This window comes from Microbacterium sp. MMO-35 (assembly GCF_037147555.1).
Lineage (GTDB): Bacteria > Actinomycetota > Actinomycetes > Actinomycetales > Microbacteriaceae > Microbacterium.
Genome location: NZ_JBBCVH010000002.1, coordinates 283,286 through 393,466 on the forward strand (window position 1 = coordinate 283,286; position 110,181 = coordinate 393,466).

The 110,181-nt window shown below is 70.6% G+C and carries 114 protein-coding genes, 1 tRNA gene and 1 pseudogene (2 of these 116 only partly in view); 41 read left to right on the plus strand and 75 right to left on the minus strand.

What is annotated here, in order from left to right; translation table 11 throughout:
- Positions 1 to 733, minus strand: the 5' portion of a protein-coding gene (gene glgA, locus WFJ01_RS04660; protein WP_336628348.1) for a glycogen synthase. Its footprint begins 458 nt before the window's first position; the window shows 733 of its 1,191 coding nt (coding positions 1-733); it begins with the start codon at positions 731 to 733; the stop codon falls past the left edge of the window.
- 46 nt (positions 734 to 779) lie between these two features.
- Here glgA and WFJ01_RS04665 point away from each other — a divergent pair, with 46 nt between their 5' ends.
- From WFJ01_RS04665 to WFJ01_RS04675, 3 genes are all read left to right on the plus strand, one after another.
- Positions 780 to 2,024: a glucose-1-phosphate adenylyltransferase gene (locus WFJ01_RS04665; RefSeq protein WP_251440167.1), complete on the plus strand. Its 1,245-nt coding sequence runs from the start codon at positions 780 to 782 to the stop codon at positions 2,022 to 2,024.
- Between the two features lie 58 nt (positions 2,025 to 2,082).
- On the plus strand, positions 2,083 to 2,718 hold the full coding sequence (serB, locus tag WFJ01_RS04670) for a phosphoserine phosphatase SerB (RefSeq protein ID WP_336628349.1): 636 nt from the start codon (positions 2,083 to 2,085) through the stop codon (positions 2,716 to 2,718).
- A 61-nt stretch (positions 2,719 to 2,779) separates the two neighbouring features.
- On the plus strand, positions 2,780 to 3,472 hold the full coding sequence (locus tag WFJ01_RS04675) for an alpha/beta fold hydrolase (RefSeq protein ID WP_336628350.1): 693 nt from the start codon (positions 2,780 to 2,782) through the stop codon (positions 3,470 to 3,472).
- Between the two features lie 27 nt (positions 3,473 to 3,499).
- Here the strand turns inward: WFJ01_RS04675 and WFJ01_RS04680 are convergent, their stop codons facing one another.
- Positions 3,500 to 4,210 carry a beta-ketoacyl-ACP reductase gene (locus WFJ01_RS04680; RefSeq protein ID WP_292886963.1) on the minus strand — a complete coding sequence of 237 codons (711 nt, stop codon included), beginning with the start codon at positions 4,208 to 4,210 and terminating at the stop codon, positions 3,500 to 3,502.
- A 135-nt stretch (positions 4,211 to 4,345) separates the two neighbouring features.
- Between WFJ01_RS04680 and WFJ01_RS04685 the strand changes: the two genes are divergently transcribed.
- The 4 genes from WFJ01_RS04685 to WFJ01_RS04700 all read left to right on the plus strand — a co-directional run bounded on the left by WFJ01_RS04685 (position 4,346) and on the right by WFJ01_RS04700 (position 6,360).
- Entirely contained in the window at positions 4,346 to 4,909 is a 564-nt protein-coding gene (locus tag WFJ01_RS04685; protein ID WP_336628351.1) for a DUF4190 domain-containing protein, read from the plus strand.
- Between the two features lie 76 nt (positions 4,910 to 4,985).
- A complete protein-coding gene (locus WFJ01_RS04690) occupies positions 4,986 to 5,318 on the plus strand; it encodes a DUF3099 domain-containing protein (RefSeq protein ID WP_336628352.1) in 333 nt (110 codons plus the stop codon).
- Positions 5,315 to 5,533 (plus strand): hypothetical protein, encoded by a 219-nt coding sequence (locus WFJ01_RS04695; RefSeq protein ID WP_251440184.1) that lies wholly within the window; start codon positions 5,315 to 5,317, stop codon positions 5,531 to 5,533. Before WFJ01_RS04690 ends, WFJ01_RS04695 begins: the two co-directional genes overlap by 4 nt.
- Positions 5,530 to 6,360 (plus strand): SURF1 family cytochrome oxidase biogenesis protein, encoded by an 831-nt coding sequence (locus WFJ01_RS04700; protein WP_251440187.1) that lies wholly within the window; start codon positions 5,530 to 5,532, stop codon positions 6,358 to 6,360. Before WFJ01_RS04695 ends, WFJ01_RS04700 begins: the two co-directional genes overlap by 4 nt.
- Before the next feature lie 39 nt (positions 6,361 to 6,399).
- On the opposite strand, the gene WFJ01_RS04705 is transcribed toward WFJ01_RS04700, so the two are convergent.
- The 4 genes from WFJ01_RS04705 to WFJ01_RS04720 all read right to left on the minus strand — a co-directional run bounded on the left by WFJ01_RS04705 (position 6,400) and on the right by WFJ01_RS04720 (position 9,961).
- Complete coding sequence (locus tag WFJ01_RS04705) at positions 6,400 to 7,998, minus strand: ABC-F family ATP-binding cassette domain-containing protein (protein WP_292886949.1); 1,599 nt, start codon at positions 7,996 to 7,998, stop codon at positions 6,400 to 6,402.
- Positions 7,999 to 8,105: 107 nt separating this feature from the next.
- Positions 8,106 to 8,711, minus strand: a complete 606-nt coding sequence (locus tag WFJ01_RS04710) for a CbiQ family ECF transporter T component (protein ID WP_336628353.1) — start codon at positions 8,709 to 8,711, stop codon at positions 8,106 to 8,108.
- A 10-nt stretch (positions 8,712 to 8,721) separates the two neighbouring features.
- Positions 8,722 to 9,402: an energy-coupling factor ABC transporter ATP-binding protein gene (locus WFJ01_RS04715; RefSeq protein ID WP_336628354.1), complete on the minus strand. Its 681-nt coding sequence runs from the start codon at positions 9,400 to 9,402 to the stop codon at positions 8,722 to 8,724.
- Positions 9,392 to 9,961: a biotin transporter BioY gene (locus tag WFJ01_RS04720; protein WP_336628355.1), complete on the minus strand. Its 570-nt coding sequence runs from the start codon at positions 9,959 to 9,961 to the stop codon at positions 9,392 to 9,394. Before WFJ01_RS04720 ends, WFJ01_RS04715 begins: the two co-directional genes overlap by 11 nt.
- 93 nt (positions 9,962 to 10,054) lie before the next feature.
- On the opposite strand from WFJ01_RS04720, the gene WFJ01_RS04725 reads away from it, so the two are divergent.
- Positions 10,055 to 10,621: a TetR family transcriptional regulator gene (locus tag WFJ01_RS04725; protein WP_251440198.1), complete on the plus strand. Its 567-nt coding sequence runs from the start codon at positions 10,055 to 10,057 to the stop codon at positions 10,619 to 10,621.
- On the opposite strand, the gene WFJ01_RS04730 is transcribed toward WFJ01_RS04725, so the two are convergent.
- From WFJ01_RS04730 to sufB, 7 genes are all read right to left on the minus strand, one after another.
- Entirely contained in the window at positions 10,590 to 12,038 is a 1,449-nt protein-coding gene (locus WFJ01_RS04730) for an MFS transporter (protein ID WP_336628356.1), read from the minus strand. The genes WFJ01_RS04725 and WFJ01_RS04730 overlap by 32 nt on opposite strands.
- Positions 12,035 to 13,204 (minus strand): MalY/PatB family protein, encoded by a 1,170-nt coding sequence (locus WFJ01_RS04735; protein WP_336628357.1) that lies wholly within the window; start codon positions 13,202 to 13,204, stop codon positions 12,035 to 12,037. The genes WFJ01_RS04730 and WFJ01_RS04735 overlap by 4 nt, the downstream gene beginning before the upstream one ends.
- 158 nt (positions 13,205 to 13,362) lie before the next feature.
- The gene (locus WFJ01_RS04740) at positions 13,363 to 13,692 is read right to left on the minus strand and encodes a metal-sulfur cluster assembly factor (protein WP_045252088.1); all 330 of its coding nucleotides are present in this window, start codon (positions 13,690 to 13,692) and stop codon (positions 13,363 to 13,365) included.
- Between the two features lie 10 nt (positions 13,693 to 13,702).
- The gene (gene sufC, locus WFJ01_RS04745; protein ID WP_292886926.1) at positions 13,703 to 14,473 is read right to left on the minus strand and encodes a Fe-S cluster assembly ATPase SufC; all 771 of its coding nucleotides are present in this window, start codon (positions 14,471 to 14,473) and stop codon (positions 13,703 to 13,705) included.
- Positions 14,474 to 14,546: 73 nt separating this feature from the next.
- Positions 14,547 to 14,882 (minus strand): non-heme iron oxygenase ferredoxin subunit, encoded by a 336-nt coding sequence (locus WFJ01_RS04750; protein WP_251440247.1) that lies wholly within the window; start codon positions 14,880 to 14,882, stop codon positions 14,547 to 14,549.
- Positions 14,879 to 16,081 carry a Fe-S cluster assembly protein SufD gene (sufD, locus tag WFJ01_RS04755; protein WP_336628358.1) on the minus strand — a complete coding sequence of 401 codons (1,203 nt, stop codon included), beginning with the start codon at positions 16,079 to 16,081 and terminating at the stop codon, positions 14,879 to 14,881. Before sufD ends, WFJ01_RS04750 begins: the two co-directional genes overlap by 4 nt.
- A gap of 1 nt (position 16,082) precedes the next feature.
- Entirely contained in the window at positions 16,083 to 17,501 is a 1,419-nt protein-coding gene (gene sufB, locus WFJ01_RS04760) for a Fe-S cluster assembly protein SufB (protein WP_251440253.1), read from the minus strand.
- A 330-nt stretch (positions 17,502 to 17,831) separates the two neighbouring features.
- Between sufB and WFJ01_RS04765 the strand changes: the two genes are divergently transcribed.
- Positions 17,832 to 18,719 carry a COX15/CtaA family protein gene (locus WFJ01_RS04765; RefSeq protein ID WP_336628359.1) on the plus strand — a complete coding sequence of 296 codons (888 nt, stop codon included), beginning with the start codon at positions 17,832 to 17,834 and terminating at the stop codon, positions 18,717 to 18,719.
- A gap of 15 nt (positions 18,720 to 18,734) precedes the next feature.
- Here WFJ01_RS04765 and WFJ01_RS04770 read toward each other — a convergent pair whose 3' ends face one another.
- Entirely contained in the window at positions 18,735 to 19,709 is a 975-nt protein-coding gene (locus WFJ01_RS04770) for a hypothetical protein (RefSeq protein WP_251440258.1), read from the minus strand.
- A gap of 252 nt (positions 19,710 to 19,961) precedes the next feature.
- Here WFJ01_RS04770 and WFJ01_RS04775 point away from each other — a divergent pair, with 252 nt between their 5' ends.
- Entirely contained in the window at positions 19,962 to 20,447 is a 486-nt protein-coding gene (locus WFJ01_RS04775; protein ID WP_336628360.1) for a hypothetical protein, read from the plus strand.
- Here WFJ01_RS04775 and WFJ01_RS04780 read toward each other — a convergent pair.
- Positions 20,393 to 21,325 (minus strand): heme o synthase, encoded by a 933-nt coding sequence (locus WFJ01_RS04780; protein ID WP_336628361.1) that lies wholly within the window; start codon positions 21,323 to 21,325, stop codon positions 20,393 to 20,395. The genes WFJ01_RS04775 and WFJ01_RS04780 overlap by 55 nt on opposite strands.
- A 259-nt stretch (positions 21,326 to 21,584) precedes the next feature.
- Between WFJ01_RS04780 and tkt the strand changes: the two genes are divergently transcribed.
- Genes tkt through pgl form a run of 6 tightly spaced genes read left to right on the plus strand, consistent with a single transcriptional unit; the run spans position 21,585 to position 29,731 of the window.
- Positions 21,585 to 23,687: a transketolase gene (gene tkt, locus WFJ01_RS04785; protein ID WP_336628362.1), complete on the plus strand. Its 2,103-nt coding sequence runs from the start codon at positions 21,585 to 21,587 to the stop codon at positions 23,685 to 23,687.
- Positions 23,688 to 23,710: 23 nt separating this feature from the next.
- Positions 23,711 to 24,823, plus strand: coding sequence for a transaldolase (tal, locus tag WFJ01_RS04790; protein WP_251440270.1), 1,113 nt, complete (start codon positions 23,711 to 23,713; stop codon positions 24,821 to 24,823).
- Complete coding sequence (locus WFJ01_RS04795) at positions 24,820 to 26,439, plus strand: glucose-6-phosphate isomerase (protein WP_295032782.1); 1,620 nt, start codon at positions 24,820 to 24,822, stop codon at positions 26,437 to 26,439. The genes tal and WFJ01_RS04795 overlap by 4 nt, the downstream gene beginning before the upstream one ends.
- Positions 26,440 to 26,470: 31 nt before the next feature.
- Positions 26,471 to 28,018: a glucose-6-phosphate dehydrogenase gene (gene zwf, locus WFJ01_RS04800; RefSeq protein WP_251440290.1), complete on the plus strand. Its 1,548-nt coding sequence runs from the start codon at positions 26,471 to 26,473 to the stop codon at positions 28,016 to 28,018.
- Positions 28,015 to 28,950: a glucose-6-phosphate dehydrogenase assembly protein OpcA gene (locus tag WFJ01_RS04805; protein ID WP_251440294.1), complete on the plus strand. Its 936-nt coding sequence runs from the start codon at positions 28,015 to 28,017 to the stop codon at positions 28,948 to 28,950. The genes zwf and WFJ01_RS04805 overlap by 4 nt, the downstream gene beginning before the upstream one ends.
- A gap of 1 nt (position 28,951) precedes the next feature.
- Positions 28,952 to 29,731 (plus strand): 6-phosphogluconolactonase, encoded by a 780-nt coding sequence (gene pgl / locus WFJ01_RS04810; protein ID WP_336628363.1) that lies wholly within the window; start codon positions 28,952 to 28,954, stop codon positions 29,729 to 29,731.
- Between the two features lie 40 nt (positions 29,732 to 29,771).
- Here pgl and WFJ01_RS04815 read toward each other — a convergent pair whose 3' ends face one another.
- Entirely contained in the window at positions 29,772 to 30,911 is a 1,140-nt protein-coding gene (locus tag WFJ01_RS04815; protein WP_251442361.1) for a DMT family transporter, read from the minus strand.
- 67 nt (positions 30,912 to 30,978) lie between these two features.
- On the opposite strand from WFJ01_RS04815, the gene def reads away from it, so the two are divergent.
- Together def and WFJ01_RS04825 are read left to right on the plus strand one after the other, a co-directional pair.
- Complete coding sequence (def, locus tag WFJ01_RS04820) at positions 30,979 to 31,545, plus strand: peptide deformylase (RefSeq protein ID WP_251440323.1); 567 nt, start codon at positions 30,979 to 30,981, stop codon at positions 31,543 to 31,545.
- Between the two features lie 102 nt (positions 31,546 to 31,647).
- Positions 31,648 to 31,720 (plus strand) — tRNA-Asn (locus WFJ01_RS04825).
- Between the two features lie 147 nt (positions 31,721 to 31,867).
- Here WFJ01_RS04825 and WFJ01_RS04830 read toward each other — a convergent pair.
- The 4 genes from WFJ01_RS04830 to dusB are packed head-to-tail and all read right to left on the minus strand — an operon-like array spanning position 31,868 to position 37,119.
- On the minus strand, positions 31,868 to 32,638 hold the full coding sequence (locus tag WFJ01_RS04830) for an ATP-binding cassette domain-containing protein (RefSeq protein ID WP_251440326.1): 771 nt from the start codon (positions 32,636 to 32,638) through the stop codon (positions 31,868 to 31,870).
- A gap of 53 nt (positions 32,639 to 32,691) precedes the next feature.
- Positions 32,692 to 34,569, minus strand: a complete 1,878-nt coding sequence (gene dnaG, locus WFJ01_RS04835) for a DNA primase (protein ID WP_295032775.1) — start codon at positions 34,567 to 34,569, stop codon at positions 32,692 to 32,694.
- Entirely contained in the window at positions 34,569 to 35,948 is a 1,380-nt protein-coding gene (locus WFJ01_RS04840) for a deoxyguanosinetriphosphate triphosphohydrolase (RefSeq protein ID WP_336628364.1), read from the minus strand. The genes dnaG and WFJ01_RS04840 overlap by 1 nt, the downstream gene beginning before the upstream one ends.
- A gap of 16 nt (positions 35,949 to 35,964) precedes the next feature.
- Positions 35,965 to 37,119, minus strand: coding sequence for a tRNA dihydrouridine synthase DusB (gene dusB, locus WFJ01_RS04845; protein ID WP_251440336.1), 1,155 nt, complete (start codon positions 37,117 to 37,119; stop codon positions 35,965 to 35,967).
- Between the two features lie 60 nt (positions 37,120 to 37,179).
- Between dusB and WFJ01_RS04850 the strand changes: the two genes are divergently transcribed.
- Positions 37,180 to 37,671 (plus strand): glutathione peroxidase, encoded by a 492-nt coding sequence (locus WFJ01_RS04850; protein ID WP_292886886.1) that lies wholly within the window; start codon positions 37,180 to 37,182, stop codon positions 37,669 to 37,671.
- Between the two features lie 168 nt (positions 37,672 to 37,839).
- Here the strand turns inward: WFJ01_RS04850 and WFJ01_RS04855 are convergent, their stop codons facing one another.
- On the minus strand, positions 37,840 to 38,529 hold the full coding sequence (locus tag WFJ01_RS04855; RefSeq protein WP_251440342.1) for a DsbA family oxidoreductase: 690 nt from the start codon (positions 38,527 to 38,529) through the stop codon (positions 37,840 to 37,842).
- A gap of 54 nt (positions 38,530 to 38,583) precedes the next feature.
- On the opposite strand from WFJ01_RS04855, the gene WFJ01_RS04860 reads away from it, so the two are divergent.
- Entirely contained in the window at positions 38,584 to 39,153 is a 570-nt protein-coding gene (locus WFJ01_RS04860) for an AAA family ATPase (RefSeq protein WP_336628365.1), read from the plus strand.
- A gap of 20 nt (positions 39,154 to 39,173) precedes the next feature.
- Here WFJ01_RS04860 and WFJ01_RS04865 read toward each other — a convergent pair whose 3' ends face one another.
- A complete protein-coding gene (locus WFJ01_RS04865; protein ID WP_251440347.1) occupies positions 39,174 to 40,112 on the minus strand; it encodes a tetratricopeptide repeat protein in 939 nt (312 codons plus the stop codon).
- On the minus strand, positions 40,109 to 41,983 hold the full coding sequence (locus WFJ01_RS04870) for a glycosyl transferase (protein WP_336628366.1): 1,875 nt from the start codon (positions 41,981 to 41,983) through the stop codon (positions 40,109 to 40,111). The genes WFJ01_RS04865 and WFJ01_RS04870 overlap by 4 nt, the downstream gene beginning before the upstream one ends.
- A 186-nt stretch (positions 41,984 to 42,169) precedes the next feature.
- On the opposite strand from WFJ01_RS04870, the gene WFJ01_RS04875 reads away from it, so the two are divergent.
- Positions 42,170 to 43,228 carry an AI-2E family transporter gene (locus tag WFJ01_RS04875; RefSeq protein ID WP_336628367.1) on the plus strand — a complete coding sequence of 353 codons (1,059 nt, stop codon included), beginning with the start codon at positions 42,170 to 42,172 and terminating at the stop codon, positions 43,226 to 43,228.
- Here the strand turns inward: WFJ01_RS04875 and WFJ01_RS04880 are convergent, their stop codons facing one another.
- The 9 genes from WFJ01_RS04880 to rpsB all read right to left on the minus strand — a co-directional run bounded on the left by WFJ01_RS04880 (position 43,229) and on the right by rpsB (position 49,911).
- On the minus strand, positions 43,229 to 43,942 hold the full coding sequence (locus WFJ01_RS04880) for an alpha/beta hydrolase (protein WP_336628368.1): 714 nt from the start codon (positions 43,940 to 43,942) through the stop codon (positions 43,229 to 43,231).
- Between the two features lies 1 nt (position 43,943).
- Complete coding sequence (locus WFJ01_RS04885; protein ID WP_251440358.1) at positions 43,944 to 44,228, minus strand: hypothetical protein; 285 nt, start codon at positions 44,226 to 44,228, stop codon at positions 43,944 to 43,946.
- A 13-nt stretch (positions 44,229 to 44,241) separates the two neighbouring features.
- Positions 44,242 to 44,940 (minus strand): transglycosylase SLT domain-containing protein, encoded by a 699-nt coding sequence (locus tag WFJ01_RS04890; RefSeq protein WP_251440361.1) that lies wholly within the window; start codon positions 44,938 to 44,940, stop codon positions 44,242 to 44,244.
- Positions 44,941 to 44,989: 49 nt separating this feature from the next.
- A complete protein-coding gene (locus tag WFJ01_RS04895; protein WP_292886867.1) occupies positions 44,990 to 45,565 on the minus strand; it encodes a DivIVA domain-containing protein in 576 nt (191 codons plus the stop codon).
- Positions 45,562 to 46,605 carry a phosphatidate cytidylyltransferase gene (locus tag WFJ01_RS04900; protein WP_336628369.1) on the minus strand — a complete coding sequence of 348 codons (1,044 nt, stop codon included), beginning with the start codon at positions 46,603 to 46,605 and terminating at the stop codon, positions 45,562 to 45,564. Before WFJ01_RS04900 ends, WFJ01_RS04895 begins: the two co-directional genes overlap by 4 nt.
- A gap of 8 nt (positions 46,606 to 46,613) precedes the next feature.
- The gene (gene frr, locus WFJ01_RS04905; RefSeq protein WP_251440381.1) at positions 46,614 to 47,168 is read right to left on the minus strand and encodes a ribosome recycling factor; all 555 of its coding nucleotides are present in this window, start codon (positions 47,166 to 47,168) and stop codon (positions 46,614 to 46,616) included.
- Positions 47,169 to 47,266: 98 nt separating this feature from the next.
- Positions 47,267 to 47,983 carry a UMP kinase gene (pyrH, locus tag WFJ01_RS04910; protein WP_251440384.1) on the minus strand — a complete coding sequence of 239 codons (717 nt, stop codon included), beginning with the start codon at positions 47,981 to 47,983 and terminating at the stop codon, positions 47,267 to 47,269.
- Positions 47,984 to 48,124: 141 nt separating this feature from the next.
- Positions 48,125 to 48,952, minus strand: coding sequence for a translation elongation factor Ts (gene tsf, locus WFJ01_RS04915; protein WP_251440399.1), 828 nt, complete (start codon positions 48,950 to 48,952; stop codon positions 48,125 to 48,127).
- A 77-nt stretch (positions 48,953 to 49,029) separates the two neighbouring features.
- Positions 49,030 to 49,911 carry a 30S ribosomal protein S2 gene (gene rpsB / locus WFJ01_RS04920; RefSeq protein WP_251440402.1) on the minus strand — a complete coding sequence of 294 codons (882 nt, stop codon included), beginning with the start codon at positions 49,909 to 49,911 and terminating at the stop codon, positions 49,030 to 49,032.
- Positions 49,912 to 50,203: 292 nt separating this feature from the next.
- Here rpsB and WFJ01_RS04925 point away from each other — a divergent pair, with 292 nt between their 5' ends.
- Positions 50,204 to 50,803 carry a murein hydrolase activator EnvC family protein gene (locus tag WFJ01_RS04925; protein WP_336628370.1) on the plus strand — a complete coding sequence of 200 codons (600 nt, stop codon included), beginning with the start codon at positions 50,204 to 50,206 and terminating at the stop codon, positions 50,801 to 50,803.
- A gap of 57 nt (positions 50,804 to 50,860) precedes the next feature.
- Here WFJ01_RS04925 and WFJ01_RS04930 read toward each other — a convergent pair whose 3' ends face one another.
- The 9 genes from WFJ01_RS04930 to WFJ01_RS04970 all read right to left on the minus strand — a co-directional run bounded on the left by WFJ01_RS04930 (position 50,861) and on the right by WFJ01_RS04970 (position 58,238).
- Positions 50,861 to 51,763, minus strand: a complete 903-nt coding sequence (locus WFJ01_RS04930; RefSeq protein ID WP_336628371.1) for a tyrosine recombinase XerC — start codon at positions 51,761 to 51,763, stop codon at positions 50,861 to 50,863.
- A 163-nt stretch (positions 51,764 to 51,926) separates the two neighbouring features.
- Positions 51,927 to 53,198, minus strand: coding sequence for a DNA-processing protein DprA (gene dprA / locus WFJ01_RS04935; protein ID WP_336628372.1), 1,272 nt, complete (start codon positions 53,196 to 53,198; stop codon positions 51,927 to 51,929).
- Positions 53,195 to 54,724 carry a YifB family Mg chelatase-like AAA ATPase gene (locus WFJ01_RS04940; RefSeq protein ID WP_336628373.1) on the minus strand — a complete coding sequence of 510 codons (1,530 nt, stop codon included), beginning with the start codon at positions 54,722 to 54,724 and terminating at the stop codon, positions 53,195 to 53,197. The genes dprA and WFJ01_RS04940 overlap by 4 nt, the downstream gene beginning before the upstream one ends.
- On the minus strand, positions 54,721 to 55,083 hold the full coding sequence (locus tag WFJ01_RS04945; RefSeq protein WP_336628374.1) for a YraN family protein: 363 nt from the start codon (positions 55,081 to 55,083) through the stop codon (positions 54,721 to 54,723). The genes WFJ01_RS04940 and WFJ01_RS04945 overlap by 4 nt, the downstream gene beginning before the upstream one ends.
- Positions 55,084 to 55,256: 173 nt before the next feature.
- Positions 55,257 to 55,583, minus strand: coding sequence for a DUF2469 family protein (locus WFJ01_RS04950; RefSeq protein WP_045252131.1), 327 nt, complete (start codon positions 55,581 to 55,583; stop codon positions 55,257 to 55,259).
- Positions 55,584 to 55,628: 45 nt separating this feature from the next.
- Positions 55,629 to 56,288 (minus strand): ribonuclease HII, encoded by a 660-nt coding sequence (locus tag WFJ01_RS04955; RefSeq protein ID WP_336628375.1) that lies wholly within the window; start codon positions 56,286 to 56,288, stop codon positions 55,629 to 55,631.
- Positions 56,269 to 57,051 carry a signal peptidase I gene (gene lepB / locus WFJ01_RS04960; protein ID WP_292888458.1) on the minus strand — a complete coding sequence of 261 codons (783 nt, stop codon included), beginning with the start codon at positions 57,049 to 57,051 and terminating at the stop codon, positions 56,269 to 56,271. Before lepB ends, WFJ01_RS04955 begins: the two co-directional genes overlap by 20 nt.
- A gap of 119 nt (positions 57,052 to 57,170) precedes the next feature.
- Positions 57,171 to 57,521 (minus strand): 50S ribosomal protein L19, encoded by a 351-nt coding sequence (gene rplS / locus WFJ01_RS04965; RefSeq protein WP_251440594.1) that lies wholly within the window; start codon positions 57,519 to 57,521, stop codon positions 57,171 to 57,173.
- Between the two features lie 189 nt (positions 57,522 to 57,710).
- A complete protein-coding gene (locus WFJ01_RS04970) occupies positions 57,711 to 58,238 on the minus strand; it encodes an MFS transporter permease (protein ID WP_336628376.1) in 528 nt (175 codons plus the stop codon).
- A gap of 103 nt (positions 58,239 to 58,341) precedes the next feature.
- Between WFJ01_RS04970 and map the strand changes: the two genes are divergently transcribed.
- On the plus strand, positions 58,342 to 59,124 hold the full coding sequence (gene map / locus WFJ01_RS04975) for a type I methionyl aminopeptidase (protein WP_251440624.1): 783 nt from the start codon (positions 58,342 to 58,344) through the stop codon (positions 59,122 to 59,124).
- 6 nt (positions 59,125 to 59,130) lie between these two features.
- Here map and WFJ01_RS04980 read toward each other — a convergent pair whose 3' ends face one another.
- Complete coding sequence (locus WFJ01_RS04980) at positions 59,131 to 59,868, minus strand: class I SAM-dependent methyltransferase (protein ID WP_336628377.1); 738 nt, start codon at positions 59,866 to 59,868, stop codon at positions 59,131 to 59,133.
- 129 nt (positions 59,869 to 59,997) lie between these two features.
- On the opposite strand from WFJ01_RS04980, the gene WFJ01_RS04985 reads away from it, so the two are divergent.
- Both WFJ01_RS04985 and WFJ01_RS04990 read left to right on the plus strand, forming a co-directional pair.
- On the plus strand, positions 59,998 to 60,591 hold the full coding sequence (locus WFJ01_RS04985) for a histidine phosphatase family protein (RefSeq protein ID WP_336628378.1): 594 nt from the start codon (positions 59,998 to 60,000) through the stop codon (positions 60,589 to 60,591).
- A gap of 79 nt (positions 60,592 to 60,670) precedes the next feature.
- Entirely contained in the window at positions 60,671 to 61,177 is a 507-nt protein-coding gene (locus WFJ01_RS04990; RefSeq protein ID WP_336628379.1) for a DUF4190 domain-containing protein, read from the plus strand.
- A 36-nt stretch (positions 61,178 to 61,213) separates the two neighbouring features.
- Here WFJ01_RS04990 and trmD read toward each other — a convergent pair whose 3' ends face one another.
- From trmD to rpsP, 4 genes are read right to left on the minus strand one after another with little or no spacing between them, the layout of a single operon-like run.
- Complete coding sequence (gene trmD / locus WFJ01_RS04995; RefSeq protein ID WP_295034813.1) at positions 61,214 to 61,942, minus strand: tRNA (guanosine(37)-N1)-methyltransferase TrmD; 729 nt, start codon at positions 61,940 to 61,942, stop codon at positions 61,214 to 61,216.
- Positions 61,932 to 62,531: a ribosome maturation factor RimM gene (gene rimM / locus WFJ01_RS05000; protein ID WP_251440655.1), complete on the minus strand. Its 600-nt coding sequence runs from the start codon at positions 62,529 to 62,531 to the stop codon at positions 61,932 to 61,934. Before rimM ends, trmD begins: the two co-directional genes overlap by 11 nt.
- A gap of 2 nt (positions 62,532 to 62,533) precedes the next feature.
- Positions 62,534 to 62,764 (minus strand): RNA-binding protein, encoded by a 231-nt coding sequence (locus tag WFJ01_RS05005; RefSeq protein WP_251440658.1) that lies wholly within the window; start codon positions 62,762 to 62,764, stop codon positions 62,534 to 62,536.
- Positions 62,765 to 62,770: 6 nt separating this feature from the next.
- Positions 62,771 to 63,202, minus strand: coding sequence for a 30S ribosomal protein S16 (gene rpsP, locus WFJ01_RS05010; protein WP_233309342.1), 432 nt, complete (start codon positions 63,200 to 63,202; stop codon positions 62,771 to 62,773).
- Positions 63,203 to 63,564: 362 nt separating this feature from the next.
- Between rpsP and WFJ01_RS05015 the strand changes: the two genes are divergently transcribed.
- On the plus strand, positions 63,565 to 64,749 hold the full coding sequence (locus WFJ01_RS05015; protein WP_336628380.1) for a metal-dependent hydrolase family protein: 1,185 nt from the start codon (positions 63,565 to 63,567) through the stop codon (positions 64,747 to 64,749).
- Between the two features lie 247 nt (positions 64,750 to 64,996).
- Positions 64,997 to 65,083 (plus strand): annotated as a pseudogene (locus WFJ01_RS05020) (heat shock protein transcriptional repressor HspR); the annotation flags it as partial.
- 5 nt (positions 65,084 to 65,088) lie between these two features.
- Here the strand turns inward: WFJ01_RS05020 and WFJ01_RS05025 are convergent.
- The 7 genes from WFJ01_RS05025 to WFJ01_RS05055 form a co-directional block, all read right to left on the minus strand.
- A complete protein-coding gene (locus WFJ01_RS05025) occupies positions 65,089 to 66,567 on the minus strand; it encodes an aldehyde dehydrogenase family protein (protein ID WP_336628381.1) in 1,479 nt (492 codons plus the stop codon).
- A gap of 8 nt (positions 66,568 to 66,575) precedes the next feature.
- Positions 66,576 to 67,577, minus strand: a complete 1,002-nt coding sequence (locus WFJ01_RS05030) for a proline racemase family protein (protein WP_336628382.1) — start codon at positions 67,575 to 67,577, stop codon at positions 66,576 to 66,578.
- The gene (locus WFJ01_RS05035; RefSeq protein ID WP_251440671.1) at positions 67,577 to 68,509 is read right to left on the minus strand and encodes a dihydrodipicolinate synthase family protein; all 933 of its coding nucleotides are present in this window, start codon (positions 68,507 to 68,509) and stop codon (positions 67,577 to 67,579) included. Before WFJ01_RS05035 ends, WFJ01_RS05030 begins: the two co-directional genes overlap by 1 nt.
- Before the next feature lie 176 nt (positions 68,510 to 68,685).
- Complete coding sequence (locus WFJ01_RS05040; RefSeq protein WP_336628383.1) at positions 68,686 to 70,044, minus strand: FAD-dependent oxidoreductase; 1,359 nt, start codon at positions 70,042 to 70,044, stop codon at positions 68,686 to 68,688.
- On the minus strand, positions 70,041 to 70,286 hold the full coding sequence (locus tag WFJ01_RS05045) for a (2Fe-2S)-binding protein (RefSeq protein WP_292888423.1): 246 nt from the start codon (positions 70,284 to 70,286) through the stop codon (positions 70,041 to 70,043). The genes WFJ01_RS05040 and WFJ01_RS05045 overlap by 4 nt, the downstream gene beginning before the upstream one ends.
- Positions 70,283 to 71,503: an NAD(P)/FAD-dependent oxidoreductase gene (locus WFJ01_RS05050; RefSeq protein WP_336628384.1), complete on the minus strand. Its 1,221-nt coding sequence runs from the start codon at positions 71,501 to 71,503 to the stop codon at positions 70,283 to 70,285. The genes WFJ01_RS05045 and WFJ01_RS05050 overlap by 4 nt, the downstream gene beginning before the upstream one ends.
- A gap of 220 nt (positions 71,504 to 71,723) precedes the next feature.
- Positions 71,724 to 72,386: a GntR family transcriptional regulator gene (locus WFJ01_RS05055; RefSeq protein ID WP_336628385.1), complete on the minus strand. Its 663-nt coding sequence runs from the start codon at positions 72,384 to 72,386 to the stop codon at positions 71,724 to 71,726.
- A 92-nt stretch (positions 72,387 to 72,478) separates the two neighbouring features.
- Between WFJ01_RS05055 and WFJ01_RS05060 the strand changes: the two genes are divergently transcribed.
- A complete protein-coding gene (locus WFJ01_RS05060) occupies positions 72,479 to 73,618 on the plus strand; it encodes a glutamate--cysteine ligase (RefSeq protein WP_336628386.1) in 1,140 nt (379 codons plus the stop codon).
- A 21-nt stretch (positions 73,619 to 73,639) separates the two neighbouring features.
- On the opposite strand, the gene WFJ01_RS05065 is transcribed toward WFJ01_RS05060, so the two are convergent.
- Positions 73,640 to 74,602, minus strand: coding sequence for a sugar-binding transcriptional regulator (locus WFJ01_RS05065; RefSeq protein ID WP_336628387.1), 963 nt, complete (start codon positions 74,600 to 74,602; stop codon positions 73,640 to 73,642).
- Between the two features lie 108 nt (positions 74,603 to 74,710).
- Here WFJ01_RS05065 and WFJ01_RS05070 point away from each other — a divergent pair, with 108 nt between their 5' ends.
- The 3 genes from WFJ01_RS05070 to glpK all read left to right on the plus strand — a co-directional run bounded on the left by WFJ01_RS05070 (position 74,711) and on the right by glpK (position 78,806).
- Complete coding sequence (locus tag WFJ01_RS05070) at positions 74,711 to 76,420, plus strand: glycerol-3-phosphate dehydrogenase/oxidase (protein ID WP_251440760.1); 1,710 nt, start codon at positions 74,711 to 74,713, stop codon at positions 76,418 to 76,420.
- An 86-nt stretch (positions 76,421 to 76,506) separates the two neighbouring features.
- Complete coding sequence (locus tag WFJ01_RS05075; protein ID WP_251440775.1) at positions 76,507 to 77,262, plus strand: MIP/aquaporin family protein; 756 nt, start codon at positions 76,507 to 76,509, stop codon at positions 77,260 to 77,262.
- 29 nt (positions 77,263 to 77,291) lie between these two features.
- Positions 77,292 to 78,806: a glycerol kinase GlpK gene (gene glpK / locus WFJ01_RS05080; RefSeq protein ID WP_295034396.1), complete on the plus strand. Its 1,515-nt coding sequence runs from the start codon at positions 77,292 to 77,294 to the stop codon at positions 78,804 to 78,806.
- Between the two features lie 122 nt (positions 78,807 to 78,928).
- Here the strand turns inward: glpK and ffh are convergent, their stop codons facing one another.
- Together ffh and WFJ01_RS05090 are read right to left on the minus strand one after the other, a co-directional pair.
- Positions 78,929 to 80,479, minus strand: coding sequence for a signal recognition particle protein (ffh, locus tag WFJ01_RS05085; protein WP_292888399.1), 1,551 nt, complete (start codon positions 80,477 to 80,479; stop codon positions 78,929 to 78,931).
- A 46-nt stretch (positions 80,480 to 80,525) separates the two neighbouring features.
- On the minus strand, positions 80,526 to 81,113 hold the full coding sequence (locus tag WFJ01_RS05090) for a TetR/AcrR family transcriptional regulator (protein ID WP_292888396.1): 588 nt from the start codon (positions 81,111 to 81,113) through the stop codon (positions 80,526 to 80,528).
- Between the two features lie 85 nt (positions 81,114 to 81,198).
- Between WFJ01_RS05090 and lipB the strand changes: the two genes are divergently transcribed.
- Together lipB and lipA are read left to right on the plus strand one after the other, a co-directional pair.
- Positions 81,199 to 81,840, plus strand: a complete 642-nt coding sequence (gene lipB / locus WFJ01_RS05095) for a lipoyl(octanoyl) transferase LipB (protein ID WP_336628388.1) — start codon at positions 81,199 to 81,201, stop codon at positions 81,838 to 81,840.
- Positions 81,837 to 82,826 (plus strand): lipoyl synthase, encoded by a 990-nt coding sequence (gene lipA / locus WFJ01_RS05100; RefSeq protein ID WP_251440821.1) that lies wholly within the window; start codon positions 81,837 to 81,839, stop codon positions 82,824 to 82,826. The genes lipB and lipA overlap by 4 nt, the downstream gene beginning before the upstream one ends.
- A 73-nt stretch (positions 82,827 to 82,899) precedes the next feature.
- Here lipA and WFJ01_RS05105 read toward each other — a convergent pair whose 3' ends face one another.
- The 3 genes from WFJ01_RS05105 to smc form a co-directional block, all read right to left on the minus strand.
- Positions 82,900 to 83,400, minus strand: a complete 501-nt coding sequence (locus WFJ01_RS05105) for a DUF2004 domain-containing protein (protein WP_251440824.1) — start codon at positions 83,398 to 83,400, stop codon at positions 82,900 to 82,902.
- A 68-nt stretch (positions 83,401 to 83,468) separates the two neighbouring features.
- A complete protein-coding gene (gene ftsY, locus WFJ01_RS05110) occupies positions 83,469 to 84,344 on the minus strand; it encodes a signal recognition particle-docking protein FtsY (RefSeq protein ID WP_292888385.1) in 876 nt (291 codons plus the stop codon).
- A gap of 76 nt (positions 84,345 to 84,420) precedes the next feature.
- Positions 84,421 to 87,993 carry a chromosome segregation protein SMC gene (gene smc, locus WFJ01_RS05115; RefSeq protein ID WP_336628389.1) on the minus strand — a complete coding sequence of 1,191 codons (3,573 nt, stop codon included), beginning with the start codon at positions 87,991 to 87,993 and terminating at the stop codon, positions 84,421 to 84,423.
- 512 nt (positions 87,994 to 88,505) lie between these two features.
- On the opposite strand from smc, the gene WFJ01_RS05120 reads away from it, so the two are divergent.
- From WFJ01_RS05120 to WFJ01_RS05135, 4 genes are all read left to right on the plus strand, one after another.
- Complete coding sequence (locus tag WFJ01_RS05120; RefSeq protein ID WP_292888379.1) at positions 88,506 to 88,784, plus strand: hypothetical protein; 279 nt, start codon at positions 88,506 to 88,508, stop codon at positions 88,782 to 88,784.
- Positions 88,784 to 89,890 carry a GNAT family N-acetyltransferase gene (locus tag WFJ01_RS05125; RefSeq protein WP_336628390.1) on the plus strand — a complete coding sequence of 369 codons (1,107 nt, stop codon included), beginning with the start codon at positions 88,784 to 88,786 and terminating at the stop codon, positions 89,888 to 89,890. The genes WFJ01_RS05120 and WFJ01_RS05125 overlap by 1 nt, the downstream gene beginning before the upstream one ends.
- A 95-nt stretch (positions 89,891 to 89,985) precedes the next feature.
- On the plus strand, positions 89,986 to 90,681 hold the full coding sequence (locus WFJ01_RS05130; protein WP_336628391.1) for an ABC transporter ATP-binding protein: 696 nt from the start codon (positions 89,986 to 89,988) through the stop codon (positions 90,679 to 90,681).
- The gene (locus WFJ01_RS05135; protein ID WP_336628392.1) at positions 90,678 to 91,994 is read left to right on the plus strand and encodes a permease; all 1,317 of its coding nucleotides are present in this window, start codon (positions 90,678 to 90,680) and stop codon (positions 91,992 to 91,994) included. The genes WFJ01_RS05130 and WFJ01_RS05135 overlap by 4 nt, the downstream gene beginning before the upstream one ends.
- Positions 91,995 to 91,997: 3 nt before the next feature.
- Here WFJ01_RS05135 and WFJ01_RS05140 read toward each other — a convergent pair whose 3' ends face one another.
- Positions 91,998 to 92,636 carry an HAD-IA family hydrolase gene (locus tag WFJ01_RS05140; protein WP_336628393.1) on the minus strand — a complete coding sequence of 213 codons (639 nt, stop codon included), beginning with the start codon at positions 92,634 to 92,636 and terminating at the stop codon, positions 91,998 to 92,000.
- A gap of 120 nt (positions 92,637 to 92,756) precedes the next feature.
- On the opposite strand from WFJ01_RS05140, the gene WFJ01_RS05145 reads away from it, so the two are divergent.
- Complete coding sequence (locus WFJ01_RS05145; RefSeq protein ID WP_336628394.1) at positions 92,757 to 93,218, plus strand: phage tail protein; 462 nt, start codon at positions 92,757 to 92,759, stop codon at positions 93,216 to 93,218.
- Positions 93,219 to 93,252: 34 nt separating this feature from the next.
- On the opposite strand, the gene mutM is transcribed toward WFJ01_RS05145, so the two are convergent.
- The 7 genes from mutM to WFJ01_RS05180 all read right to left on the minus strand — a co-directional run bounded on the left by mutM (position 93,253) and on the right by WFJ01_RS05180 (position 99,330).
- The gene (gene mutM / locus WFJ01_RS05150) at positions 93,253 to 94,155 is read right to left on the minus strand and encodes a bifunctional DNA-formamidopyrimidine glycosylase/DNA-(apurinic or apyrimidinic site) lyase (RefSeq protein WP_292888362.1); all 903 of its coding nucleotides are present in this window, start codon (positions 94,153 to 94,155) and stop codon (positions 93,253 to 93,255) included.
- The gene (gene rnc / locus WFJ01_RS05155) at positions 94,148 to 94,840 is read right to left on the minus strand and encodes a ribonuclease III (RefSeq protein ID WP_251440868.1); all 693 of its coding nucleotides are present in this window, start codon (positions 94,838 to 94,840) and stop codon (positions 94,148 to 94,150) included. The genes mutM and rnc overlap by 8 nt, the downstream gene beginning before the upstream one ends.
- A gap of 14 nt (positions 94,841 to 94,854) precedes the next feature.
- Positions 94,855 to 95,064, minus strand: a complete 210-nt coding sequence (rpmF, locus tag WFJ01_RS05160) for a 50S ribosomal protein L32 (protein ID WP_013586329.1) — start codon at positions 95,062 to 95,064, stop codon at positions 94,855 to 94,857.
- Positions 95,065 to 95,096: 32 nt separating this feature from the next.
- Entirely contained in the window at positions 95,097 to 95,564 is a 468-nt protein-coding gene (locus tag WFJ01_RS05165) for a YceD family protein (RefSeq protein WP_251442367.1), read from the minus strand.
- Between the two features lie 150 nt (positions 95,565 to 95,714).
- Positions 95,715 to 96,212: a pantetheine-phosphate adenylyltransferase gene (gene coaD, locus WFJ01_RS05170; RefSeq protein ID WP_251440871.1), complete on the minus strand. Its 498-nt coding sequence runs from the start codon at positions 96,210 to 96,212 to the stop codon at positions 95,715 to 95,717.
- A gap of 90 nt (positions 96,213 to 96,302) precedes the next feature.
- Positions 96,303 to 98,477: an ATP-dependent DNA helicase RecG gene (locus WFJ01_RS05175; protein WP_295032898.1), complete on the minus strand. Its 2,175-nt coding sequence runs from the start codon at positions 98,475 to 98,477 to the stop codon at positions 96,303 to 96,305.
- An 82-nt stretch (positions 98,478 to 98,559) separates the two neighbouring features.
- Positions 98,560 to 99,330, minus strand: a complete 771-nt coding sequence (locus WFJ01_RS05180) for an alpha/beta fold hydrolase (RefSeq protein ID WP_336628609.1) — start codon at positions 99,328 to 99,330, stop codon at positions 98,560 to 98,562.
- A 103-nt stretch (positions 99,331 to 99,433) separates the two neighbouring features.
- Here WFJ01_RS05180 and rsmD point away from each other — a divergent pair, with 103 nt between their 5' ends.
- On the plus strand, positions 99,434 to 100,024 hold the full coding sequence (gene rsmD, locus WFJ01_RS05185) for a 16S rRNA (guanine(966)-N(2))-methyltransferase RsmD (RefSeq protein ID WP_295032900.1): 591 nt from the start codon (positions 99,434 to 99,436) through the stop codon (positions 100,022 to 100,024).
- Positions 100,025 to 100,097: 73 nt separating this feature from the next.
- Here rsmD and thiL read toward each other — a convergent pair whose 3' ends face one another.
- Positions 100,098 to 101,126: a thiamine-phosphate kinase gene (thiL, locus tag WFJ01_RS05190; protein WP_336628395.1), complete on the minus strand. Its 1,029-nt coding sequence runs from the start codon at positions 101,124 to 101,126 to the stop codon at positions 100,098 to 100,100.
- A 23-nt stretch (positions 101,127 to 101,149) separates the two neighbouring features.
- Between thiL and WFJ01_RS05195 the strand changes: the two genes are divergently transcribed.
- Complete coding sequence (locus tag WFJ01_RS05195; RefSeq protein WP_336628396.1) at positions 101,150 to 101,665, plus strand: DUF3515 family protein; 516 nt, start codon at positions 101,150 to 101,152, stop codon at positions 101,663 to 101,665.
- Positions 101,666 to 101,695: 30 nt separating this feature from the next.
- Here WFJ01_RS05195 and WFJ01_RS05200 read toward each other — a convergent pair whose 3' ends face one another.
- The 7 genes from WFJ01_RS05200 to WFJ01_RS05230 all read right to left on the minus strand — a co-directional run bounded on the left by WFJ01_RS05200 (position 101,696) and on the right by WFJ01_RS05230 (position 109,229).
- Positions 101,696 to 102,778: a D-alanine--D-alanine ligase family protein gene (locus tag WFJ01_RS05200; RefSeq protein ID WP_336628397.1), complete on the minus strand. Its 1,083-nt coding sequence runs from the start codon at positions 102,776 to 102,778 to the stop codon at positions 101,696 to 101,698.
- Positions 102,684 to 103,835, minus strand: coding sequence for an NAD(P)H-dependent glycerol-3-phosphate dehydrogenase (locus WFJ01_RS05205; protein ID WP_336628398.1), 1,152 nt, complete (start codon positions 103,833 to 103,835; stop codon positions 102,684 to 102,686). Before WFJ01_RS05205 ends, WFJ01_RS05200 begins: the two co-directional genes overlap by 95 nt.
- Positions 103,825 to 104,577 carry a lysophospholipid acyltransferase family protein gene (locus tag WFJ01_RS05210; protein WP_336628399.1) on the minus strand — a complete coding sequence of 251 codons (753 nt, stop codon included), beginning with the start codon at positions 104,575 to 104,577 and terminating at the stop codon, positions 103,825 to 103,827. The genes WFJ01_RS05205 and WFJ01_RS05210 overlap by 11 nt, the downstream gene beginning before the upstream one ends.
- 1 nt (position 104,578) lies before the next feature.
- Positions 104,579 to 105,937: a UDP-N-acetylglucosamine 1-carboxyvinyltransferase gene (gene murA, locus WFJ01_RS05215; protein ID WP_251440916.1), complete on the minus strand. Its 1,359-nt coding sequence runs from the start codon at positions 105,935 to 105,937 to the stop codon at positions 104,579 to 104,581.
- A 75-nt stretch (positions 105,938 to 106,012) separates the two neighbouring features.
- Positions 106,013 to 106,609, minus strand: a complete 597-nt coding sequence (leuD, locus tag WFJ01_RS05220; RefSeq protein ID WP_251440919.1) for a 3-isopropylmalate dehydratase small subunit — start codon at positions 106,607 to 106,609, stop codon at positions 106,013 to 106,015.
- Positions 106,610 to 106,611: 2 nt separating this feature from the next.
- Positions 106,612 to 108,051 carry a 3-isopropylmalate dehydratase large subunit gene (gene leuC / locus WFJ01_RS05225; RefSeq protein WP_251440921.1) on the minus strand — a complete coding sequence of 480 codons (1,440 nt, stop codon included), beginning with the start codon at positions 108,049 to 108,051 and terminating at the stop codon, positions 106,612 to 106,614.
- A 176-nt stretch (positions 108,052 to 108,227) separates the two neighbouring features.
- Positions 108,228 to 109,229 carry a TerC/Alx family metal homeostasis membrane protein gene (locus WFJ01_RS05230; protein WP_251440944.1) on the minus strand — a complete coding sequence of 334 codons (1,002 nt, stop codon included), beginning with the start codon at positions 109,227 to 109,229 and terminating at the stop codon, positions 108,228 to 108,230.
- A gap of 290 nt (positions 109,230 to 109,519) precedes the next feature.
- On the opposite strand from WFJ01_RS05230, the gene WFJ01_RS05235 reads away from it, so the two are divergent.
- A protein-coding gene (locus tag WFJ01_RS05235; protein WP_336628400.1) for an HNH endonuclease signature motif containing protein crosses the window boundary here: on the plus strand, positions 109,520 to 110,181 show its 5' end (the start). 802 nt of this gene lie beyond the right edge of the window; the window shows 662 of its 1,464 coding nt (coding positions 1-662); it begins with the start codon at positions 109,520 to 109,522; the stop codon falls past the right edge of the window.

Sequence of the window (110,181 nt, forward strand, 5' to 3'; positions counted from 1 at the left end):
CCTCGTCCATGATCTCCGGCGTGTCGGGCGCCCCGGCGCAGAGCACCAGCTGCACCTCCGGGGGCAGCTTCTCGGCGGCCCGCAGGAAGTACGGGAGCCCCTTCTGCCGGGTGATCCGTCCGACGAACACCACCGAGGGGCGCGACGGGTCGATCCCGTGCTTCGCCAGCACATCGGCGTCGTGGACCGGATGCCAGGCGTCGACATCGATGCCGTTGTAGATCACGTGAACTCTGGCAGGATCCACCTGCGGGTAGGCGCGCAGGATGTCGTTGCGCATCCCCCCGCTCACCGCGATGATCGCGGCGGCGTTCTCGTAGGCCAAACGCTCGATGCCGCTGGAGACCGCGTAGCCGCCGCCGAGCTGCTCGGCCTTCCAGGGGCGCAGGGGCTCGAGGCTGTGCGCCGTGAGGACATGCGGGATGCCGTGCAGCTGCGCGGCGATGTGTCCTGCGAAGTTCGCGTACCAGGTGTGGCTGTGCACGACATCGGCGCCGGCGACGTCCGGCACCATGTCGAGATCCGTGCCGAGCGTCTGCAGAGCGGCGTTCGCATCGGCGAGTTCGACAGGTGTCCGATAAGCCGTCACATCCTGTTCATCCCGGTCCGCCCCGAAGGCGCGCACGCGCACGTCGGCGCCGGAACGCAGGGCTTTCACCAGTTCTGCGACGTGCACACCGGCCCCTCCGTAGATCTCCGGCGGGTACTCCTTGGTGATGATGTCGACGCGCATGTCCTGAAGGTAGTACATCGCGTCGACGTGGCTCTATGGTGGACGCATGTCGGCACCAAAGAAGGTTTTCGGGATCATCCTCGCCGGCGGCGAGGGCAAGCGGCTCATGCCCCTGACGGCGGATCGGGCCAAGCCCGCAGTGCCGTTCGGTGGGCAGTACCGATTGATCGATTTCGCGATCTCCAACCTCATCAATTCGGGTCTGCGCCAGATCGTCGTGCTCACGCAGTACAAATCCCACAGTCTCGACCGCCACATCTCGCAGACCTGGCGGATGTCGGCCCTGCTCGACTCCTACGTGGCCTCCGTGCCCGCTCAGCAGCGTCTGGGCAAGCGCTGGTTCTCGGGCTCGGCGGACGCGATCCTGCAGAGCATGAACCTGATCCTCGATGAGAAGCCCGACATCGTCGTGGTCATCGGCGCCGACCACGTCTACCGGATGGACTTCCAGCAGATGATCGACGCGCACATCGCCTCCGGGGCGCGGGCGACCGTCGCGGGGATCCGGCAGCCCCTCGCCCTCGCCTCCCAGTTCGGTGTGATCGACATCGCGGACGGAGACTCCGGGCGCATCAGCCAGTTCCTGGAGAAGCCGTCCGACCCGACCGGGCTGCCCGACTCTCCGCACGAGGTGCTCGCCTCGATGGGCAACTACGTCTTCGACGCCGATGCGCTCATCGAGGCGGTCGAGGCCGACGGAGAGCTCGCCGGCTCGAACCACGACATGGGCGGCGACATCGTGCCGTACTTCGTGAACCGCGGCGAAGCGGGCTTCTACGACATGAAGCAGAACGAGGTCCCGGGATCCTCCCCCCGCGACCGCTCCTACTGGCGGGACGTGGGCACCATCGAGTCGTTCTTCGACGCGCACATGGATCTCATCTCGACGCTGCCGATCTTCAACCTCTACAACATGGAGTGGCCGATCCACTCGCAGGCGGTCAACTCGCCGCCGGCCAAGTTCGTGCGCGACTCGGTCGGACGGATCGGCAACGCGATCGACTCCATCGTGTCGCTCGGCTCGGTGCTCTCCGGCACACATCTCGAACGCAGCGTCGTCGGCCCGTGGACGCTCGCGGCGGGGGGATCGACGATCACAGACTCCGTGCTCTTCGACGGGGTGCGCGTCGGACAGGGCGCACGCGTTCATCGCGCCATCCTCGACAAGAACGTGGTGCTGCTGGACGGGGCGACCGTCGGCGTGGACCGCGAACGCGACCTCGATCGCGGCTTCACCATCACGGAGACGGGGCTCACGGTCGTCGGCAAGGGCATGCGGATCGAGCGCTGACGTCGCCGCGCGCGACACACGGTTTGATGACGCCCGGTGCGGCGGATACCCTCGACGGGTGACCTCCGCGCGCTTCCTCGTCGTCCTCGATGCCGATTCCACGCTCATCCGCAACGAGGTGATCGAACTCCTCGCCGACGAGGCCGGACGTCGCGCCGAGGTCCAGGCGGCGACCGAGGCGGCGATGCGCGGCGAGGTCGACTTCGCCACGAGCCTCCGCTCCCGCGTCTCGGCTCTCGCCGGGGTGCCGACGACTGCGTTCGACCGGGTGCGGCAGCGGATCGAGCCGACCCCCGGCGTGCGCACGCTGATCGACGAGGTCCACGCCCGTCACGGCGTCGTCGGCGTGGTGTCCGGAGGCTTCCACGAGATCCTGGACGCGGTGGCGCCCGCGCTCGGCGTCGACCGCTGGCGCGCGAACCGGCTCGAGGTGCACGACGATGCGCTGACGGGACGCGTGCAGGGCGAGATCGTGGATGCGGCGGCCAAGGCGGCCTCGCTCCGCGAGTGGGCGGCGGAACTCGGCGTCGCTCCGCACGCCACCATCGCGATCGGCGACGGCGCGAACGACCTGCAGATGATGGCGGCCGCCGGGCTCGGCCTCGCGTTCAACGCGAAGCCGGCGGTGCGTGCGGCCGCGTCGCTCGTGATCGGCCCCGTCGACCTCGCCCAGGTCGTACCGCTGCTCCCCTGACGGGTGTCCTCCGCGCCGGTGGCACTGGCGCGATGTCGGAGGCTCCCCCTAGCGTCGAGGCATGGACATCATCCTCGTTCCCGGTCTCTGGCTCGACGCCGACTCCTGGGAGCCCGTGCTCCCCGCTCTCCGCGCCGCCGGACACGAACCGCACGCGCTCACGATGCCGGGTGTCGGATCGCCCGCCGCCGGCTCCTCCGACATCCGGCTCACGGATTGGATCGCTGCGGTCGTCGCCGCCATCGACGCCGCTCCGGGCGACGTGGTCCTCGTCGGGCACTCCGGCGGCGGCAACGTCATCTGGGGCGCGGCGGACGCCCGCCCCGACCGCGTCCGGCGCGCGGTGTTCGTCGACACCGTCCCGCCTCCGTCCGGCAGCGGGATCAGCGAGTTCCCCGTCGTCGACGGCGTCATCCCGTTCCCCGGTTGGGGGTTCTTCGACGCCGACGACGTCGCCGACCTCGATGAGCCGACCAGGGCGGCCAAGGCCCTCACGACGAAGAGCGTGCCCCGGCACGTGCCGACCGATCCGATCCCGCTCGCGGACGGGCGCCGCTACGACGTCCCCGTCACCCTGCTCATGGGCTCGCCCACGCAGGATGAGCTGGAGTCCTTCCTCGGCCAGTGGGAGTCCTACTGGGAGGAGTACCGCAGCATCAAGGACGCGGAGGTCGTGCGCATCGGATCCGGTCACTGGCCGCAGTTCTCGGCTCCCGAGCGGCTCGCCGAGCTGCTCGTGGCGGCCACGCGCTGACCGACCGCCGTCGCGTCGACCCGGGCGTCAGTGCCCCATGCCGAGGCCGCCGTCGACCGGGATCACCGCGCCCGAGATGTAGCCGGAGTCGTCCGAGGCGAGCCAGGTGACGACGCCGGCGACCTCGTCGGCCGATGCGAAGCGGCCCGCCGGGATGCTCGCCTTGTACTGCTTCTGCGTCTCCTCGGGGAGCTCCGCCGTCATGTCGGTCTCGATGAAGCCGGGGGCCACGACGTTCGCGGTGATGCCGCGCCCGCCCAGCTCCCGGGTGAGGGAGCGCGCGAAGCCGACGAGCGCGCTCTTGGACGCGGCGTAGTTGATCTGCCCGGCGGAGCCGTACAGGCCGACCACGCTGGAGATGAGGATCACGCGACCGAAACGGGCTTTGAGCATTCCCTTGGACGCACGCTTGACGACGCGGAAGGACCCGCCGAGGTTGGTGGAGACGACGCTGTCGAAGTCGTCCTCCGACATGCGCAGCAGCAGGGTGTCCTTGGTGATGCCCGCGTTCGCGACGACGATCTCGACAGGGCCGAGCTTCTGCTCGACCTCGGTGAAGGCCGCATCCACGGCCGCGGAGTCCGTCACGTCCGCGCGGACGGTGAGCGTTCCCTCCGGGCCCTCGCCGCTGCGCGCGGTGACAGCGACCCGATAGCCGTCCCGCACGAAGCGCTCGGCGATCGCGCGGCCGATGCCGCGGTTTCCGCCGGTGACCAGGACGACGCGATCAGTGCTCATGCGGGGCTCCCAAGAATCGAGGTGTACGGCAGGCAAGCCTAGCGAGCCGACTCGGCGTCAGGAATTGACACGGCCCTGACGGCACGGAAATCTTTGTGGTGAACACGATCTTTACGAACGACGGCGAGGAAGCGCATGAGCAACGACAACGGCGGGTACCCGCCCCCGGGGCAGCAGCCCCCCGCATACCCGGGCGCCCCGGTGCCGCCCCAGCAGCCCGCGTACCCCGGCGCAGCTCCCCAGCAGCAGCCGACCCCCGGCTATCCGGGAGCCGCGCCCCAGCAGCCGGCGCCGGTCTATCCCGGCGCCACCCCGCCGGCACAGGCCTACCCGGGCGCCGCACCCACGACGCAGGGATACCCCGGCGCGTCGTACGCGCCGCCCTACGGTCAGCCCTATCCGGCGCCGCTGAAGTCCAACGGGCTGGCGATCACCGCGCTCATCTGCGGCATCGCCGGTGTGGTGCTGTTCTGGCTCGCGTACATCGTGCTGCCGTTCCTGGCGGCCGTGACCGCGATCATCACGGGACACATGGCGCTCGGGAGGGTCAAGCGGGATCCGGCTCTCGGCGGGAAGGGCATCGCCCTGACCGGTGTGATCCTCGGCTACGTCGGTGCGGGTCTCAACCTCATCATCGGCATCGGCTTCCTCATGCTGATCGTCTACGGCATCTCCCAGGGCGCCAACAGCGGCTACTGAGTGCGTCGCGGAGACGACTCTGCGGGTCACGGCGGCGTAGGCTGGAGTCATCGTGAGAAGGACTCCAGACGCCGCCGTGACTTCGCTCCCGCGCGCCCCGCGCGACGAGGCGCGCGACCGCGTGCGCCACTATGCGATCACCATGGGGATCCGCACGGTGTGCTTCATCCTCGTCTTCACCGTGCAGCCGATGGGCTGGTGGACCTGGGTCTTCGCGATCGCCGCCGCCGTACTCCCCTACATCGCGGTCGTCTTCGCGAACGCGGGGGACGACTCGGTCCCGAACGAGGTCGAGTCGCCGCTCATCGAGCTCGAGCGGCCGGCTGAGCGCAGCGAGGCTCCCTCCCCCGACCGTCAGGTGATCACCCTCGCCGAGACGCCCGCGCGGTCTGCCGAGCCGAACGCATGAACGCGCCGGATCCGGAGCTGAAATGCTCCCGGGCGGGGTGCCGCGCTGCGGCGACGCACCGCATCGTCTGGCGCAACCCGCGCATCCACGGGCCTGAGCGCGAGAAGGTCTGGCTCGCATGCGACGAGCACCTTCGATTCCTCTACGACTATCTGCGGGCCCGTGACTTCCCGGCGCGCATCGACGCCGCCGTCGGAGAGGGCGAGCACGAATGATGCGCCAGCGCCTGCTCCGCTGGAGCGCCTACCTCGCCGTGGCGATCGTGTTCGCGATCGTCTGCGCGTACCTGTCGAACTGGCAGTTCTCACGCAACGAAGGCCGTCAGACCCAGCTCGAGCTGGTACAGCGCAACTACGACGCGAAGCCCGTCCCGCTCGGTCAGCTGCTCTCCCCCGGCGAAGCTCTCCCGGAGAAGTCGCAGTGGCACCCCGTGCAGGTGCACGGGCAGTACGAGCCGGCAGGACAGCTCCTGGTGCGCAATCGCCCGCACGGCGGCACCAGCGCCTTCGAGGTCCTCGTGCCGTTCCGCACCGACGACGGGCGGGTCTTCATCGTGAACCGGGGCTGGGTCATCGCGGGCGACGGATCCGATGTGCCGACGTCGATCCCGGCGCCGCCCTCGGGCGAGACCACGGTCATCGCCCGGCTGCGCCCGGCCGAGCCGCTGCCTCCCTCGGGACGCGGCGCGCCAGAGGGCCAGGTTCCCAGCATCAACCTCGCCCTCGTGGCGGACAAGATCGGCGACGGCGCGGCCGTCGACACCGGGGCCTACGGCGAGCTCGTCAGCGAGTCCCCTGCGCCCGCCACACGTCCGCACGCGTTCGAGGCGCCGTCCGATGATCCTGGCCCGTTCCTGTCCTACGCGATCCAGTGGATCCTCTTCGCGATCATGGGCTTCATCTTCATCGGATACGTGATCCGCACGGAGGTGCACAAGCATCGGGACGAGGCCGCCGGACGGCCGCCGCGAGGTCCCCGACGCCGGCGCGACCGCGACATGGACGACGAGGACGCGCTCCTCGACGCCGTCGAGACGCGCTGACCCCGGGACTCCGCGCGAACGAGGACCCGGGGATCTCGATCAGGCCAGCTCGATGAGCTCCTGATACTCCTTGCTCCAGATGTCCTCGACACCGTCGGGCAGGATGAGCACGCGCTCCGGGTTGAGCGACTCCACGGCACCGGGGTCGTGCGAGACCAGCACGACCGCACCCTCGTAGTGCGCCAGCGCGCCGAGGATCTCCTCGCGAGAGGCCGGATCGAGGTTGTTCGTGGGCTCGTCGAGCAGCAGCATGTTGGCCGCGGAGACGACGAGCGTCGCGAGCGAGAGACGGGTCTTCTCGCCTCCCGAGAGCACGCCTGCGGGCTTGTGCACGTCCTCGCCGGTGAACAGGAACGAGCCCAGCACCTTGCGCGCCTCCGTCTCGTTGAGATCGGGGGCGGAGGACATCATGTTCTCCAGGACGGAGCGGGACACGTCGAGGTTCTCGTGCTCCTGCGCGTAGTACCCGACCTTGAGGCCGTGGCCCGGCTCGAGCTGCCCGGTGTCGGGCTGATCGACTCCCGCGAGGATCCGCAGCAGCGTCGTCTTGCCGGCGCCGTTGAGGCCCAGCACGACGACCTTGGAGCCGCGGTCGATCGCGAGGTCCACATCGGTGAAGATCTCCAGCGAGCCGTAGGACTTCGACAGTCCCGATGCCATGAGCGGCGTCTTGCCGCACGGGGCGGGCTTCGGGAAGCGCAGCTTGGCGACCCGGTCGACCTGGCGCACCTCCTCGAGCCCCGAGAGCAGCTTCTCCGCGCGGGCCACCATCTGGTGGGCGGCAGCGGCCTTGCTGGCCTTGGCGCCGAAGCGGGCCGCCTGCTGCTGCAGCGAGGTCGCCTTCTTCTCGGCGTTGGCACGCTCCTTCTTGCGGCGCTCCTCATCGGCGACGCGCTGGCGGAGGTAGTTCTTCCAGTTCATGTTGTAGATGTCGATCATCTGACGGTTCGCATCCAGGTAGAACACCCGGTTCACGGTCTCGCCGACGAGCTCGACGTCGTGGCTGATCACGATCAGCCCGCCCTTGTACCCCTTGAGGAACTCGCGCAGCCACACGACGCTGTCCGCGTCGAGGTGGTTCGTGGGCTCGTCGAGGATCATCGTCTCCGCGTCGGAGAACAGGATCCGCGCGAGCTCGATGCGCCGGCGCTGACCGCCGGACAGGGTCTTCAGAGGCTGGTCGAGGATCCGGTCCGGCAGCGAGAGGTTGTGCGCGATCGAGGCGGCCTCCGCCTCGGCCGCGTAGCCGCCGAGCGCCTCGAAGCGCTCGGTGAGGTTGCCGAACTGCCGCATGGCCTTCTCCGCCACCGCCGCGTCCTCGGATCCCATGGCCTCGGAGGCCTCGCGGATCCGCAGCGTGAGGGATCCCAGGCCGCGCGCATCGAGGATGCGGGTGCGCGCGAGCATCTCCGGATCCCCGGATCGCGGGTCCTGCGGCAGGTATCCGAGCTCGCCGCTGCGCTCCACCTTCCCGTCGGCGGGGATGAGATCCCCCGCGAGCACCTTCGTCAGCGTGGTCTTGCCGGCGCCGTTGCGGCCGACGAGACCGATCTTGTCGCCGTCGGCGACGCGGAAGGACACGTTCTCCATGAGGAGTCGCGCTCCCACGCGGATCTCGAGGTCGTGCACGGCGAGCACAGCAGACGTCCGTTCTTCAGCAGGGGGTGGGCGGCCGGATGGCCAGCCTCCCAGTATAGGCCGCGCGTCCGGGAGGACGCCGACCGACCGCCGACGCGCCCGCCGGCTCAGGGCGCCAGACCGCGTGCAGCCAGTGCCTCCCCCACGGCATCGGCGTGGCGCATCGTCCGCACCAGGATCGGGAGTGCCGAACGCAGACCGAGCCGCACCCCCCTGGCGTCCTGCGCTTCACGCACGGCGCGGACGAAGCCGCCGACCACCGGCACCATCGTCAGGGTGAGCGAGAGCACGAGCGCCACGGCGTCGACGTCGACTCCCAGGGCCCGGAGAGGGCGCAGCAGCCGGACGATCGTCGCCATGAGCGCGCTCGTCCGGGTGGTGCGGGTGAGCAGCTCCGCCAGCAGCAGGAGGATCACGAGCCGGCCCGTGTTCACGATGGCCGCCGGAGCTCCGACGAACACGCCCAGCGCGGCGCCGAGGGTGAGGATCAGCCAGCGCAGCCGCCACCACGCCGCGCCGAGCTCGCGCATCCCGAGACCGGCGAGCGGGAAGAGCAGGCTCGCGCCGGCGACGCCGACGAGGATCGGCACGATCATCGCAGGTGCCGCCGGGAGGAAGGAGATGCCGAAGGCGACGACCGCGAGAACCGCGAGCTTGACCCCGGCCGGGATGCGATGCAGCAGTCCGGATCCTGGGCGATACAGCGAGATCATGACGACGCTCTCAGCCGCACAACTGCAGGTAGTCCGCGATCACGTCGTCCGGCGCACCCTGTGCGTGGACGCGACCGCCCTCGATGAGGACGGCTTCGTCGCAGCGGCGCACCAGATCGAGGTCGTGGGTGACGAGCACGAGCGGCACCGGCAGGTCTTCGATCAGGGCGTCGCCGATGCGCCGGCTGTTGCGCAGATCGAGGCGCGTGGTCGGCTCATCCGCGACGACCAGTCCCGGCCGGCCGATCAGCACCGAGGTCAGCGCGAGCAGCTGCTTCTGCCCTCCGGACAGGTCGGACACGGGCGCGTCGCGCAGCGTCGCGAGCCCGCACAGATCGAGGGCCTCGTCGACCCGCGCCGTCCGCTCCTGCGCTGGCACGCCGCGCAGCGACAGCGCGAGGTCCTCGGCCGGGGTCGGCATCAGGATCTGCGCCTCGGGATCCGCGAACACGAACCCCACATGGCGCCGCACCGCCTGCACGTCGCGTGCCGGGTCGAGCCCCGCCACGCGCACCGTTCCCGAGGTCGCGACCTGCAGGCCGTTGAGCAGACGGACGAGACTCGACTTGCCGGATCCGTTCGCGCCGATCACCGCCGTCCGGCGTGTGGTCAGCCGCACCGAGACGTCGTCGAGGATCGTGCGCCCCTCCACCCCCAGCGTGACCGAGCGCAGCTCGACGTCAGGCGACACGAAGCGCCGTCCGCGCGAAGGCACGCGGATAGGCCCGCTGCAGCGCGACGCAGAGCACGGTGGCCGCGACGGCCTTGATGAGGTCTCCGGGGAGGAACACGAGGCTCGACAGCGCCGTGGGCGCCAGGGGCACGCCCGTCACGAGCGCCTGCACCGGGATCCCGAACAGATACACGACGCCGATTCCGCCCACCACGGCGGCGATTCCCGCGCGCCACCAGGTGATGCGCCGCGTGCCCAGGATGAGGCCGATCACGACCACTCCCGCGAGCCACCCCAGGAGGTAGCCGGCGCTGGGGCCGACGAACACACCGAGGCCGCCTCGGCCGCCGGCGAGCACGGGCAGGCCGGCCGCAGCGAGGGCGAGGACGGCGAGGACGGCGAGCGGGGCGAGGCGCGGACCGAGGATGAGCCCGGCGAGCATCACCCCGAGGGTCTGGCCGGTGATGGGCACTCCCCCGGGCAACGGGACGATCACGAGCCCCAGAGCGATGATCAGCGCCGCGAACACGGCGATACGGGCGGCGTCGGCACCCCACGGGCGGGCGTTCGTCGTCATGGCGGTCCCTTTCGGATCTGAAGTCGTGTGCTCGGCCCCTGCGGGCCAGTCCTGAATACTGTTCACCTGAACGGTGTTCACTATACTCGGAGCATGACTCCTCCGCGCACCGGTCGACACGACCGCGAGCACATCATCGGCGTCGCGCTCGAGCTGCTGGACCGCTACGGGCTGCCCGATCTGACCATGCGCCGCCTCGCGACCGAGCTCGACGTGCAGGCGAGCGCCCTGTACTGGCACTTCGACAGCAAGCAGGACCTGCTCGCCGCCGTCTCCGATCGCATCCTCGCGCGCATCCCCGAACCCGCCGAGGGCGAGCCCCTGATCGACGCGGCGCGGGCGGTGCGCGATGCGCTCCTCGCCCATCGCGACGGCGCAGAGATCGTGATCAGCTCGGCGGCGCTGCGCCCCGGTCGTTCGCGGGCGCAGGACGTGCTGCTGCGTGCGCTGCCGTCGCATCTCGACGACCCCGACCTCGCGGCCACCGCGGTGCTGCAGTTCGTGCTGGGGCACACGACGCTCGTCCAGCAGCGCATGCACGGCGAGAGCTACGGGGCAGCCCGCACGACGGAGGTGCTCGACGACGACGCGCGGGACGCCGCCGTCTTCGCGACCGGGATCGCCCTGTTCAGCCTCGGGGCGGCTCCGGCGCTGCACTGACGGTCCCTGCACGGGGACCGTCTCCGATCCGGGAGCCCGGGATCGCCGCGAGCAGCAGCACGACGGACGCGAGAGCGAACACGGCGGGGAAGCCGGAGCCGGCGATCGGCAGAGCGAAGAACAGCAGCCCTGCGACCGCGATGGTCACGGCCGACCCCGTGGAGTCGGAGATCGACAATGCCGAGGAGTTGAACCCTTCGTCCGAGGGCGTCGAGTACGCCAGCATCAGCACGTTGAGGCGCGGGTAGACCAGTCCCATCGCGCCGCCGGCGATCCCCCACAGCACGACGACGGCCCAGGGCATCGTCGCCGTCGCCGCGACCAGGACCAGGCCGATGAGTGCGACGAGCAATCCTGCCGTGGAGATGAGTACCGTGCGGCGGCTGCCGAGGCGGTCGCCGTACTTCCCCTGCACGGCCGACGCGGCGGACCAGGCGAGGGCCGCCGCAGTGAGCGAGAGGCCGGCGATGGTCGGCGTGAAGTCAAAGCGGTCCATGAGCATCTTCGGGACGTAGGTCTCCGCCGCGAAGAACGCCCCTGCGATCAGGCCGCGCATCAGGATCACGCTCGGCAGGCGCGGTGCCGCGCGCAGTGTCCCCCTCGGCAGCAGCGGCCGGATCGAGAGCACGATGACGAGCACGGATCCGAGGGCGAGCGGCCATCCGAACGGCGCCGGCGCCTCGGCCGCGAACCCGACCGCGACGGCGGCGATCGCGACCACGACGGCGAGCAGGATGCGGCGCGCGATCCCGCCGGTCGTGGTGCCGGACCGTGCGTCCCCCTCCACCGCGGCCGGTTCGGTGCCCGCACCGTTCTGCGGATGGGCGTCGAGGTCGACCGCGCGGAGCTTCACCGCGACGAGCGCGAAGGCGACCGCGGTCAGCACGGCGACGCCGAGGAAGGTCCAGCGCCAGTGCAGGAACTGCGCGACCGCGCCGGCGAGGAAGGGTCCGATCATCGACGGGACCACCCAGGCGGCGGCGAAGGCGGCGAAGATCCCTCCGTGGAGGTGCGGCGGATACACGCGTGCGACGACCACATACAGGGCGACGACCTGGCCGCCGGCCCCGAGCCCCTGGATGAGGCGTCCGAGGATCAGCACGTACATGTCCGTCGCGATCCCGGCGATGAGCAGGCCGACGATGAACAGCACGACCGCGGTGTACAGCGGCGCCCGGGGTCCCGATCGGTCGCTCCACGCTCCCGCGGAGACCATGCCGATCACGCCGGTCGCCAGCGTCCCGGCGAAGGCGACCGCGTAGAGCGCCTCGCCGTGCAGGTCGGCGGCGACCAGCGGCATGACCGTGGTCACCGCCAGCGCCTCGATCGCTCCGAGGAAGATCAGCACGACGGAGCCGACGGTGATCCCCAGGCGATCCCGGTCCCAGACCGTCGCCGCAGCCGCGGCCGCCGTCACCGACGCACCAGGGCAGCGATGCGGAGCACGGCCTCGGTGAGCACCTCCGGGGAGCATCCCAGATTGATGCGCACGTGGCCTCGTCCCTCTTCGCCGAACGTCGGTCCGCGGTTGAGCGCCACACGGGCCTCCCGGAGGATCCGCCCGGCGGGATCATCGCCCCAGCCGAGGTCCCTGAGGTCGACCCAGGCGAGATAGCCGGCATCGGGAAGACGGTACCCCGCCTCCGGCAGGTGCTCGGCGAGTAGCCGCCCGAGGAGTCGCCGGTTGTCATCGAGCGCCACCAGCAGCGCATCCAGCCACGCGTCGCTCTCCGGCGCCCAGGCGGCCACCGCCGCCAACGCGCCGAACAGGCCCGTGCGCCACTCGACCTCGGGCGGGAGCCCGCGGACGACCGCCGCCGTCTTCTCGCTCGCCGTCACCATGACTGCGCACTTGAGACCCGCGAGGTTGTACGCCTTGCTCGCGCTCGTGACCGTGTAGCCGATCTCCGCCGCGACCGGCGAGGCGGCCAGGAAGGGCGTGTAGTCGATGCCCGGCTGCACGAGCGGGGCATGGATCTCATCGCTCACGACGACCGCTCCGTGCGCGGCGGCGAGCTCGGCGAGGCGTGCCAGTACCGCTCTGCTGTGCACGGTGCCGGTCGGGTTGTGCGGGTTGCAGAGCAGCACGGCGCGCGCGCCGCGGGCCAGTGCCCGCTCGATCCCCGCCAGATCCAGGACCCAGGATCCGTCGACATCGACGAGGGGAACGCGCTCGGCGACGCCGCCGGCCTCTTCCACGCAGTCGAAGAAGGGCGGGTAGACGGGCGGCGCGACGATCACGCGGTCGCCCGGGGCGAGCACGGCCCGCAGGATCTCGACGACGCCCATCATCACATCGCAGGTGGAGCGGATCCGCTCGGGCTGCACGGTCCAGCCGAAACGGCGCTCCGCGTAGGCCGCGAAGGCGGAGCGGATCCCGGGGTCCGGCGGCGTGTAGCCCGTGTCCCCCAGTTCCACCGCGGTGCGCAGCCGTGCCGTGATCGCGTCCGCGAGGGGGAAGTCCGTCTCGGCGACGAACAACGGGAGCACGTCCTCCGGGTAGGTGCGCCACTTGGTGCTGGTGCGGCGGCGGAGCTGATCGAGCGGCAGGGCGCGCAGTGCGGTACGGGCGGCGGTGGTCACCCTCCGAGCCTATCGACGCCGGAACGGCGAGCGGGCAGCCCGCGTCACACGGCGTCAGACCTCGGATGCAGGCAGTCCCCGTGCGGCGTGGCGGCCCGACACGACGACGGCCCGGCGCCGTGTTGCAGCGTCGAGCCGTCGTCGTGTGCGTCTACAGGTCAGATCGCGAAGCCGAGGGCGCGCATCTGGTCGCGTCCGTCATCGGTGATCCGCTCGGGGCCCCACGGCGGCATCCACACCCAGTTGATGCGGAAGCGGTCGACGACGTCGTCCAGCGCCTGACCGGTCTGCTCCTCGAGCACGTCGGTCAGCGGGCACCCGGCGCTCGTGAGCGTCATGTGGATGACGAGGGCGTCGTTTTCCTCGTCCCAGGAGAGGTCGTAGATGAGACCGAGGTCGACGACGTTGATCCCGAGCTCGGGATCAACGACGTCCTTGAGCGCCTCGGTGACCTCGTCGTACTTCTCTCCGGTCAGCGTTGCCGTCATGGCTTCCAGCCTACGCTTCGATGGGAGCGCTGGGGTCGAGGAACCGGTCGTACCCCTCGTCCTCGAGACGGTCGGCGAGCTCCGCGCCGCCCTCCTCGACGATCTTGCCCGCGACGACCACGTGCACGTAGTCGGGGCGGATGTAGCGCAGGATCCGGGTGTAGTGCGTGATGAGCAGCACGCCGAGGTTCGTGTGCTCCTTGGCGCGGTTGACGCCCTCCGAAACGATCTTCAGCGCGTCGACGTCGAGGCCGGAGTCGGTCTCGTCCAGCACGGCGATCTTCGGCTTGAGCACCTCGAGCTGGAGGATCTCGTGACGCTTCTTCTCTCCGCCGGAGAAGCCCTCGTTGACGTTGCGCTGCGCGAACTTCGGGTCCATGCGCAGGTTCGCCATGGATTCCTTGACGTCCTTTGTCCACTGACGGATCGAGGGCGCCTCGCCGTCCAGCGCGGTCTTGGCCGTGCGCAGGAAGTTCGTGACGGTGACGCCGGGGATCTCCACCGGGTACTGCATCGCGAGGAAGAGACCGGCGCGGGCGCGCTCGTCGACGCTCATCGCGAGGACGTCCTCGCCGTCGAGCGTGATGGTGCCGCCCGTGACGGTGTACTTCGGGTGGCCCGCGATCGTGTAGGCGAGGGTCGACTTGCCGGAGCCGTTCGGGCCCATGATCGCGTGGGTCTCGCCCGTGCGCATGGTGAGGGTGATGCCGTTGAGGATCGGCGTGGTTCCCGCCTCGGTCTCGACGGTGACGTGCAGATCGGTGATCTCCAGGACAGACATGGATGATTCCTTCGTGGTTTTCGTGAAGCTTCGTGTGCGGATGCCGCGCGCGGCCTCGTGCTCTGGCACGGGCTCAGAGAGCGCTGACGTCCTTCGTGACGGCGGGGTCGATCATGAGGTCGTCTCCGACGATCTCCGTGACATAGACCGGGACGGGCTCGTAGGCCGGCAGGTTCAGCGGCTTGCCGGAGCACAGCGAGAAGGCCGAGCCGTGGGCCCAGCACTCGAGCGTCTTGCCCTCGACGAACCCTTCCGACAGCGAGATGTCGCCGTGCGTGCAGGTGTCGCCGATCGCGTGGATCTCACCCTCGGAGTCGAGCACGACCGCGATCGGCACGCCGTCGAGCTCGACGCGCAGCGGAGTGTCCTCCTGCAGCTCGCTCACCGCGCATGCCCGCTGCGCGGTCACGCGTTCACCGCCTGCAGCTCGAGCTCGATCGCGGCGAGGAGCTCCTCCTCCAGAGAGGGAAGGCCCAGTCGCTGCACGATGTCGCTGAGGAAGCCGAGCACGACGAGACGGCGCGCTTCCTCCTCCGTGATGCCTCGAGCCTGGAGGTAGAACAGCTGCTCGTCGTCGAAGCGCCCGGTGGCGCTGGCGTGACCGGCCCCGAGGATGTCGCCGGTCTCGATCTCCAGGTTCGGGATCGAGTCGGCGCGCGCGCCCTCGGTGAGCACCAGGTTGCGGTTGGCCTCGTAGGAGTCGGTTCCGGTGGCATCCGGACCGATCAGCACGTCGCCGATCCACACGCTGTGTGCGCTCTCGCCCTGGAGCGCGCCCTTGTACAGCACGTCGCCGACCGTGTGCGCGCCCTTGTGGTGCAGGTAGACCTGGCTCTCCAGGTGCTGACCGGCGTCGGCGTAGGACAGTCCGTAGAGCCGGGCCTCGGAGCCGGATCCGGAGAGCTCCACATTCGGGTTCACGCGCACGATGCCGCCGCCGAAGCTCACCACGAAGTGCGTGAGCGACGCGTCGCGATCGACGCGGGCCTGGTGGGCGGCCGCATGGATCGCCTCATCGGCCCAGCGCTGCACGCTGACGACCGTGAGCTGCGACCCGTCCCGGGCGATGATCTCCACGTTCTGCGCGTACTGCGCTGCGCCGTGGTGGTCGAGGACCACCGTGGCGCGGGAATTCGGCATCGCCTCGATGAGGATCTGACCGAACGCGCGCTTGGCCGCGTCCGTGCCGTCGACGCGGAGGACGATCGGCGCGTCGATCTCGCCGTCCTGCGGGATGCGCACGTGCAGGCCGCGGCGGGCGTGCTTCCAGGCCAGGGCGCTCGGCAGATCCTCCGGGCGGAAGAACTCGCCGTAGGCGTCGGTCTCATCCGGCACGAGGAAGGCCTCGACGTCGTCGAGATCGATCGACAGCGCGGAGTCGTCACCGGCCTCGTCGGTCAGAAGCCCGGCGAGCTGGGCCACCGGCGTGTGCTTCCAGTTGACCTCGCGCCCCGTGGGGGTGCCGAAGTCGGCCGGGTCGAACGAAGACGGCCGTTCCGACCGGGTCTGCACCGGGACGGTCTTGTCCGCGGAGAAGACCTGGGCGGCCGGGTCGATGTGGGCGTGCGTGTCCTGCGCCTCGACGGGCGCGGCAGTGGGGGCCGTCATCTCAGCCGACCGATCCTTCCATGCCCATCTCGATGAGCTTGTTCAGTTCCATCGCGTACTCCATGGGCAGCTCGCGCGCGATCGGCTCGATGAAGCCGCGCACGATCATCGCCATCGCCTCGTCCTCGGGCATGCCGCGGGACTGCAGGTAGAAGAGCTGCTCCTCGCTGACCTTCGAGACCGTCGCCTCGTGCCCGAGCTGCACGTCGTCGACGCGGATGTCGATCGCGGGGTACGTGTCGCTGCGGGACTTGGTGTCCACGAGCAGGGCATCGCAGCGCACGGTGTTCGCGGAGTGGTGGGCGTTCGCGTCCACGCGGACCTCGCCGCGATAGCCGGCGCGGCCGCCGCCGCGGGCGATCGACTTCGAGACGATCGACGACTGCGTGTACGGCGCCATGTGGATCATCTTCGCGCCGGCGTCCTGGTGCTGACCGGGGCCGGCGAAGGCGACGGAGAGCGTCTCGCCCTTCGCGTGCTCGCCCATGAGGTAGATCGACGGGTACTTCATCGTCACCTTGGAGCCGATGTTGCCGTCGACCCACTCCATGGTCGCGCCCTCGTGCGCCACGGCGCGCTTGGTGACGAGGTTGTAGACGTTGTTCGACCAGTTCTGGATCGTCGTGTAGCGCACGCGGGCGTTCTTCTTCACGATGATCTCGACCACGGCCGAGTGCAGGGAGTCGCTCTTGTAGATCGGCGCGGTGCAGCCCTCGATGTAGTGCACGTAGCTGTCCTCGTCGGCGATGATCAGCGTCCGCTCGAACTGGCCCATGTTCTCGGTGTTGATCCGGAAGTAGGCCTGCAGCGGGATCTCCACGTGCACGCCCTTGGGGACGTAGACGAAGGATCCGCCGGACCACACGGCCGTGTTCAGCGCGGCGAACTTGTTGTCGCCGGCCGGGATGACCGTGCCGAAGTACTCCTGGAAGAACTCGGGGTGCTCGCGCAGCGCGGTGTCGGTGTCCATGAAGATGACGCCCTGCTGCTCCAGGTCCTCGCGGATCTGGTGGTAGACGACCTCGGACTCGTACTGCGCGGCGACGCCCGCGACCAGACGCTGACGCTCCGCCTCCGGGATGCCGAGGCGCTCGTAGGTCTCCCGGATGTCCTCCGGGAGGTCCTCCCAGCTCTGCGCCTGCTTCTCGGTCGAGCGCACGAAGTACTTGATGTTGTCGAAGTCGATCTCGCTGAGGTCGGCGCCCCAGGTCGGCATCGGCTTGCGACCGAACAGCTGCAGACCCTTCAGACGGGTCTTCAGCATCCACTCGGGCTCGTTCTTGAGCGCCGAGATGTCACGCACGACGGCCTCGCTCAGGCCGCGCCGCGCGCTGGCGCCGGCGGCATCGGGGTCGTGCCAGCCGAACTCGTACACCCCCAGCCCATCCAGCTCCGGGCGGTCGATCAGCACATCCGACATCACACTCTCCTCTTGGGCCGTAACGGTTCATCCGCCCCGGCACACCGCCGATCCCGCCGAGTCTGCGGAGAGCGGGTGCCGCTTGGGGCCCTCATCATGGACGCAAAGCAATCGCGCCTAAACTTGTGCAGGATGCTGCCCGCGAGTTCCGCGGTCATCGCCACACACCCCCGATTCTACAGGTTCCCTCCGACATCCGGGCCCTCTCGGCCTCGCGCGGAGGGATCCGGAGGACCCATGCCCGAGATCGCGACACCGCCCGCGCCCCGCACCCGCCCCGGATTCCTGGGCCGAGTCCACGATTGGCTCCCCGACCGTGTGGATCTCCGCGTGAAGATCGCCGCCTGGGTGTCCTTCGTGCTCGAGGTCGCGATCGTCGGCACCGGCGGAGCGGTCCGGCTCACCGACTCCGGCCTGGGGTGCGAGTGGCCGCTGTGCACGCCGGACTCGCTGTTCCCCACCGCGGAGCAGAGCTATCACTCCCTCATCGAGTTCGGGAACCGCGGACTGAGCTTCTTCGTCGGTCTCGCCGCGATCGTCGTCATCGTCTTCGTCTCGCGCTTCAGGTCCGCGCGGAGGGACCTCTGGACCATGGCCTGGATCGTGTTCGCCGGGGTGCTCCTGCAGGCCGCGGTCGGCGGGATCCTCGTGATCTTCGCCCTGCACCCGAACATGGTCGCCTTCCACTACCTCGTCTCGCTCGCGCTCGTCGCCGTGTCCGCGGCCTTCCTGGTGCGGATGGGCCAGCCGCGCGGAGCGCGCGAGCGGGCCGTGCCGAAGGGCGTCGCGATCCTCGTGCACGTCACGTCGTTCGTCCTGGCGCTCACCGTGCTCGTCGGAGTGCTCACCACCGGCGCCGGCCCGCACTCGGGCGATCCGGAGGTCACGCTGCGCAACGGCTTCGACGCGACGCTCCTGGAGCACGTGCACTCCTGGCCCGCCTACGCGCTCTTCGCGCTCACCCTCACGCTGCTCGTGATCAGCCTGGCGACCGGCCTCACGGAGATCCGGAGCGCGGTGATCGCCCTGCTCGCCATCGAGCTGGTGCAGATCGCCGTGGGTCTGTATCAGGCCCGCAACGCCCTGCCCCCGCTGGCGGTGGGCGTGCACATGGTGCTCGCGGCCGTGCTCGTCGCTGCGTGCACCGTGCTCGTGCTGCGGCTGAAGCGACCGGCCGAGTCGGCGGCGGCCGAGGCTGCAGTCCGCACCGCATCCTGAACCCGCCGGCGTCCCTCAGTCCTGCGGCCGCTCCACCCCGGGGCTCCCGTCCTGCGCCCAGGCGGCGCCGAGCGCGAACAGCGTCGCGACGCCGTAGCGCTCCATCGCCGCGGCGATCCGGCGGCGGCCCGTCCGCGGCGTGATGCCGAGGGAACGCGATGCCGCGTCCAGGGTCATCCCCCGACGCATGCGATGCAGCAGCTGTCCGTATCCGCCGGGATCCCTCTCGACCGGTCGCGCCTGCTGCCACAGGCCCTCGAAATAGGCCCGCGCGAGCCCGGCGATCACCGGACTCGACACCGCGAGCACGCTCTGCGGCGCCAGGTCGCCCCAGAGCAGCGGCAGCCCCGTCACCTCCTCGTCGTCCACCCAGAACCAGCTCGGCGGATCCGGGAGGATGCGGAACTCGACCCCCGCCGCCTGGAATCGCTGCACCATCGCGAGCAGCTTGTCGTCGAGGGCGACCGCGGGCAGGATCGCCTGGACCGCCGAGTAGGACGACATCGCCTTCGCGAAGGCCGCACTGCGCTCGGGGCCACTGGCCTGGTAGCGGTCCAGGTCGGTGAGCACGGCCCGCACCCGCCCTCCGGCGCCCACCCGCGAGGCTTGGACGGCGAACCACAGATCCTCCGCGGCATGCGGTCCCTGGGCGCTCTGCAGCACGAGCCGGTCCTGGGCGACGGCCTCGCCGAAGTTCCACGACGAAGTACGGCGCGCCACGCCCTCCATGATCGCCGCCAGACTCTCGCTGCGCGCCTGGGCCTCGGCGCGCTCGGCCAGCAGCAGCCGCTCGATCGCGATCGCGGCCGCGTGCAGCGGAGGGTTCAGGAGCACGACGTCGTCGTCGCGCAGGGAGAGGTTGCCCGCCTCCGCCAGTCGCTGCAGTGCCGCGCGGGCGCCGTCGTGGCCGAGCCCCGTCCGGGCGGCCACGTCGGCGACACCGCGCAGTCGTTCCCGCAGCAGAAGGTCGAGCAGGTCGTCGTCGCTCATCGTGTGTCCTCTTGCGGACAACGCAGGAACCAGTCCTTGCGTCGTCCTGATCAGGTCCGTTGGATGAGACTGGACGCTAGCAGGAGGATCCCGTTGGGGACGGATCCGTGGATCGCAGGCTGCTGGGGACGCCGGTCCCGGGTGACCGAACACCCGGGACCTCTCCCCCGGGACAGGGCCATCGCGCGACGCATATGCGGCGCATAGCCGGTTCAGAAGACACGCACGACTTCACCCCGGAGGGTGGGTCCCATGACACGCGCAATGAACCGCAGCATCTCGTTCTGGATCCTCCTGGCCGCCTCGATCGCCCTCACCGCCACCGGTGCCGTGGTGGCGCTCGATCATCTCGGCACGATGACGGCAACCCTCAAGAACGGCAGCGCCACAGGGCTCGAGGTCTACGCCGGGCAGTCCTGGATCGTCATCGGCGCAGCCCTCCTCGGCGCGGGGGTGCTCGGGCTCCTCATCTCGCTGGCGCTGGCCGTCGTGTCGAGCATCGTCGGCGCCGCGTCCACGCCGCTCGCAGAGCTCGCGCCGCTGCCCGCCGAGGAGACGGACGATGCCGGCGATCCCGAGGGAGCGCTCGATGCCCCCGTCGCCGCGGACGAGCTCGCCCCCGCCGAGTCGGACGAGAACGCGCGCGCGGCGGACGAAGCCGGCGACGCCGACGAAGAGGAGACTCAGAACGGCAGCAGCGGGTCGACCGCCACGGCGACGAAGATCAGCGTCAGATAGGTGATGGAGGCGTGGAAGACGCGCATCGGCCGCGCCGATGCGCCCTTCACCGCCTGCGCGTACAGCCGGTGGGACTCGTACACGAACCATCCGCCGAAGACGAGCGCGGAGACCGTGTAGACCAGGCCCATGCCGGCGACCGGGATGAGCAGCAGCGAGCAGGCCAGCGTCGCCCAGGCGTACAGGATGACCTGCAGTCCCACCTGCGAGGCGGAGCGGGTGACGCCGAGCATCGGGACGTCGACGTCCTCGTAGTCGTCCTTGTACTTCATGGACAGCGGCCAGTAGTGCGCCGGGGTCCACAGGAACACCAGGACGAACAGCACGAAGGCCGGCCAGTCGAGGGATCCGGTGACCGCGGCCCAGCCGATCAGCACCGGGAAGCACCCCGCGATGCCGCCCCAGATGATGTTCTGCTCCGTGCGGCGCTTCAGGATCAGGGTGTACACGACGACGTAGAAGAAGATCGCCGCCGCGGACAGCACGGCAGCGACCCAATTGGTCGTCACCCAGAGCCAGACGGTGGACAGCACAGCGAGCACCCAGGAGAACACCAGCGCGCCGCGCGGGGAGACCTCCCCGGTCACCAGCGGGCGCTTCTCGGTGCGGTGCATGTGCGCGTCGATGTCGCGGTCGATGTACATGTTGAACGCGGCAGCGGATCCGGCGCTCATCGATCCGCCGATGACGGTCGCCGCGACGAGCCACAGGTTCGGCAGGCCCTGCTGGGCCAGGAACATGACCGGGACGGTGGAGACGAGCAGCAGCTCGAGGACCCGCGGCTTGGTCAGCTCGATGTAGCCCTTGATGGTCCGCTTCAGAGAGCGCTCGGCGGCGACGGACTCGATGGTGGTCGCGATGCTGACCGCCTCCTTCATGCGTAGGGCAACGCCACCCATTCTATGCCACCGGGGAGAACACGACGAGGCACCGCGACCGCGCCCCCGATCGCGAGCGGGCGACAGGTGGAATGCGCTTTCTGCCCCTCGAAACACTTCGTCCCGACCGGCCCGGGCGCGACACGACGCCACTATGCTGAAACTGCTCGCGCGCCCGTCAACGTGCCTCGCCCCTCCGTGAAGTAGCGGTCGGCGCGCAGACGATCGGGCGCTCTCACTGTCTTGAAAGGGCTCTGGAGTGTCGGAACTGCTGTGGGATGAGATCGATCGGCGCGCGGTGGACACCGCCCGGATCCTGGCGGCGGATGCCGTGCAGAAGGTCGGCAACGGCCATCCGGGAACCGCGATGAGCCTGGCCCCCGTGGCCTATCTGCTCTACCAGCGGGTGCTGCGGCACGATCCGGCCGACACCCACTGGATCGGCCGCGACCGGTTCATCCTCTCGGTGGGCCACTCGTCGCTCACCCAGTACGTCCAGCTCTACCTCGGCGGGTTCGGCCTCGAGCTCGGCGACCTCGAGGCGCTGCGCACCTGGGGCTCGCTGACCCCCGGGCACCCGGAGTACGGGCACACCAAGGGCGTCGAGATCACGACGGGCCCGCTCGGACAGGGTCTCGCCTCGGCCGTCGGCTTCGCCTACGCCTCCCGTTACGAGCGCGGTCTGTTCGACCCGGAGGCCGCTGCGGGGACGAGCCCGTTCGACCACCACGTCTACGTGATCGCGGGCGACGGCGACCTGCAGGAGGGCGTCACCAGCGAGGCCTCCTCGCTCGCCGGCCACCAGCAGCTCGGCAACCTCATCGCGATCTACGACTCCAACCGCATCTCCATCGAGGGTGACACCAACGTCGCCTTCACCGAGGACGTCCGCGCTCGTTACGAGTCCTACGGCTGGCAGGTGCTGCACGTGGACTGGGTGCGCACCGGCACCTACGTCGAAGACGTGCAGGAGCTCTTCGATGCGATCGAGCAGGCCAAGGCCGAGACCACGAAGCCGTCGCTGATCATCCTGAACACGATCATCGGATGGCCCGCGCCGAACAAGAAGGGCACCGAGTCGGTGCACGGCAATGCGCTCGGGGCCGACGAGGTCGCCGCGACCAAGGTCGTGCTCGGCTTCGATCCCGACAAGAGCTTCGTGGTCGAGGACGCGGTCATCGCGCACACCCGCGAGCTCGGCGCCCGCTCCGCCGCGGAGCGCGCCGAATGGCAGCAGGGCTTCGACGCCTGGGCCGACGCGCACCCGGAGCGCAAGGCGCTCCTGGACCGTCTCGAGGCGCACGAGCTGCCCGAGGGCATCGAGGACGCCCTGCCGGTCTTCGAGGCCGGCACCGAGCTCGCCACCCGCGCGGCCTCGGGCAAGGTCATCAACGCCCTGGCCCCCGAGCTGCCCGAGCTGTGGGGCGGATCCGCCGACCTTGCCGGCTCGAACAACACCACCATCGCCGGGGCGAAGTCGTTCATCCCCGCGTCCTGGTCCACGCACGACTGGGACGGCAGCCCCTACGGTCGCGTGATGCACTTCGGGATCCGCGAGCACGCCATGGGCTCGATCCTCAACGGCATCGTGCTGCACGGCCCCACCCGCCCGTTCGGCGGCACGTTCCTCATCTTCAGCGACTACATGCGCCCGCCCGTGCGCCTCGCCGCCCTGATGAACGTGCCCAGTGTGTTCGTCTGGACGCACGACTCCGTGGCGCTCGGCGAGGACGGCCCGACGCACCAGCCGATCGAGCAGCTCGCGTCGCTCCGCGCCATCCCGAACCTCGCGGTGGTGCGCCCCGCCGACGGCAACGAGACGGCTGCGGCATGGCTGGAGATCCTGCGCCGGCACGGCGGCCCGACGGGCATCGCGCTCACCCGCCAGAACGTGCCGAACTTCGCGCGCGGCACCGGCGAGGCGTCCGGCGAGACGTTCGCTGCGGCCTCGAACACGGCCAAGGGCGCCTACGTCCTCGCCGAGGCGCCGAACGGCACGCCCGACGTCCTCCTCATCGCCACCGGTTCCGAGGTGCAGCTGGCCGTCGCCGCGCGCGAGGCCCTCGCCGGCGAGGGCGTGAACGCCCGCGTGGTGTCGGCGCCGTCGCTGGAGTGGTTCGCCGAGCAGGACGAGGCCTACCGCGAGGCGGTGCTCCCGTCCGCGATCAAGGCGCGCGTCTCCGTCGAGGCGGGATCCACCCTGAGCTGGCACGGGATCGTCGGCTCGACCGGCCGGTCCGTCGGGATCGACCACTTCGGCGCCTCCGCCGACTACAAGACCCTGTTCCAGAAGTTCGGCATCACCACCGAGGCCGTCATCGCGGCCGCCCACGAGACCATCGCCGCCACCGCGGCCGCTTGAGCACCACGTACGAGGAGATCCGCATGACCACCCCCACCGCCGCCCTCTCCGCCGCCGGCGTCAGCATCTGGCTCGACGACCTGTCCCGCACCCGCATCCACTCCGGCAACCTCGCCGAGCTCATCGCGTCCCGTGACGTCGTCGGCGTGACGACGAACCCGACGATCTTCGCCAACTCGATCACCAACCCCGACGACACGTCCTACGACGCGCAGGTCGCCGAGCTCGCCGCGCGCGGCGCGACGGCCGAAGAGGCGATCACCGAGGCCACGACGCAGGACGTCCGCGACGCCCTCGACGTCTTCCGCCCGGTGTGGGAGCGGACCGGTCACGTCGACGGCCGCGTGTCGATCGAGGTCTCCCCCGACCTCGCCCACGACACCGACGGCACCATCGCCCAGGCCAAGGAGCTGTGGGCCAAGGTCGACCGTCCCAACCTCCTCGTGAAGATCCCGGCGACCAAGGCCGGGCTGCCGGCGATCACCGCGGCGATCGCCGCGGGCATCAGCGTCAACGTCACGCTCATCTTCAGCCTGGAGCGCTACGCCGAGGTCATCGACGCGTACCTCGCGGGCCTGGAGCAGGCGAAGGCCGCAGGCATCGACCTCTCGACGATCCACTCGGTCGCGTCGTTCTTCGTGTCGCGCGTCGACACCGAGACCGACAAGCGCCTCGCCGCGATCGGCACCGACGAGGCCACCGCCCTCAAGAGCAAGGCGGGGCTCGCGAACGCCCGCCTCGCCTACGAGCTCTACGAGAAGACCTTCGCCGGTGAGCGCGCTGCCGCGCTGCTGGCCGCGGGCGCGAACCGGCAGCGCCCGCTCTGGGCGTCCACGGGTGTCAAGGACCCGGCGCTCCCGGACACCCTGTACGTCACCGAGCTCGTCGCCGCCGACGTCGTCAACACGATGCCGGAGAAGACGCTCGAGGCGACCTTCGACCACGGAGTCGTGACCGGCGACACGATCACCGGCACCTACGACGCGTCCCGGGAGGTCTTCGCGGGACTCGCCGCGGTCGGCATCGACTTCGCCGATGTGACCCAGGTGCTCGAGGACGAGGGCGTCGCGAAGTTCATCGACTCCTGGCACGATCTGCTCCGCCAGGTCCGCGAAGGACTGGAAGCGCAGCGGTGAGCTTCGAGATCCACACCTCCGGGGCGCCGAAGGCGGCCATCGACGAGGTCGTCCCGCGCCTGGTCGGTGAGCTGATCGCCTCCCGGATCACCAACGCCGACCCGACGGTGTGGGGCGAGAGCGCCGAGGCCGAGGCGGGCGTCCGGCTCGGCTGGGTGGACGCGGTATCCGTCTCGCGCCCCCTGGTCCCGGAGATCATCGCCCTGCGCGACGAGCTCGCCGCCCAGGGCGTGAACCGGGTCGTGCTGGCCGGGATGGGCGGATCCTCGCTCGCCCCCGAGGTGATCTCGCAGACGGCGGGCATCGACGTCACGATCCTCGACTCCACGGCTCCTGGACAGGTGCTCGCCGCCATCGACGCCGGACTCTCGGACGTCGTGCTCGTGGTCTCCTCGAAGTCCGGATCGACCGTCGAGACCGACTCGCAGCGCCGCACCTTCGAGGCCGCGTTCCGCGACGTCGGAATCGATCCGGTGCAGCGCATCGTCGTGGTCACCGACCCCGGCTCGCCGCTCGACACCTCGGCCCGCGAGGCCGGCTATCGGGTGTTCAACGCCGACCCGAACGTCGGCGGCCGGTACTCGGCCCTCACCGCCTTCGGCCTGGTGCCCTCCGGGCTGGCCGGCGTCGACATCGACGAACTGCTCGATGAGGCCGAGGCCACGCTGCTGCAGGTCGCGATCGACTCCCCGGAGAACCCCGCGCTGCTGCTCGGAGCGGCGATCGCCGCCTCGCGGCAGACGCCGGACGGACCGCGTCGCGACAAGCTCGGCCTGATCACCGACGGAACGCACATCGTGGGCCTGCCCGACTGGATCGAGCAGCTGGTCGCGGAGTCGACCGGCAAGGAGGGCACCGGGATCCTTCCGGTCGTGCTGCTCCCGGTCTCCCCCGAGGTCGAGGCGGCGCCCGCCGACCTGCAGCTGGTGCGCCTCGTCGACGAGGCCGACGAGTTCCATCTGCGCGAGCGCCACCCGGGCGAGATCCTCGTCAGCGGCACGCTCGGCGCGCAGTTCCTGGTGTGGGAGTACGCCACCGCGGTCGCCGGGTACCTGCTCGGCATCAACCCGTTCGACCAGCCCGACGTCGAGTCGGCGAAGGTCGCCGCCCGGGGCCTGCTCGACGCGCGCCCCGAGGCGTCCCCGGCCGCCTTCGAACAGGACGGCGTCGAGGTGCGCGCCTCGGACCCGGCGCTGCTCGCCTCCGGCACCATCGCGGGCGTGCTCGACGCGCTGTGGGCGCAGCTGCCGGAAGACGGCTACGTCAGCATCCAGGCCTACGTCGACCGGCTCGAGATGCCGCAGCTGCAGGGACTGCGCGAGCTCGTCGCCGCCGACTCCGGTCGTCCCACCACGTTCGGCTGGGGCCCGCGCTTCCTCCACTCGACCGGCCAGTATCACAAGGGCGGACCCGCGCAGGGCGTGTTCCTGCAGATCCTGGAGCGGACCGATGTGGATCTGGAGATCCCCGATCGCCCGTTCACGTTCGGTCAGCTGATCGAGGCGCAGGCCGCCGGCGACGCCGGCGTGCTGACCGCGCACGGCCGACCCGTCGTGACGCTCACGATCACCGAGCCCCAGGACGACGTGCTCGACCTGTTCGAGGCCGCCCAGTAGTCCCCGCGAACCTCAGGAGAATCCCCCACTGATGTCTGTCCCCGTCTCCCGCGGCCACAACCCGCTGCGCGATCCCGACGACCGCCGGCTGAATCGGATCGCGGGCCCCAGCGCCCTGGTGATCTTCGGCGTCACCGGCGACCTGTCGCGCAAGAAGCTCATGCCCGCCGTCTACGACCTCGCCAACCGCGGTCTGCTGCCCCCCGGCTTCGCGCTGGTGGGCTTCGCCCGCCGCGACTGGGAGGACCAGGATTTCGCGCAGGTGGTGTACGACGCCGTCAAGGAGCACGCACGCACCCCGTTCCGCGAAGAGACCTGGGCGCAGCTCCTGCAGGGCATCCGGTTCGTCTCCGGCGAGTTCGGCGATCCGGACGCCTTCCGCCGGCTGCGGGAGACGGTCGAGAAGCTCGACGTCGAACGCGGCACCATGGGCAACCACGCGTACTACCTCTCCATCCCGCCGAACCAGTTCCCGCTGGTCGCGCAGCAGCTGCGCGACTCCGGGCTGGTCGAGGGGCATGAGGACGCCGACCACTGGCGCCGCGTCGTGATCGAGAAGCCGTTCGGGCACGATCTCGCCTCGGCGCGGGCGCTCAACGACGCGCTCGAGGGCACGTTCCCCGCCGACTCGATCTTCCGCATCGACCACTACCTCGGCAAGGAGACGGTGCAGAACATCCTCGCGCTGCGCTTCGCGAACGAGCTGTACGAGCCGATCTGGAACCGCAACTACGTCGACCACGTGCAGATCACGATGGCCGAGGACATCGGCGTCGGCGGACGCGCGGGCTACTACGACGGCATCGGCGCCGCGCGCGACGTCATCCAGAACCACCTGCTGCAGCTGCTCGCGCTGACGGCCATGGAGGAACCGATCAGCCTGTCGGCGGAGCATCTGCGCGCCGAGAAGGAGAAGGTCCTCGCGGCGGTCTCCCTCCCCGACGATCTGTCCCTCGCCACGGCGCGCGGACAGTACGCCGGCGGCTGGCAGGGCGGCGAGCAGGTCACGGGCTTCCTCGACGAGGACGGCATGGATCCGGAATCCACCACCGAGACCTACGCCGCCGTGAAGCTCGAGATCAACACCCGCCGCTGGGCCGACGTGCCGTTCTATCTGCGCACGGGCAAGCGTCTCGGACGCCGTGTGACGGAAATCGCGGTCGTGTTCAAGCGCGCCCCCGAGCACCTGTTCGGCGGAGCGCAGACCTCCGAGCTGGGGCAGAACGCCCTGGTGATCCGCGTGCAGCCGGATGAAGGCGTCACCCTGCGGTTCGGCTCGAAGGTTCCCGGCAACGGTAGCAACGTGCGCGACGTGACCATGGACTTCGGCTACGGGCACGCGTTCACCGAGGCCAGCCCCGAGGCCTACGAGCGTCTCATCCTCGACGTGCTCCTCGGCGACCCGCCGCTGTTCCCGCGCCACGAAGAGGTCGAGCTCAGCTGGAAGATCCTGGATCCGGTGGAGCAGTTCTGGGCCGCGGAAGGCGGCCCGGTGGAGCAGTACGCTCCCGGATCCTGGGGCCCGGCGTCCGCCGACGCCCTGCTCGCCCGTGACGGACGTGTCTGGAGGCGCCCGTGATCATCGATCTGCCCGACACCACCACCAGCCAGATCGCGAAGAACCTGGTCAAGGCGCGCGAGGAGGGCGGCGTCGTCGCGCTCGGACGCGTGCTGACGCTGATCATCGCGGCCACCGACGACGTCGCGGAGTCGGCCATCGACGCCGCGAACGACGCCTCCCGCGAGCACCCGATGCGCGTGATCGTGCTCACCACGAGCGAGGGCGAGGCGCACCTCGACGCGCAGATCCGCGTGGGCGGCGACGCCGGCGCGAGCGAGGTCGTCGTGCTGCACGCCTACGGCGACGCCGCGAGCAACGAGGAGAGCCTCGTCACCGGACTGCTGCTGCCCGATGCGCCCGTGGTCGTGTGGTGGCCGCGCGAGGCGCCGGAGGCGCCCGCGGCCTCGCCCCTCGGCCGTATCGCTCAGCGCCGCATCACCGACGCCGCGACGGCCTCCGACGTGCGCGCTCAGCTCGAGGTGCTCGGCCGCACGCACGTGCCCGGCGACACGGATCTCGCCTGGACCCGGCTCACGCACTGGCGCGAGCAGCTCGCCGCGGTGCTCGACCAGCCGCCGTACGACGACGTCACCGCCGTCGAGGTGCGCGGTGCCGCGGCATCGCCGTCGACCGCGCTGCTGGCGGCGTGGCTGCGGCTCGCCCTCGACGTGCCGGTCCGCTGGGCGTACGAGAGCCCCGACGTGTGGCAGGAGGGCATCAAGTCGGTGCGGCTCACCCGGGCGGACGGCGACATCCTGCTCGAGCGTCCGGTGCCGGGTTCCGCCGTGCTCACGCAGCCCGGTCAGCCCGACCACGAGCTGCACCTGCCCCGCCGCACCCTGCGCGAGTGCCTCGCGGAGGAGCTCCGCCGCCTCGATCCGGACGTGCTGTACGGCCGCGTGATCACCGAGGGCTGGGAGCTGCTCGAAGCGCCGGAGCCGGTCGCCTGACATGGCCTCCGACTCCCCCGCCAAGCGCGTCGTGATCGGCGCGGATCCGGCCTCGCTCGCCCGCCTCGTCGCAGACCGGTTCCTGGTGCGCGTCCAGGCGCGGATCAGGGACGGCCGCGTCGCCCACATCGCACTGACCGGCGGGAGCATGGGATCCGCCGTGCTGAAGGCGGTGGCGGAGGACCCGCGCACCGCAGAGCTGGACTGGTCCCTGGTGCACTTCTGGTGGGGCGATGAGCGCTTCGTCCCGCGCGATCACCCCGATCGCAACGCCGGGCAGGCCAGGGCCGCACTCCTGGACCGGATCCCCGTTCCGGCCGAGAACGTGCACGAGATGGCGGCGAGCGATGAGGGCCTCACACTCGACGAGGGTGCGGACGCGTATGCCGCGGAGCTCGCGCGTTTCGGGGACGCGGAGCGCCCTTGGCCGTCGTTCGCGGTGTGCTTCCTGGGTGTCGGCCCCGACGGGCATGTCGCCTCGCTGTTCCCCGACCGCCCGGAGATCACGGTGTCGGATGCCGCCGTGCTGCCGGTGCGGGACTCCCCCAAGCCCCCGCCGGAACGGATCACGCTGACCCGTCCCGTCATCAACGCCTCGAAGCGCGTCTGGCTCGTGCTGACCGGAGCGGAGAAGGCCTCGGCGCTGGGGCTGGCACTGGCCGGCGCGAACTATGAGAACGTGCCGGCGGCAGGAGCCAAGGGACGCAAGCGCACCGTGTTCTTCGTGGACGAGGCCGCCGCGGCAGAGGTCGCGCCGGATCTCATCGACGTCGACTACTGACCGACGCCGCGACTGCGGACGTCGACGCCGACCCACCGGATCAGCGTCCGGCGGATCCGTTCCCGCGCTCGTCGGCGTCGCCTCCGGTACGAGGCGGGTCTTCGCGCCGGAGCGGAGCGACGTTCGACGGCCATGCCGGCGAGTCGGGATGGCCGTCCGAGGGCGCCGTTGCGTCATCGCCCTGCGCGTCCGGCGTGTGGCGGCTCCCCGACGGGGCGGCCCCTCCGCTGCTCCCGCGGGTGATGGGCAGTTCCTGGCTCTCGCTGACGACCTGCGGATGGTAGCGGGCGAGCGTGACCACGCCCCAGCCGGCGATGGCTCCGGAGATCCCGAAGGCGACGAACACCCAGACCGGGGCCGCAGCGCCCTCCTGGAGCACGAGCAGGCCGATGAGCACCGCGACCATCGGATCGATGACGGTGAGGCCCGCGATCACGAGGTCGGGCGGGCCGGACCCGTATGCCGTCTGCACGAAGTAGGCGCCCGCGGCGCCGGCCGCGATGAGCGCGATCACGCACACCGCCGTGAGCCAGTCGAACTGACCGGACTGGATCCGGACCAGGACCGCCTTGGCCAGCGTCGCGACGAAGCCGTAGAGGATGCCCGCGCCGGTGACGTAGAACAGCGCACGCATGCGATGCCGGAGGATCAGCCAGCAGGCGCCGAGCAGGATGATCACGAGGAGCAGGATCGTGAGGATCGTGAACAGCTGGATCTCGCTGATATCGCGCTCGACGGCGAACAGCGCGGCGAAGAGCACGAAGATGAAGATGCCGCCCACGCAGGCGAAGATCGATACGAGCGAGCGCTTCGTCGGCGCCACACCGCTCACCCGCGCGTTGAGCAGGGTCGTGATCACGAGCGCGATGGCTCCGAGCGGCTGGACCACGATCAGCGGCGCCTTGGTGAGGGCGGCGAGCTGGCAGACGATCGCGAGACCGAGCATGAGGGTGCCGACGATCCAGGACGGCCGGGTCAGCAGCCCCTTGACCTGTTGCCAGCTCAGGCCCGTGGCCGCGTCGGAGCCGCTCAGCCGCTCGACCTTCTCGACCCCACGGTGCTGGTACTGGGCGCCGAGCGACATGAACACCGCGCCCGCCAGCGCCAGCGGGATGCCCATCAAGAGGCCGGGGTTGGCGAACACGCCGGCGAGGTGTTCGCCGACGTCTGCCGCCCCCATGTTCCGCGTCAGCTCCTCAAGCACCCTTCGAGCCTACCCGCCGCACGGCGCCGACTAGGGTTGACGCGTGGCTGTGCTTCCGATTCGCATCATGGGCGATCCCGTCCTGCATTCCCCCGCCGACCCCGTCGGAGAGATCACCGACGACATCCGCACCCTCGTCGCGGACATGTACGAGACGATGGACATCGCTCCCGGCGTGGGCCTCGCCGCCCCGCAGGTGGGAGTCGGTCTGCGGATCTACGTGTACTCGTACGTCGACGACGACGAGAACCCCTGGCGCGGCGAGATCATCAATCCGGTGCTCTGGATGGCGCCGCTCGAGCCTGGCTCCCCCGACCCCGATCTCGAATCGGAGGGGTGCCTGTCGTTCCCCGGCGAGCGTTTCCCGCTGCGCCGATCCGAGCGCGTCCTCGTGACCGGGACCGACCTCAATGGCGACGACGTCCGCATCGAGGTCGACGGCTGGCGCGCCCGGATCATGCAGCACGAGTTCGACCACCTGGACGGGATCCTGTACGTCGACCGTCTGGACGACGGCGACTGGAAGACCGTGCAGAAGATCTCCCGCAAGCGCGGCTGGGGCCGTCCGGGCGCACGCTGGCTGCCCGGCGTCGACAACCTCGAAGGCTGAGCGCCGGGCGCCGCGGCGCGACGCGCCCGGGCGCCGGCCCGAGGCGGGAAGCACCGCGAACGTTTGCTATAGTTGACGAGTTGCCCGCGCAGCGGGAGACATTCCTCGGTAGCTCAATTGGCAGAGCAGCCGGCTGTTAACCGGCAGGTTCTTGGTTCGAGTCCAAGCCGGGGAGCAATCCCCCGAAACCCCGTCCTCGTGACGGGGTTTCGTCGTTGGCGGAGTCATCCGCCCGTAGACCGGAGATCCGGTCGTCACGGCGAGGACGAGGTTCCCGGCGCGAGACGCGTTCGCCACAGCGCTGGCGCGGCACGGACCCCCGTCAGACGGCGTGATCAGCCCCGGGCGTCCACAGCAGATCGGCGCCGACGCCGCGTGCCACCACATGCCCTTCGCGGATCATCAGGGTCGCCGCGCCCAGCTCGCGTGCGAAGGCGGCGTCGTTGCTCACCAGCAGAGCCGCCATCCCCCGTCCGGTGCGGCGCCGCGTGATCGCGTCGAAGACCACCGGCCGCACCTCCAGATCGAGGTTCGCGAGTGGCTCGTCGGCGATGAGCACCAGCGGATCCAGCACCAGCGAGCGCGCGATCGCGACGCGCTGGCGCATCCCGGCGCTCAGCTCATAGGGGAACGAGGAGGCGAGGCCTAGCGGCAGGTGCAGCTCGTCGAGGAGCGTCGCGACCCGGATGGACAGCGCCTTGACGTTCACCTTGCGCTCGCGCTGCAGGATCGGTTCGGCGATGATCTCGTGGACCGTCAGCTGCGGCGTCAGCAGCGCCCCGGCGTTCTGCGGCAGGTACCCGGCACGGTAGGTCAGCTCCCGAAGGCGCCGGCCCGGGTGGCGCACCGAGACTCCGCAGACCGTCGCCGAACCGCCGACCACGCGTATCGACGGGTCCGGAGCACCCGCCAGCGCACCGACCAGCGTCGACTTCCCCGATCCGGTGGCGCCTGCGATGCAGATCAGCTCGCCGGGAGGCAGTGTGAACGTCACTCCGTCGATCGCACGCGTGGGCGCGGAATGGCCGATCCGGTCGATCACGACATCCTCGCAGACGATCGCCGCCGCTGGATCACCGCTCGAACGTGCCATGACTCCATCCTGCCCGAACCCTCCCCGACCTGGGGAGCGGGTTCCGGCGGGCCTCAGGACTCGTTGTACCGCTGCCGCTCGGAATCGATCTCGACGAGCCGGCGTGCGATCGCCCTGGCCCCGTCGGAATCGGCGGGCAGGCGCTGGATCGCACCGAGCAGCTCGCTCTTCTCGCGCTCCAGACCGCGGACGATGAGCCGTCGGCAGAGATCGGTCGCCGACGCCCTCGCTCCCTGCTCGTCGCGCGCCGGGAACGCCGCCATGAGCAGTTCCCCGGCGAGCCCGCGATACGGCTCCCGCACAGAGTCCACCGCCTGCAGCGCCCATCCGGGTCGCTGCCGGTCCGGCACCTGGCCGATGGCCTCGCGCACCGCGTCCAGCGCCGGCACGGAGAACGGCGCGCTGACGGCCCGCTGCAGCAGCTCTGCGTCGAGCTGGTGCCCGTACTGCAGGGCGCCCATCAGCGCGTCCCGCTCGAGCGGCGCGTCTCCGGTCCGCGGCAGCGTCGCCAGGGTCACCACGGGGACCGTCGTCGCCGCCTCGCTCGCGACCGGCGACGACGCCGCGGCGGGAGTCGTCTGCTGCTCGCGCGCGCCGGCGCCGTCGCGGCGGCGACGCTCGTGACGACGCACCTCGGCGTGCACGTCGGTCGGATCCATCCCCAGCCGGCGCGCCAGGATGCGCTCGTACTCGGGTCGCAGCAGCGCGTCACGGATCTCGGCCACGATCGGGGCCGCGGCGCGGAGCGCACCCACCCGTCCCTCGGCGGTGCCGAGGTCGAAGGAGCCGATCTTCCGGTCGATCACGAACTCGAACATGGGGACCTTGGTGGACATGAGTCCGCGCACCGCCTGATCGCCGCGCTGCAGACGCAGATCGCAGGGATCCAGACCGTCGGGGGCCACGGCGACGAAGGTCTGCGCATTGAACCGGTCGTCCTCGGTGAACGCCCGCAGCGCCGCCTTCTGACCCGCCTCATCTCCGTCGAAGGTGAACACCACCTCACCTGCCGCGGAGTCATCCCCCATCACCCGGCGCAGCAGCTTGATGTGCTCCGCGCCGAACGCCGTGCCGCAGGTGGCGATCGCCGTGGTGACCCCGGCGAGGTGACACGCCATCACATCGGTGTAGCCCTCGACGACGACGACGCGCTTGGGGTCTCCCCGGGAGATGTCGCGCTTGGCCAGATCCAGGCCGTAGAGCACCTGGGCCTTCTTGTAGATCGGCGTCTCGGGGGTGTTCAGGTACTTCGGGCCCTGGTCGTCGTCGTAGAGCTTGCGCGCGCCGAAGCCGATCGTCTGCCCCGTGACGTCCCGGATCGGCCAGACCACACGGCCGCGGAAGCGATCGTAGACGCCCCGCTGCCCAGCGGACACGAGGCCGGCGGCGGTGAGCTCGTCCCGGGTGAAGCCCTGGGCGCTGAGGGCCTTGAGCATGCCGTCCCAGCCGCGCGGCGCATAGCCCACGCCGAAGTGCGCCGCGGCGCCGGCATCGAATCCCCGCTGCCCGAGGAACGCGCGCGCCGACTCGGCCTCGGGGCTGAGCAGCTGGCTCCGGAAGAACTCCGCCGCCGCGGTGTTGGCGGCGTAGAGCCGACTGCGGCCGCTCGTCTCAGGGGCGGGCCCGCCGTCCTCGTAGTGCAGCGTGTATCCGACGCGTGCGGCGAGCCGCTCCACGGCCTCGGTGAAGCTCACATGGTCCATCTCGCGCAGGAACGAGTAGACGTCGCCGGATGCCCCGCAGCCGAAGCAGTGGTAGTAGCCGACCTGCGGTCGCACGTGGAAGCTGGGGCTCTTCTCGTCGTGGAAAGGGCACAGGCCCTTCATCGACCCGACGCCGGCGGACTTGAGGGAGACGCGCTCCCCCACGATGTCGGCGATGTTCGTGCGGGCCTTGACCTCGTCGACGTCCGCCTGTGCGATCCGCGGCATCAGCGGCCGCCGTCGGTCGCGAGGAGGGCCTCCGACGTGGCGCGCCCGGCGTGCGCCGCACGAGGCCTGGCGTGCCGCGGCGTCCAGATTCCGACCTCGGCGGGGTCGATGTCGCCGACGAGGCGGTTGTGCCAGTCCACCGCGGTCTGGTCCGTGAGACTCGCGACCTGGTCGACGACGACGCGGGCTCGCTCCGCATCGGACCCGGCGTCGTGGAAGTCGGCGGCGAAGGCCGGCTCCAGCACGTCGGCGCCGGCCGTCCACAGCGCATCCGTCGACCAGAGCGCGTCGGCGAGACGCTTGAGCACCCGGCGCTGCTCCTTGTAGACCCCGCGACGGGCGTCGATCGTCACGATGGCCTGCCCCATGATGCCCTTGAGCACCGCGATCTCGGCCTCGATCACCTTCGGCACGACCACGTGCGCGTTGTAGCGCGCGAGGCTCGGACCCGGATACGCCTCCCGGGTCGCCGACACCGCCGCCCGCGCGAAGCGCCCGATCATGTCGCTCGTGAGGTTCTTGAGACGGGCGAGGTCGCGCCGGGAACGGTCGAACGACGTCAGCCACATCGGCTGACGGGTCAACCGGTAGAGCGCATCGGCGAGATCCTCGCGGGTGTAGTCGTAGCCGACCCACTGCTGGATCCGCCCGACGAGCGCGTGGTGCTCGGCCGGATCCGCGAGCTGGGCGACGTCGAGGTAACCGTTGACGATCGCGTCCTCGAAGTCGTGCACGGAGTAGGCGATGTCGTCGGAGAGATCCATGATCTCGGCCTCGATGCATCGCAGCCGCCCCGGCGCGCCCTCGCGCATCCAGCGGAACACGTCCTCGTCCTCCGGGTACACGCCGAACTTCAGGCGCCCGCCCGGATCCGGCACGGGGCTGTTCACGGTCCAGGGGTACTTGCAGGTGGCGTCGAGACTGGCCCTCGTGAGGTTGAGCCCGACCGAGCGGTCCCGATCGTCGAGCACCTTGGCCTCGAGTCGGGTGAGGATCCGCAGCGACTGCGCGTTGCCCTCGAACCCGCCGATGTCGGCGGCCCAGTCGTTGAGCGCGCGCTCGCCGTTGTGCCCGAACGGCGGATGACCGAGATCGTGGCTCAGACACGCCGTGTCGACCACGTCGGCGGACACGCCGAGCGCGACGGCGAGCTCGCGCCCGACCTGCGCGACCTCGAGGGAGTGCGTGAGGCGGTTCCGCGCGAAGTCGGCCGTCGACGCGGGGCTCAGCACCTGCGTCTTCGCGGCGAGCCGGCGCAGCCCCGCCGAATGCAGCACCCGGGCGCGATCCCGGGCGAAGTCGTCGCGCTCCGAACGGTGGGTCTCGGCGAAGAAGCGCGCGGCGTCATGCGCGTCGTAGCCGGAGGCGACTCCCGCCACGTCCGCGCTTCCCGGCTCAGCCGCCACTGTTCTCGACCTCGGCGCCGCGCATCATGTCCGTGACCTCGGAGGCGACCTCGCGCGAATCCAGCCAGCCGTCGGGCAGTGCCGTGCGCTTCGGCGTCCCGGCCCGGCCCCGCTGCCCCTCCGCCGGGGCTCCGGGGTACGGCGCGTCGCCGAGCGTGCCGAGGATGTCGTCGATCTCCTGCAGGGTCGACACACGGGCGAGCGCCGCGCGGATGTCACCGCCGACCGGATAGCCCTTGAAGTACCAGGCGACGTGCTTACGGACGTCCTTGCAGCCGCGGTCCTCGTCCTCGAAGAACTCGACGAGGAGTTCGGCGTGCCGGCGGAACGCGTCCTTCACGAAGCCGAGCGTCGCATCGACCTGCACGGCGCGCTCATCGCCGAAGGCGGCGGCGAGCTCGCCGAACAGCCAGGGGCGACCGAGGCATCCCCGGCCCACCACCACGCCGTCGCAGCCGGTCTCCGCCATCATCCGGACGGCGTCGTCCGCACTCCAGATGTCACCGTTGCCGAGCACCGGGATCGAGGTGACCGCCTGCTTGAGCTCGCCGATCGCCGACCAGTCCGCGTGCCCGGAGTAGTACTCCCCCGCGGTGCGCGCGTGCAGCGCCACGGCGGCCGCGCCCGCGTCCTCCGCGGCCCGCCCCGCGTCGAGGAAGGTCAGGTGGTCCTTGTTGATGCCCTTGCGCATCTTCACGGTGAGCGGCACGTCGCCGGCCGCCTTCACCGCGCGCTCGACGATCTCCGAGAACAGCCCGATCTTCCAGGGCAGCGCTGCCCCGCCGCCCTTGCGGGTGACCTTGGGCACCGGGCAGCCGAAGTTGAGGTCGATGTGGTCGGCGCGATCCTCGGCGACGATGATCCGCACCGCCTCCGCGATCGTTCCGGGATCCACGCCGTAGAGCTGGATCGATCGCGGCGTCTCGCTCTCGTGATGCTGGATGAGGCGCATCGTGATCGCATTGCGTTCGACCAGCGCCCGCGAGGTGATCATCTCGCTGACGTACAGGCCGGCGCCGTACTCGCGGCACAGCCGACGGAACGCGGTGTTGGTGATGCCCGCCATCGGCGCGAGCACGACGGGGACGTCGATGCGCAGCGGGCCGATCTGCAGGGGCCGGACGGAAGCAGGGGCGAGAGTCATATCCTCTCCATTGTCCCAGATCCGGCGCCCGCGATGCCCGCCGCGCCTAGGCTTGTGCACATGTCTGCCACCCCTCTGCGCCAGATCCCCTTCACCGACGCCGAAGGCGCCACGCGGACGCTCGATGACTACGGCACCGGCCCTGTGCTCGTCGTGAACGTCGCGTCGAAATGCGGTCTCACCCCTCAGTACGCCCAGCTCGAGGAGCTGCAGCGGCGCTTCGGGGATCGCGGCCTCACCGTGGTCGGCTTCCCCTGCAACCAGTTCTTCGGTCAGGAGCCCGGTTCCATGGATCAGATCCTCGAGTTCTGCTCCACGACCTACGGGATCTCGTTCCCGATCAACGACAAGGTCAAGGTGAACGGGCGCAGCGCGGCCGACCTGTACAAGACCCTCAAGACGACGCCGGACGGCAACGGCAAGTCGGGACGCGTGGAGTGGAACTTCGAGAAGTTCCTGGTCTCCCCGGACGGATCCGTGCAGCGGTTCCGTCCGCGCCAGGTCCCGGACGACCCCGAGATCGTGGCCGCCATCGAGAGCGCCCTCGTCTGACGCGCTCGTGCGAGCGTTCGGGCTCGCGGACGCGCTCGGGCTCGGGCTCGCGGACGCGCTCGGGCGAGTCGCCCCTCTTGACCACGAGACCGAACTCCCGCCCCGAGACTCGCGTATATTCGCACGGTCTCGGGACGGGAGTTCGGTCTCGCTGAAAGCAGTCGCGGCTCAGCCGGCGGCAGGCTCGGCTTCGGCGTCCTGCCCGCGCTTGGCCCACAGCTCCCGCAGCACGCCGGCGAACGCCTCCGGCGGCTGCGCGCCGCTGACGCCGTACTGACCGTCGATCACGAAGAACGGCACGCCCTGGATGCCGTAGGCCTGCGCCTGCGCCTGGTCGGCGCGCACGTCCTGGAGGTGCCGCTCGGTCTGCAGCGCCTCCAGCGCGGCATCGCGGTCGAGGCCGATCTCCGCCGCCAGGTCGGCCAGATCCTCGATCCGTCCGACGTGCCGCCCCTCGGTGAAGTACGCGGACATGAGCCGCTCCTCCATGTCGTGCTGGCGACCCTGCGCCTTGGCGTGGTGCAGCAGCTCATGGGCCTTGACCGTGTTGGTGTGCTGGAGCAGGTCGAACCGGTACTCCAGGCCGGCGTCCTTCGCGATGCCCGTGACACGGTCGAGCATCTGCTCGACCTGTGCGCGCGGCATGCCCTTGTGACCCATCAGGAAGTCGGCCTCGTCGCCGGAGAAGTCGACCGGCGTATCCGGCGAGAGCTCGAACGAATGGAAAGTGATGCTGACCTCGGGGGCATCATCGTCCTCGGCGGTGGCAGCGAGCCCCGCCTCGAGGTTGCGCTTGCCGATGTAGCACCACGGGCAGGCGATGTCGGACCAGATGTCGATCGAGATGGGTTCGCTCACACATCGATTCAACCGCATGTTCCGGGTGGGTATTCCGGGTGCTAGCCTCATCCGATGCCCGTGGATCCCGCGACGCCGCCGTTCTCCGCGCACCGCATTCTCATCGCGGGCATCACCGGGAGCGGCAAGACCACGCTGGCCCGTCGGCTCGCGGCACGACGCGGCCTGCCGCATGTCGAGCTGGACGCGCTGTTCCACGGACCGGAGTGGACGCCGCGCGAATCGTTCCTCGACGACGTCCGCGCCTTCGCCGCATCCGACCGCTGGGTGACGGAATGGCAGTACAGCGGGAGGGGCACGGATCCGATCTTCGCGCCCCGTGCCGATCTGGCGATCTGGCTCGACTACCCGTACGCGGTCGCCCGCGCCCGGCTCCTGCGGCGCACCGTCTCCCGCAGCCTGCTGCGCACCGAGCTGTGGAACGGCAACCGCGAGAAGCCGATCTGGCACATGCTCCGCCGCGACCCCGAGGAGAACATCCTGCGCTGGCAGGCGCAGACCCGCGACACGTGGCGGGAGAGGATGCCCTCCGTCCGCGCCGACTACCCCTGCCTCACCGTCCTCCGGTTCGGACGCCCCGCCGAGGTGGAACGCTGGCTTCGGGCCGTCCCGTCCGCGGACTGACGGGAACGCTGCGCCTCAGCTCAGAAGAGCAGCGTCGCCAGCCGCCGACGTGCGGCGAGCACCCGCGGGTCGGCATCCCCGACCAGACCGAAGAGCTCCACCAGGCGCTCGCGCACCCGCCCCTGGTCCTCGGCGGGAACGGCCGTGAACAGGTCGAGCAGACGATCGAAGGCGTCGGCCACGTGCCCGCCCGCGACATCGAGGTCCGCGACGGCGAACTGGGCATCGACGTCGGCCGGCGCCGCGGCCGCCGCGGCCCGGACCGCGGTGAGGTCGAGGCCCTGGGTGCGGTGCAGCAGACGCACCTGGCCGAGGCCCGCACGGGCCTCCTCATCGCGGGGGTTCTCCGTCAGCGCGCGTTCGTACGCGTCGATCGCCGCAGCGAAGTCCCCCTGTTCGATCGCATCGAACGCCTCCTGATGCAGAGGCGGCAGCGGGGGCGCCTCCGGCTCCGGGGCATCGCCGTCGGCCGCGGTCTCGCCGACCGGGATGGTCCCCGTCACGCCGTGCTGCGCCGCGAGCTCCAGCAGCTGGGCGAAGACCTCGCGCACCTGCTCCTCGGGCACCGCTCCGGTGAACAGCGGCACGGGCTGTCCCGCGACCAGGGCCACCACCATCGGGATCGACTGGGCCCGGAACCCCTGCGCGAGCTGCGGATTGGCGTCGACGTCGACCTTCGCGAGCACGACGCGGCCGGCGAGCTCGGTCACGACCTTCTCGAGTACGGGGCTCAGCTGCTTGCAGGGGCCGCACCACTCGGCCCACAGGTCCACGACCACCGGCACGCTCTGCGAGAGCTCGAGCACCTGCCCGAAGGTCGCGTCGGTGACGTCGACCACGAGCGGGATCGGCCCTGCCTCTCCGGCGGCGGGCGCTCCGGGGGCCTGAGCCGGCGGCCGGTTGCGCAGGGACGACAGGTCGACGGCGCCGCGGAGGGCCGCTGCGGACATCTCGGTCATTTGATCTCCGTCACGCTCTGGAGCTGCTGGGACGCAGCCAGCAGCGTGATCTTGCCCTCGGATCCCTGTGCCGGGACGGCGAAGAAGAGCTGCACGCCGTACACCGACACGAAGCCCGTCGCCGACTGGTCGACGCCGGTGAGCGCCTTCGCCGAGGGGTTCTTGTCGAGCTTGATCACGGCATCCGCCGAGGTCGGCTTGATCGTCTGGGAGTCGTCGACGGTGACCGCCACGACAGCCCCGCTGTCGATGCTGGACATCGACACCGGCTGCTCCCGGCCGGCGGTCGCTGCGAACGTCAGGCTCGAGGTGGTGTCGGCGTTCGCGTCCTTGAGGGCCTGCTGCAGCGTGGCGCGGCTCTCCTGCACCGACTTCGCGAACGCGAGCGCGGTCTTGTCGAACTTGTCGTAGAACTCGCTCTTGTTCCCCTGGTCGATCACGTTCGCGAACTCCGCGGCGAGCTTGTTCGGCTCGGTGGCGAGGAACGGCGAGTCGGGCGGGGTGAGCTTGGCTCCCAGCCAGGCCGGCGCCATGTTCGGCAGCTTGGCCGCCGCCTGCATCTCCGCGACCGAGGAGATCTTGTAGTTCGCCCACGGATCCGGCTGGGTCATGGTCATGATCAGGGGGGCGACCTTCTCGTCGTTCCCGTGCTCGACGAGCATGAGCACCGTGCGCGGCCACGAGTCGTAGGCCTGCGGCACGAGGATCTTGATCTTCTCCGCCGGGATGGTCGCGGGCAGCGCGAAATCGGTCACGCTCTTCCGCACGGCGTAGGCGGTCTTGCGGGCTTCGAGCGCGGCGCCCTCGAGACGGGACTCGGCCTTCGACGCATCGAGGTTCTTGTCGGCATCGGCCAGGGTCGCGGAGATGCTCTCCAGGATCCGAGCCGCCTGCGCCTCGGTGACCGCCGGCGCCTGCTGCCCGGCCTCGGCGACCTGTGTCTCCGTCGGCGTCGGGGTCGGGGAGGTCGCGGCTTGCGGCCAGATGTCGGGCGTGCAGCCGGTGAGGAGGGCGGCGGTCACCCCGACGGCGGGAAGCAGCAGAAGAGCGCGGCGGCGCGGGCGGATCGCCCTGCGCTCCCGCACCGGGGGCTCGGCGGGTGAGGGGCGGTCCTCCTCCGGCGCGACCGGCTCCGGCCGCGCCACCGGCGCGGTCCGGGCCGGAGCGGATCCCTGCGCCTCTTCCACGGCCGCGCGACCGGCGACGTCGATCGGCTCGGTGGCCGGAAGGGGCGGCGGCGCCTTGCGGCGCGGGCCGCGACCGCGCCGGGAGTGCCGGATCGCCAGCACGTAGAGCACGAGGCCGAGCAGGAGGAAGGCTCCGCCGGCCACCATGAGCGGTCCCGCCCACGGCGTCGCGGTGTCGAGGGGCCACTTGACCGTCACGTCGGCGGGGGCATCGGCCTTGCCGTCCGAGGCGACGAGCACGCTGACGCCCTCGGGCACCTGCATCCGATCGGTCAGGGAGTTCTTGTCCGAGACGCTGTCGAGCCACAGGTCGGAACCGGCAGGGTTGCGCTGGACGTCCTTTGTGTCCTCCGAGGACACCGTCGGCTCGACGACCTTGGCGCTCGTCGTGCCGTCCTTGCCCAGCGTGATCCGGTTGAAGCTCGTGTCGCTGAGCCATGCTTCCAGGTCGGCGGTGCGCGCCTGGGCCACGAAGACGGTGCCCTTCCCCTGCGCGACGAGCGTCTGCTCACCGGGATGCGCACGCAGCACCGCCGAGTCGATGACGGTGTAGGCCTGCGGTGTCTTGACGCTCAACTCGGCCGAGACATCCTTGGGACCGAGGAAGATGGTCCGCTGCGCGATACCGGTCCCGATCAGGACGGCCGCCAGCACGAAGGCCACCACAGCCCATACAAAACGCACGAAAAGTCTCCTCCGCGATCCTCGGGCAGTCGCCCGCGATCTCCGCTCGACGTTTCAGACTAGCGAAACGACCTGTATGGATGCCACGAGGGCGGCCTCGATGCGCCCGATGCGTCCTCGGCGGCGATGCTCCTGATCTCTCCGCGCGCCTCCGGTTACGCTGGTGGATCGAGCACGAAGGATGCCATGAAGCTGCACAACCCGTTCCGCACCGCGCTGGTGGCGACCCTGGGCGTCGGCCTCGGGATCCTGCTCATCCAGAGCGTGCAGAGCCTGTCGACGATCCTGCTGTACGTCGGCACCGCACTGTTCCTCAGCCTGGGCCTCGATCCGATGGTCAGCTGGCTGACCCGTCGACGCCTTCCCCGCTGGGCGGCTGTGCTGATCACCGTGGTCGTCGTGCTCGGGATCTTCGTCGGCATCGTGCTGACGGTGATCCCGATCCTGGTGAACCAGATCTCGCTCCTCGTCCAGCAGATCACCCAGATCGTGAACAGCGGCACCGCGATGGCCGATTTCAAGCACTGGCTCGAGAGCCTGTTCCCCAACCTCGACGTCGACACCGTGTTCGGCTATGTGAACGACTGGCTGAACAAGAATCTCGGCGACATCAGCAGCTCCATCGGACAGGGCGTCATCGTCGTCGGCGGTGCGCTGTTCGCCGGCATCAGCGGCACGTTCATCATCCTGATCCTGACCATCTACTTCACCGCGGCGATCCCCTCGCTCAAGGGCGCCGTGTACCAGGTGGTCCCTGCGTCGAAGCGGGAGCGCTTCATCGATCTCGCGGAGCAGATCACCGCTTCCGTCGGCTACTACGTCATGGGCCAGGTGACCATGGGCGTGATCAACGGCCTGCTCAGCCTGATCTTCCTCTCGATCATCCAGGCGCCGTTCGCGATCGTGCTCGCCGTGATCGCCTTCTTCTTCTCGCTGATCCCGCTGGTCGGCACGCTGACCGGATCCACGATCATCGTGCTGGTGTGCCTCGGCCTCAGCTCGACGCCCCTCACCGCTCTCATCGCCGCGATCTACTACCTCATCTACATGCAGATCGAGGCCTACGTCATCTCGCCGCGGGTGATGAACCGCGCCGTCTCGGTACCCGGCGCCGTCGTCGTCATCGCGGCGCTGTCCGGTGGCGCCCTTCTCGGCCTGCTCGGCGCCCTCATCGCGATCCCCGTCGCGGCGAGCGTCCTGATCATCTACCGGCAGGTGCTCATCCCCCGGATGAACGAGCGATAGTCAGGACGCGGGCCACTCCCGCGCCAGAGGAAGCGCACTCGGGTTCACGGCCGCGACGATCTCGTCCAGCACGCGTCGCGTCTGCGTCTCGCCCACCCACAGGTGTCGTCCGCCGTCGACGGCGATGAGGCGCGCGTGCGGGATCGCTGCGAACCGCGCGATCGCCTCCGCCGGGCGCAGATAGTCGTCGAGCTCGGGAACCAGCACCACGACCTGCCGTTCGTCGTGGGCCCAGGCGGCGACCTCCGCCTCAGTGGCCCGGTGCAGCGGCGGAGAGAGCAGGATGACGCCCTCGATGTCGTGGGAGCGGCCGTACTTGAGCGCCAGCTCGGTCCCGAACGACCAGCCCACGAGCCACGGCCGGGGCAGTCCCCGCGCCCGGACGAAGGCCATGGCCGCGGCCACGTCATGCCGTTCGGCCTCTCCCCCGCCGAAGGCGCCCTCGCTCCGCCCGCGGGGCGAGGAGGTGCCGCGCGAGTTGAACCGCAGCACCGCGAGATCCGCCAGGGCAGGCAGACGCGCTGCGGCCTTGCGCAGGATGTGCGAGTCCATGAACCCGCCGGCCGTCGGGAGCGGGTGCAGGGTGACGAGGGTGGCCGCAGGATCCCGGCTCTCCGGAAGGGCGAGTTCGCCGACGAGGCGCAGCTCGTCCTCGGTGCGCAGCTCGATCTCTTCGCGCCGGGCCGGCAGCGGACGGGGTCCGCGGATCTCCATCTCAGCCCCTCCGCCAGCAGCCGTTGTGCCAGTGCCGTCGGGCCGCGAGGTCCGCGGCATCGCCGAGGACGCCGTCAGCGCGCCAGACCACGAGGTGCGCCGTGCCGATCGGGATGAGCCCGGAGCAGCCGGGGCACATGTACTCCTTCTGAGCCTGCGCGGCGGACAGCGGCTGGACGTACCACTCGGTGCTGCCACGCATCTCGGTGCGCTTCCAGCCGGCGATCAGCCGGTCGAGACCGTCGTCCCGCGGGCGCTCCGGACGTCGTCTGTGCGAGCGTGGCATGGGTGAGCGCTGCTCACCACCAGTTGTTGGAGGACCAGAACGCCACCGCGGCGCCCCAGCTGCCGTAGCGTCCCACCGCGTAGCCGTTCGCCCACCGCAGGTTGTCGACCGGGTCGTAGCCGTTGCCGGGGACCTTGCTGCACGGCAGCGCCTGGACGAGTCCGCAGGCTCCCGATCCGCTGTTCGTGGCGTTGGGGTTCCAGCCGCTCTCCCGACTGACGATGTAGTCGACGTTGCCCCAGTCGCTCGAGGCGATGCCGGCGGCGGCCATCCACTCCGCGGGCGCGCCGCCTCCCGTGTAGAAGAGGGGTCCGGGACCGCTGGAGTCCGAGCTGGACGAGGAGCTGTCGCTGGAAGCCACCACGGGCTCCGGGGTCGGCGTCGGCTTCGGCGTGACGTAGACCTCGAATGCGTCGCGGGTCTGCGCCGTCGGCGTCACCCCGTGCACGGAGACGGTGATGTTCTGGGCATCGCGCGCGGCAAGCGCGTACGCCGTGGTGACCGAGGCATGCGCCGGCTCGGAAGCCGACATGGCGAGACCGGCCGGAGCCACGATCGCGACGGAGAAGCCGACCACCGCCAGTCCGGCGAGCACCGCGGAGGCGGCGTTCCTCCGGGGGAACGCCTTCTTGCCGGCACGGGGGGCTGTGGCTGCTGCGTTCTGGACGGCGTTCGGGGTGCGCGCCGCTATCGAATCGTTATCGGGAGTCACAATGGGTCCGATTCTAGCCAGGGGAACCTGAATCCGCCATGAGAATCGCTCAGCGGATCGCGAGGAGCACGTCGATCGTCGCGTCGAGCAGGGCGTCCACCTGCTCCTCGCGGTACCCGCGTCGCTGCATGCGGAACGCGGTCTGCCGCACTTGCTCGGCGCTCAGCGCGTCTCCGTCGCGAAGGAAGCGCACGATCCGCTTCGCGACGTGATCGACCTCGTCCACGCGGTAGCCGAACGTCAGCGGCCCGGTGCGCGCGAAGCGGTGACCTTCCGGGCGGCTCAGGTGATCCAGGATCACCTGAGCGTCGGTCCGTGCCCGGCCGACCCACGCGGAGGCGCCCGCGGCCGCCACCGCCGCCGCCCGCTCACGCTGCGCGAAGGCGTCCTCGACCCGGGCGAGCGCCGCATCGACGGCCGCGATGTCGTATCCGCCGCGGACCAGCGGGAACGACGCCGCGCGGATGTCGGCGGCGCTGATCCCCTCCGCCTCGTCCTCGAAGGCGCTGCGCGCCCGTCCGAGGAAGGTGTCGACGGCGGCGCGCTGATAGCCCTTCTCGCGGCGGGTGACGACGGCGAAGCTCGGAGCCGACCCGGCGGCGTCGGAACGGACGGAATCGGTCATGCTGCCACCAGGGGGGTGAGGAGGATGTACAGGGCGAGGGCCACGACGGCAGACGGGAGCATGCTGTCCAGACGATCCAGCAGTCCGCCGTGACCGGGGATCCAGGAGCTCATGTCCTTGATCCCGAGGTCGCGCTTCAGCAGCGACTCCCCGAGGTCGCCGATCGTGGCCGAGGCGACGAGCGCCGCACCGATGATGAGACCGGCCCACCACGGCACCTCGAGCATGTAGACGCCGACGAGCGCACCGGCCACGAGCGATCCGACGACGGCGCCGGCGAATCCCTCCCAGGTCTTCTTCGGGCTGACCCGCGGCGCCATCGGATGCCGGCCGCCCCGGCCGAACAGCAGGCCGGACGCGTAGGCGCAGGTGTCGGCGACCACGACGACGACGATGAGGGCGAGCACCCACCACTCGCCGCGCGGCTGACGCAGCAGCATCAGCATGATCGCGCCGAGGAAGGGGACGTAGACCTGGATGAACCCCGCGGCGAGTACGTCGGTGAGGACGTCGCCGTAGGTGCGGCCGTCCTTCACGATCATCTGGGCGAGAAGCCGCCAGACGATGACGCCGAAGACGGCGACCGACAGCATCACCCAGCACAGCCACGGATCGGCGAAGTAGCCGCTCGCAGCGAGCCCCGCGCCGAGGACCAGGTGAGGCCAGAGGTCGACCTTGCGGCCGCCGGCGCGCAGGGCCAGCACGAGCTCCCACACGGCGAGCAGGATGATGGCGAGGCCGATCACCACGAAGGACCACTTCGCGAACAGCAGCGAGGCGAGGATCACGCCGCCGATCAGCAGGCCGACGCCGATCGCGACCAGGAGATCGCGCCCCGTGCGCTCCTTGATGCGCTCATTCGCCTGATCGAGTTGATCGCGCGCATGCGAGACGTGCGTCTCGATCTCGGCCTTCTTGGCCTGCCACTGGGCCTGCAGGTTGTCACCGGTGCGCGTCGGGGCGCTTGCACCGGTGCGCGGCGGCAGCGGGGGTCGTGGCGGGATCGTCGACGCGTCGTCGTCGCCGGACGGGATGCTCATCGGCGCTCTCAGACCTCGAGCAGCTCGGCCTCTTTGCGCTTCACGGCCTCGTCGATGAGATCGACGTGCTGGCGCGTGAGGGCGTCGAGCTCCTTCTCGCCGCGGGCGATCTCGTCCTCGCCGAGCTCGCTCTTGAGCGAGTCCAGCTCGTCCTTCGCCTTGCGCCGGATGCCGCGGACGTGCACCTTCGCGTCCTCGCCCTTGCTCTTGACGAGCTTGACGTACTCCTTGCGGCGCTCGGCGGTGAGCTCGGGCATCGTGACACGCACGATGTTGCCGTCGTTGGACGGGTTGGCTCCCAGGTTCGGCATGTCGCGGATCGCCTGCTCGATCGCCTTGAGCGCCGACTTGTCGTAGGGCGTGACGATGAGCGAGCGCGCCTCGGGGTTGGCGAGCGAGGCGAGCTGCGCGAGGGGGGTCGGCGTGCCGTAGTAGTCCACCAGCACCTTCTGGAACATCTGCGGGTTGGCACGGCCGGTGCGCACCGTGCTGAAGTCCTCCTTGGCGGCCTCGACGGCGCGCTGCATGCGGGAGGTGGTGTCGGCGAGGACATCCGCGATCACGGTGACTCCTATCGTCAGGGGGTTCGTCTCAAGTCTATCGGGGGCGCAGCACGGATCCCGGGCTCGACGCCGTCGGCGCGGCCCGGGATCCTGCGGCGTCAGGCGATGACGCGGGTGCCGATCGGCTCGCCCAGCAGCGCGCGGGTGATGTTGCCCGCGGGCTCCATGCCGAACACGCGCATGTCCATGCCGTTGTCCATGCAGAGGCTGAACGCCGTCGAGTCGACGACCTTGAGTCCGCGCACCAGCGCGTCCTGGAAGGTGATCTCCTCGATGCGCTCGGCGGAGGCGTCCGTCTTCGGGTCGGCCGTATAGATCGCGTCGACCCCGTTCTTGGCGACGAGAACCTCGTCGGCGCCGATCTCCAGCGCGCGCTGCGCCGCGACCGTGTCGGTGGAGAAGTACGGCAGGCCGGCGCCGGCGCCGAAGATCACGACCCGACTCTTCTCCATGTGCCGCTCGGCCCGCAGCGGCAGGTACGGCTCGGCGACCTGAGTCATCGCGATCGCGGACTGCACCCGCGGCGATGCGCCCGCCTGCTCCAGGAAGTCCTGGAGCGCCAGGGCGTTCATCACGGTGCCGAGCATGCCCATGTAGTCGGCGCGAGACCGGTCCATGCCGCGCTGGCTGAGCTCGGCCCCCCGGAAGAAGTTCCCGCCGCCGACGACGACGGCGATCTCGACGCGGTCGGTGGCGGCGGCGATCTCGCGCGCGATCTGGCTGACGATGTCGGGGTTGACCCCGAGCTGGCCGCCGCCGAAGGCCTCACCGGAGAGCTTGAGGACGACGCGGCGTCGACCCTGTCGTTCGGTCATGGAGTGCTTCCTCTCATCCGTGGAACAAACTACCGTGCGCGGCACGGAAGAACATGGGTGATGCGACGCGCATCCGCACGCCGCATCCAGGGCATGACGAAGGGGTCCGGACCCTGGCGGATCCGAACCCCTTCGATGCTGTTACGCGCCGACCTTGAAGCGCGCGAAGTCGGTCACCGTGATGCCGGCGTCCTTCGCGACCTGGCCGACGGACAGCTTGTTGTCCTTGGCGTAGTCCTGCTCGAGCAGCGCGACCTGCTTGAAGAACGCGGTGACACGGCCCTCGACGATCTTCGGCAGAGCGGCCTCCGGCTTGCCCTCGTTGCGGGAGATCTCGGTGACGATCTCGCGCTCCTTCTCCACGTCCGCGGCCGGGACGTCCTCACGGGTGAGGTAGGAGGGGTTCGCGAACGAGATGTGCTGCGCGATGCTGCGCGCGGTCTCCGCGTCGTCACCGGTGTAGGCGACGACGACGCCGACCTGCGGCGGGAGGTCCTTGCTCGTGCGGTGCAGGTACACCTGGAAGGCGTCGCCGGTCAGCGTGCGCACGCGGCGCAGCTCGACCTTCTCGCCGATGATGGCGGCCTCGTCCGAGATCAGCTGCTCGACGGTCTGCCCACCGGCGTCGGCCGCGAGGGCATCCTCGACGGTGTCGGCCTTGACGGCGGCGACCGCGTCGGCGACCTTGTCGGCCAGCGCGATGAAGCGGTCGTTCTTGGCGACGAAGTCGGTCTCGCAGGCGAGCTCGACGAGCGTGACGGTGCCGTCCTGCTCGCGGGCGACGACCAGGCCCTCGCTGGTGGAACGGTCAGCGCGCTTGGCGTTGCCCTTCGCACCCTTCAGGCGAAGGATCTCGACGGCCTTCTCGACGTCGCCGTCGGCCTCCTCGAGCGCCTTCTTGGTGTCGACCATTCCCGTGCCGAGCTGCTCACGCAGCGCCTTGATGTCGGCGATGGTGAAGTTGGCCATGTTGTGGTGGCTCCTTGCTTCGTGTGTGTGCGTGGTGGGTGCGGGTCGGAGGGCTCGCGCCCTCCGACGGATCGCGATTACTTGTCGGTCGACTCGGCGTCGGCGACCTCGGCCGCGGTCTCGCCCGCAGCGGCGGCGATCGCCTCGTCGTGCGCGGCTGCGCCGGCCTCGTCCGCGGCGGATTCGGTCGCGGCGACCTGCGCGTCAGCGCCCTCGAGGAGCTCCTGCTCCCACTCGGCGAGCGGCTCGGCGTCGCCGGCCTCGGGGTTGTGCTTGACCTGCAGGCCCTCGGCCGCGGCGTCGGCGATGATGCGGGTCAGCAGCGAGACCGAGCGGATCGCGTCGTCGTTGCCGGGGATCGGGTACTGGAAGTCGTCCGGGTCGGCGTTGGTGTCGAGGATGCCGATCACGGGGATGCCGAGCTTCTTGGCCTCGTCGATCGCGAGGTGCTCGCGCTTGGCGTCGACGACCCACAGAGCCGACGGGGTCTTGGTCAGGTTGCGGATTCCGCCGAGCGACTTGTGCAGCTTGTCGAGCTCGCGCTTCTTGAGCAGCAGCTCCTTCTTCGTGAAGCCCGAAGCGGCCGGGTTCTCGTAGTCGAGCTCCTCGAGCTCCTTCATGCGGGCGAGACGCTTCGCGATGGTGGAGAAGTTGGTGAGGAGGCCACCGAGCCAGCGCTGGTTCACGTAGGGCTGGCCGACGCGGGTCGCCTGCTCGGCGAGGATCTCCTGCGCCTGCTTCTTGGTGCCCACGAAGAGGATCGTGCCGCCGTGCGCGACGGTCTCCTTGACGAAGTCGTAGGCCTTGTCGATGTAGCCCAGCGACTGCTGCAGGTCGATGATGTGGATCCCGCTGCGCTCCGTGAGGATGAAGCGCTTCACCTTCGGGTTCCACCGGCGGGTCTGGTGTCCGAAGTGAACGCCGCTGTCGAGCAGCTGGCGGATGGTGACGACGGCCATGGTCGTACTCCTTGCTGGTTGAGGTTGAGCTGCCGATCGGGTGATCGGCGATCCTGGTGCCCGGCGCACGCTCCGCTCTCCTGCGAGAGACCTGTGGAGTGTTCGCCACGTTGAACGCTGTGGGCACGCGTAGTCACCCCGACATACGGGATGCCCTGCAAGCATATCAGGATCGCCGGGTCGATCCGCGACGCCCTCGCCATCGTTCCGCACAGCCGAGCCGATCCCCCTGCTTCGCACCGGCTGCGCGCAAGCACGCCCGGTACATCGACGGGCGGAGCAGGTTCGACGTATGCCCCGTCGCCGTCACCCTGCCCCCGCAGCGAACGCGCCGTGGCGCGTCCTCGCGGCCGCCGCGGTGCTGCTCGGCGCGCTCGCGCCGCCGCTCGCTCCGTACTCCCCGCCGTCCGCCGCCGCGTCCGTCGCGGCGCTCGGGCATCCGTCCGCCGCGACGGACGGAGGGCCCGTGCTCCCGGACCGGGACTGGATGTGGCCGGTCGAGGGCGCCCGCTCCGTGATCGAGCCCTTCCGTCCTCCCGCGCATGCCTACGGCCCGGGACATCGGGGCGTCGACATCGCCGCGTCCGGCGATCTGCGCGCACCGGCCGACGGAGTGGTCGCCTTCGTCGGCACCGTGGCGGACCGGGCGCTGCTGACGATCGATCACGGCAACGGCCTGATCACCACGTACGAGCCTGCCACCGCGATCCTCGCGCCCGGCGCCCCGGTGCGCCGCGGGGATCTCGTGGCGCGGGCGTCCTCGGGCGGGCATGCGCCAGCCGGCTCCCTGCACGTCGGCGTGCGCTGGAACGGCGTCTACGTCAATCCGATGCTGCTGTTCGGCGGCGTACCTCGCGCCGTGCTGCTGCCGTGCGGAGCGGACCGCTGCTGACCGCACCCGCCAGGGAAGAGGTCGAGCCGCCGATCACGCGCGCGAGTGCGCGAGTGATCACGCCCGCGGGTGCGCGAGCCGGTAGCTCGCGGCGAGCCGCTCCGCGGAGACGTGCGTGTAGATCTGGGTCGTGCCGAGGCTCGCGTGGCCGAGGATCTCCTGCACGGCGCGCAGATCGGCGCCGCCGTCGAGCAGATGCGTCGCGGCCGAATGGCGCAGCGCGTGCGGGCCGACGGTCTCGGCGCCGATCACCGGCGCCAGCACTCGGGCGACCAGCTCGTACACGGCGCGCGGGCCCAGCACTCCCCCGCGCGCGCCCCGGAAGAGGGCGGGACCGGGTCGGTCCGCTCGTGCGACCAGGGCGGGACGGGCCCGTCTCAGATACGACGCGACGGCATCGCGCGCGGGGGCGCCGAAGGGGACGACCCGCTCCTTGTCCCCCTTGCCGATGACGCGTGCCGTGCCGCGGTCCAGATCCAGGTCGTCGACTGCGAGCCCGCAGAGCTCCGATACGCGCATGCCGGAACCGTAGAGCAGCTCGAGGATCGCGCTGTCGCGCAACCGGACGGGATCCCCGTCGAGCGCCGCGTCCCGCGCCTCGTCCAGAAGGACGCGCATGGCGTCGGCGGAGGCGACGGCCGGCAGAGTGCGCCCGCGCTTCGGCGTCACGAGTCGCAGCGCGGGGTCGACCGGCACGAAACCGGACTCGGCGGCCCAGGCGAAGAACGAGCGGACGGCCGCGGTGCGCCGGGCGAGCGTCGAACGCGCATCCCCGCGCTGCGTGGCGCGCCAGAGCCAGTCCCGCAGCGCCTCCAGGTCGACCGCGACGAGGTCGGCATCGGCCGTGGCGGCGGCCAGATCGGCCAGATCCGACCGATAGGCGCGCACGGTCGCCGGGGAGAGCCGACGCACCTGCGTGAGGTGCGCGGTGAACGCCGCGGCGGCATCCGATACGCGCATGCCCCCAGCTTGCGCCCTCGCTCGGCGGAGCGCGGGAGCACGCGCGGAGTCCGACTCCCCCGGAACCTCGGCACCCGCACGTTCGAGGTCTTCGAGGAGGACGGGTCCCCGCCGGGTCTGTACGTGCTCGACCTCTACACGCCGGAGTCGCCCTCGAGTGCGGTCACCGGAGCACGCCGAGCCAGCCGTGCTCGCTCCTTCTCGCGCCGCCGTCGAGCTCCAGGATGCCGAGGAGCGCTTCGACCCGGTCCTCGCTCAGCCCGCTGCGCTGCGCGAGCTCGCTGCGACTGCGCGCCGCGCGGGCGTTGAGCGCGTCGGCGAGTCGGACCAGGTCCGGGTCCTCCTGCATGATCGGCGGCCCGGCCCGATCGACTCCGAGCAGTTCACGGACGTCGGCGACCGACGTGATGCACCGCGCGTCGTAATCCCGCAGCAGACGGTGGCACCCCGCGGAGGTCGTCGAGGTGATCGGTCCCGGCACCGCACCGAGCGGCCTGCCGAGCTCGGCGGCGTGGCCGGCCGTGTTCAGCGAGCCGCTCCGACCACCTGCCTCGACGACGACGGTCGCCCGGGCCAGCGCACTGATCACACGATTGCGCGCGAGGAACCGCCATTTCGTGGGCGCCGTGCCGCACGGCACCTCGCTCGCGAGCGCCCCGCTCGCGACGATCCGCTCGAACAGCTGAGCGTGGCCGCTCGGGTAGGGCCGATCCACCCCGCCGGCGAGTACCGCCGCCGTGCGACCGCCGGCTCGGAGCGCCGCGCGGTGCGCCGTGCCGTCGATGCCGTACGCACCGCCGGAGAACACGACGAATCCCTCCCCGGCGAGCTCGCCGGCGAGCCCGCCCGCGACATGCTCGCCGTAGCTCGACGAAGCACGAGCGCCCACGATCGCGACACCGACCTCGGAGAGCGCCGCGGGATCCCCCCGGAGCCAGAGCGCACGGGGCGCGTGCGCTCCGAGGTCCGCCAGAGCGACCGGCCATTCCGCGTCCCGGGGCAGCAGCAGCTGTGCCCCGATCCGTGCCGCGGTCCGCAACGCCCCCAGGTGGGGCTCGACGGCGAGGCGGGGCGCCCAGCGCCGGCGCGCATCGCGCAATGCCGCGGCGGCGGGCCGCTCCCCGGCGACATCGCCCTCCGGGTCGTCCCGTCTTCCGTGCGATCCGCCGAACGCGACCTCCAGTGCCTCGGTCGGTCCCATCGCTTCGACGAGCGCCCCGGCCACGCCGTCCCCCGGTTCGACGAGCAGACTCCAGATCACGCTGTCCCGAACCGCGGGATCCGTCGCATCGGGCCGGATCCTGGTCATCTCGGAGAGGAGGCCCGGCTCATCGCGCAACGTGCGCAGCCGGCGGCGCAGCTCGGCCGGGCCGGGCGTCGCCCCGTCGTGCGGCTCATCGGCAGCGGATCGACCACCACGTGCGGCCGGACTCACGTCGTCGCCCCCTTCTTCAGGTACAGCGCCCGCCCGATGTGGGCGAGAGTGGGAGCGCCCGCACCGGCGAGGTCCGCGATCGACCACGCGATCCGCAGCACGCGGTCGTAGCCGCGGAGCGTCAGCGCCCCGCGCTGCAGAGCCCGATCCAGCGGAGTCCGGACCTCGGCGGGGAGACGGAACTCCCCCTGTCGCAGCCAGGTGCCCGGCGCGTGCGCATTGAGCCGCCAGGGGGTGTCCCGCCAGCGCCGCGCGGCGCGGGCCCTCGCCTCCTCGACCCGCGCACGCGCCTGTGCGGTCGACAGCGCGCCGCTCGACGACGCCGCGACCGCCGCGGCCGATACCCGGGCGACGCCCACCTCGATGTCGAGCCGGTCGCGGATCGGTCCCGACAGCCGTGCGGCGTACCGCCGGATCGCGGAAGGCGGGCAGATGCACTCCTCGCCGACGACACCGAAGGACCCGCACGGGCACGGGTTCGTCGCCAGCACCAACTGGAAACGGGCGGGGAAACGTGCTGTGAAACCCGCCCGGTGGATCTCGATGGATCCCGACTCGAGGGGCTGACGCAGGGCATCGAGCACCGCGCCGGGGGCTTCGGCGGCCTCATCGAGGAAGAGCAGTCCGCCATGCGCCCGCGCGATCGCGCCTGGACGTGCGGTGCGCGAGCCCCCGCCGATCATCGCCACCGCGGAGGCGCTGTGGTGCGGGGCCACGAACGGCGGACGCAACTCCAAGCGGCTCAGCGTCTCGCCGGCGAGCGACCGGATCGACGCGGCCTCCAGCGCGAGTCCCTCGTCCAGATCGGGCAGTATGCCGGCAAGCCGCCGCGCCAGCATGGTCTTGCCGGCCCCGGGTGGGCCGGAGAGCAGAAGGTGGTGCCCCCCGGCCGCCGCCACGACCAGCGCGGCCACGGCATCGTCCTGCCCGATCACGTCGGCGAGCTCGAGAGCGGGCGCACTCGTCTGGGGAGTGGCGGCGGACAGCACCGGCTCCGGCTCCCCCAGCTCCGGGACATCCGCTCCGTGCAGGAGGGCCACCTGCGCGAGGCTGACCGCCGCGTGCACCTCCATCCCGGGCACGAGACGCGCCTCCGCCTCGTTCGCGAACGGGACCACGGTCCGCTCGAACCCGGCCTCGCGCGCGGCGTGCAATGCGGGGAGCACACCCGGGACCGGCCGCAGCCGGCCGTCGAGCCCCAGTTCGCCCAGATGCACGGTGCGCGCGAGGGACACCGGATCGAGGACGCCCCCGGTGCCGAGAGCGGCGATGGCGATCGCCACGTCGAACGCCGAGCCGTGCTTGGGCAGACTGGCCGGTGACAGGTTCACCGTGAGCTTGCGGCGCGGCAGGTCGAGTCCGCTGTTCCTGCAGGCGTTGTGCACGCGCCGCGCCGCCTCTCCGAGCGCACGGTCCCCCAGGCCGATCAGGTCGAACCCCGGTGTCTGCTGCGACAGATCGGCCTCCACGTCGACCATGTGCCCGTTCAGGCCGGTCAGCGCGACCGCCCAGGTGCGCGCGGTCACCGCAGATCCTGCAGGTGCTCGAGCGCCCCGTGGGCCGGATCCGCGCCGACGATGCCGATCGCCTCGAGTCGCAGGACGGCCCCGGGAGCCGTCGCCGGATGCGCGCGCACCCAGAGCTGCGCGAGTCGCCAGAGGCGTCGGCGCTTCGGGCGGTCGATGGCCTCGAACGGGTGCCCGTAGTCGAGCGTCCGCCGTGTCTTCACCTCGACGAAGGCGAGCGCGTCCCGATTGCGCGCGACGATGTCGAGCTCACCCTGCTCGCATCGCCAGTTCCGGTCGAGGATCGCGTATCCGTGCCCGATCAGGTACGCGACGGCGCGGTCTTCGCCCGCGCGTCCGAGTTCGTCCTTGGCTGCCATGATGGACAGCCTGATCGAGCGCGCAGCTCCTCGGCGCCCTGATCCCGCAACCGGTGGGAAAGTCCGCAAGAGGTCGACCTGTGGAGGACATCACCCTCTCGGTCGGCACCGCCGATCGGCGAGCGTCCCGCCCCGCCACCGCGGGCGAGAAGACTCGGCGGGAGCCTCCTGCGTCACTCGCCGTCGAGCGACAGCTCCTGCGGGAGCTCGAACTCGCGGCGGGACAGCTCCTCGACGTTGACGTCCTTGAAGGTCAGCACGCGCACGGACTTGACGAAGCGATCGGCCCGGTAGATGTCCCACACCCAGACGTCGTTCATCGCGACCTCGAAGTAGAAGTCGTGCTCGGTGTCGCGGCGGACCACGTTGACCTCGTTCGCGAGGTAGAAGCGACGCTCGGTCTCGACCACGTACTGGAACTGCAGGACCACATCGCGGTACTCGCGGTACAGGGCGAGCTCCAGCTCGCGGTCGTAATCGTCGAAGGCGTCGTCATCCATGATCCCTCCATCCTACGAGAGGCCGCCGCATCCCGAACGCGCGGCTCAGAACAGCGTCGGCGCGTCTGCGATGGCCCAGGAGGAGCGGTGGTGGCGGGTGAGCCCGCCACGCCGGATGGCGTCACGGTGCTCGATGCTGGCGTACCCCTTGTTGCGCTCCCACTGGTAGTCGGGGAACTCCCTCGCCAGCTGAACCATGAGCGCGTCGCGCGCGACCTTCGCCAGCACCGACGCCGCCGAGACGGACGCGCAGTCCCGGTCGGCCTTGACGATCGAACGCACGGTCAGCGCACCGGGGTGCACCGCCGACACGTAGTCGTGGTTGCCGTCGAGGATCACGAGCCCGGCCGCGGGATCCCAGACGTCTCCGCAGGCAGCGATGATCGCTCGCGACGCGGCGAGGCCGAGGGCGCGCATGATGCCCACATCGTCGATCTCCGCGTTCGACGCCCAGCCCACCGCGCTCGCGGGCGCCCACGCGCCGGCCCGCGCCGCGACCTCGGGGCGCCGCTTCTCCGGGACGAGCTTGGAGTCGCGCAGCCCCTGAGGAACCCGCCGTCGCGCTGCGGCCGCGTCCACGACCGTGGCGCCCACGGCGACCGGGCCGGCCAGGGCGCCGCGTCCGACCTCGTCGAGGGCGATCACGTGCGTGTGCTCGCGCAGCAGCCGCCGCTCGAGCACCAGGCTAGGCTCGGCGACCGCCACGGCGGCGCCCCTGCGGTTTCGGATTCGAGACCCCGTTGAACACGGCGTAGTGCCCGTCGACCAGGCCGAACCTGTCGAAGGGCCAGGTGATCAGGAACGCCCGTCCGACGATGTTGTCCATCGGCACGAAGCCGCCGCCGGGCTGATCCTGGTGATACCGGGAGTCCTCGGAGCGGGTGCGGTTGTCGCCGAGCACCCAGATGGCGTTCTTCGGAACCGTGACGTCGAACGGGATGCTGGACGCCCGATCGTCACCCACCCCCTGCTTGAGATACGAGGACTCGTCGATCGGCGCGCCGTTGACGGTGAGCTGGCCCAGGGAGTTGCAGCACACCACGTGGTCTCCCGGCAGTCCGATCAGGCGTTTGACGAGATGGTCGTCCGAATCGGGCGCGGCGATGCCGATCAGCGTCAGGAACCACTCCCCCGCCTCGAGCAGGGGGGATCGGGGCGGAACCTGCGGCGCGGGCGGAAGCCAGCCCCCCGGATCCTTGAACACGACGACGTCGCCGCGGTGGTAGCCGTTCCAATGCGGCGTGATCTCGTCGACCAGGATGCGGTCCTTGACGAGGAGCGTGTTCTCCATCGATCCCGAGGGGATGTAGAAGCTGCGGACCACGAACGTCTTGACGAGGAAGGACACGAGCACGGCGATGAGCAGGATCACCACGATGTCGCGGAGGAAGACGACCCAGCCGCGCCTGCGCGGCGCCGCCGGCTCCCGCACTGCGTCGACGGGTCCGGCCGCGATCTCTTCCGTCATGCGTCATCCTTCACGGCTCGGGCCGTCGGACGACGGCGCCCTCCAGCTTCTCATGCCCGGTCACGAAGAAGCGCCCCGGGACGCGTGTCCCGGGGCGCTTCTTCTCACACGGAGAGGGATCAGCGCGCGTCGCGCTTCTCCTTGATCTTCGCCTTCTTGCCGCGCAGGCTGCGCAGGTAGTAGAGCTTCGCGCGGCGCACGTCACCGCGGGTGACGACCTCGATGTGGTCGATCACCGGGGAGTGCACCGGGAAGGTGCGCTCGACGCCCACCTGGAAGCTGATCTTGCGGACCGTGAAGGTCTCGCGCACGCTGTCGCCCGAGCGGCCGATGACGACGCCCTGGAAGACCTGGATACGGGAGCGGCTGCCCTCGATGATGTTGACGTGCACCTTGACGGTGTCGCCGGGGAAGAACTCGGGGATGTCGGAGCGGAGCGAAGCCGCGTCGACGACGTCGAGGATCTGCATGATCGTCTCTCTCTGCACTCGCCTCAGGTCGCATGCATGTAGGAAGGGATGAAGGTGTGGTGTGTGCCGAACGGAGCGCTGGGCGTCCGCGGGCTCCCCTGAGGCAGAACCGGGTCACGGCACAAGGAACAATTCTGCCATGGATCCGGGTCCGCGCCAAAACCGGACGCGGCGCAGGACCCTACGGCGTCAGCGCTCCGGACGGTCCCCGTCGGATTGCCCCGTCTCGGTGATGACGATGACGTCGCCGTTCCGGCTCGCCCGCTCCCGCACGGTGCCGGTCGCATCCCCGTAGACGGGGAGACGCATCGCGTCGCCGTCGATCACGAAACCCGCCCTTCCGCGCTCCGCCACGTCCTTCCAGAGCTGCCAGAGCGTCGACCAGAACAGGCCGAGGAAGGCGACGATCGTGCCGGTGAGGAGCCAGCCGAAGGCGTTCTCGGGGAAGAACCCGAGCGCGATCGTGAGGCCGTGCCACACGGTGAAGCCCAGGACATCGCGCCAGGAGACGGCGCGCTCCGCACGCACGGTCGGGCGAGCGCGCACGAGCAGCCCGAGCGCCACCTCGCCGACGAGCACGGACGGCAGCGCGATGAACAGCACCCAGAGGAACGCCCACCCGCCGGCGTGGAACACGCCCCAGCCGATGAAGAGCCACAGCGGCAGCACGAGGGCGGCCGGGAACAGCCAGGAGAAGAAAGCGCGCCGGATCCACATACCGCGATGGTACGTCGGGGGCGCCGGCCCGGATCCGGGCGTTCGCTGTGAGCGTCGGCCCGCAGAGAGGTAGGAGAGAATGGACAGGACGAGAGGACTGGGAATGATCGAACTGCGCACCCCCGCCGAGATCGAGGAGATGCGGGCGGCCGGACGCTTCGTGGCGGAGACGCTGGCGACGCTGCGCGCCGAGACCAAGGTGGGCACGAACCTGCTCTCGATCGATCGGCGCGCGCACGACATGATCCGCAAGGCCGGTGCCGAGTCCTGCTACATCGACTACCACCCCTCGTTCGGCGCCAGCCCGTTCGGGAAGGTCATCTGCACGTCGGTGAACGACGCGGTGCTGCACGGTCTGCCGCACGACTACACGCTGCGCGACGGCGATCTCGTCTCCCTCGACTTCGCGGTCTCCGTCGACGGCTGGGTCGCCGATTCCGCGGTCTCCTTCGTGGTGGGCACCCCGCGCGACGAGGACCTGCGCCTCATCGACACCACCGAGCGCGCACTCGACGCCGCGATCGCGGCGGCCGTGGTCGGCAACCGCATCGGCGACATCTCGGCCGCGATCGCCGGCGTCGCGCACGGCGAGGGCTACTCGATCAACACCGACTTCGGCGGGCACGGCGTGGGCCGCATCATGCACGGAGACCCGCACGTGCCCAACGACGGCCGCCCCGGACGCGGGTTCCCGCTCCGCGCGGGCCTGGTGATGGCCCTGGAGCCGTGGTTCCTCGCCACGACCGATGAGCTCGTGACCGATCCGGACGGCTGGACGCTGCGCAGCGCGGACGGCTCGCGGGGCTCCCATTCCGAGCACACCGTGGCGATCACCGAGGACGGCCCCCTCATCCTCACCGACCGCTCCTTCCTCGGCGTCGACTGACGCCGTTCACGCCGCGCGGTACACGTACACGTCCGTGACCTGCGGCAGCTCGAAGGCGTCGCGCCCGGCCGTCTCGGGGTCCTCATCGAGGATGCGCTCGACCCGCGCGACCATGCCCGCGCGCACGTCGTCGTCGGCGGCGAGGAAAGAGCTGACGGTCAGCCAGCGGGCCACGTAGTCGGCACGGGTGATCGTCTCGCGCCAGGAGACCTGCGTGAACCTCGGCGGCGCGAAGCCCGGCAGCAGCTCCTTCGTGACGTCGTCTCCCGAGAGCCCGCCGCTGAGCGCCGGGTGCGCGACCCGCGTGCAGGCGCGATCCCAGCTGCACGACGGATCGGAGTGGTTCCAGACGAGGCCCAGCACGCCGTGCGCGGTCAGCACCCGTCGGATCTCGGCACTGGCGGCCTCCCGGTCGAACCAGTGGAACGCCTGCGCGACGGTCACCACCTCGACGCTCGCATCAGGGACCGGGATCCGTTCCGCAGATCCGTCGAGGGCCTCGACCTCCGGCAAGCGGCGCCGGAGCACGTCGAGCATGGCGCGGGACTGCTCGACGGCGATCACCCGTTCCGCGAGAGCGGTCAGCAGAGCCGTGAACTTGCCGGTCCCCGCGCCGAGATCGAGGATGGTCCGCACCGGGGCGGGGACGATCTCATCCGCGGTCGCCGCGGGGAAGCCGGGCCGCCTCCGGTCGTACTCCTCGCCGATGGTGCGGAACGATTCGGCCAGACGGTGATCCACCATGCCGCCGACGCTACCGCGTACGGCCGGAGAAGCGCCGTCGGCCGGCGCCGGAAGGAAGGCGCGGGGCATGCCGCTCGGCGGTGGCACGCGCTGCCGCCCTGCGGAGCCGAGGTGTGCCATTCTGTGGACATGTCCCGACACGACCTGCGGATGCCGGAGCGCCTGTTCCTGGCACGGCACGGCCAGACGACGTGGAACCACGAGCATCGGCTGCAGGGCCGGCTCGACTCCCCTCTGACCGACGCCGGCATCGGGCATGCGCGCGAGATCGCCCGCCGGCTCGAGGTCGCCGGCGTCGGCATCGTCTGCACCAGTCCCCTCGGGCGTGCCCGCCGGACGGCGGAGATCGTCGCGGAGCACCTCGGTGCAGAGATCGTCGTGGTGGACGAACTCGCCGAGGTCGATCACGGCTCCTTCGCGGGCCGCACCTGGGCCGAGCTCGAGGAGGCGTACCCGGGCGTGCGCGCCCTGCGGTCGGAGAATCGGTACGGCTGGGCCTTCCCCGGCGGCGAGAGCTATGCATCGGCCCGGCCGCGGGCTCTGCGCGCGCTCGAGGAGTGCGCGTGGGCGGGCACGGGCACGCCGCTGCTCGTCACGCACGAGATGATCGGCCGGCTTCTGCGCGGGGCGATGCGCGGATACGGCCACGGGGACACGCTCGCGCTCCGGCACCCGCACGGCATCGTCCTCGAGGTCTCCCGGGCATCCGAGCGCGTGCTGTGACCCGAGACCCCTGTCCCGCGTGCCGTCGGCGCTCTAGGATCTGTGCTGTCCGTTCCATCGCGATGAAGGAGAGAGCGTCATGACGTACCCCGAGCAGCCCGGCCAGCCCTCTCCGCAGGGCGGGCAACCTCCGCAGTACCCCGCCGCCCCGGTGCCGCCGGCGGGACCGGGATACGCCCCCGCTCCGGCGCAGGGCGGCTATCCGGCCCAGAACGGCTACCCGACGCCGCAGCCCAGCGCCGCTCCGGATCCGTACGCCGGGCAGGTCCCCGCGTATCCCGCCAGCCAGGGCCCCTACGCGGCCCCGGTCCCCGGCAAGGGTCTTGCGATCGCCGGACTCATCCTCGCGTTCCTGCTCCCGCTCGTCGGGTTCATCATCAGCCTCGTCGCCCGCGCCAAGCTCAAGAAGGCGAATGCCCCGACCGGCCTGGCCGTCGCCGGCATCATCATCGGGGCGGTGCTCACGGTGCTCGCGATCATCGGCATGATCATCGGCGGCATCGCGATCGCGAACGTCGTGTCGATGTGCGCGCAGCTCGGCCCGGGAACGTGGCAGGTCGGCGGGGTGACCTACACCTGCGGCTGACGACGGTCGGCGACCACGCCCGGAGGCGGGAGGAAGTCAGTCCTCGTCGCCCGGGAGCAGATCGGGCCGGCGACGCCGGGTCCGCTCCCACTGCTGCTCGCGTCGCCAGGCGGCGATGGCTCCATGGTTGCCGCTCAGCAGGATCGGCGGCACCTCCCGGTCACGCCACACCGACGGCTTCGTGTACGAGGGGTACTCGAGGAGGCCGTCCTCGTGCGACTCCTCGACCAGGCTCTCGGGGTTGCCGACCACACCGGGGATGAGCCGGCCGATGGCCTCGATCATCGCCATGACGGCGACCTCTCCCCCGTTCAGCACGTAGTCGCCCAGGCTGATCAGCCGCACCTCGCCGAGGGTCGCGGCTTCTTCGAAGACCCGTTCGTCGATGCCCTCGTAGCGGCCGCAGCCGAAGATGAGGTGCTCGCGATCGGCGAGCTCGCGCGCGGTGGTCTGATGGAAGACCTCGCCGGCCGGCGAGGGGAAGATGATGGTGGGCCGGGCATCGGCGGAACCGGCCGACGAAACCGTACCCCTGGACGCAGCCGTGAGGTCGTCGAGCGCGAGCCCCCAGGGTTCCGGCTTCATGACCATGCCGGCGCCGCCGCCGTAAGGCGTGTCATCGACCGTGCGGTGCCGATCGCTGGTCCAGTCGCGCAGATCGTGGACGTTCAGGTCCAGGATGCCGTTGCCCTGCGCCTTGCCGAGCAGCGAGAGGGTCAGCCCGTCGAAGTACGACGGGAAGATCGAGACGACGTCAATCCGCACCGGGAGCGTCCTGCTCGGCGGCATCGTCTTCGGCGAGCTCTTCGAAGAGCCCGGCCGGAGGGGTCACGACGATCCTGCCCCCGGGGATGTCCACCGTCGGCACGATCGCCGAGACGAACGGCACCATGATCTCGGATCCGGTCCCCGTCGCGGGCCGCACGATGAGCAGGTCCTGCGCGGGGAGGTGGTCGACTCGGATCACACGACCGACGACGACGTCGTCGCGGACGACGTCCAGCCCGGTGAGCTGGTGGTCGTACCAGGCGTCGTCCTCGGGCTCTTCCGCGTCGTCCTGATCGATCCAGAGGATCGCCTTCACCAAGCCCTCGGCCGCGGTGCGATCGTCGACGCCCTCGAAGAACACGACGGAGCTGCCGTTCATCACGCGGTGCTCACGGACGGTGATGGACTTGCCGTGCCACGGAGATGCCTCGGGCACCTGCAACGTGAACTCGGCTCCGGGCACGAAGCGTCCGGCGGGGTCGTCGGTGTAGAGCTCCAGCTTGAGTGCGCCCTTGAGCCCGTGCGCCTTGACGAGGCGCCCCACGCGCAGCTGGTTGCGTCCGGAGGGGCGATCGGTGACGGCCACGCTCAGTCGTCCGCGACGTCGACGCGAACGCGACGTCCGTCCGCGAGCGCGGTGATCAGCGTCCGGAGGGCCTTGGCGGTGCGGCCGCCGCGCCCGATCACGCGACCCCTGTCGTCGGGGTGCACATGCACCTCGAGGACGTCGCCGCGGGGCGACGAGGTGGCGGTGACGGTCACGTCGTCCGGGTGATCGACGATCCCCGAGACGATGTGCTCGAGCGCGGCAGCCAGCACGACGGATTACTCCGCGTCGGCCGCAGCGTCGGCTGCGTCCTCGGCGGGGGTCTCGACGGGAGCCTCCTCGGCGGGAGTCTCCTTCTTCTCGACCTTGGGCTTGATGACCGACTTCTTGGAGGAGTCGGCCTCGAAGGCGACCTTCTCGCCGGCGACCTTGAGGGTGGACTTCGCGTCCTTGTCACCCTTGAAGATGCCCCAGTCGCCCGTGATCTTGAGGATGGCGGCGACCTGCTCGGTCGGCTGCGCACCGACGGACAGCCAGTACTGCGCCCGCTCGGAGTCGACCTCGATGAACGAGGGCTCCTCGGTGGGGTGGTACTTGCCGATCTCCTCGATCACACGACCGTCGCGCTTGGTGCGCGAGTCGGCGACGACGATGCGGTAGTAGGGCGCACGGATCTTGCCCAGGCGCTTGAGACGGATCTTGACAGCCACGATTCTCCTGAATGGTGTGGAAGGAAGACGAACTGATCACCGACCGCGTGGGGTGCACATCCGGTGGAAGCTCTGAGGGTGGATCACGGCCGGATAGAGGGTCGAGCGGCGATCCAGCTATCCATTCTGCCAGATCCCGGGCGAACCCGCGAAACCACCCCGGCCCGTGTCGCTCCGGACAGGGCCCTTCCATGTACTGCATGACATATTACAGATAGGGTCGGAGTATGACCGATGTGATCGGATCTGGCGGTCGGTCGCACGAGCCGTCTCGGCTTCGGCCGTTCGCCCGACCGGATGGGCACCGCACCGCGTGATGCGCACCCGCACCACGCACCCTCACCACGAACACAAGGAGCCCCATGCGCACCGGATCCCTCAGCATCCTCGGCGCCGCCGTCTGGGACGGCGAACGCTTCACCGACCGCGACGTGCACATCGTCGACGGTGTCGTCGCCGATCGCCCGCTCGGCGATCCGGTCTCCATCGACGGACGCGGCCGATCGCTCATCCCCGGCCTGATCGACGCGCACTTCCACGCCTACGCGACCAGCCAGGACGGGCTGGAGGACGAACGGGGCCCCCTCAGCTACGCGGCCATCAACGGCACCCGCCGGCTCCGCGCGGCCCTGCACCGCGGCTTCACGACGGTGCGCGACGTCGCCGGCGGCGACATCGGCCTCGCCCGCGCCGTGGACGGGGACCTGTTCGACTCGCCGCGCTATCTCTTCACCGGGCCGGCGCTGAGCCAGACCGGCGGCCACGGCGATCCGCGTTCGGCGCACGTCGACATCTGCTTCGCGCACGGTCACCTCAGCGAGATCGTGGACGGGGTGGATCCGCTGCGGCTCGCCGTGCGCAACCGTCTGAGGACGGGAGCACACGCGATCAAGGTCATGGCGTCCGGAGGCGTGTTCTCGCTGACGGATCCGATCCGGGTGCCGCAGTACTCGGATGAGGAACTGCGCGCGGTCGTCGAGGAGGCCACCCGCCGCGGCTCCTACGTCGCGGCGCATGCGTACTCCTCCGAGGCCGTGCTGCACGCGATCACCAACGGGGTCCGCTCGATCGAGCACGGCAACCTCATCGACGCGACGACCGCCGGTCGCATGGCGGACGCCGGCGCGTTCCTCGTGCCGACCCTCGCCGCCTACGACGCCATGGACAGGCGCGGCGCGGGAATCGGCCTGAACGCGATCTCCCTGGCCAAGAACGCCGAGGTGCTCTCGCAGGGACAGGAGGCCGTGGCTCTCGCGCTCGCCGCCGGCGTGCAGGTGGGCTTCGGCACCGACCTCATGGGCGAGCTGGAGGACGACCAGCTCTGCGGAGTGCGTCTGCAGATCGAGGCGAGCGACGCGGCGACGACGCTGCGATCGATGACCACGGTCAATGCGGCGCTCATCCGCGATCCGCGCGCCGGGCATCTCGGCGTCGGCGCCCACGGCGACGCCGTGCTGCTGTCCGCCGATCCGATCTCCGACCCCTCGGCGCTCTGGGAGCAGGACGCCCGCGTCGCCGTGGTGCGCGGCGGCATCGTGTTCGACTGAGTCCCGGCACGGAGTGCGGCCCGTCCGGCGAGGACGGGGCGCACTCGGTAAGGAACCGGCGGAGAATCCGCGCGCCGAGCTTCTGGCGAAGGCGCGGGCGTGATGAGCGCCTCCGCTCGGGCTCTCTCCGTGCCGGGAACGGGCGAACTGACCGAGATCAGGTGGATCCCTGTGGATTCTCCTGATCCCGGTCAGTCGACCTTGTGTCGGCAGGTCCGAAATGCGGTGCGCCATGGGCGATGAGCGCATGAGCGCCGACACCCCGATCTTCGCGATCGCGGTCGCCGCCGAACTGGCCGGCATGCACCCGCAGACCCTCCGCCAGTACGGACGGCGCGCTCAGCGCGCGAGAGCTCCCCACTCGGTGGAACGGCCTGCAGCGCTGCGCTGCTGCGGCACGCGCCACGGATTGTCGTCCCGCAGCGGTGGAGGAAGCAGCTCCTGAGGCGCGTTCTGATAGGCCACGCCGCGCAGGAACCGGGTGATTCCCGCGGTGCCGACGCTGGTCGCATCGGTCGTCGTCGCCGGATACGGCCCGCCGTGCTGCATCGCCGGAGTGACGGAGACCCCGGTGGGCCAGCCGCCGAACAGCACCCGGCCGCTCGTCTCGGCGAGGGCGTCGACGAGCGCATCCAGGGAGCCGTCCGTCAGCTCCGCCGGGCGCGCGTGCACGGTGGAGGTGAGGTTGCCCGGGAACAGCTCGCGATGCACCGCAGGCAGATCCGCGACGCCCTCGTAGCGCACGATCACCGACAACGGCCCGAAGGACTCCTCGAGCAGTTCGTCGCGGTGGGTGTGGAGCGTGTCCAGGTCCACCGCCACGACCGTCGGCGTCGCGTGCCGCTGACCGTCCTCGTCCTCGCGGATCCCCCCGGCCGCCAGCACCGTGGCGCCGTCCGCGGCGAGCACCGCGGCACGGCGTCCCTCGAACGCGCGGCCGATGCCCGGGTTCAGCAGCCGGTGCTCGGCGACGAGGTCGGCCGCGGGTGAGACCGCGGAGAGGTCGGCGTCCGCGGGCACGAAGAGGAAGCCGGGCTTCGTGCACAGCTGCCCCGCGGAACCCGCGACGGAGGCGACGAAACCCTGCAGCAGCGTCTCGTCGACGTACGTGGCGTACACCGGGTTCACACTGCCGAGCTCGCCGAAGAACGGGATGGGACGAGGCCGCGCGGCGGCGATGTCGGCGAGCAGGCGGCCGACGTGCGTGGAGCCCGTGAACGCGCCGGCGCGGATCCGCTCGTCCTGCAGCAGCTCGACGCCGTTCTGCTGCCCCTCGATGAGCTGGAACACGCCCGACGGCATTCCCGCCCCCTCGAGCGCCTCCGCGACGATCGCCGCGGTCCGCCGGGACAGCTCCGGGTGTCCCGAGTGCGCCTTCACGATGACCGGGCACCCCGCGGCCAGCGCCGCCGCCGAGTCCCCGCCGGCGACCGAGAACGCGAACGGGAAGTTCGACGCGGCGAAGTTCAGCACGGGCCCGACCGGTTCGAGCACGCGACGCACATCGGGTCGCGCGCCGATCACATAGTCCGGATCCGCGTCGTCGATCCGCACGTCCAGGTAGGCGCCACAGACGATGGTGTCGGCGAAGAGCCGCAGCTGCCCCGTGGTGCGCCGCACCTCGCCGGTCAGGCGCGGCTCGGTGAGTCCGGTCTCCCTCATCGCGATGGCGACGAGTTCGGCGGCGTGGGCATCGAGTGCGTCGGCCGCGGCCACGAGAGCTGCGGCGCGCTCGCGCGGAGAGGTGACCGCATACGGCCCGGCGGCGCCCGCGGCGCGTGCCGCGGTCTCGGACACGGCGATCGTGCTGTCGGTCATCTGTCCTCCTAGAAGACGAAGCCCTCGGGGAACGGATCGTTCTCGTCGAGCATGTACTGGGCGGTGCCGGTGATCCAGGCGCGCCCGGTGATCGTGGGGATGACGGCGGGGCGTCCGCCGACGGTCGTCTCGCCGATCAGCCGTCCGGTGAACTCCGTGCCGATGAAGGACTCGTTCACGAACGGGGTGTCCAGCGCGAGCTCGCCGCGCGCGTGCAGCTCGGCCATCCGCGCGCTCGTGCCCGTCCCGCAGGGCGAGCGATCGAACATGCCGGGGTGGATGGCCATCGCGTGCCGTGACCGCACCGCGTCCGATCCCGGCGCGATGAACTCGACGTGATGCACGTGGTCCGTGCCGTCGATCTCCGGGTGGTGCGGGGGCCGCTGCGCGTTGATCGCGTCCATGATCGACAGGCCGCAGCGGAGGATCTCGTCCTTGTGCGCGCGATCGAACGGCAGGCCGACGTCGTCGAGCGAGACGAGCGCGTAGAAGTTGCCGCCGAAGGCGACCGAGTATCCGATCTCGCCGTAGCCCGGCACGTCGATCCGTTCGTCCAGCCGTTCCACCCAGCTGGGCACGTTCTCGATGGTGACGGCGGTCGCCCGGCCGTTCTCGACCGCGACGCGTGCGATCACCAGCCCTGCGGGCACGTCGAGCCGGATCTCCGTGACAGGTTCGGTGACCTCGACCATGCCGGTCTCGACGAGGACGGTGGCGACCCCGATCGTGCCGTGCCCGCACATCGCGAGGAACCCCGAGGACTCGATGAAGACCACACCCCAGTCGGCGTCCTCGCGGGCCGGCGGCTGCAGCAGCGCACCGGACATCGCCGCATGCCCGCGCGGCTCGTTCATGAGGAGGCGGCGGAGACCGTCGAGATGCTCGATCGCGTGGATCCGCCGCTCCCCCATGGTCTCGCCGGGGATGCGCCCCACTCCTCCGGTGATGACCCGCACCGGCATGCCCTCGGTGTGCGCGTCCACCGCGTGCAGGATGCGGCTCGTGCGCATCAGGCGACCACCGCGCGGCGGGCGGCGAGGGCAGCGAGAGCCCGCTCGGTGTCGGCGGTCACCTGCGCGTGCTGCTCCGCGCTCAGCGGGCCGCGCGGCGGCCGCGTGGGGCCGCCGTAGGAGTTGCCGCAGATGTCCATGGAGAGCTTGATCGCCTGCACGAACTCGGTACGCGAATCCCAGCGGAACACCGCGACGAGCTGCTCGTACAGCGACCTCGCCTGGTGCCATTCGCCGTCCCTGCAGAGGTTGTAGAGCTCCACCGCCTCGCGCGGGAAGGCGTTCGGGTACCCCGCGAACCAGCCGACCGCTCCGTTGACCATGAGTTCGAAGAGCACGTCGTCGGCGCCCGCGATGATGTCGATGTCGCAGAGCTCCTTGATCTCGTAGACGCGTCGCACGTCGCCGGAGAACTCCTTGATCGCGACGACCTCGGGGATGTCGGCGAGCTTGGCGACCAGCGACGGCACCAGATCGACCTTGGTGTCGTAGGGGTTGTTGTACGCCATGATCGGCAGACCCGCCTTCGCGACCTCGGCGAAGTGCGCGACCACCTCGCCCTCGTTGGCGCGGTAGAGGGTCGGCGGCAGCAGCAGCACGCCGTCCGCACCGTCCTCCCGGGCGAGCTCCGCCCACTTCCGCGCCTGGTGGCTCCCCACGCCGTGCACACCGGCGATGACGATGCCCCGCCCGTCGACCGCGTCGACCGCGACCTGGATGACCTTGCGCCGCTCCTCGTCGGTGAGCGACGAGTACTCCCCGAGCGAGCCGTTCGGGCCGACGCCCCGGCAACCGTTCGACATGAGGAAGTCGACGTGCTCGCCGAACCTGTCGTAGTCCACGGCGAGCCCCGCCGGGGCCGCGGCGTCCTCGGTGAAGGCCAGCGTCGTGGCGACGACGACGCCCCCGAGATCCATGGTCTGCTCAGTCATTGCGTTGTCCGTGCTCTCTGCTCGTGGCCGCTCAGGGCCGATTCTCGTCCAGGATCCGGGAACCGTCCCGGCTGTCGCCGTGACGTCCGACCGGAAGTCGCACCGAGGACGACTTCGTCCTCGGTAATACGTAACATATCACCCACTACCTGCCGATATCAAGGGGCCTGGCCCCGTCAGGCCCCGTTCTCGGGCCGGATCGCAGCGAGCTCGCCGACGCGGACCGAGCCGAGCACGGGGCGCCGATCGAACCCCACCGTCTCGCCGACGATCTCCTCCACGCTGCGTCCGCAGGTGCGCCCCTGGCAGGCGCCGAGCCCGACCCGCGTCGCCAGACGCACGGCGCGCGACGACGCGCCGGCGAACCCGTCGAGCGCGCTCCTGCGCACCGACTCGCACCGGCAGACGACGGTCTGCGCATCCAGCCAGCCCGTCCAGCCCGCCCCGATCCGATGGGTCGCCAGCCTGCCGGCGAATGCGCGCATCCGGCGACGCTCGGCGAGCGGGCGGCGGTATCGGAGATCGGCGGGGGCGACGCCCGCCGCCGCGAGCCCCGCGACCGCACCCTCGGCGAGAGCCGCATCGGCACCGCCGATGCCGGTGATCTCGCCGGCGGCGTACACGCCGACCGCGCTCGTCTCCTGCTGCGAACCGACCCGCACGAAACGGTCGGGCGCGATCTCGCAGCCCGCCTGGATCGCCGCCTCGAGCCGGGGCGTGAAGCCGTGACCGAGCGCGACCGAGTCGCACTCCACGGTGCGCGCCGTGCCCTCCACCGGGCGCCAGTCGGCGTCGATCCGCTGCACCGTGACGGCCTCGACGGCGGAGCCGCCGTGGATGCGGGTGACCGCCGCGCCGAATCGGTACGGCGTGCGCCGCGCCGCGAGGGATCCGAGATAGGAGGCGAGCTCCCCCGCCTTCGCCGTGGCGGCCGCGAGCTCCCAGGGACGCCGCCCCCAGCCCCTCAGCACGGCGCCGGGTGCCGCCGCCTCCACGATCTCGGCGACCTCACCGCCGACGAGGCCGATGCTCTGCGCCACGGGCAGCAGGAAAGGGCCAGCGCCCGCCACGACGGTGCGGGATCCGAGCCGTGCGCCGTCCCGCTTGGCGAGCGCCTGCGCCGCGCCCGCCGAGGTGACCCCGGGAAGCGTCCAGCCCGGCACCGGCAGCACCCGGTCGTGCGCCCCCGTGGCGATCACGAGGGCGTCGGCCTCGATCGTCTCGCCCCGCCGCTGCGCGGCATCCGCGGGGCCGATGAGGACGTGCACGCGCACGGGCGCCCCGGGCTCGATCCGCCACACCACGGCCGAGGAGACGACCCTGGCTGCCGCGATCTCGTCCTGCAGTCGACGGAACCGGCCGGTCTGGTGCTGCAGACGCGGATCCGTGAGCTCCGGATGATGGCGCCAGAACTGCCCGCCGATGCGCTCGCCCTCGTCCAGCAGGGTGACCTCCGCCCCCGCGGAGAGGGCCGCAGCGGCGGCCGAGAGACCGGCGGGCCCCGCGCCGATCACGACCACGCGTCGCGACGTCATGCCCGGGCCTCCCGCTCGACGACGTCGCCGTCGCACGCCGCGCGCTGGCAGGCGCGCACGCCCTCGACGCCGTTGACCGTGAGCACGCAGTCCTGGCAGATGCCCATCCCGCAGAAGATGCCGCGCTCCTGACCCGCCGTGGTGCGCCAGGTGCGTCGCCCCGCGCCGAGCAGGACGCCCGCGATCGTCTGCCCGTCCCGTCCCTCCAGGTCGACCCCGTCGACCGTGATCCGCACGCTCATGCCGCGACCCCCTTCCCGTGCCGCGCATCCGGCTGCGCACCCCGGCCGTCGGAACCCCGGCCGTCCGCCCCCTGCAGCGTCGCCCGCACGGGCAGGAAGGGCGTCGGGTCCAGAGGGGCCGGCGTGCCGAGCAGGGCGTGGGCGATGAGGGCGCCCGTCGTCGGGGCGAGGCCGATGCCCGCCCCCTCGTGGCCGGCCGCATGGAACAGCCCGGCGACCGTGGCGTCCGCGCCGATCGCGGGGAGGTGGTCCGGCGCATACGGCCGGAACCCGTGATAGGTCCGCAGCAGCATGGTGTCGCGCAGGAAGGGGAACACGCGCTGCGCCTTCGCCGCGATCTCCGACAACGGGGCGAGCAGCCCCTTGTCGGAGAAGCCGACGCGCTCGCGACTGGATCCGATGAGCACCGTGCCCGACGGCGTCGACTCGACGACGGTGGACGTCTGCAGCGCAGCGTCCCCGGATCCGACGGCGCCGACGTAGTCCGCGTCGTAGACCTTGTGGAAAACCCGCTGCGGCATCGCCGCGGTGACCAGGATGGTGCCGCGGCGCGGCCGGATGTCCAGGATGCTGCCGAACAGCGCCGCCGCCTCACCCGACCAGGGACCCGCGCAGTTCACGACGGCGTCTGCCTCGATCGCGCCGGCGCGGGTGCGCACCCCTGAAGCACGGCCGGCCACGACGACGCCGGCGACGACCTCGTCGACCACCAGGCGGGCGCCGAGGTGCACGGCGCGCGCCAGCATGGCCTGCGTCGCGAGACTCGGCTGGACCTGCGCGTCGTCCGGGTAGTGCATCCCGAACGCGATCTCGGGGCTGAGGTGCGGCTCCGCTTCGCGAAGTGCCCGCGCATCGAGCGCGTCGGAGCGGATGCCGATGGCGCGCTGCGAGAGGGCGAAGGATCGCAGCGCCTCGGCGCCGGCGCCGAACGCGACGACGATGCCGCCCTTCGCCTCGAACTCCGTCGCCGGCTGGCCGGGGACCCGCTCGGCGTCGAGCCGTTCCGCGAGCGTCCGCCATGCTCGGTTCGCCTCGATCGCCAGCTCCGCCTCGGGTCCTGGCTCCTTGTCCGAGACCAGGATGTTGCCCTCGCAACGGCTCGAGGTCTCCCCCGCCACCCCTGCGCGATCGATGACGACCACCTCGGCGCCCGCTTCGGCCAGGGCCAGCGTGCACGCCGCGCCGATGGCTCCGGCGCCGATCACGACGACCTTCATCCGCGCTTCCTCCCCGCTGCCGAGCGGAGCACGGACCCCGGCGTCCGGGGTGACATCTTCGTCCTCATCCGTCGCGTCGCCGAGCAGGACGGAGGTGCGATGAGCGTCGAATGTGCATGGCGGATCTCCTGGCTGCGTGACCGCAAGAGTGATCTATAACACGTGACATATTACCTACTCGGCGTCCGAGCCGGAAGGACCGGTCCTGCCTGCAGGACTCTCAGTGCTCCTCGTGCCCGCTCCAGACGCCGCCCACATGTCCGATGTGCCGGCGCATCAGCTGCTCGGCGCCCTCGCCGTCACCCGCGACCAGGAGGTCGACGAGTTCGGCGTGCTCCCGCGCGGTGGACACGAGCGTGTCGGAGTCCGCCAGCTGGACGAGCCCGACCAGCCGCGTCTGCTGACGGAGCTCCCGGACGGTCTCGACCAGTTTCTGGTTGCCGGTCACGGCGAGGATCCGGAGGTGGAAAGCCGTGTCCGCCTCCAGGTACTCCTCGAACTGCCGGTCCTTCGCCGCGGCGACGATCCGATCCGCCAGCGCGCGCAGCTCCGACTCCAACGGCGCACCGACCGTGCCGGCGATCCGGCGCATGGGCGGCGCCTCCAGCAGCAGACGCACGTCGGTGAGCTGATTCAGCTCCTCCGGCGACACCTCCGTGACCTGGAAGCCGCGATTGCGGATCGGGCGGAGGAAGCCGCGGCGGGCGAGATTGAGCATCGCCTCGCGCACCGGCGTCGCACTCACCCCGAAATCACCGGCGAGAGTGGGAACCGTGAGCACCTCCCCCGGCGGCGTCTCCCCCGACACGATCCGTGCGGCGATCATGCGCTCGACCTGCTCGCGCAGACTCTCGGCAGGCACCAGAATGGACCCGGCGCTCATGCCCTGAACCCGTCGCAAAACGTCATACGGCACATGCTAGCGCCGGGCGTGCGATCATTGGCCGACGATCTCCCCTCCCGAATCGAGGTCCCATGCCGATCGAGTTCGCCTCCTCGCGGCGTTCCACCGTGGGCCTGGAGTGGGAGCTCATGCTCGCCGACCCGGCATCGGGTGATCTCGTGGGCCGAGCCCCCGAGCTGCTGCAGGAGCTGGAGCAGGCGAGCGCGGACGAACGGCACACCGTCACCGGGGAACTGCTGACGAACACGATCGAGGTGACGAGCGGGGTCGGATCCAGCGTGTCCGCCGCGGTCGGCGACATCGCCGCCGCGATCGCCGCCGTCCGGGCCGCGACCGATCCGGCGGGCATCGAGCTGCTGTCCGCCGGGAGCCACCCGTTCGCGCAGTGGTACGACCAGCAGGTCACGGACAAGACGCGCTACCACTCGCTCATCGAGAAGACCCAGTGGTGGGGTCGCAACATGATGATCTGGGGCATCCACGTGCACGTCGGGGTGGAGGACCGCGCCAAGGTGCTGCCGATCATCGGCGCGCTCACCTCCTATCTGCCCCACCTCCAGGCCCTCGCCGCATCCAGCCCGTTCTGGGCCGGCGAGCGCACCGGCTACGCCTCGAACCGCGCGCTCGTGTTCCAGCAGCTCCCCACCGCGGGGCTCCCCTGGCCGCTCCCCGACTGGGCCGCGTACGAGGCGTACCTCGACGACATGGCCGGCACCGGCGTGATGTCCGACGCGACCGAGGTGCGCTGGGACATCCGCCCCGCGCCGCGCTGGGGCACCATCGAGGTGCGCGCCTGCGACGGGATGTCCACGCTGCACGAGCTCGCGGCCGTGGCTGCGCTCACTCAGGTGCTGGTGGAGTCGTTCTCCCGCGATCTCGACGAAGGACGCGTCCTTCCCGTGCTGGCGCCGTGGTTCCACCGCGAGAACAAGTGGCGCGCGGCGCGCTACGGTCTCGACGCCGAGGTGATCATCGCCCCCGGCGGCGCACAGCGCTCCGTGCGCGCGCACCTCGCGGATGAGCTCGACCGGCTCGCTCCCATCGCGGCCGATCTGCAGTGCTCCGCAGAGTTCGCCGGCGTGTCCGACATCCTCGAGGGCGGTGCGAGCTACGAGCGACAGGTGGCGGTCGCCGACGCGACCGGTGGCGACCTGCACGAGGTGGTCGATCACCTCATCCGCGAATTCCGCTCCGGACCCGAGACTCTCTGACCCCCGGGCCCCCGTGCCGCCTCACCCCTCCACGAGCTGCCGGGCGAGCCCCTCGTCCAGCACGACGTCGGTCACCAGTCGAGCCCCGATCGCCGCGCGCAGCGACGGCAGCTTCTGGGCGCCGGCGACGACGCAGAAGCGCCGGGCGACGCGGCGCAGCCGGTCCAGTCCCGGACCCGTCGCCCGGGCGTTCACGGCGATGTCCTTCCAGGTGCCGTCCGCACGGAAGAAGACGGTCGCGACATCGCCGATCGCCCGATCCTCGCGCAGGCTCCGGTAGTCGTCCCGGCCGAGATAGCCGCCCACGTACACGCGGCTCGGCACCTCCGCACTCGGCGAGCCCACGCTGAACACCGCGAGATCCATCTTCGCCTGCAGGTCGAGCACGCGCAGCGTGCTGCGCTCGCGCCACATCGCCTCCCGCGTGCGCGGGTCGTCGAAGAACGCCGGCACGGGGAACTGCTGCACCTGCGCTCCGAACGCCGAGCCGAAGCGCTGCAGGATCTCACTGGAGTACTCCACCCCACTGGTCAGCGTGTTGCCCGCGCCGTTGAGCTGCACGATCGTCGTGCCCCGCGTCTCCTTCTGTCCGAGCTCGCGGCTGACCGCGCTGATCGTGGAGCCCCACGCCAGGCCGACGACCATGTTCGAGTCGATGACCTGGGTGAGCAGCCGCCCTGCGGTGAGCGCCACGCGCTCCAACCGCTCCACCTCGGTCACGCTCTCGGGCATCGGCACCACGTGCGCGGTCACCTGCAGCCGGTCGTGCAACTGCTGCTCGAGCTCGCCGGCGTGCTCGAGCGGAGAGTTGATCCTGATGTCGACGAGTCCCACCTCGCGCGCGTAGCTCAGCAGGCGTGACACGGAGGATCGCGATGTGCCGAGCTCGTCGGCGATCACGTCCATCGTCTTGTCCTGCAGGTAGTACAGGCGGGCGGCCGTGAGAGCCGCGACGGCCTTCGACTGGCGCTTCCGTTCAGACATTTCGGACCCTTTACATATCGATTCAGGCGATTCTTGCACATTCGTGCAGCTTGCTTGACCATAAGGGCGGCTGGGGGAATGCTGTGAGAAATCGGGAAGGAGACGATGATGACCGATCACATCCACAACGCCGCGGAACGCCCTGAGGTGACCGAGGTGCGCGAGGCAGGACGCACCACGGTGCTGGTGATCGGCGGAGGGATCAACGGCATCTCCACCTTCCGCGATCTCGCCCTGCAGGGCGTCGACGTCGTCCTCGTCGAGCGCGGCGACTTCGCATCCGGCGCGTCCTCGGCCTCCAGCCACATGATCCACGGCGGCATCCGCTACCTGGAGAACGGCGAGTTCCGCCTCGTCAAGGAGTCGGTGACGGAGCGCAACGGCCTGATCAGGATCGCGCCGCACTACGTCAAGCCGCTCGAGACCACGATCCCGATCTACTCGACCTTCTCCGGGATCCTGTCCGCACCGCTGCGCTTCCTCACCCACAAGTCCGGCAAGCCGCAGGAGCGCGGGGCCTTCCTCATCAAGATGGGCCTGACCATCTACGACACGTTCTCGCGCGACGGCGGAATGGTTCCGCGGCACAAGTTCCTCGGCCGCAAGAAGTCGCTCGCCGAGCTTCCCGCGATGGATCCGAAGATCAAGTACACGGCGACCTACTACGACGCCTCGATGCACGACCCCGAGCGACTGGCTCTGGACGTGCTGCAGGACGGCCGCGCCGCGCACCCCGGCGCCCACGCGCTCAACTACGTCGAGGCGATCGGCCACGACGGCGACGCCGTGCTCGTGCGCGATCGCGAGAGCGGCACGGAGTTCCCCATCGCCGCGGACGTCGTCGTCAACACCTCCGGCCCGTGGACGGACCTCACGAACGAGGCCATGGGCGAGCTGACCCGCTTCATGGGCGGCACCAAGGGCTCGCACATCGTGCTGGACAACCCCGAACTGCTCGCCGCCACCCGCGGCCGTGAGATCTTCTTCGAGCATTCCGACGGTCGCATCGTGCTCATCTACCCGCTCAAGGGCAAGGTCATGGTCGGCACGACGGACATCGACGCCGACCCGCGCGAGGTGCCGCTGTGCACCGAGGAGGAGATCGACTACTTCTTCGACCTCGTGCACCACGTGTTCCCGAGCATCGACGTGAACCGGGACCAGATCGTCTACCGGTTCAGCGGGATCCGTCCCCTCCCCCGCCATGAGGACACGGCACCGGGGTTCGTCTCGCGCGACTACCGCGTCGAGGTGGACGACAGCCACGCCGTTCCCCACCTCAGCCTGGTGGGCGGCAAGTGGACGACGTTCCGCGCCCTTGGCGAGTCGCTCTCGGACAAGATCCTCGAGCTGCTGGGCCGCACCCGCGTCGTCTCGACGCTGGGACGGGCGATCGGCGGCGGCAAGGACTACCCGCAGAACGATGCCGCTCGTGCCGCCTGGATCTCGGCGCACCTCGCGGGCGCCGGAGAGCGCGCCGAGCTGCTGCTCAAGCGCTACGGCACCCGAGCCGCGGACGTGTGGCAGTACGTCGAGCAGGGTCCCGATGCGCCCCTCGCGGCCGGGCAGCTGTCCACCCGTGAGCTGGAGTGGATGGTGCAGAACGAGCTGATCGTGCGCCTCGAGGACGTCATCCTGCGCCGCACCAGCCTCGCCTTCACGGGCGACGTCACCGAGGAGATCCTCGAGGAGGTCGCCGAGGCCCTGGCTCCGCTGAAGGGCTGGGATCGCGCCAGGACCGCGCGCGAGATCGACCTGACCCGGGAGCTGCTCAACACCCGGCACGGACTTTCCCTCACCGCCCGCACCCACGGGTAACGGGGTTCCACCGCCGCCCTCATCGGCGTCCATCTCGAACACCGCATCGGCAGAGGGGCCGATGTCTGCGAAAGGTCAATGGAGACATGACTGAACCGAATCTCGGACTGTACTTCCTGTCCGAACTGGTCGGAACGGCGATGCTGCTGCTGCTCGGCTGCGGCGTCGTCGCGAACGTCGCCCTCGCCAAGAACAAGGGCAACGGCGGCGGATTCCTCATGGTCAACTGGGGATGGGGCCTGGCGGTCTTCGCCGGTGTGCTCGTCTCGGCGTACTCGGGTGCCATCCTGAACCCGGCTGTCGGAATCGGCCTGCTGGTCGCCGGCAAGATCACCTTCACGATGTTCCTCGTCGCCACCGGCGCGGAGCTGCTCGGTGCCATCATCGGCGCCGTCCTGTGCTGGCTCGCCTACAAGCAGCACTTCGATGACGAGCCCGACCCGGCCAACAAGCTCGGCGTCTTCTCGACCGGCCCGGCGATCCGCTCCTACGGCTGGAACCTCGTGACCGAGATCATCGGCACGTTCGTCCTCGTCTTCGTGATCTTCGCCTTCGCGGACTACGGCGACGTCAAGGTCGGCACGCCCGGAGGCCTCGGCCCGCTCACGGCGCTCCCGGTCGCCCTCCTCGTGGTCGCGATCGGCGCCTCCCTCGGTGGTCCGACCGGCTACGCGATCAACCCCGCCCGTGACCTCGGCCCGCGCATCGCGCACGCGATCCTGCCGATCAAGGGCAAGGGCTCGAGCGACTGGGCCTACTCCTGGGTGCCCGTCGTGGGCCCGCTCATCGGCGGCGTCCTCGCCGCGCTCCTCGCACCGGTGCTGCTGCACCTCGTGAAGTAACCCGACCCTGATTCAAAGGAGAACAGCACATGGCTGACTACGTCATCGCCATCGACCAGGGCACGACCTCGAGCCGCGCCATCATCTTCGACCGCAAGGGCAGCATCATCGCCACCGGTCAGAAGGAGCACGAGCAGATCCTGCCGCAGGCCGGCTGGGTCGAGCACGACGCCTCGGAGATCTGGGCAAACGTCCAGGAGGTCATCGGTCTCGCCCTCACGCGCGCGCACCTGACCCGCCACGACATCGCCGCGGTCGGCATCACCAACCAGCGCGAGACCGCGGTGGTCTGGGACAAGACCACCGGCAAGCCGGTGTACAACGCCATCGTCTGGCAGGACACCCGCACGCAGCCGATCGTCGACCGCCTCGCGGCGGACGGCGGCGTCGAGCGGTTCAAGCCGATCGTCGGCCTGCCTCTGGCGACCTATTTCTCCGGCACCAAGATCGCGTGGATCCTGGAGAACGTCGAGGGAGCGCGCGAGAAGGCCGAGGCCGGAGACCTGCTCTTCGGCACGACCGACTGCTGGGTGCTGTGGAACCTCACCGGCGGCGTGAACGGCGGCGTGCACGCGACCGACGTCACCAACGCCTCGCGGACCATGTTCATGGACCTCGAGACCCTGCAGTGGCGTGACGACATCCTCGAGGCGTTCGGCGTCCCGAAGTCGATGATGCCGTCGATCCGCTCCTCCTCCGAGGTGTACGGCGCGGCGGAGGACTCCTCGCTCCTGCGCGAGACCCCGATCGCGGGCATCCTCGGCGACCAGCAGGCGGCGACCTTCGGCCAGGCGGCGTTCAACTCCGGCGAGAGCAAGAACACCTACGGCACGGGCTGCTTCCTCATCTTCAACACGGGCGAGGAGATCGTCCACTCGAAGAACGGACTGCTCACCACCGTCGGCTACAAGCTCGGCGACGGCCCGACGCACTACGCGCTCGAGGGCTCGATCGCGGTCACCGGATCCCTGATCCAGTGGCTGCGCGACCAGCTCGGCATCATCGACTCCGCGCCTCAGGTCGAGGAGCTCGCCGACAAGGTCGAGGACAACGGCGGCGTGTACATCGTGCCCGCGTTCTCGGGTCTGTTCGCACCGTACTGGCGTCCGGATGCCCGTGGTGCGATCGTCGGCCTCACCCGCTACGCGAACAAGAACCACATCGCCCGCGCGGCGCTGGAGGCCGTGGCCTTCCAGACCCGCGACGTGCTCGACGCGGTCAACGCCGATGCCGGCGTGGACCTGACCGAGCTCAAGGTCGATGGCGGCATGGTCGCGAACGACGCTCTCATGCAGTTCCAGGCGGATGTGCTGGGCGTGCCGGTCGTGCGCCCGGTGGTCGCGGAGACCACGGCTCTGGGCGCCGCCTACGCCGCGGGCCTCGCCGTCGGGTTCTGGACGGGTCTGGACGACCTGTCCGCGAACTGGCAGGAGGACCGTCGCTGGGAGCCGAGCATGGACGTCGCCGAGCGCGACCGCCAGCTGCGCCTGTGGCACAAGGCCGTCACCAAGTCGATGGACTGGGTCGACGAAGACGTGAAGTGATCTGACACGACGAAAAGGCGGGCCCGGAGGAGCGATCCTCCGGGCCCGCCTTTTCGTCTCCGATGCGCGAGGCTTCTTCGTCTCCGATGCGCGAGGCTTCTCGCGATGCCCCGCGGCCGCGATCAGTTCTTGCCGAAGAGCTTCTGGATCTCCGCCATGTCGGCTTCGGACGGGGCCTTCTGCCCGCCGAGACCGAAGCCGGTGCCGCTCGGCGCCTGGCTCGTGGCGAGCCCGGAGTTCTCCGCCGCACGCTTGGCGGGGTTGCCGGAGCGCGATCCCGCGCTCTTGCCCTTCTTGCCGCGCTTGGACGACGCGCCGGGGCGGCCCATGCCGGGCACCGATCCCATGCCGGGGATGTTCGGGGTGCCGCCGCGGGCGACGGTCTTCATCATCTTCGCGGCCTGCTCGAACCGCTGCACGAGCTGATTCACGTCGGTCACCGTCATGCCGGAACCGCGCGCGATGCGCAGGCGGCGGGAGCCGTTGAGCACCTTCGGGTTGCGCCGCTCCCCCGGGGTCATCGAGCGGATGATCGCCTCGGTGCGATCGATCTCGCGCTCGTCGAAGTCCTCGAGCTGCTGCTTCATCTGGCCCATGCCCGGGAGCATCCCGAGCATCTTCTTCATCGAGCCCATCTTCTTCAGCTGCTGCATCTGCTCGAGGAAGTCCTCCAGCGTGAAGGTCTGGGTCGCGAGCTTCTCGGCGACCTTGAGGGCCTCGGCCTCGTCGAACGCATTCTGCGCCTGCTCGATGAGGGTCAGGATGTCACCGAGGTCGAGGATCCGGCTCGCCATCCGGTCGGGGTGGAAGGGCTCGAGATCCTCGAGGCGCTCGCCCGTGGAGGCGAACATGATCGGGCGTCCGGTGATCGAGGCCACGGACAGCGCGGCGCCGCCTCGGGCGTCGCCGTCGAGCTTGGAGAGGACGACACCGGTGAAGTCGACGCCGTCCTGGAACGCCTTGGCCGTGTTCACCGCGTCCTGGCCGATCATCGCGTCGATGACGAACAGCACCTCGTCCGGGTCCACCGCACGGCGGATGTCCGCCGCCTGCCTCATGAGCTCGGCGTCGACGCCGAGCCGGCCCGCGGTGTCGATGATGACGATGTCGTGCTGCTGGCGGCGGGCGTGCTCGACGCCGTCCCGCGCCACGCGCACCGGGTCGCCGATGCCGTTGCCCGGCTCCGGCGCGAAGATGGTGGCCCCGGCCTGCTCCGCGACGACCGTCAGCTGGGTCACGGCGTTGGGGCGCTGGAGGTCGGCCGCGACGAGCAGCGGGGTGTGCCCCTCGCCCTGCAGCTGCTTGGCGAGCTTGCCGGCGAAGGTCGTCTTGCCGGATCCCTGAAGACCGGCGAGCATGATGACCGTGGGCGGGTTCTTCGCGAACTCCAGTCGGCGCTGCTCGCCGCCGAGGATCGCGATGAGCTCCTCGTTGACGATCTGCACGACCTGCTGCGCGGGGTTGAGCGCCTTGTTGACCTCGTCGCCGAGGGCGCGCTCGCGCACCTTCGCGGTGAAGTCCTTGACGACCGGCAGCGCGACGTCGGCGTCGAGCAGTGCGCGGCGGATCTCGCGGACGGTGCCGTCCACATCGGACGCGGACAGCTTGCCCTTCGTGCGCAGATTGCGGAAGGTCTCGGTGAGCCGATCGGAGAGCGTGCCAAAAGTAGCCATGGTGCTGCAATTCTACGCGAGCGGATCCGCCGCCCGCGCAGGGCGCTCAGCCCCAGTGCAGGTCGGTGATCCGCGGCAGGGCGTGCTGCAGCTGCGCGAGCGGCGAGCCGTGCCCCGCACCCCCCTCGGCCCACACCCGCAACGACGACAGGACGGCCACCGCGTAGGCGGCGCCCAGCACGTCGGCGCGGATCCGCTCGACGCCCGCATCCCGCGCAGCCGCGGACAGGGCTGCGGCGAGCCGGCCCTGACGCAGTGCCGACTCCCGCTGCAGCTCGTCGGCCAGCCCCATCGCCTGGACGTTGCCGAACGCGAGCGCGAGCGGATCCGGCTCCAGTCCTTCCAGGATCGCGGCGAGCACTGCAGCGACGGCCGCGGGGCTCTCGCCGGCGCCGGGCTCGGCCAGCGCCGCCACGGCGCGGTCGATGCGCTCGTCCAGCCCCGACCAGAGCACGTCGCTCTTCGAGGAGAAGTAATTGAAGAAGCTCGACCGGCTCACTCCGGCCCGCTGCGCGATACCCGCGATCGAGGTGCCCTCGTAACCGGACTCGAGGAACAGCTCGCAGGCCGCCTCGGCGATCGTCTCGCGCGAGGAGACCCGGGGACGGCCGACGCCGCGGGCGGGGATGCTCACCCCGCCACCGTATCGCGCGACGCGCCCGCCGCCGTTCGGGGCTATTGTTGAACTGCATTCAACAACTCGATCAGAAGGATCGGTCATGCTCGACATCCAGACGGCGGGCCTCGCCCCCGACTACGTCCCGTACCTCGAGGGGTGGGATCTGCAGCGACGCGTCCACGCCGACGTCGTCGCGGGTTCGCGCCCTGACACGCTCCTGCTGCTGGAGCACGAGGCCGTGTATACCGCCGGCAAGCGCACCGAGCCCCAGGAGCGCCCGCAGGACGGCACGCCGGTGGTCGACGTCGACCGCGGCGGCAAGATCACCTGGCACGGCCCGGGACAGCTCGTCGGCTATCCGATCGTCCGCCTCCCCGAGCCGATGGACGTGGTGGCGCACGTACGCCGGCTGGAGCGACTGCTCATCGGCGTGCTGCGCCCGCTGGGCGTCGACGGATACCAGGTCGAGGGACGCAGCGGCGTATGGGTGCGCCGGCCGCTCAGCGAGGACAAGGTGGCGGCGATCGGCGTGCGCGTGCAGCAGGGCGTCACGATGCACGGCTTCGCGATCAACTGCGACAACACCCTCGCGGGCTTCCGCGGGATCATCCCGTGCGGCATCACCGACGCCGGAGTGACCACCGTGAGCGAGGTCGTCGGCCGCGAGACCTCCCCCGCCGACATCGTCGACGCCGTCGCCGCGGCGTTCGCCGCCGAGTACGCGACGGAGGTGGCCGCATGAGCGCCGCGCCCGAGGGCCGCAAGCTGCTGCGCCTGGAGATCCGCAACGCCGAGACGCCGATCGAGCGCAAGCCGGAGTGGATCAAGACCAAGGCCCGGATGGGGCCGGAGTACAAGGCGCTGCACTCGCTCGTCAAGGACGAGGGCCTGCACACGGTGTGCCAGGAGGCCGGCTGCCCGAACATCTTCGAGTGCTGGGAGGACAAGGAGGCGACCTTCCTCATCGGCGGATCCCAGTGCACACGACGCTGCGACTTCTGCCAGATCGACACCGGCAAGCCCGACGCCTACGACACGGACGAACCGCGCCGCGTCGCCGAGAGCGTGCAGCAGATGGGCCTGCGCTACGCGACCGTCACGAGCGTCGCCCGGGACGACCTGCCCGACACCGGCGCGTGGCTCAATGCCGAGACGGTGCGCAAGATCCACGAGCTCAACCCGAACACCGGGGTCGAGCTGCTCGCGAACGAGCACAACGCGGATCCGGCGTTCCTCGGGCAGATCTTCGACGCCCGGCCCGAGGTCTTCGCGCACAACGTCGAGACCGTTCCGCGCATCTTCAAGCGGATCCGCCCGGCGTTCCGCTACGAGCGCTCGCTCGACGTGATCACGCAGGGCCACGAAGCCGGCCTCATCACGAAGTCGAACCTCATCCTCGGCATGGGCGAGGAGCCGGAGGAGGTCGTGCAGGCGCTGCAGGACCTGCACGACGCGGGCTGCGACATCATCACCATCACCCAGTACCTGCGTCCGACGCCGCGGCACCTTCCGGTGTCGCGCTGGGTCAAGCCGGACGAATTCGTCGCCTTCAAGCAGGAGGCCGAGCGGATCGGCTTCCTCGGCGTGCTCGCCGGCCCCCTGGTGCGATCGTCCTACCGCGCCGGCCGCCTGTGGGCGCAGTCGATGATCTCGAAGGGCCGGGAGATCCCGCCTCACCTCGCGCACATCGCCGAGGGCGCCGACCTCGGCTTCGCGCAGGCCGTCTGAGACCCGGATCGCCGGACGGGCAGCAGGGGGGCCACTCCCGTCCGGCGGTTCGTCATTCCGACGGGCCGGCTCCTCAGTCGGCGCTCATGACCGACAGCACGGCGCCGTCGGATCCGAAGTTCACCAGGAGCACGTCGTCGTCGCCGTCGGCGTCGAGGGCGTACTCGAGCACCGCGAACGGCTCGCTGCCGCCGTGCTCGTCCACGAGCAGCGTCATGCTCATCAGGCGCAACGACCGGATGATGTCGACGGCCGCGTCGCCGCTCACGTCGACGAGGTAGTCGTTCAGCTCGTCGCCGTACTCCTCCTGCTGCTGCAGGATGTACTCGGTCACCTCGCTGGTGCGGTCGTCGACCTCGGACAGCATTCCGCGGCGGGCCTTGTCGTCGATGGCCTCGAGACCCGAGACGAAGGCGGCCGCGATGTCGAGCGACTCCCGCGACACGTCCTCCTGGTCGGGCGCGGTCAGGTCCACGGTGAGGGCATGGTCGCCGAACTCCACCGTCTCGGACCAGAAGATCGATCCGTCCGGTCCCGAGGACAGCAGTCCGAAGAAGTCGTGTTCGATCGCCATAGGCCTATAAAACCAGCCTTGCGGGCGGGACGGTAGTCCGCGCGGCGCGTGCCGGGAATCGGCTCGGATCAGGAGCCCACGAGAGCCTGCACGAACACGTGCGGCGTGAAGCCGGTGAGGTCGTCGATGCCCTCGCCCTGCCCCAGGAGCTTGACCGGGATGCCGGTGCGCTCCTGCACTGCGAGCACGAAACCGCCCTTGGCCGAGCCGTCGAGCTTGGTGAGCACCAGGCCGGTGACGCCGGCGTGCTCGAGGAATGCCTCGGCCTGGAGCACGCCGTTCTGGCCGGTCGTCGCGTCGAGCACCAGCAGCACCTCGCTGATCGGCGCCTGCTTCTCGACCACCCGGCGGATCTTGGAGAGCTCGTCCATCAGGCCGCCCTTGGTGTGCAGGCGGCCCGCCGTGTCGATGATGACGATCTCGGTGCCGTTGTTCTTCGCGTACTCGACCGTCTGGAAGGCGACCGAGGCCGGATCCTGCCCCTGCTGCTGGGGGCGCACGATCGCCGCTCCCGCGCGCTGCGCCCAGGTGCCGAGCTGCTCGACCGCCGCGGCGCGGAAGGTGTCGGCCGCGCCGACCACGACGGACCGCTGGTAGCCACGGAGGAACTTCGTGAACTTGCCGATCGTGGTCGTCTTGCCCACGCCGTTCACGCCGACGACGAGCACCACGGCCGGACGCTCGGTGAGCTTGAGCGTCGTGTCGAACTTCGCGAAGTGCTCCTCGAGCGTCTCGCGGAGCATCCGCTGCAGGTCCTTCGGATCCGTGGTGCGATACCGCTCGACCTTCGCGCGCAGCTCGTCGACGAGGCGCTCGGTGATGTCGGGCCCGAAGTCGGCGGTGAGCAGGGCCGTCTCGAGGTCGTCCCAGGTGTCGTCGTCGATCGTGGGCTTGACGAACATGCCGCGCAGCGCGCGGCCGAGGGACCAGGACTTCTCCGCCATGCGTCCAGCCTACGGGGAGCGGCCCGGCGAACCCGGCGTGTTCGCCGAGGGCGCGCTGTCGCGGACGCGCGTGCGCTCAGGCGGTCGCCGCGGCAGCGCGGTCGCCGACCCTCTGGCCGACGACCGCCGAGACGCCGTCCTGTCGCATCGAGACGCCGTAGAGCGCGTCCGCGATCTCCATCGTGCGCTTCTGGTGAGTGATCACGAGCAGCTGCGAGCTCGCACGGAGCTGCTCGAACACCGTCAGCAGACGCCCGAGGTTCGCGTCGTCCAGCGCCGCCTCCACCTCGTCGAGGATGTAGAACGGGCTCGGGCGCGCCTTGAAGATCGCCACGAGCAGGGCCACGGCCGCGAGCGACCTCTCGCCGCCGGAGAGCAGCGAGAGCCGCTCGATCTTCTTGCCGACGGGGCGCACCGCGACCTCGATGCCGGTGTTCAGCAGGTCGTCGGGGTTGGTCAGCGAGATGCTTCCGGCGCCGCCCGGGAAGAGCAGCGGGAACACCTCGCCGAACGCCTGCCGGGTGTCCTCGAATGCCGACGCGAAGATCGTCTGCATCCGCTCGTCCAGCTCGGCGATGATCGTCAGCAGATCCTGACGCGTCTTGGTGAGGTCGGCGAGCTGCTCCGTGAGGAAGGCGTGCCGCTGCTCGAGAGCGGCGAACTCCTCGAGCGCGAGCGGGTTCACCCGACCGAGCTGGGCGAGCTTGCGCTCGGCCTCCTGCAGCCGGCGCTGCTGGATGCGCCGATCGAAGGGGATCCCGGTGGGGACGACATCCGCCTCCACGGCGTCCGCCGCCTCGACGAGGTCGTCCGGCTCGGCGGCGAGAAGCACCGCGTCGCGGGGAACCAGCTGATCCGGGCCGTATTCCGCGACCAGGATGTCTTCGTCCAGGGCGAGCTCCGACTGCACGCGTTCGAGGAGGCTGGTCAGGTGCAGCTTCTTCTCGTGGATCTGCAGCTCGAGCCCGTGGACGCTCTCCGTCAGCCCTGCCAGGCGTTCGCGGATCGACGAATCCTGCCGGCGCAGCTCGCCGAGCTCCTGATTCTGCGCCGAACGCGCGGCTTCCGCCGCGGCGAGGGCGACGCGCGCCTCGGCGACCGAGCGGTCGATCGAATCCAGGATCCGAGGCAGCTCCGCTGCGACCCCGGAGGCCGTCTCGCGCTGGGCCCGCCGGATCACCGCGCGGCGGGCCGCCTCCGCGGCCGCCTCGCGCTCCCGCTCCCGCTGCCGCTCGAGCGACGTCACCCTGGTCTGCGCGGCGCGCACGCGCTCCCGCAGGGTCTCGATGCCCAGGCGCGCCTCCATCTCGGCCTCCCGCGCCGCCTCCAGCGCCTCCAGCAGCCCGTCGCGGGCGGAGGCGTCCAGCACCGGCCGGGGCGCGGCCTCCGCGGCGGCCAGGGCGTCCTTGGCGGCATCGGCGTTCGCCTCGGCGTCCGCGACGGCGGACTGAGCCTGCTCCAGGCCCGCCTCGAGGCGATCGCACTCCGCGATCGCGGATTCGTGCTGCACGCTGACGCGGTTCACCTGCTCGGTGTGCGCGGCCAGGGCCGCATCGTGCTCGCGCAGGGTGCGCAGAGCGTCCCGGGAGATCCGGCGCGCCGTCTCCAGCGCCTGGGTTCCGTCCTCGCGGGCCTCGCGCAGCGAGTCGACGACGACGCGCACCTCGCCCAGCCGGTCGACGGCGGCGTCGCGCTCCGCGACCAGCTCGAGCCGCGACCGCTCCCCTCCCGATCCGGTGTGAAGGGTGTGCGCGGTGAGCACCTCGCCCGCCTTCGTCACCACGGTGAGCGGCACGCCGGCCGCGGCGACCGCGGTCGCGTGCGCCGATCGGGCCGCCGTCAGGTCCTCCACGATCACGACATGCGACAGGATGCCGAGGACACCCGGCGGTGCCGTCACCACCTCGGTCGCGGGAGTGGCCCCGGCGATCCTCGCATCGGACACCGCCGCGGCCGCGCCTTCGGCGATGACGATGTCGTACGCCCCCGCAGCCTCGCCGTCGGCGGCGACGGCGAAGGCCGCCGCGACGTCGTCGACCAGGACGCCTTCGGCGAGGGGCCCGAGCACGGCCGCGATCGCCGCTTCATAGCCGGGCGTGACCTGCACCGCATCGCCCACGAGTCCGCGCACGCCGGCGAGCCCCGCGGCGACGATCTCGGCCGCGCCGCCCGTGACGGCGATCGCGCTTCCCAGCGCCGCGGCCTTCGCCGTGAGCGCCTCCGATTCCCGCTCGGCGGCGTGCAGCCGCTCGCGCAGGCCCTCGAGCTCCCCTTCTGCGGCGACGGCGCGAGCCTGCGCCCGCTCGTAGGCCTCGGCATGCTCGGCGGCGGTGCCCTCGGGGGCCTCGCCCTCCTCGATCCGCTCCCGCGCCTCGGCGGCTTCGCGGCGACGCTGATGAGCCGCTTCCAGGGCGTTCTCCTGACGCAGCACGGCACCGCGGACGGCGGCCAGGGCCGAGGCCGCGGCCTCCGCCTGTCCGCGCAGCGTCGTCAGGCGCATGTCGTGCGCCGACACGAGGGCGCTCTGCTCGGCGATGTCCACATCGAGGGCGTCGAGCTCCGCACGGGCCTCGGCGACGGCCCGCGTCGCCTGCTGGGCGGCGTCCTGTGCACGACCGATGCCCGAGGAGATCTCCTCGACCTCGTCCTTGGCCTCGTCGATCGTCGCCTGGGTGACGGTCACCGCGGTCACCGCGTCGTCCTCATCGGTTCCGAGCAGCGCAAGACGCTGGTTGGCGAGGGTGAACAGGCCGCGCGTGCGCTCCTGCACCTGCTCGAGACCGAACGCGATGCGGCGCGCCTCGTCGACCGCGGCCGAGTTCTGCAGCCCTTCGAGCCGCGTGATCTCCGCGCGGATGAGGTCGCCCTGCTCGCTCAGCACGACGCGCTCCGCATGGCGCTCGTGCTCGTTGCGCGTGTGATCGGCGAGGGCCGAGCGCAGGGTCACAACGTCGTCGGCGAAGATCCGGGCCTTGGCGTCCCGCACGACGGCGGCGATGGTCTGGGCCTCCCGGGCGATCTCGGCCTGGCGCCCGAGCGGCTTGAGCTGACGGCGGATCTCCCCGGCCAGATCGCTGAGGCGCGTGAGGTTCGTCTCCATCGCGTCGAGCTTGCGGAGGGTCTTCTCCTTGCGGCGCCGGTGCTTGAGGATCCCCGCCGCCTCCTCGATGAAACCGCGCCGGTCCTCCGGCGAGGCCTGCAGCACGGTGTCCAGACGCCCCTGGCCGACGATGACATGCATCTCGCGTCCGAGGCCGGAGTCGCTGAGCAGTTCCTGGACGTCGAGCAGGCGGCAGCCCTCGCCGTTGATGGCGTACTCGCTCGATCCGTTGCGGAACAGGGTCCGGCTGATCGTCACCTCGGCATACTCGATCGGCAGCGCGCCGTCGCTGTTGTCGATCGTGAGCTGCACCTCGGCGCGCCCCAGCGGGCCCCGCGTCGACGTACCGGCGAAGATGACGTCCTCCATCTTGCCGCCGCGCAGGGTCTTCGCCCCCTGCTCGCCCATGACCCAGGCGAGGGCGTCGACGACGTTGGACTTCCCGGAGCCGTTCGGTCCGACGATGCAGGTGACGCCCGGCTCGAAGGCGAACGTCGTCGGCTGCGCGAAGGACTTGAACCCCTTGAGGGTCAGGCTCTTCAGATGCATGGGCACGCTCGACGTTCGGCGGAGTTCACGGCCTCTACGCTATCGCGGCCGGTCCCCGCCTCCGCGCGGGAAACGCCCGAGGTCCAGGGATTTCTGAGTGTCGGCTTGACGCTTCCTGTGAAGCTCCGCTAGCGCGACAACCCGAGCCGAGAAAGGAGGTTGCCGAACATGATGAACATCCGCATTGCATTCACCCCATCCCGTGGGATCGATGCGTCCTCGGCGACTTCCGCCGGCCTGCGCGTGCGTTTCGCCGCGTAACAGGCGCATTCTCCCCCGCTCCGGCTTGAGGCCGGCCTGACGCCTCGTGCGTCCGCGATCCGATCCGCGATCCTCGCGTCGATCTCCGATCGCCTCACCTGATCCGGGACACCTGTCTCCGGATCCACGCCGATCCGGACACCGCGTCCTGGATCCGGCTCCCTCACCCGTGACACGTCGCGGCACCCCACCGGGCGACCGCGCCGTGGAGCGAAACCGCCTTCCGGCACGACCAACGAAAGCGAACCACCGTGAACACCGCATTGCACGCTTCGCCTCCCACCGAGTCGACGCAGAGCGCTCTCCCCGAGCGCGACCTGTCCATCCAGCTCCCCCGCGAGGAGGAGCTCCGCAACCTGTCGTTCGCCCAGCGAGTGGCCCTGCGCGTCGCCCTGCACCTCATCGTGCGGACACGTCCTGCGGCGCAGGACCGGGCACGGGCCGCTCAGGCCGCGTCCCGTCGCCTCCGCCTCCTGGAGCAGTACGAGGCCGACCGCCTGTCCCGCAGCGCGACGCGGCAGGTGCTCTGATGACCGACGCCGGCACCCCCGACCCGATCATCGCCCTCACCGCCGGCGCGACCCTGCATCCGCTCGTGCTCCCCGCACGGGCGGATGCGGGGTCCTCCCCCGCGTTCCGTGCCTATGCCGAGGTCCGCAACCGCTGCCTCGAAGAGGCCTCCGGCCGCGACGACGACAGCTTCACCGCCGACGAGCTGCTTCCGCTGCTCACCTCGGACGCCCACACGCACCGCCGCCAGTGGCGGATCGTCCGCGGGGAGCGCACCATCGGGGTGGCCTTCCTGAACATCTCGCGCGACGGCGCCGGAGACACCGCCATGTCGGCGATCAGCATGCTCCGCGAGGAGCAGGGCCGGGGCATCGCGACCGCGGTCGCCGGCCACCTGGAGCCGCTCGCGCGGGCCGAGGGCATGCGCACCCTCCAGATGTGGACCGAGCACCTCCCCTCGGGCGAACCGGCCCTGGAGCCGCCGACGGGCTTCGGCAGCGTCCCGCGCGATCACACCGCGCGCTTCCTCCTCGCCCAGGGCTGGACCCTGGAGCAGGTCGACCGCGTCAGCGAGTACCGGTGGGACGGGGACGACCGCCTCCTCGCGCTGCGAGCCGCCGCGGAAGAAGCCGCATCCGGCTACCGCGTCGTGCAATGGCTGCTGCCCACGCCCGAGGCCTTCGTCGACGGGTACGCGTGGATGAAGTCCCGCATGTCCACCGACGCCCCGGACGCCGACATGGACTCGCCGGAGGAGACCTGGGACGCCGACCGCGTCCGCGAGCAGGACTCCCGCTGGCTCGACATGGGCCACACCGTTCAGGTCACCGCGGCCCAGCACATCGAGACCGGCGAGCTCTGCGCGTACAACGAGCTCTCCCTCAAGGGCGCCGACGACAGCGTGACCCAGCAGAACGACACCCTCGTGCTCGCGGAGCACCGTGGCCACCGGCTGGGCCTGCTCGTGAAGACCGCCGGTCTGCTCTCCTGGCATGAGCGCCACCCGCGCTCGCAGCGCATCGTGACCTACAACGCCGAGGAGAACCGCCCGATGCTGTCCATCAACGAGCAGCTCGGATTCGCGCCGATCGGATACGGCGGGGCCTGGAAGAAGGTGCTGGACTGATCGCTCGCCAGGATCATCCCGCAGGATGACGTCCGGGCGCGATCCTCACTCCCCGGACCGATGATCCGCCCGGCGGCGCCGACCAGGCTGGAGGCATGAGCACAGCAGTCGTCGAAGCACAGGGTCTGATCAAGTCGTTCGGATCCACCCGAGCCCTCGCCGGGGTGGACCTCCGGATCGCCTCCGGCGAATCCGTCGCGATCATGGGAGCATCCGGATCCGGGAAGACGACCCTGCTGCACGTGCTCGCCGGGATCACCCGGCCCGATGGGGGGCGCGTGACGTTCCTGCCGCCCGCCGGGGGCGTCGTCGAGGTGAGCGCACTGAGCGAATCGGCGCGGTCCCGGCTGCGCCGCGAGTCGTTCGGGTTCGTGTTCCAGCAGGGGCTGCTGATGCCCGAACTCACCGCCGTGGAGAACGTCGCGCTCGCGGCGATGATCTCCGGGGTCTCCCGTGCCGAGGCGACGCAGCGCGCGGCCGGGTGGCTCGCGGCTCTCGGACTGCAGGGCATGGAGGATCGCCGGATCGGCGAGCTCTCCGGAGGCCAGGCCCAGCGCGTCGCGATCGCCCGCGCCCAGGTCACGGGGGCGAGCGTCGTGTTCGCGGACGAGCCGACCGGCGCGCTGGACTCGACGACGTCGTCGGAGGTCATGGACGCGCTGCTCTGGTCGACCACCGGGCAGGGCCGCACGCTCGTCGTCGTCACGCACGACCCGCAGGTCGCCGCGCGCTGCTCCCGGACCATCGCGGTCCGCGACGGTCGCGTGCTGGGCTCGGCGGTCGCCGCATGAACGCCGCGACCCTGCGCCTGCTCCTGCGTCCCGCACCGGGTTCCGCCGGAGTCGTCGTGATCCCCGCGGTCGCGTTCGCCGTGGTCTCCGCACTCGTGCTCACGGTCGTGGGCGGTGCGCAGGCGTTCTGGGGATGGACGGACGAGTACGCGATGATCTACCAGATCCTCGCCGCCGTCGCGCTGGTGCTGCTGGTGCTGCCCCTCGCCTCGCTCGGCGGGGCGGCCGCCCGGCTCTCCGCCCGCCGGCGGGACGAGCGGCTCTCGACGCTGCGGCTGCTGGGCGTCAGCGGGTTCGGCGTGGGCGTGGTGGCGGTCGTCGAGGCGACGCTCGTCGCCGCGGCGGGTGTGCTCGCCGGAGTGCTGCTGACGATCGGGATCGCGCCGCTCGTCGGCCTCATCCCGTTCCGCGGCGCTCCGCTCGGATCGGCCGTGATGCTGCCGCCGCTGCTGACCGCGGCGATCGCGATCGGGACCGTGCTGCTCGCGACCGTGAGCGCCGTGATCGGGCTGCGTCGGGTGGTGATATCGCCACTGGGCGTGCGCACAAGGACCACTCCCCGCGCGCCCCATTGGGTGCGCGCCCTGATCGCCGTCGTCGTCATCGCGGCAGGGTTCACGGCGGGCCGGATCGTGCCCGGCATGGGCGAGGCGATCTCGATCATCACCGGCCTCGTCGCCATCTTCGCCATCGGCCTCCTCGTGCTGAACCTCATCGGGCCGTGGGTGCTGACGGTCGGCGCGCGGATGCAGCTGCGTCGCGCCGGGACTCCCGCACGGCTCATCGCGGCTCGCATCGTGCTCGACGACGCGAAGGGCGCCTGGCGTCAGGTGAGCGGCATCGCGATGTCGAGCTTCATGGCGGTGTTCGCCGGCACCGGCGTCGCCCTCATGAATGTGATCGGCAGCGAGAACACCCGCACCGATGACCTCGAGCTCGTGACCGACATGCGCACCGGCCTGATCATCACACTGGTCGCGTCCTTCCTGATGGTCGCCTGCTCCGTGGCGGTGACCCAGGCGTCCGACATCCTCGACCAGCGCGAGCTCCATCGCAGCCTGCACTATCTCGGCGTTCCCGCGGACACGGTCGACGCGGCGCGGCGCCGCGCGGTCATGTCGCCCCTGCTGGTGACGTCGATCGGCTCCGCGCTGTGCGCGGCCATCCTCATCTTCCCGCTCCTCGGGATCGCCCTGATCACCGCGCCGGCTTCGCTCCTCACGATCGCCGCCGTGCTCGCCACCGGGGTCGCGCTCGTCTGGATCGCGACGCGACTCACCCGTCCGATCCTGCTGCGGGCGTTCGCGGGCTGATCCTCAGGATCCGGTCGCGGCCGTCAGGAACTCCTCGACGGCCGCGACCGTCGTGGCGTTGTCGCGATGCACGATGCCGCGGATCCCGACCCGGGCGGCGCCGTCGATCTGCTGCTGCCGATCGTCGATGAAGAAGACCCGCTCCGGGGCCGACCGCATCGCCCGGAGCGCCGCCTCGTAGGCCTCCGGATCCGGCTTGTTCGCGCCGATCTCGTGGCTGTAGCAGATCGGGTCGAAGACGGCGGAGAATCCGTGCCGACGCTCCTCCTCTTCGCGCGCACCGTCGGCGGAGTTGGAGAGGATCGCCACTCCCGCCCGCCCCCGCAGCGACCGCGCGTACTCGATCAGTTCGACGTTCGCCTCGCCGCAGTAGGCATCCCACAGCTCCTGCACGGCTTCCTCGCGCTGGACGTCGGTGAACCCCAGCGCACGAGCGAAGCCGCTCCAGTACGCCTCTGCCGCGCCTTGCTCGACATCGATGCGCGGCAGGTCCGCGACGGCGAGCCGCTCGTCGTACTCCGCGCGGGTGAGTCCGGCACGGGTCGCCCACCGATTCGCGAGCTCCTCCTGCCAGATGCCGTCCTCGACGAGCTCGAGCACGCCGCCGATGTCGAACAGGATCCACGGCCTGGGCTGGGTCATGGTCCGACGCTAGCCGACGCCCGTGAGGCCGGCGATGGGGAGCGCTCCCCCGGTCGATCTCGCCCGCGGCGGGGTGCTGCAGGAGAATGAGAGGATCACCGCCTCCCGGAAGGACTCCGTATGAGCAGCGTCGTCGACTTCGCCACCGTCTCGACCACAGGACTGGAGGCATCGCCGATCGCCGAGGCGCTCGCCGGCCTGCGGGCGAACGAGGCACGCTACATCACCAACAAGTACGGCACGCCGTTCACGGTCAGCACGCCCGGGGAGGATCCCGAGACCCTGGCCTGGGTCACCGAGATCCTGCAGGAGGAGCGCGGCATCGTGATCGCGAGCCCGGCCCTCGAGGTCAGCGGGTTCGAGGCCGACCGGATCCGGTTCGGATACGTCTTCTACACCTCGGGGCTCGCGATCAACGTGATGTACACGCTCGCCGACGCGGGCAAGCGCGCGGTCGGCTTCAAGCTGTCGCTCGGGATGGAGATCCCGGAGGAGCTGTCGGCGTTCAAGTTCGCCCGGCAGCGGTCGAAGCTGGCGGGAGAGATCCGCGGCTCCTACTTCGTCATCAAGGGCGAGCACTGACGGCGACCGCCCCGCGCCGGACGCCGGCACGCGGTCAGCGTCGTCGCTGACACCGCGGGCAGAAGTGCGAAGAACGGTTCATGAAGGACTCGCGCCGGATCGGTCCACCGCATCGCGGGCAGGGCTGATCGCCACGACCGTACGCGTTCAGCGAGTGCGCGAAGTAGCCGGCCTGGCCGTTGACGTTGACGTACTGGGCGTCGAAGCTCGTGCCGCCCTCGGCCAGCGCCTTCTCCAGCACGGCGCGCACCTCCGCCAGCAACCGGTTCACCGCGACGGTCGACAGCGCGGAGGCCGGCGTCTCGGGATGGATCCGCGCCGCCCACAGCGACTCGTCGGCGTAGATGTTGCCGACCCCGCTGATCACGGCCTGGTCCAGGAGAACCCTCTTGATCGCGCTCGACCGCGTGCGCAGGATCTCACGGAAGAGGCGGTCCTGGAACGCGTCGTCCATCGGGTCGCGGGCGATGTGCGCCACCTGCGAAGGGATGAGCGGGTCCTCGCTCCCCCATCCGGCAGCGCGACCGTCGTTCGTCGGCACGAGCGCGTCGACGGCGAGGGATCCGAACGTGCGCTGGTCGGCGAAGACGACGGCGAGCTCCCCATGCCGGGGATGCTCGATGTAGATCCGCACCCGCTCGTGCCGGTCCGCGGCCGCGTCCGGTCTGCGCAGCAGCAGCTGACCGGACATGCCGAGATGTCCCACCACCGCCGAGCGCGCTCCCTCCCCCGACGCGAGCGGCATCCAGAGGAACTTGCCGCGGCGCGCCACGGTGGAGACCTCGGCCCCCTCCAGCCGCGCGGCGAAGTCGGCCGCGCCCGCCGGGTGACGGGTCAACGCGCGCTCGTCGTGGACGGCCACGGAGACGATGCGCGCCCCGGTCATCGCAGGAGCGAGCCCGGCGCGGACGACCTCGACCTCGGGAAGCTCAGGCACGGTTGCTGAGCACGTGCCAGGCTGCCAGCGCGGCAGCCATCTCGGCCGTCTTCTTGCTGGTGCCGGTGCCGGTCGTCGAGACCTCGCCGGTCGTCACTGTCGCGGTGAAGCGCCGGTCGTGATCCGGGCCGGTCGACACGACCTCGTAGACCGGAGCGCTGAGCCCGTGCCGGGCGGACATCTCCTGCAGCGCGGTCTTCGGATCCATGGCCGCGCCGTAGCGCTCGGGGTCGGCGAGGAGCGGTTCGATGAGGCGCAGCACGAGCGAGGTGGCCTGCTCGGGGCCGGCCGACAGGTAGGTGGCGCCGAAGACGGCCTCCATCGTGTCGGCGAGGATCGAGTCCTTGTCGCGACCGCCGGTGCGCTCCTCGCCGTTGCCGAGCAGGATGTGCGCGCCGAGGCCGATGCCGCGGGCGACCTCGGCGAGGGCGACGGTCGAGACCACGCTCGCGCGGCGCTTCGCCAGCGACCCCTCATCGAGGTCGGGCAGGGTCGTGTACAGCATGACGGTGACGGCCTGGCCGAGCACAGAGTCGCCGAGGAACTCGAGGCGCTCGTTGTGCGGGATGCCGCCGTTCTCGTACGCGTACGAACGATGCGTGAGCGCAAGCTGAAGCAGCTCGGGGTCGATATCGACCCCGAGCTGCTCAGAAAGTGGGACCGTCCCAGTGGGGACTGATGCCATGATCGACCGATCGATCAGACGTCGGCGACCTTGCGGCCCTTGTACTCGAGGAACAGCTCCGTGCCCTGCGAGTCGGTGACGACCTTCGCCTGGTGGGGACGGCTGTAGACGACCTTGCCGTTCTCGATGGTCTTGACGAGGGCGGGAGCCTCAGCCTTCCACTGCGCGCGACGCGAGCGGGTGTTGGAACGGGAGACCTTGCGCTTCGGGGGGTTACCGGCCATGGTTGCTTACCTTCTGTGTTCTGGGCGCGCAGCTATTCCGCTGCGTTCCCGTGGTCTGTGATCTGCTGGAGCGCGGCCCATCGAGGATCGACGGGAGCGTCATGCTCTTTCCCGGCGCTTCCGGTCAGCCGCTCGCCGGTCTCGGGATCGAGTCCAGGACAATCCGGCTGACACACCGGCTGAAACGGGAGCGCCAAAACCACCGCGTCCCTGACCAGAGTTTCAAGATCCACGTGGTCGTCTTGAACCTCGAAGTCGTTCGCTTCCTCTCCAGGGTACGCGAAAAGCTCCTGAAACTCGACTTCGACAGGCGCTTCGATCGGATTCAGGCATCGTCCGCACTCTCCGCGGTACGTCGAATCGACCTCGCCGGTGACGAGGATGCCCTCGTGCACGGACTCGAGACGCACGTCGATGTCGAGCTCCTCGCCCTTCGAGACGGCGACGAGGCCCTCGCCCCATTGCTCGGCGAGAGGGATCGTGAGCCGGTGCTCGCGCATCTCGCCGGGTCGGCGAACGATGTCGCGCACGGGCAGCACGAAAGGTCCATTGCGTCGGGTTTTCACCCCGCAAGTCTATCGGCTCCGCCTGGACGACGGCCCGACGCCGCGGCGGCTCTCACCGGTCGCACCCGGTCGCAGGGCCGGATATCAGAGGCCGCGCGCCCCCGTGTCGAGGAACCGCGACACCGCAGGCGGCACGAACGGCGACACGTCGCCGCCGAGGGCGGCGACCTGCCGCACGAGAGAGCTGGACACCAGCGCGTGAGCGGGATCCGGCAGCAGGAACACCGTCTCGATGTCGGCGAGGTGCCGGTTCACGATCGCCATGGGCGACTCGTACGCCACGTCGATCTGCGAACGGATGCCCTTGACCAGGACCCCGGCGTTCACGTCCCGCGCATAGTCGACGAGCAGACCCATGCTCCAGGATCCGACGATCACGGATCCGGAGACCCCGGCCTCGGCGATCGACTCCTCGAGCAGCGCGAGCCGCTGCGCGACCGGCAGCATCGCCTGCTTGTCGGGGTTGTGCACCACGAGCACGTGCAGCTCGTCGTACAGGGCGGCCGCACGACGGATGACGTCGAGGTGGCCGAGGGTCGGCGGGTCGAAGGAACCGGGGACGACGGCGATCCGAGCGCTCACTTCGTCTCCTCACGTCGCTCAGTGCATCGCATGGGACCAGCCTAGCGGCGGGCTCCTCGGTACGAGCCGAGCGCAGGCCTCGCCCAGCGCTCAGTTCTTGGCGAGCGCCGCACGGTCCTCGATGGTCAGGCGCTGGGCCATCGCGTCCCGGAGACCCTCGTGCTCCTCGAGCGCGGGATCCTCCTCGATGATCCCCTCGGCGATCGCCCTGGCCTGCGCGATCAGATCCGCGTCCTTGATGACCCGCAGGAGCTTGAGCGACGATCTTGCCCCCGACTGCCGGGCTCCGAGCACGTCGCCCTCCCCGCGCAGATCGAGATCGACCTCGGCGAGCACGAACCCGTCCAGCGTCGCCGCAACCGCGTCGACGCGGTCGCGGGCTGGCGTTCCCTGCTCCGCCTCGGTGACGAGGAGGCAGAGGCCGGGGACGCCGCCACGACCGATGCGGCCGCGCAACTGGTGCAGCTGCGAGACCCCGAACCGATCGGCCTCGAGGACGATCATCGTGGACGCGTTCGGGACGTCCACACCGACCTCGATCACCGTCGTCGCCACGAGCAGATCGATGTCGCCGCGGGCGAAGGACTGCATGATCGCGTCCTTCTCGTCCGCGGCCATGCGCCCGTGCAGGCCGGCGATGCGCACCGCGCTCAGCGACGGATGCGTCGCCAGTGCCTCCTGCAGCTGGACCACGCCCCACCGGGGACCACGGCTCTCCTCCTCGTCGGCGAAGCGCTCCTGGTCGGCCTCCTCGGCGCCGTCTGCCGTATCGATCGCCGCGCACACCGCGAACACCTGGCGTCCCTGCGCGATCTCCTCCGCCGCACGCTCCCACACCCGCGCGAACCAGCCCGGGTGGTCGGCGAGCGGGGCGACGAAGGTCTCGATGCCCGCGCGCCCGCTCGGCATCGTGCGGATCACCGAGGTGTCGAGATCGCCGAAGACGGTCATCGCGACCGTGCGTGGAATGGGGGTCGCCGTGAGCACGAGCGCGTGCGGGCTGGTGCCCTTCGCGCGCAGCGCCTCGCGCTGCTCGACGCCGAAGCGGTGCTGCTCGTCGACCACGACGAGCCCGAGGTCGGCGAAGGTGGTCTTCTCGCCGAGCAGCGCGTGCGTGCCCACCACGATGAGAGCCTGCCCCGCCGCGACGCGCAGAGCGGCCTTGCGCCGTTCGGGCGCCGACATCTGCCCCGTGAGCAGCGTCGGCATCACGAGCGGCGCGAGCTGAGGGCCGAGCATCTTCGTGATCGAGCGCAGGTGCTGGGCCGCGAGAACCTCGGTCGGTGCGATGAGCGCCGCCTGACCGCCCGTCTCGGCGACCTGCAGCATGGCGCGCAGCGCGACCAGCGTCTTGCCGGATCCGACCTCTCCCTGCACCAGCCGGTTCATCGGCGCACCGCCGATGAGATCCGCCGCGATCGTCTCGCCCACCGCCTTCTGGTCGGGCGTGAGCTCGAACGGCAATGCCGCGTCGAAACGCTCCAGCAGGCCCCCGGGCTTCGCCGGCCGAGCCGTGGCGTCGAGCATGCGCACCAGGTAGCGCTGCTGCATGAGCGCCGTCTGCAGGGTGAGCGCCTCGTGCATCCGCAGGGTGCGGATCGCCGGCGCGATCTCGTCCTTGGTGCTCGGCCGGTGGACACGCTCCAGCGCCGTGCGCGCATCGAGCAGGCCGTCCTCGCGGCGCACCTCGTCGGGCACCGGCTCCGGCACCGGGCCCAGCGCGTCGAGGACCGTGCCGATCATCTTCTCGATCTGCCAGGTCGTGAGGCTCGCCGTCGCCGGATAGATCGGCAGCGGGGTGGTCACGAGCACGTCGGCCTGCGTGCGCGCGCGCAGCTCGTCGTCGAACATCTCGTACTGCGGATGAGCGAACTGGGTGACGCCGCGGTAGTCGCCCACCTTGCCCGTGAACACCCCGCGCCGGCCGATGCGCAGCTCCTTCTCGCGCCATTCGAGCTGGCCGCGGTACTTGGCGAAGAACGTCAGCACCATGCGCCCCACCCCGTCGCCGATGTCGACGGTCATCATCGCGCCGCGACGGTTCTTCATGTCGCGCACGTCGACCTTCATCACCTCGGCGACGATCGTGACGGTCTCCCCCTTCGGGAGATCGAGGATCGGCGTGAGCTCGCCGCGGTTGGCGTAGCGACGCGGGTAGTGCGTGAGCAGGTCGGCGACCACGGACATGCCGAACGCCTTCTGCAGGGTCTTCGCATTGCCGTCGCCGACCGCGACGGCGAGCGGCGAATCGAGACGGAGCGGCATGCTCAGAATTCTAGAGCGGGGCCCGGACGCCGCCGCGCGGCTGTGCACAACCCCGCCGCCGCGCGACCCGGATCCCGGCTGCTCAGCCCTGGAGGAAGGCGAGCGCCGCCTCCCGGAACGGCTTGGATCCCGGCGCGTTGAAGTGGTGCCGTCCGGGGATCTCGAAGAACGTCCCGTTCGGCGAGGCGTCCGCAAGACGCCGCGAGCCCTCGATGATGGGGTCGTCGGAGCCGGTCGCGAACAGGATCGGCTGGCCGGGGGCCGTCGCCGGATCCGGATCGATCGTGCGGGCCTCGCCGCGCATACCCAAGGCCAGCGCGAGCATGACCTCGAGGTCGTTGCCGGGCACCCGCTCGGTGAGCGCGATGTAGTCGCGTGTCGCGGGGTCGGACACCGGCGCCCCGTCGGCGATGTACGCGCGGACCTCGTCGACGTCGAGCCGCTCCAATGGCCGGCCGTCCGGAATGCCGCCGAGCACCGCGCGCGGGATGCGGTCGCCGAGATCGCGCAGCACCTCCCAGCCGACGCGCGCGCCGAGGGAGTAGCCGACGTAGAGGGCCTCGTCCACGAGATACGTGTCGAGCACCTGCTCGATGTCGGTCGCCAGCGTCCGCATCCCGTAGTCCTCGGGCTGGTGCGGCTTCTCGCTGGCGCCGTGGCCGCGCTGGTCGATCCCGAGCACCCGGTAGCCGGCGCGTTCGAGCATCCGTGCCCAGCCGGTGAGCACCCAGTTGTCGCGCGTGCTGGACGCGAAGCCGTGCACGAGCAGCACGACGGGCGCCTCGGGCTCTCCCCAGGAATACGTCGCCAGCCCCACCCCCTCGCCCGCCTCGATGATCTGGGGACGGGGCATGCTGATCAGCTCTGCAAGAGGTTCGGCCACTCCCCTATCCTGCCCCTCCCCGCGGGTCGCGGACGGATCGCGACACCCGCGGCACGCCCCATAGGGTGAACGGGTGACGAGAATCATCGCGGGCTCGGCGGGCGGCACCCGCCTGGAGGTGCCGGGCCACGGCACGCGTCCGACGAGCGACCGGGTGCGCGAATCGCTGTTCGGCGCCCTCGAGTCCATGGACGCGATCGACGACGCGCGTGTGCTGGATCTGTACTCCGGATCCGGCGCGCTCGGCCTGGAGGCGCTCAGTCGCGGCGCACGCGGCGCGGTGCTCGTCGAGCGCGGACGTCCGGCCGCCGCGATCATCCGCCGCAACGCCGCCGCCGTGCGCAAGGCGCTCGCCGCGCCGAAGGGCCCGGACGCGGACCGGCGCGAGGCGGTCGTCGTCGAGAGCGCCGTCCAGGCGTACCTCGGCCGCGCCGCCGGGCCGTTCGACCTCGTGTTCACGGATCCGCCCTACGACCTGTCCGATGCGGACATGACCGCCGACCTCGTCGCCCTGACGCCGCTGCTGTCCCCCGACGCCGTCGTGGTCATCGAACGGGCTCGGCGTGCCACCGCCCCGGACCTCGACGCCGCGGGACTCGCGCTGATCCGCGAGCGCTCGTACGGCGACACGGCGCTGTGGTGGGCGGAACCGGCGCACCGCTGACCGGTGGGGCACCGGCGGGTGGCCCGCCGACGGGTAGCCCGCGATCTCGGCTCGCGCTCCGGCTCCCTGCCGCTCAGGTGCCGACGTCGGCGCCCGCGTCGCGGTACGGGTCCCAGCCGAGGGGTCCCACCGGCTCGCCGTCGTACAGCACCGGCGCGCCCTCCGACGCCGGCACCACGGATCCGATCCGGCGGAAGCCCGGCGGCAGCGCGCCGGCGGGGAACGTCGCGAGCAGCGCGTGGTCCTCGCCTCCGGCCAGTGCACGACGCGGATGCGCGCCGAGGGCCGCCTGCTCGAGCGCGATCGTCACGCCGGAGGCCTCCGCCATCCGCCCCGCGTCCAGGGCGAGGCCGTCGGAGACGTCCATCATCGCCGTCGCGCCCGCGACCGCTGCCACGGGGCCGAGCCCGATGGGCGGCACCGGGCGCACCTGCGCGGCGATCGCCTCCGCCTCGCCCTCGGCGAGCAGCACGGGATCGACGGGCACCGCGGCGCCCGCCGGATGGAAGCGGCCGAAGAGCACCGACAGTCCGTGCGCGGCATGTCCCATCTCCCCCGCGATCGCGACGTCGTCACCGACCCGAGCCCCGGCGCGGGTGACCGGCGCCCGCCCCTCCAGATCTCCGAGCGCCGTGACCGCGATCATCAGCGTCGCCGACACGGTCAGGTCGCCGCCGACGACCGCACAGCCCGGCGCCAGAGCCGCGCAGGCGTCCCTGAATCCGTCGGCCAGGGCCGCCACGAACGACAGGCGTCGATCCTTCGGCACGGCGAGGGCGACGAGCAGCGCCGTCGGCCGCGCTCCCATCGCGGCGACGTCGGCGAGGTTGACCGCCGCGGACTTCCAGCCGAGGTCATAGCCCGTCGACCACGCCGCGCGGAAGTCCGGCCCTTCGACGAGGGTGTCGGTGGTCGCCACGACGGAACCCGAGGGTGCCGCGATGACCGCCGCGTCATCGCCCGGGCCGAGGAGGGCGTCACGACCCGCCGGGGTCCGCGCGAGGATCGTCCGCAGTACGCGGCCCTCGCTCACCTCGCCGATCGTCGGATCCTCTGATCCTGCCGCGACCGCGTCGGGGCCTGGAGCTGAATGGTCCACCATGGTGTCAACGGTAGCCTGGAGGGATGCCCCGTCGTCTCGCCGTCGTCACCGTCCTCGTGCTCACGGCAGGGCTCCTCGCCGGCTGCAGCTCGACCGTTCACCTCAATCCGGCGGACGACGCGAACGACCCGCGTTGCGCCGATGTCACGGTGCGCCTCAAGAACGTGCCCTCGATCGACGGTCACGACCGGCGCTGGACGGACGCGCAGTCGACGGCGGCGTGGGGCGACCCGTCGGTGGTGCTGCTCACCTGCGGTCTGCCCGAGGCGGAGCCCACGAGCGCCCTCCAGTGCATCACCCGGCAGGGCATCGACTGGCTCGTGGACGACTCCCGGAGTCCCAACCTCACGCTCACGACCTACGGTCGCAAGCCGGCCGTGCAGCTGTTCATCAACAGCAAGCCGGGATCCGGCGTGAGCGGCAACGACGTCATCGACAACAAGAGCCTCGCCGCCGCGATCGCCACGATCCCGGCCACCCACGCCTGCATCGAGCGGCCCGGGGCGGATCCGACACCCGCCCCGAGCCCGTCGAACTAGCGGCTCCGTCGCTCCGGGGAGCGCGTCGGACTAGCGACGCAGCCCCGCCTCGATCAGCTCCGTGATGAGGTCGCGGTAGCTGAGCCCGGAGGCGATCCAGCACTTCGGGAACATCGAGATCGGCGTGAAGCCCGGCATCGTGTTCAGCTCGTTGACGACGAGGGTGCCCTCCGCGGTCAGGAACATGTCCACGCGCGCCAGGCCGCGTCCGTCGACCGCCTCGAACGCGCGGATCCCGGCGTCCTGGATCGCTGCGATCTCGGCGTCGGCGAGCTCGGCCGGGCAGACCACGTCCACGCCGTCGCCGCCGAGGTACTTGCCCTCGAAGTCGTAGAAGCCGCGCGAGGTCAGCACGATCTCACCGGGCACCGACGCACGCGCGCCGTCCGCGCCCTCGAGGATCGCGACCTCGATCTCGCGTCCGACGACACGGCTCTCGATGAGCACCTTGTCGTCCTCGGCGAGGGCGATGCGCATCGCCGCGTCGAACTCCGCGGGCTCCGTGACCTTCGAGACGCCGACGCTGGATCCGGCCCGGGCGGGCTTCACGAAGACCGGGAGACCGAGCTCGGCGGCCGCCGCGCGCACGCCCTCGGCGTCCTGCGCCCACTGCCGTGCGCGCACGGTGATCCACGGCGCCACGGCGATGCCGGCCGCCTGCAGGGCGATCTTCATGAAGTGCTTGTCCATGCACAGCGCCGAGTCGAGCACTCCGCCGCCCGCATACGGCACCTCGAGGGTGTCGAAGTAGCCCTGCAGCGTGCCGTCCTCGCCGTGCGGGCCGTGCAGCAGCGGCAGCACCACGTCGATCGGGCCGAGGTCGTCGACCGCGCCGTCGGCGCGCGTCACGCGCAGTGTGCGGATCCCGCCGGGCTCCGGCCACTGGATGCGGGTGCCGTTGTCGGCGACCTCGGGCAGATGCGCGGCGTCGAGCGGGAACTTGTCCGGCTCGTCGTCCTCGAGGACGAAGGCGCCCGCACGGGTGATCCCGACCGGGATGACGTCGTACCGCTCGCGGTCAAGCGCCCGCAGCACCCCTCCCGCCGTGGCGGAACTGATCGAATGCTCGCTGGAGCGCCCTCCGAAGAGCACCACCACCGTCTGCTTGTCCATTGCCCGTCCCTTCCCCCTGAGGGGTGTCGTCGTCGGTGGTCAGATGGGGGGCGATGTCGCGCGGGTCCATGGCGCCGTCCAGCACCATCTTCACCTGCTCGACGATCGGCATCTCCACGCCGGCGGCGCGGGCCAGCTGCAGCACCGGAGCGACGGACGCGAGTCCCTCGGCCGTCTGCTGCATCTGCTTGACCACGTCCTGGAAGCTGTATCCCTGGCCGAGCAGGCGCCCGGCCGTGTTGTTGCGGCTGAGCGGCGACTGGCACGTCGCGATCAGGTCGCCGAGGCCGGCGAGACCCTGCAGGGTCCCCGGCTGCGCGCCGTTCGCCACCGCGAAGTCGGTCATCTCGACCAGTCCCCGGGTGATGATCGACGCCTTGGTGTTCTCGCCGTAGCCGACGCCGTCGACGATGCCGATGGCCACCGCGATGAGGTTCTTCAGCACGCCGCCGAACTCGGTGCCGATGACGTCGGTGTTCACGAAGCTGCGGAAGTAGCGATTGCGCGCGGTGCGCGCGACGATGTCGGCCGTCTCCTGGCTGTTCGAGGCGATCACCGCCGCCGTCGGCTGTTCGCGGGCGATCTCGAGGGCGAGGTTCGGTCCGCTCGCCACCGCGATGCGGTCGGGATCGCAGCCCAGCTCCTGCTCGATGACCTTGCTCATCCGCAGGCCGGAGCTCTTCTCCACGCCCTTCATGAGGCTGACCACCGGGATGTCGGAGCCCTGCAGCAGCGGACGCAGCGCCTTGAGGTTCTCACGCAGGGTCTGGCTCGGGACCGACAGGTACACCTGCTCGGCTCCGGCGACGGCCTCGACGAGATGATGCGTGGCCGTCATGTTGCGCGGCAGGTTGATCCCGGACAGATACTGCGAGTTCCGCTTGGCCTCGGCGATCTCATGGGCCAGCTCCTGCCGGCGCGCCCACATCGTCACCTGGGCGCCCCCGTCGGCGAGGATCTTGCCGAAAGTGGTCCCCCAGCTGCCGGCGCCGATCACCGTGACCCGGGGACCCAGCGGGATCGAGGACGTGCGAGGCTGCGCGTTCCTAGGAGTCAAGGCGCCCCGTCTCCTTCTGCCCGTGCTCGGCCGGGTTCCATCGCTGCGCGGGGGCCTTCTCGCCGCGGACCTCTTCGAGGAGGGCGGTGATCGCCGCCATCAGCCGCTCGGTCGCCTCGACCAGCGCAGCGTTCTCGCCTGCGCGGTCGTACAGGTCGGAGATGTCGACCGGATCCCCGATCACGACGTCGACCCGCTTGCGCGGCGGCCAGAGGCTGAGCCCCTTCTGGTAGCGGCCCATGATGTTCTGGGTGCCCCACTGCGCCATCGGGATCAGGGGGATCCGCCCGGCGAGGGCGAGGCGCACGGCGCCCGACTTGCCGCGCATCGGCCACAGCTCCGGATCGCGCGTGAGCGTTCCCTCGGGGTACACGATCACACCGCGACCGTGCTCGACGAGCTCCTTCGACTGCGCGATGGTCTGCTTCGCCGCGGCCACGGATGTCGCCCGCGCCACGGGGATCATCCCCGTGCCGCGCAGCGCCCAGCCCAGCACGGGCACGCGGAACAGGCTCTCCTTCGCCATGAAGCGCGGGGCGCGGCCGAGCCGCCAGACGGCGACGGCCACGATCAGCGGGTCGAACTCGGAGTAGTGGTTCGGCGCCAGCACGAAGGCTCCGGAGCGCGGCAGCTTCTCGGCGCCGCGGAAGCGGATCTTCGCGAGGAAGGAGACGAAGGGCACCACGAAGACCGCCAGGAACCAGAACAGGCTCGGGCGGCTCTTCTCGGCGGTCGCGCGCATCTCAGCCGATCACGTCGAAGTCGGCACCCAGCGCGGTGAGCTTGTCGAGGAACTTCTCGTAGCCGCGGCTGAGGATGTCGACACCCGAGACCTTGGACTCGCCGGTGGCCGTGAGCGCCGCGATGACGTGGCTGTAGCCGCCGCGCAGGTCGGGAACGACGATGTCGGCGCCGTGCAGCGGGGTCGGGCCGGTGATGACGGCGGCCTGCTCGAGGTCGCGGCGGGCCACGCGGCGAGGGCCGTCCTGCAGACCGTGCGGGTGCACGACGATGTCGGCGCCCATCTTCACCAGCGCGGCTGTGAAGCCCATCCGGTTCTCGTACACGGTCTCGTGCACGACCGAGCGACCCGGTGCCTGCGTGAGGGCGACCACGAGCGGCTGCTGCCAGTCGGTCATGAAGCCGGGGTGGACGTCGGTCTCGACGATGACCGGCTTCAGCTCGCCGTCGCGGCGGAACAGGATCCCGTCCTCGCGCACGTCGAACCAGCCGCCCGCCTTGCGGAAGACGTTGAGGAAGGTCAGCATCTCCTGCTGCTTGGCGCCTCCGACGAAGATCTCGCCGTCGGTGGCCAGCGCGGCGCAGGCCCAGGAGGCCGCCTCGTTGCGGTCGAAGATCGACCGGTGGTCGTAGCCGCGGAGCGTCTCGACGCCCTCGATGAGGATGACCCGGTTCGGCTCGTAGGAGATGATCGCGCCCATCTTCTGCAGCACCGCGATGAGATCCATGATCTCGGGCTCGATCGCCGCGTTGCGCAGCTCGGTCTGGCCCTGGGCGCGCACCGCGGTGAGCAGCACCTGCTCGGTCGCGCCCACGCTCGGGTACGGCAGGTGGATGTTCGCGCCCTTCAGGCCGTTCGGCGCGGAGAGGCGGATGCCGCTGGGCAGCTTCTCGACGACCGCGCCGAACTTGCGCAGCGCGTCGAGGTGGAAGTCGATGGGGCGGTCGCCGATGCGGCAGCCGCCGAGGTCGGGGATGAAGGCCTGGCCGAGACGGTGCAGGAGCGGGCCGCAGAACAGGATCGGGATCCGTGAGGCCCCCGCGTGCGCGTCGATCTCCTCGAAATGCGCCGACTCGACGTCGCTCGGGTCGAACACGAGCGCGCCGGGCTCGTCGCCCTCGGTGACGCGCACGCCGTGCACCTCGAGCAGCGAGCGCACGACGGCGACGTCGCTCAGGTCGGGGACGTCGCGCAGCGTGCTCGCGGTCTCGCCGAGGAGGGTCGCGACCATCGCCTTGGTCGCGAGGTTCTTCGCGCCCTTCACGTCCACCCGGCCGTGCAGTGGACGTCCGCCGCGGATTGCCAGTACGTCGCCCGAGGGCTTCGAAGCGAGCGTGGTCTCGTGCAGCGGTGTCGTCATTCAGGGCCTCTTCTTGTGGAACGGGCGCGGCCGGAGCCGCCGGGCGGATGCCCTGGGCTCACGGCCGCGTCCGGTTCAGAGAACAGGAAGCGTACGTGGCCGCCACGACTCGCGGCGGGCCTCGAACTGCGCGATCTTGTCTTCGTTGCGCAGCGTGAGCCCGATGTCATCGAGCCCTTCGAGGAGCCGCCATCTAGTGTAATCGTCGATCCCGATGGAGGTCTGGAAGTCGCCGATCGTGGCGGTGCGCGCCTCGAGATCGACCGTGATCTCCCGGCCGGGATCCTCGTCGATCAGCGCCCAGATCCGCTCGATGTCGGCCTCCTCGACGGTCGCCGCGAGCAGGCCCTGCTTGCCGGAGTTCCCCCGGAAGATGTCGGCGAACCGGGGGCTCAGCACGACCGCGAAGCCATAGTCGCGCAGCGCCCAGACCGCGTGCTCGCGGCTGGATCCGGTGCCGAAGTCGGGTCCGGCGACGAGCACGGACGCGTTCCGGAACGGCTCCTGGTTGAGCACGAAGTCGGGATCCTGACGCCAGGCGTGGAACAGCGCGTCGTCGAAGCCCGTCTTGGTGACGCGCTTCAGGAACACCGCGGGGATGATCTGGTCCGTGTCGACGTTGGAGCGCTTCAGCGGTGCGGCGACACCGGTGTGGGTGGTGAACTTCTCCATGATCAGGCCTCCTGCCCGTTCTCGACGAGGTCGCTCGGGCTGGACAGCGTGCCGCGCACGGCGGTCGCGGCCGCGACCAGCGGCGACACCAGGTGCGTGCGTCCGCCCTTGCCCTGTCGGCCCTCGAAGTTGCGGTTCGAGGTGGACGCGCAGCGCTCCCCCGGGGCGAGCTGGTCGGGGTTCATCCCCAAGCACATCGAGCAGCCGGCGAAGCGCCACTCGGCGCCGAAGTCGGTGAAGACCTTGTCCAGTCCCTCGGCCTCGGCCTCGAGGCGCACGCGGGCGGATCCGGGGACCACCATGACGCGCACGCCGTCGGCTTTCTTCTTGCCCTGGATGACCGAGGCGAAAGCGCGGAGATCCTCGATCCGGCTGTTCGTGCACGATCCCATGAAGACCGCGTCGACCTTCACCTCCTTGAGCGGGGTGCCCGGAGTCAGGTCCATGTACTCGAGCGCACGCTCGGCGGCGCTGCGCTCGTTCGGGTCGACGATGTCGGCGGGGTCCGGCACGTCCGCCGACAGGGAGACGCCCTGACCGGGGTTCGTCCCCCAGGTGACGAACGGCTCGAGCGCGTCCGCGTCGATGAACACCTCGGCGTCGTACGTCGCGCCTTCGTCGGTGGGCAGGGTGCGCCAGTAGGCGACCGCGTCGTCCCAGTCCTGCCCCTGCGGCGCGTGGGGCTTCCCCTGCACGTACGCGAAGGTGGTCTCGTCGGGCGCCACCATGCCGGCCCGGGCGCCGGCCTCGATCGACATGTTGCAGATCGTCATGCGGCCCTCCATGGAGAGGGCGCGGATCGCGCTGCCGCGGTACTCGAGCACGTAGCCCTGTCCCCCGCCGGTGCCGATCTTCGCGATCACCGCGAGGATGATGTCCTTCGCGGTGACACCGGGGCGCAGGGTCCCCTCGACGGTGATCGCCATGGTCTTGAACGGCTTCAGCGGCAGCGTCTGCGTGGCCATGACGTGCTCGACCTCGCTCGTGCCGATGCCGAAGGCCATCGCGCCGAACGCACCGTGCGTGGACGTGTGCGAGTCCCCGCAGACCACGGTGATGCCGGGCATGGTGAGACCGAGCTGCGGTCCGACGACGTGCACGATGCCCTGCTCGGCGTCACCCAGCGAGTGCAGGCGCACGCCGAACTCCTCGGCGTTGCGACGCAGCGTCTCGATCTGGGTGCGGCTGGTGAGGTCGGCGATCGGCTTGTCGATCGCCAGCGTCGGAGTGTTGTGGTCCTCGGTGGCGATGGTCAGATCGAGGCGGCGCAGCGGACGCCCCTCGGTGCGCAGGCCGTCGAAGGCCTGGGGGCTGGTGACCTCGTGCACGAGGTGCAGGTCGATGTAGATGAGATCGGGCTCGCCGTTCTCGCCCTTCACGACGAGGTGGTCGTCCCAGACCTTCTCGGCCAGGGTCCGGGGGCGGGGGGCTGCGTCATTCATGCGTTGCTTCTCCAGAGGGTCAAGGTGCGGCCCACGCGAGACTCCGCGGCGAGAGAGGCCTAGATCGAGGTCTCGCCGCGGCTGCTAAGGAGAAGCACCGCCTGCATGGCCACGAGCTTACCCCCGGTCAGGGTGGGTGTTTCCCACCCACCCTGACCGGCGCTGGAGGCGTGCGGTCACTCGGCGAGGGCGCGCTCCCGGCGCTTCTCGCGTCCCGAGGCGATCAGGCTCGCCCCGGTCGCGCCGAGCATCGCGACGACGATCACCGTCAACGACAGCCAGATCGGCACGTCGGGCGCCCATTCGATCGGCTTGCCGCCGTTGATGAACGGGACGCTGTTCTCGTGCATCGCGTGGAGCACGAGCTTCACACCGATGAATCCGAGGATCACGGCGATGCCGTAGTGCAGGTAGCGCAGGCGGTCGAGCAGGTCGCCGAGGAGGAAGTAGAGCTGGCGCAGACCCATCAGCGCGAAGATGTTGGCGGTGAACACCAGGAAGCTGTTCTGCGTGATGCTGAAGATCGCGGGGATCGAGTCGATCGCGAACATCAGATCCGTGACGCCGATCGTGACGAACACGATGATCATGGGCGTCCACACGCGCTTGCCGTCGACGACCGTCCGCAGCTTGGGGCCGTCGAAGTCGTCGCTGACGGGGACGAGCCGGCGGACCATGCGCACCGCGAAGCCCTCCTTCGCCGCGGTCTCGTCCTCCTGCTCCTTCTCCGGCATGGCCTGGCGGATCGCCGTCCAGATGAGGAACGCGCCGAACAGGTAGAACACCGGCGCGAAGTTCTCGATGATCGTCACGCCCAGGAGGATGAAGATGCCGCGCAGCACGAGGGCGATGATGATGCCCACCATCAGCACTTCCTGCTGCAGCTTCCGCGGCACCGAGAACTGGGCCATGATCAGCACGAACACGAAGAGGTTGTCGATCGAGAGGCTGTACTCGAGCGCCCACCCGGTCAGGAACTCGCCGGCGTGCTGTCCTCCGGCCACCGCGAGCAGGAGACCGGCGAAACCGAGCGCGAGCGCGACGTAGAAGACAACCCAGAGGGTGGACTCCTTGGTCGAGGGGATGTGCGGGCGCCACCGCACGATGAGCAGATCGCCGATGAGGATCAGCAGCAGGACGGCGAGCGAGACGACTTCGAACCAGACGGGAACGTCCACAGGGGCCTTTCGAGGGGGTCGGTCAACGGCCGAAAGTCTCTTCCCCGCCGAACGGCGGTCACGCGCCCGGAGGCCCGCCGGCGGGCCTCGTGATGACGATCGCGTGAAGTCGGAATACTCCCCTTCGCGGAATCAGTCTACCGGACGCACGCGATCTATGCGTCGTGTCCGCACCGGCAGGATTCGCGGATCGTCCTCCACAATCGGCCGTTCGGCGCAATTCTCCACAGCTCGGAAAATATCGCTGATCAGAGGATTCGAATGTCGGTGGCCCCGAGGAGAATCGGGGTATGACGACGTTGGAAGCGATCGCGGCGCTGATCCCGACCCTTGCGGGGCGGATCCGTGCCGGCGCGAGCGCGTCCGACGTTCAGGAGGTCATCGCGGGACTCGGTGATGCGGAGACGATCGCGGCATGTCAGGAGGCGGTCGAGATCGGCCGTCTCACGGAGCAGATCCAGCTGCTCTGCGCCGGGCAGATCGCACGCCGGTCCAGCCGATCGGCGGGGCACGCAGGGCTGGCGCAGTCGCGAGGGCACCGCTCCGCGGCGTCGTTGATCCAGGAGCTCGCCGGCACAACCAAGAGCGAGGCGGCACGCCAGGTGCGCGTCGGAGAGGCGCTCCTCGAAGACGAGGTGCGCGACGACAGCCCGGCGGAGACCGGCGATGCCACACGGTCGTCGGAACCGCCGTCGTCAGAACCGTCCTCGGGCGATTGGCGGGAGCCGCTCCGAACCGGGCTGCGATCGGGAACGCTGACCTCCGCCCAGTTCGACGCGATCCGCAGCGGACTCGGCGATCCGCCGGAGGACGCCGCGGCCGCCTGGGCGCAGGCCGCCGCGCAGCTCATCGAGGAGGCGCCGCAACGCACCGTGGAAGAGCTGGGGGCGTCGGCGCGAGCGATCCGAGACCTGCTGGACCCGGAGGGCACCCAGGCGCGATTCGACGCCCG

Excerpts from the sequence above, each read along its gene's own strand:
- WFJ01_RS04770 (WP_251440258.1), bottom strand. The coding sequence starts at position 19,709 with ATGAGCGACGACGACCTGCTCGACCTTCTGCTGCGGGAACGACTGCGC.
- glpK (WP_295034396.1), top strand. The coding sequence starts at position 77,292 with ATGGCTGACTACGTCATCGCCATCGACCAGGGCACGACCTCGAGCCGC.
- map (WP_251440624.1), top strand. The coding sequence starts at position 58,342 with ATGATCGAACTGCGCACCCCCGCCGAGATCGAGGAGATGCGGGCGGCC.
- WFJ01_RS05075 (WP_251440775.1), top strand. The coding sequence starts at position 76,507 with ATGACTGAACCGAATCTCGGACTGTACTTCCTGTCCGAACTGGTCGGA.
- WFJ01_RS05045 (WP_292888423.1), bottom strand. The coding sequence starts at position 70,286 with ATGAGCGTGCGGATCACGGTCGACGGGGTCGACCTGGAGGGACGGGAC.
- lepB (WP_292888458.1), bottom strand. The coding sequence starts at position 57,051 with ATGACGGAAGAGATCGCGGCCGGACCCGTCGACGCAGTGCGGGAGCCG.
- tal (WP_251440270.1), top strand. The coding sequence starts at position 23,711 with ATGACCACCCCCACCGCCGCCCTCTCCGCCGCCGGCGTCAGCATCTGG.
- WFJ01_RS05060 (WP_336628386.1), top strand. The coding sequence starts at position 72,479 with ATGCCGATCGAGTTCGCCTCCTCGCGGCGTTCCACCGTGGGCCTGGAG.
- WFJ01_RS04865 (WP_251440347.1), bottom strand. The coding sequence starts at position 40,112 with ATGACCGAGATGTCCGCAGCGGCCCTCCGCGGCGCCGTCGACCTGTCG.
- rpsB (WP_251440402.1), bottom strand. The coding sequence starts at position 49,911 with ATGGCCGTCGTCACCATCCGCCAGCTGCTCGACAGCGGCGTTCACTTC.
- WFJ01_RS04925 (WP_336628370.1), top strand. The coding sequence starts at position 50,204 with ATGCCCCGTCGCCGTCACCCTGCCCCCGCAGCGAACGCGCCGTGGCGC.
- WFJ01_RS04695 (WP_251440184.1), top strand. The coding sequence starts at position 5,315 with ATGAACGCGCCGGATCCGGAGCTGAAATGCTCCCGGGCGGGGTGCCGC.
- WFJ01_RS04895 (WP_292886867.1), bottom strand. The coding sequence starts at position 45,565 with ATGACCGATTCCGTCCGTTCCGACGCCGCCGGGTCGGCTCCGAGCTTC.
- WFJ01_RS04775 (WP_336628360.1), top strand. The coding sequence starts at position 19,962 with ATGACACGCGCAATGAACCGCAGCATCTCGTTCTGGATCCTCCTGGCC.
- sufB (WP_251440253.1), bottom strand. The coding sequence starts at position 17,501 with ATGTCGGATGTGCTGATCGACCGCCCGGAGCTGGATGGGCTGGGGGTG.
- sufD (WP_336628358.1), bottom strand. The coding sequence starts at position 16,081 with ATGACGGCCCCCACTGCCGCGCCCGTCGAGGCGCAGGACACGCACGCC.
- WFJ01_RS04980 (WP_336628377.1), bottom strand. The coding sequence starts at position 59,868 with ATGGTGGATCACCGTCTGGCCGAATCGTTCCGCACCATCGGCGAGGAG.
- WFJ01_RS05025 (WP_336628381.1), bottom strand. The coding sequence starts at position 66,567 with ATGACCGACAGCACGATCGCCGTGTCCGAGACCGCGGCACGCGCCGCG.
- WFJ01_RS05195 (WP_336628396.1), top strand. The coding sequence starts at position 101,150 with ATGCCCCGTCGTCTCGCCGTCGTCACCGTCCTCGTGCTCACGGCAGGG.
- WFJ01_RS05165 (WP_251442367.1), bottom strand. The coding sequence starts at position 95,564 with ATGCGCGAGCACCGGCTCACGATCCCTCTCGCCGAGCAATGGGGCGAG.
- tsf (WP_251440399.1), bottom strand. The coding sequence starts at position 48,952 with ATGGCCAACTTCACCATCGCCGACATCAAGGCGCTGCGTGAGCAGCTC.
- WFJ01_RS04680 (WP_292886963.1), bottom strand. The coding sequence starts at position 4,210 with ATGAGCACTGATCGCGTCGTCCTGGTCACCGGCGGAAACCGCGGCATC.
- rplS (WP_251440594.1), bottom strand. The coding sequence starts at position 57,521 with ATGCAGATCCTCGACGTCGTCGACGCGGCTTCGCTCCGCTCCGACATC.
- WFJ01_RS05130 (WP_336628391.1), top strand. The coding sequence starts at position 89,986 with ATGAGCACAGCAGTCGTCGAAGCACAGGGTCTGATCAAGTCGTTCGGA.
- WFJ01_RS05200 (WP_336628397.1), bottom strand. The coding sequence starts at position 102,778 with ATGGACAAGCAGACGGTGGTGGTGCTCTTCGGAGGGCGCTCCAGCGAG.
- WFJ01_RS05055 (WP_336628385.1), bottom strand. The coding sequence starts at position 72,386 with ATGAGCGCCGGGTCCATTCTGGTGCCTGCCGAGAGTCTGCGCGAGCAG.
- WFJ01_RS04710 (WP_336628353.1), bottom strand. The coding sequence starts at position 8,711 with ATGATCTCGCTGTATCGCCCAGGATCCGGACTGCTGCATCGCATCCCG.
- WFJ01_RS04850 (WP_292886886.1), top strand. The coding sequence starts at position 37,180 with ATGTCTGCCACCCCTCTGCGCCAGATCCCCTTCACCGACGCCGAAGGC.
- pyrH (WP_251440384.1), bottom strand. The coding sequence starts at position 47,983 with ATGACCGAACGACAGGGTCGACGCCGCGTCGTCCTCAAGCTCTCCGGT.
- WFJ01_RS05210 (WP_336628399.1), bottom strand. The coding sequence starts at position 104,577 with ATGCGCGCGACCGCCGAGAAGAGCCGCCCGAGCCTGTTCTGGTTCCTG.
- WFJ01_RS05030 (WP_336628382.1), bottom strand. The coding sequence starts at position 67,577 with ATGCGCACGAGCCGCATCCTGCACGCGGTGGACGCGCACACCGAGGGC.
- rnc (WP_251440868.1), bottom strand. The coding sequence starts at position 94,840 with ATGGCATCAGTCCCCACTGGGACGGTCCCACTTTCTGAGCAGCTCGGG.
- dnaG (WP_295032775.1), bottom strand. The coding sequence starts at position 34,569 with ATGCCGCGGATCGCACAGGCGGACGTCGACGAGGTCAAGGCCCGCACG.
- WFJ01_RS04945 (WP_336628374.1), bottom strand. The coding sequence starts at position 55,083 with ATGGCAGCCAAGGACGAACTCGGACGCGCGGGCGAAGACCGCGCCGTC.
- WFJ01_RS05145 (WP_336628394.1), top strand. The coding sequence starts at position 92,757 with ATGAGCAGCGTCGTCGACTTCGCCACCGTCTCGACCACAGGACTGGAG.
- ftsY (WP_292888385.1), bottom strand. The coding sequence starts at position 84,344 with ATGGCGGAGAAGTCCTGGTCCCTCGGCCGCGCGCTGCGCGGCATGTTC.
- WFJ01_RS05070 (WP_251440760.1), top strand. The coding sequence starts at position 74,711 with ATGACCGATCACATCCACAACGCCGCGGAACGCCCTGAGGTGACCGAG.
- WFJ01_RS05050 (WP_336628384.1), bottom strand. The coding sequence starts at position 71,503 with ATGAAGGTCGTCGTGATCGGCGCCGGAGCCATCGGCGCGGCGTGCACG.
- WFJ01_RS04970 (WP_336628376.1), bottom strand. The coding sequence starts at position 58,238 with ATGTGGATCCGGCGCGCTTTCTTCTCCTGGCTGTTCCCGGCCGCCCTC.
- WFJ01_RS05065 (WP_336628387.1), bottom strand. The coding sequence starts at position 74,602 with ATGTCTGAACGGAAGCGCCAGTCGAAGGCCGTCGCGGCTCTCACGGCC.
- WFJ01_RS05140 (WP_336628393.1), bottom strand. The coding sequence starts at position 92,636 with ATGACCCAGCCCAGGCCGTGGATCCTGTTCGACATCGGCGGCGTGCTC.
- WFJ01_RS04830 (WP_251440326.1), bottom strand. The coding sequence starts at position 32,638 with ATGGCACGTTCGAGCGGTGATCCAGCGGCGGCGATCGTCTGCGAGGAT.
- WFJ01_RS04700 (WP_251440187.1), top strand. The coding sequence starts at position 5,530 with ATGATGCGCCAGCGCCTGCTCCGCTGGAGCGCCTACCTCGCCGTGGCG.
- WFJ01_RS05135 (WP_336628392.1), top strand. The coding sequence starts at position 90,678 with ATGAACGCCGCGACCCTGCGCCTGCTCCTGCGTCCCGCACCGGGTTCC.
- zwf (WP_251440290.1), top strand. The coding sequence starts at position 26,471 with ATGTCTGTCCCCGTCTCCCGCGGCCACAACCCGCTGCGCGATCCCGAC.
- ffh (WP_292888399.1), bottom strand. The coding sequence starts at position 80,479 with ATGGCTACTTTTGGCACGCTCTCCGATCGGCTCACCGAGACCTTCCGC.
- sufC (WP_292886926.1), bottom strand. The coding sequence starts at position 14,473 with ATGTCTGTCCTGGAGATCACCGATCTGCACGTCACCGTCGAGACCGAG.
- WFJ01_RS04815 (WP_251442361.1), bottom strand. The coding sequence starts at position 30,911 with ATGGGGGCGGCAGACGTCGGCGAACACCTCGCCGGCGTGTTCGCCAAC.
- WFJ01_RS05015 (WP_336628380.1), top strand. The coding sequence starts at position 63,565 with ATGCGCACCGGATCCCTCAGCATCCTCGGCGCCGCCGTCTGGGACGGC.
- WFJ01_RS04930 (WP_336628371.1), bottom strand. The coding sequence starts at position 51,763 with ATGCGCGTATCGGATGCCGCCGCGGCGTTCACCGCGCACCTCACGCAG.
- WFJ01_RS04880 (WP_336628368.1), bottom strand. The coding sequence starts at position 43,942 with ATGGAGATCCGCGGACCCCGTCCGCTGCCGGCCCGGCGCGAAGAGATC.
- pgl (WP_336628363.1), top strand. The coding sequence starts at position 28,952 with ATGGCCTCCGACTCCCCCGCCAAGCGCGTCGTGATCGGCGCGGATCCG.
- lipB (WP_336628388.1), top strand. The coding sequence starts at position 81,199 with ATGCTCGACATCCAGACGGCGGGCCTCGCCCCCGACTACGTCCCGTAC.
- WFJ01_RS04885 (WP_251440358.1), bottom strand. The coding sequence starts at position 44,228 with ATGCCACGCTCGCACAGACGACGTCCGGAGCGCCCGCGGGACGACGGT.
- WFJ01_RS04685 (WP_336628351.1), top strand. The coding sequence starts at position 4,346 with ATGAGCAACGACAACGGCGGGTACCCGCCCCCGGGGCAGCAGCCCCCC.
- WFJ01_RS04900 (WP_336628369.1), bottom strand. The coding sequence starts at position 46,605 with ATGAGCATCCCGTCCGGCGACGACGACGCGTCGACGATCCCGCCACGA.
- smc (WP_336628389.1), bottom strand. The coding sequence starts at position 87,993 with ATGCATCTGAAGAGCCTGACCCTCAAGGGGTTCAAGTCCTTCGCGCAG.
- rpmF (WP_013586329.1), bottom strand. The coding sequence starts at position 95,064 with ATGGCCGGTAACCCCCCGAAGCGCAAGGTCTCCCGTTCCAACACCCGC.
- dusB (WP_251440336.1), bottom strand. The coding sequence starts at position 37,119 with ATGACTCTCGCCCCTGCTTCCGTCCGGCCCCTGCAGATCGGCCCGCTG.
- lipA (WP_251440821.1), top strand. The coding sequence starts at position 81,837 with ATGAGCGCCGCGCCCGAGGGCCGCAAGCTGCTGCGCCTGGAGATCCGC.
- leuD (WP_251440919.1), bottom strand. The coding sequence starts at position 106,609 with ATGGAGAAGTTCACCACCCACACCGGTGTCGCCGCACCGCTGAAGCGC.
- WFJ01_RS04985 (WP_336628378.1), top strand. The coding sequence starts at position 59,998 with ATGTCCCGACACGACCTGCGGATGCCGGAGCGCCTGTTCCTGGCACGG.
- WFJ01_RS04875 (WP_336628367.1), top strand. The coding sequence starts at position 42,170 with ATGAAGCTGCACAACCCGTTCCGCACCGCGCTGGTGGCGACCCTGGGC.
- WFJ01_RS04780 (WP_336628361.1), bottom strand. The coding sequence starts at position 21,325 with ATGAAGGAGGCGGTCAGCATCGCGACCACCATCGAGTCCGTCGCCGCC.
- WFJ01_RS04740 (WP_045252088.1), bottom strand. The coding sequence starts at position 13,692 with ATGACGGCAACGCTGACCGGAGAGAAGTACGACGAGGTCACCGAGGCG.
- WFJ01_RS04665 (WP_251440167.1), top strand. The coding sequence starts at position 780 with ATGTCGGCACCAAAGAAGGTTTTCGGGATCATCCTCGCCGGCGGCGAG.
- WFJ01_RS05040 (WP_336628383.1), bottom strand. The coding sequence starts at position 70,044 with ATGACGTCGCGACGCGTGGTCGTGATCGGCGCGGGGCCCGCCGGTCTC.
- WFJ01_RS04860 (WP_336628365.1), top strand. The coding sequence starts at position 38,584 with ATGCCCGTGGATCCCGCGACGCCGCCGTTCTCCGCGCACCGCATTCTC.
- leuC (WP_251440921.1), bottom strand. The coding sequence starts at position 108,051 with ATGAATGACGCAGCCCCCCGCCCCCGGACCCTGGCCGAGAAGGTCTGG.
- murA (WP_251440916.1), bottom strand. The coding sequence starts at position 105,937 with ATGACGACACCGCTGCACGAGACCACGCTCGCTTCGAAGCCCTCGGGC.
- WFJ01_RS04950 (WP_045252131.1), bottom strand. The coding sequence starts at position 55,583 with ATGGATGACGACGCCTTCGACGATTACGACCGCGAGCTGGAGCTCGCC.
- WFJ01_RS05125 (WP_336628390.1), top strand. The coding sequence starts at position 88,784 with ATGACCGACGCCGGCACCCCCGACCCGATCATCGCCCTCACCGCCGGC.
- WFJ01_RS04990 (WP_336628379.1), top strand. The coding sequence starts at position 60,671 with ATGACGTACCCCGAGCAGCCCGGCCAGCCCTCTCCGCAGGGCGGGCAA.
- WFJ01_RS04675 (WP_336628350.1), top strand. The coding sequence starts at position 2,780 with ATGGACATCATCCTCGTTCCCGGTCTCTGGCTCGACGCCGACTCCTGG.
- WFJ01_RS05175 (WP_295032898.1), bottom strand. The coding sequence starts at position 98,477 with ATGCCGCTCCGTCTCGATTCGCCGCTCGCCGTCGCGGTCGGCGACGGC.
- WFJ01_RS04720 (WP_336628355.1), bottom strand. The coding sequence starts at position 9,961 with ATGACGACGAACGCCCGCCCGTGGGGTGCCGACGCCGCCCGTATCGCC.
- WFJ01_RS05180 (WP_336628609.1), bottom strand. The coding sequence starts at position 99,330 with ATGCCCCGTCCCCAGATCATCGAGGCGGGCGAGGGGGTGGGGCTGGCG.
- WFJ01_RS04725 (WP_251440198.1), top strand. The coding sequence starts at position 10,055 with ATGACTCCTCCGCGCACCGGTCGACACGACCGCGAGCACATCATCGGC.
- WFJ01_RS05035 (WP_251440671.1), bottom strand. The coding sequence starts at position 68,509 with ATGACTGAGCAGACCATGGATCTCGGGGGCGTCGTCGTCGCCACGACG.
- WFJ01_RS05105 (WP_251440824.1), bottom strand. The coding sequence starts at position 83,400 with ATGGCGATCGAACACGACTTCTTCGGACTGCTGTCCTCGGGACCGGAC.
- thiL (WP_336628395.1), bottom strand. The coding sequence starts at position 101,126 with ATGGTGGACCATTCAGCTCCAGGCCCCGACGCGGTCGCGGCAGGATCA.